We start from the raw sequence: 115,343 nt of genomic DNA, 5'->3' as shown, positions 1-115,343 counted from the left end.
ATGCCGCCAGCAGAAGCCGCACGCGCGTCCTTGCGGCTGTCGATCACCATGACCGCGTCAGGCGGGCATTGCTCGACGCTTGCGCGTTGCGGGTGCTCAGGATCGCGGAAGACCTCAAGCTGGTTGAGATCTTCACGAGCGGGGATATAGCGCAGCGTGAAAGCGGGACCGACCATGTTGCGTCCCTTCGGCTTCACTGGGCGAACGTCCTGGATGAACTGATTTCTAAGGCCGCGTTTGAAGAGCGCAGTGCAAAGGGTGGCCGTCGAGACGGTCATCAGCTTGGCGTGCGTATCGGGGTTCATCGGTCCTGCTCCTGTGACGTCTCAATAAATATCCGGTTCGCCCGCGGCTGGGCCGAAGGCGGCGGTAAGGAAATCGAAATCGCAGCCCTTGTCGGCCTGCGTGACATGGTGGGCGAACATCCAGCCATATCCGCGCTGATAAGGGGGCTTTGGGCTAACCCATGCGGCGCGGCGCGCCTCGAGCTCGGCCGCGTCCACCAGCATGTCGAGGCGCCGGTTGGGGATGTCGAGCCGCACAACATCATCTGTGCGCAGCAGGGCGAGAGGGCCGCCAATATGAGACTCCGGCGCGACATGCAGGACACAGGCACCATAGGAGGTGCCGGACATCCTGGCGTCCGAGATGCGGAGCATGTCGCGATAGCCCTGCTTGATCAGCGCCTTGGGGATGGGCAGCATGCCCCATTCGGGGAAACCGGGGCCGCCAAGTGGGCCGGCATTGCGCAGCACCAGGACATGATCCGGCGTGACGTCGAGATTTTCGTCCTCCACCGCGGCTTTCATCTCAGGGTAGCTGTCGAAGACCAGCGCCGGGCCCTCATGATACTGGAACCGCTGATCACAGGCGGCCGGCTTGATCACCGCGCCATCGGGACATAGATTGCCGCGCAATACCGCAAGCGAACCCTCGTGATAGACGGGATTGGAAAGCGGTCGGATCACGTCTTGATTATAGACTTCCGCCCCTTTCAGCGTCTCACCCAGCGTGTGGCCCGTGACGGTTGTGGCGCTGAGATCCAGCCGCTCGGCAAGCCGGCTCATTAGGGCACGCAGGCCGCCGGCATAGTAGAAATCCTCCATGAGGTAGCCCGAGCCGGACGGACGGACATTGGCGATGAGCGGTGTGACACGGCCCAACGCATCGAGATCATCGAGATCGAGCGCCACCTTGCCGCGCCGCGCCATGGCCAGGAGATGCACCACCGCATTGGTCGAGCAGCCTGTCGCCATTGCCACGATCGCGGCATTGCGGATCGAAGCGTCGGAGACGATTTTGTCTGGCGTCAGATCTTCCCAGATCATCTCCACGATGCGACGCCCGCAAGCCGCCGACATGCGGATGTGGTTCGAATCTGCAGCTGGAATGGAGGACGCACCCGGCAGGCAAAGTCCCATGGCTTCGGCGATCGCCGTCATGGTCGAGGCGGTTCCCATCGTCATGCAGGTGCCGTAGGAGCGAGCGATCCCGCTCTCGATGCCATGCCATTGCGCATCGGTAATATTGCCCGCGCGCCGCTCGTCCCAGTATTTCCATGCATCCGAGCCGGAGCCGAGGATGTTGCCGGCATAATTGCCGCGGAGCATCGGCCCGGCCGGCAGATAGATCATCGGCACGCCTGCCGACAGGGCGCCCATTACGAGACCAGGCGTACTCTTGTCGCAGCCGCCCATCAGCACCACCCCGTCGAGAGGGTGCGAGCGAATCTGCTCCTCGGTTTCCATCGCCAGGAGGTTGCGGTAGAGCATCGATGTTGGCTTGGTGAAGCTTTCGTCAACCGAAATCACCGGCAACTCGACCGGTATGCCGCCTGCTTGCAGCACCCCGCGCTTCACATCCTCGGCCCGGTGGCGGAAATGCGCATGGCAGGGATTGAGTTCGGACCAAGTATTGAGCACGCCGATAAACGGCTTGCCCTGCCAGTCCTCCGGCCCGAGGCCCATCTGCATCAGGCGTGACCGGTGACCGAAACTGCGCAAATCGTCGGGAGCAAACCAGCGCGCGCTCCGCAGATCGCGAGGGCTTTTTCCCTGCGTCTTACTCATCCATTCAGCCTCCCTATTCGCGTTTACGGCACTTGAAAAGCCAGGTTCCCTCGCCGGCAACGATTTGTGTATGCGCTTTCATTGCGAAGATCAACTCTGTCTGAATAAGCAGGAAAGTGAAACCATTTTGGCTAATTTCTCGCGCAATCATGGGGAGAATCGCCTTGACACACCTTTCCGAGGCGTGCAAAATAGTTTATGTCTGCGCATACATTCAAAAAAGTCAGACTGGCGCTGCCTTCTAGTATGTGCCCGATGGCCATCATTCGCAGTGAGCCGGGGAGGACCCCGGCCGTGATCGAGGAACTGGCCCCGGAAGGGGCTTTCACCAATAAATTCTGGGAGGGAAAAATTGACCCGATTGTTCACCAAACTCGGCTTCGCAGCCGGCCTTGCCCTTGTGACGGCCGCGAGCGGTTTCACGCAGGAAGTGCCGAAAAATCTTCGTGTCGTCATCGGCTCGACATCGACCGGCGGCGATACCTATCAGGCGGCGTCCTTTGTCGCCGATGCCATGTCAAAGCACTTCGGCATCAATGCCAAAGTGGATGCCGTCGGTCCGACTGAAGCGTTCAAGGCTATCGCCCGCGACCGACGCGGCACGACCATCATGATCCATCACGACCAGTCGTATCTGGGGCATCTCTACGGCGTCAAAGGTTATGAGGACATCTTCACGACATACAAGATCGGCCCTACCCTGACGATCAATCCCGGCAATGCTTATCTTGTGCCGAAGAAGTCGCCCTACCAGTCCATTTCCGACGTGATCGATGCCGCGGCCAATGGCACGCGTATCCGCGTCGCCATCCAGCCGGGCGGCGTATCGGAAATCGGTTTCTCGGCGTTGAAGAACGCCGCCAAGATCAAGAAACCCGGTAGCGAAAAGAACCTCGTTCCCGTCAATACCGGCTCTCAGGCCGATAAGGACCAGCTTCTGTTCGATGGCCAGGCCGATGTGATCAATGGATCGGTCCAGTCGAACGAGCAGTATACGCGCCTGCCCGAGGACGATCAGAAGGCCATGCGTTTCATCTGGCTGACGGCGGCGCAGGAGACCGTTGATCAGGTGAACGAGGCAGGAATGGGCGGGACCAGCCGCGATTCCCTCCTGCAGTATGCCACGCCCAAAGCCAGCGTGACGCTGGACGGCGAAAAGGATTTCACCTTCGACAAGGACTTCTTCATTATCTACAACAAGGATATCGATCCGGCGATCGTCGAGACGATAGATGCCGGCTTGAAGGAAATCTATGCCGAGGGCGCGATTGAAAAGACGATGAAGGACGCCTTCTTCGTCCCGCATTTCCTGCCATCCAAGGAGGCGGCAGCCTATCTTGAGCAAAAGCGGGACGACTACAAGAAAGTGATCGAAGCAATCCGCGAATAGCAGCGCCAGTGGCGCCGGCTCCAGGGCTGGCGCCACTTCCTCTCTTGTGTCGTCAAGAGCGGGTTTTTTGCGCAATCGCGGCAGAGTTTTCATGAATTTCGCGTCATTTCCGAGTGTTTCCATCAATTTCGAGACCTCGCATCTGGTCTTTCCGACGCTCATCTCGATCCTTCTCGGCATGCTGCTGGTTGCGATCCTGGCGACGCGTTGGCGGGCAATATGGGGTTCGCTGACGACCGGGCCTTACTGGCCGGCGGGCATCGACCATCTGCGCTTCTTTGGAACGATTGCGCTGACCGTTCTCTATTTCCTTGCAATGCCGCAGATCGGCGACCTCTTTCCCAATGAAGGTTACGGCTTTCTGATCGCCTCGATTCCGTTCCTGTTCCTGATATCGCTGCTCTACCTGCACCAGCGCACGCGCAAGCATGTCGTCATCGCCGCTATCAATGCGGTGATTGCTCCGACAGTGGTCTGGTACATGCTTTCCACGGTCTTCAATCTCACCTTGCCCTGAGCGTCGCCGACCAAATCGCATTGGACAAATGTCATGGATTTCCTCTCGCTGATAACGCCGCTTTTCCTGGTCCTGATTCTCTGCGGCACCATGATCGGAATTATCTTCGGCGCGATCCCCGGCATGACTGCGACCATGGCCGTCGCGGTCTGTCTGCCACTGACCTATTCGCTGGGGCTGGAAAACGGGCTTGCACTGCTGCTCGGTCTTTATGTCGGCGGCATCTCGGGTGGGCTCGTACCGGCAATCCTGCTCAATATTCCGGGCACCCCTGCTTCGATCGCGACCACCTTCGACGGTTATCCCATGACCCAGCGGGGCGAAGGAGAATCGGCGCTCAAGGTTGCGATTTTCGCATCGCTGTTCGGCGGTCTGTTCAGCCTCGTGGTCCTTTATTTCTTCGCACCGGCCCTGGCTGATTTCGCCATCCAGTTCTCCTATGTTGAAAAATTCCTGATCATCTTTCTCGCGCTCACTGTCATGGCCGCGCTGAGCAGCAGCATGTTGATCGGCATCTTCAGCGGCGTGCTCGGCATCCTTGTCAGCCTGATCGGCGCCTATGACACCTCTGACGGAGGCAATGGCGAATACCGGCTGATGTTCGATTTCATGGAGCCCTATCTGAGCGGTGGCTTTTCCCTGCTGCCGGTATTGATCGGCGTCTTCGCTCTTTCGAATATCCTGATCGAAGCTGAGGCCGGCGTTCCGGAAAGTGCGAGCGCTACAAAGATCGCGCTTGGTCCAGGGAAAAAATTCCACTTGTCGGTCTTTCGCGGACAGTGGAAGAATCTTTTCCGCTCCGCTTCGATCGGCACCTTTGTCGGCCTGCTGCCGGGCGTAGGCGGCAGCGCCGCTTCGATCATGTCCTACAGCCAGGCCAAGTCATTCTCGAAGAATCCGAAGTCGTTCGGCAAAGGCAATCCCTCGGGCGTCATCGCCTCTGAGGCATCCAACAACGGGCTCACCGGCGGTGCGCTGATCCCGCTTCTTTCGCTCGGCATTCCCGGAGACGCCACCACGGCGATCCTGATTGGCGCGTTCACGCTTCAGGGTATTCAGGTCGGTCCACTCTTCATCGGCGACAATCTCGAGATCTGGAATGCCATGATCGTGGCAATGCTTTTTGCAAATGTCTGCATGTTTGCATTGATGTATTTCGCGATCCGCCACATCGCCAAGATCGTCACGGTGCCGAAACACATTTTGCTACCGGTCATTCTGATGATGTGCGTCGTCGGCTCCTACACCATCAACTACGGCATCATGTTCGATGTCTGGACATTGTTGATTTTCGGCCTGTTCGGTTATCTGGCGCATCACCTCGGGCTTGAAATCGCCCCGTTCGTCATCGGCTTTATCCTGGGACCGTCGGCGGAGATCTATTTCGTGAAAAGCCTGGAATCCTTCGGGACGATCTCGATCTTTTTCATCAAGAGCTGGATCGCCGTCGTCCTCTGGATATTGATTGCGATTTCCATCGGGCTGTCCATCTGGATGTCCAGGAGCACGGCACGCCATAACGAAACATGATATCCGGTCCCGAAACCGCTGCCTATTGCGGGTGGGCGGCGGTTCATGTCACAGGGATTGGCAGGGTCGGCATCATTCAAAGACGACCTGCCCTGCCATGTATTGGAAATAGACTGCAGTGCGACGTCCGCAGCAACAGCCCGGTGCTTCGGCCACCGGTACCCGGAAATCCGGCCCCGTCACCATGGAGATGGTCGCACGGCTCGCCGGCGTCTCACAGGTAAGTGTTTCGCGTGCTCTGAACCATCCGGACAAGGTAGCGCCCGAGACGCTGGCGCGTATTCAGGAAGCCATCAGGATAACGGGCTACCTGCCGAATCTCGTGGCCGGCGCGCTGGCATCGCGGCGCAGCGGCATCATTGCCGCCCTCATCCCTTCGATCACCAACCTGACCTATAGCAGCTTCCTGCGTCCGCTCATCGAGGCAACCCGTCTTGCAGGTTACCAGGTCATCCTGGCCGAGACCGGCTTCTCGCTGGAAGATGAGCAGGCAATGGTACAGAGTTTGCTTAGCCGGCAGCCCGAGGGAATGTTGCTGACTGGCGTTCACCATTCGGCCGAGTGCCGGCGCATGCTGCTCGGCAGTGGATTGCCCGTCGTCGAAGTCTGGGATGAATCCGAAACGCCGATCGACGTGTGCGTTGGTTTTTCCCATTGGGAAGCCGGCCGTGCGGCGGCGCGTTATGTGCAGAAGAAGGGTTACGAACGCGCCGCGGTGATCACGGCCGGCGACCCTCGCGCCCTCAGACGCAAGGACGCCTTCGCCACAGAGCTGGCATCTCTCGGCTATCCGAGCCCACCTGTGGTCTGTTGCGACACGCCGGCATCGATCGCCAACGGGCGTAACGGGTTGAAGCAACTGTTGGAGCAAGATTTCTCCAATGGTGCCATTTCCTGCAGTTCCGACCTCCTCGCCCATGGGGTGGTGATCGAAGCGCAGGCACGCGGCCTGAAAATTCCTGGCGAGATCGCGGTCATCGGCTTCAGCGATCAGGATTTTGCGGCGCATACCTTTCCTACCCTTTCGACCATCAGGGTTGATCGTTCGCTGCTGGGCCGCCGGGCCGCTGAAGCACTGCTCGCCCGTATCGCAGGGAAACCCATAGAGACACGACGCGTGGATGTCGGCTTTGAGGTCATTGAGCGCGAAAGCGCTTGAGAGGTGTGAACTTCCGCAGAGAGGCATGATGTCGAACTTGGCCGCGATCTTGGCCCGGTTGCCGGCATTGTCATCTCCCGCAAGGGATCGGCATCAGGGGTCTTCTCCACGAGCGTGCGCAGGTTCATCATGTCGTTGGTCATCGGTGGTCCTTCCGAATGGGTTGGCGTCAACAACCACACCCTACCGGAAAGCGCCGATGACCACCTCGATGCCGCTCGCTCGCTACAGCACTATCAACGGCGCGCTCGCGAGCGACTCAAAACCGCCGAGCTACACCACCTCATGGGACATGACCTTGAGCAGATCACGAACCTGCCCAGGCTTGTATGCCTTCAATCCCGCTTCTTGGCCGTCATGGATCGTATTTGTCGCAGAGGTCGGGTGCAGAACTGTCGTTTAATCGGAATTCGCGACAGCCGCTTCGAGGCCCAAACCTGTTCAGCGTCGGATAGATCCCGCAGCATGAAAGGCGGCAATATTTTCGGTTTGCGCGCAGTTTGCGATTGAAATCGATTTCATTATGCCGCTACAGATTTCATCAGTTATTCTTAGGGAGGTAACTTGTGAAAAAACTGACTCTGCTCGCTCTTGCGAGCGTGGCTGCAGCTGCGCTTTCGACCTCGGCTGCCATTTCGGATGACTTCAAGATCGGTCTGTCGAACGGGTGGGTCGGCTCCGAATGGCGCACCCAGATGATCGAGGAAGCGCAAGCGGCCGCCGCCGCCTGGAAGGAAAAGGGCCACAACGTTGAAGTCGTGGTGCAAAGCGCCAATGTCGACGTGCCCGGCCAGATCGCCCATATCCGCAACTTCATCGCAGAGGGCGTGAACGCGATCATCGTCAACCCGAACAGCCCGACGGCCTTCGATCCGGTGTTCGCGCAGGCCAAGGAAGCCGGTATTCTGGTGATCTCGACCGACGCAGAAGTCTCGTCGCCTGACGCGATCTATGTCGGCATCGACCAGAAGGCCTGGGGGGCGGCGGGCGCAAAGTGGCTGGCCGAAACGCTGGGCGGCAAGGGGAATGTCGTGGCAATCAACGGCGTCGCCGGCCATCCAGCAAACGAGATGCGCGTCGCCGGCTATAAGGAAGTTTTCGGCCAGTATCCGGACATCAAGATTGTCAACGAGGTGAATGCGAACTGGGATCAGGCGCAGGGCCAGCAGGCCATGCAGAACCTGCTCGCCACCTATCCCGAAATCAACGGCGTCTGGGTGCAGGACGGCATGGCCGCGGGTGCCTGGAAGTCGATCATAGACGCCGGCAAGAGTGGCGATATCGCCGCCACCGGCGAAATCCGCAAGGACTTCATCGACCTCTGGACCCAAGAAAAGCTGAACTCCGGCGCTTCGGTCAATCCTCCCGGCGTGATGGCGAGCGCACTCAATGTCGCGGTCCTCATGTTGCAGGGCAAGGAACTGAAGGAGCCCGCGACGGCTGGCCAGTACGGCAATGCCATGTACCTTCAGATCCCGTTCATCGATTCCAGCAATCTCGCTGAGGCGGCGAAACAGCTTGAGGGCAAGCCCGGCTACTATTCCTACACCGACCAGCTTTCGATCGAGGAAGCCGAGGCGCTTTTCAACTAAGGTTCCTCCCAGAGCCGGGAGCGCAGGGCGGCACGCGTGCTTCCGGACCGCCTGGAAACGGGAGGCTTTGATGCCCAAGCTCAAATTGACCGGCGTAAGCAAGGCTTACGGCGCAACGCAGGCGCTCCGCCGCGGCGACCTCGAAATCGAAAGCGGCGAGGTGCACGTGCTGATCGGATCCAACGGGTCGGGCAAAAGCACGCTCTGCAAGATCGTGGCCGGCAGCGTGCGTCCCGACGGCGGCGAGGTTCTGCTCGACGGCAAGCCGGTGATGCTGTCCGGCCCGCAGGCCGCGCGGGCGCTCGGCATCGGCATCTTCTATCAGGAGCTCAGCCTTGCTGGACACCGCTCGGTGGCCGAGAATATCTGCCTGTCCGACTTGCCGATGAGGGCCGGCGTCTTCGTCGACCGGCCGGCTCTCGCCGAAAGGGCGGCGCGTTACATCGCGCTATTCGATAATGTGGCGGGCGATGGCTTCTCCGCCGAGGCGACCGTCGAAAGCCTGCGCGCCGACCAGCGCCAACTGGTCGAGATCATGAAGGCGCTGGCCACCGAAGCCCCAGTTCTCATCTTCGACGAGCCTACCTCGGCGTTGGACCGCGCCCAGGTCGACCGGTTCTTCGAGATCCTGCGCCAGCTCAAATCGGGAGGCCGCAGCATAGTCTTCATCTCGCATCGCATGGACGAGATTTTCGCGATCGGCGACCGCGTCACTGTCATTCGCGACGGCGAGACGGTCGGCATTGAACGCATCGCCGACACCAAACCCTCCTCGGTCATCCACATGATGGTGGGCGGGCAGAACGAACTTGCTCCGCCGACAGGCGCGCCGCCTGCAGCCCACACCGCCGGCAAAGGTACGGTTTTGGCCATCAAAGGTCTTGCCGGCCCAGGCTTCGGCAATGTCGGCTTCGATCTTGCCAAAGGCGAGATACTTGGCTTCGGCGGCCTGCACGGACAGGGGCAATCGGCGGTCCTTCGCGCTATCTTCGGCGCGGCGCCGATAGCGGCCGGCGAGATTGTGCTGAACGGCAAGCCGCTACAGCCGGGGAGCCCGCGCGACACGATCCGGCACGGCTGCGCCTATGTCTCGGGCGATCGCAACCGCGACGGCGTCATCCACGGCCGGCCTATTATCGAGAATTTGACGCCGGTCCACCATTTGCGGGATCGCCTGCTGCTCGCCCTGCCCTCGTCGCTTCGCGACAAGTCGATGACCGCACTCGAAGCGCTGCACACCAAATTCGCCGGGCTCGGCCAGCCGATCAATTCGCTTTCGGGCGGCAACCAGCAGAAGGTGGTGATCGCACGCTGGTTGATCGACAGGCCGGACGTGCTGCTGCTCGACGACCCGACCAAGGGCATTGACCTGTCGGCCAAGGCCGATCTGTTTGCACTGATCCGCAAGCTCGCGGAAGAGGGCCTCGGTATCGTGCTCTATTCCTCGGAGGACGCCGAACTCCTGAACAATGCCGATCGCATCCTCGTCTTCAATGGTGGCTCGGTGACACGCGAACTCACCGGCGCCGAGCGGACGCGCTACAATCTTTACGAGGCCGCATACGAGGCCGCATGATGACGTCAGCCGCATCCTCACCAATTACAACATCGGGCAGCATAAAACGCCTGTTCGAACGTTTTCCGTTCCTGCCGGCGCTGCTCATCCTTGTGGCGCTGCTCGCACTCAACGGACTGTACCAGCCCCGGAGCTTGAGCTTCGTCGGCATGACGGGCCTGATAAAAACCTACCTAGCGCTTATGATGCTCGCAGTAGCCCAGACCTATGTGGTTTTCGCCGGCGACCTCGACCTATCGGCGGGGGCGATCGTGTCGCTGGTCAATGTTGTTGTCGTCGTATTGATGGAACAGTGGGGCGGTAGTGGATTTTCGGTGATTGCCGCGCTCGGAGTGGGGCTTGCCGTCGGCCTCGCCTGCGGCATTGTCAACGGCATCGTCGTTGCCGGGCTCAGGCTGCAGGCAATCGTCGCCACCTTCGCCACCTCAATCTTCTTCACCGGCCTTGCGCTTTACATCCTGCCGGTCGCGGGAACGCCTGCTCCCGCAGCATTCTGGCGCACCTATGGCGGCCGCTTCTTCGAAATCCCCTTCGTGCTTTATGCGGTCGTGGCGCTGGCGCTCCTGCTCTATGTGCTCGCCCGCACCCGGCTCGCCACGCAGCTGCTCGCCGTCGGCGACGACAGCCAGGCCGCGTTCCAGACCGGTCTGCCGGTGACCGCCATCCGCATGAAGGGCTATGCGCTCTGCGGTCTGTTTGCGGCGCTTGCCGCCTTCTGCATCACCGGCGATACGGCAAGCGGCGATCCACTCGTCGGCGGCAAGATGACCTTGTTCTCGGTGGCGGCCGTCGTGCTCGGCGGTAGCGCGCTTTCGGGCGGCGTCGGCTCGGTGGCGGGATCGGTCCTCGGCGCGCTAATCATCGGTCTCATCAACTCGCTGGTCTTCTTCGTCGGCACGCCGTCGGAATGGCAGAACCTGGTTCAGGGTTTGGCGATCCTAATTGCCCTGATGGCCGGCATTATGGTTGGGCGGAGGGCGCGGGCATGAGCGTCGCATCGCAGGTCACCCGTCCTTCGGCAGCGTCGCGCGTCGTGGAGGTCGCAAAGAACCCGCTGGTCATAGCGTTGCTCCTGATCGTGGTCCTGCTGTTCGTCGGAGAGGCGCTTTCGCCAGGCTTCGCGTCCGGCCAGCAGATTCTGCGGCTGCTGATCGTCGCTTCGCTTCTCGGCATCGTCGCGGCCGGCCAGAACCTGGTCATCCTTGGCGGTCGGGAAGGCATCGACCTTTCGGTCGGCGGCGTCGTCTCTCTGTCGGCGCTCATCGCCGGCAATCTGATGAACGGCAGCGATGCCGGCGTTCCGCTGGCGTTGCTCGCATGCGTCGCTGCCGGCGCCCTGTTTGGCCTTTTCAACGGGCTCGGCGTCACGCTTCTGCGCATCCCGCCGCTGGTCATGACGCTCGGCATGCTCGGCGTGCTTCAGGGGCTGCTGGTCGTCATCCGCCAGGGCATCCCTTCGGGTCGCGCTGCGCCCGGCCTGTCGAGCTTCTTTTCGCAGCCCTTTCTGCTTGGCCTGCCCGGCATCATCTGGCTTTGGATTCTGATCGGCGTGCTGATGGCGCTGATGCTGACGCGCACTGTCTTCGGCCACCGCATCTACGCAATCGGCTCCAATGAACAGGCCGCCTATATGGCAGGCGTCCCGGTCAAGCGCGTGCGCATTGCACTGTTCATGCTGTCGGGCGTTTTCGCCGCGATCGCCGGCGTCTGTCTGCTCGGCTATTCCGGCTCCTCCTTCGCCAATGTCGGCGATCAGTACATGCTGCCCTCGATCATCGCGGTCGTGTTCGGTGGAACGCCGCTTTCCGGCGGCAAAGGCGGCTACACCGGCACCATGGCGGGTGCGGTGCTGCTCGTCATCCTGCAGAGCATCCTCACCACGGTGAACATCGACGAATCCGGCCGTCAGATGGTGTTCGGCGCGACGCTGCTCTTGCTGATGCTTTTCTACGGCCGCGGACGGGCCATGCGCGCATGAACCCTCGGCCGAAAATCAGGGATATTGCAGAGAAGCTCGGCGTGTCGCCGGCAACCGTCTCGCGCGCCTTGACCGGAACCGGCCTTGTGGCCGAACCGACGCTGTCGCGCATATTGGAGGCGGCGCGCGCGCTCCACTACCGGCCCAATGTCAACGCCCGCAATCTGAGGACGCAGCGGTCGATGGCCGTGCTGCTGGTCGTCCGCGATGTCGGTAACCCCTTCTATCTCGACATTTTGAAGGGCGTGGAGGCGACCGCGCGGGCAGCCGGATATTCGGTGCTGATGGGCAACACGGAGAACGATCCGGACCGCGAGACGGAATATTTCGACATGCTGCGCGACGGGCATGCCGACGGCATGATCCTGATGACCGGAAAGCTACCGTCGAAACCAGGCTACCTCGACGATTTCCCGTCCAATCTCCCGGTGGTCATCGCACTTGAGGTGATCGAGAACACCAGCTTTCCGCATGTCCAGATCGACAATGTCGCCGCGGCGCGCGAGGCGGTGCGTCATCTGATCGGACTTGGCCACCGGCGCATCGCGCATATTTCCGGACCCGTGCCGGAGATCATGAGCCTGCGCCGGCGCGACGGTTACCGCGAGGCGATGGCCGAGGCCGGGCTCACAATTCCGGCCGGATACGAACCGCGCGGCGACTACCTGCTCCATACCGGGCAGGACGCGTGCCGCGCGCTCTTTGCGCTGCCCGAACCGCCAACCGCGATTTTCGTCGCCAATGACGAGATGGCTTTCGGCGCGATCCATGAGTTGCGGCGGCTCGGCCGCGACGTGCCTGGCGACGTGTCGGTCGTCGGCTTCGACGACCTCTACCTCAGCGAAGCCTTTTATCCGCCGCTTACCACCGTGAATCAGCCGCGCGCCGATATCGGCCGCGCGGCAATGATTATGTTGCTCGGCATGTTTTCGGGTGAAAGAGCGCCGCAGACGCCGCTGGTGATGCCGACGACGCTGCGCGTTCGCGGCACTACGGCCCCGGCGCGGCAGTGACATAGACGAAAGGGACGACAAAATGACCGGTTTGCCGAAAGAACGACTGCGCGTCGGCTTCGTGGGCAGCGGCTTCATCGCCGAATTTCATCTGAAATCAATGGTCGGTGTGCGCAATGTCGACGTCACCGGCGTCTATAGCCGCAACCCGGAGAACCGCGCCCGTTTTTCGAAGCGCGTCGCGGAGCTCGGGCTGGGCGAATGCCGGGCGCATGACAGCCTGGAATCGCTCGTCCAGGCCGGCGATGTCGATGCGATCTGGATTCTCTCTCCCAACTACACACGCCTCGACGTGATGCGGACGATCCACGCGGAAGTGACGGCGGGCCGCTCGAAGCTCATCGCCGTCACCTGCGAAAAGCCGCTCGCCCGCACGATTGGAGAGGCGCGCGAGATGCTGCGCCTCGCGAACGATGCCAAGCTCAACCATGGCTACCTGGAGAACCAGGTGTTCTCGACGCCGGTGGCGCGCGGCAAGGAGATCATCTGGCGGCGCGCTGCCTCGACCACCGGCCGCCCCTATCTGGCCCGCGCGGCGGAGGAGCATTCCGGCCCGCACGAGCCTTGGTTCTGGCAGGGCGACAAGCAAGGCGGAGGCGTGCTTTCGGACATGATGTGCCACAGCGTCGAGGTGGCGCGGCACCTTTTGACCGCGCCCGGCGCGCCGCGCAATTCGTTGAAGGTGAAATCGGTCAACGGCACGGTCGCCAATTTGAAATGGACGCGCCCTGCCTATGCCGACCAGCTGAAAGCACGCTTCGGCGCCGATGTCGACTACCGCAGCCGCCCGTCCGAGGATTTCGCCCGTGGCACCGTCACGCTCGAAGACGAAGAGGGCAACGAACTGATGATCGAGGCGACGACCTCCTGGGCCTATGTCGGAGCCGGCCTGCGCATCCAGCTAGAACTGCTTGGCCCGGAATATGCGATGGAATTCAACTCGCTGGGCACTGGCCTGAAGATCTTCATGTCGCGCGCCGTCTCGGGCAGCGAAGGCGAGGACCTGGTTGAGAAGCAGAACGCCGAGCAGGGACTGATGCCGGTTCTGGAAGACGAGGCCGGCGTCTATGGCTACACCGACGAGAACCGCCACATGGTCGAGTGCTTCCGCAAGGGCGAGACACCGCTGGAGACCTTCCACGATGGCCTCGCCGTGGTCGAGATCTTAATCGGCCTCTACATGTCATCGGAGATCGGCCGCACCGTGTATTTCCCGGAGCCCGAGCTGGAGACCTATGTCCCCGTCGTTTCCCGTCCACGCTGACGCGCCCTGTCGCGAGAAAGCGACGCCGCCGATCCTCGTCTTGGGCAACGTCAATGTCGACCTCGTGCTCGGGCCGGTGGACGGCTGGCCCGCGATCGGCACCGAAATCGAGGTCGAGCGCGCCGAGATACGCCCCGGCGGCTCCGCTGGCAACACCGCCCTGGCGTTGACCGGCCTGCGCGAACCGCACCGGCTGATCGCCTCGACCGGCGACGACCCGAACGGCGTCTGGCTACGCGGCGAGTTCGATCCCGCCAATTGCGACTGGATCGATGATCCGGGAATGACCACGACGACCGTCGGTATCGTCCACAAGGGCGGCGACCGGGCCTTCTTCACCACGCCGGGCCACCTACAGCGGGCGACGCCCGAGGCGCTGCTTGACGGCGTGCCTGCCCCGCCGCGGCCGGGCTCCGTCGCCATCCTCTCCGGCAACCTGCTGATGCCACTGATCCGCGACGCCACCACGCAGATCCTGGTCGGGTTGCGCGCGCGCGGTTGGGCGACCGCGATCGACCCCGGCTGGCCACCGCAAGGCTGGAACTCCTCGCTGCGGCAGCGGTTTGGTGAATGGCTCGCGCTCACGGATCATGCGCTGTTCAACGAGGAGGAAGTTGCCGCGCTCGCCGATGGAAACAGCATCGGCGATGTCGCATCCCTGCTGCCGTCTGACGGGACTCTGATCGTCAAGCAAGGCGCGTCGGGCACGCTGGCGTTCCAGGGCGGTGTGGAAACGCATGTGCCCGCCCCCGCCGTCGAGGTTGTTGACACCGTCGGCGCCGGAGACGCCTTCAACGCCGGCTACCTCGTCGGCGTGGTCCGCGGCCGGTCCGTGGCTAAAGCTCAGGCCCTTGGTGTGGCGGTCGCCTCGCGCGCAGTCTCGACGAGCCCCCGTAGCTATAGCATGGCCACGTAGCTTGGTTGGTGAGTTCATTGAGATCGACCGGTGTGAGGGACCGGATGCGCTCACCTCGTCGAGGCATCGGCTGTTGCCAGGAAGGTGCAGTCCGGTAAATGTGGCCAAGCTTGATCGGCTTTCGCGAGACGTCCCCTTCATCGCCTGACAGATACCAACTGCGTTCCCTTCATCTGTGCCGACGTCGATCCCTTCATGCTCCACCTCTACGCGGCTCTCGCCGATAAGAATGCAGGCTGATATCGGAGCGGACGCGGGCCGTCTCTCCTCGCGAAAGCTCAGCGGGAACAAGCTCGGCAATCCTAATATCACCGCCGAGGCTGCCGCAAAGGGCCCGGGAAGTTGCGATCCGTGATCGCGGCCCGGTCGCCGCGGCGATAGCACAGACGATCCAGGCATCCGGCGTGAACAGATTGGGTGGTGACAACGGCCGGCGCAATGACCGAGATCCGGCGCATTGCTGCCCGGTATTCTTGGGCCGGCACCGGACGGGCAGCTTTCGGCTCGGTCCGGGACGAAAGCAGGATATTCAAGCCGATCGCTCTGGTTACCAATACGACTGCGTTTGTGCCGACGGGCCGAGCATTGCCGACAGCGTGCTTGAGATCGCCTCAGCTGTTGGCTCGCTCGGCCGAAAATTTCACGCTCACGCCGCGCTGCCGAAAGTAGGCCTGCATCAGCTTGCGGCCCGAACGGTTGTTCTGTGCCAACTTGGCCGGATCGAACACCGCCTCTTTCATCCCCTCTCGTGTCAGCGCTGCCTTGAGCGTCGCTATATGTGAATCGATGTCGGCATTGTTCGCTTGGAGCGATGCATAGATGCTGTCGGTTGCCTCGGCCACGGTCGGTTCGCTCACGGGTGTACTCCTTTGGTTGTTCGGCTGGCGGTTAGCACAGATTGGCGACTTGACCGATACTTACAAGACGGCTGATGCCTGTCAGCAGGGCTGGTACTTGATGGATGGCAACCGTGTCGCTTGAACTTACAAGGTTGGTGGCGAAGAATTCTCCTTCGGCCAAGGTTGGCCAGGAGAAAAGAAGGCAGTCTCATGGTCCGCTGCGGGGCCGGAAAGCGGCTCGACCGGTTTTGGTAAAGACGCGCGAATGCAGACGTGCATCGAGACCGACGCGATCCGTCCCACTGACCCTGGCATAGTGACGTGTGGATGGATCCCCGCCACAAATCCCGGAGATCTGCGGTTTGTGGTGATGTTCTGCACCATTTTATCCACAACCCCAAACATCCAGTAGGAAAATCCTCCTGTCAAACAGGAGGTTCTTATGGACTCGCAGCATGTTCTCATCGTGGTCGCGGCGGTTACAGCTCTCAGCGGTGCTACAGCGACCATTCTCACCCTAACGATCGACGTCAGTAAAAGGCCGCTCATACAGAGCCTGGTGGAAGGCCTGATGCGGATAGCTCTGCTCGGTGCTGCGACCCTTGTCTCGCTGGCAGCAGATGGCGTGCAGATATGGGTGTAGCTTCGCCTGTTGCCGTGGTGCTAGGCTCCCTCCCCTTCGCGGGAGGGAATGCCGATGCGAATGCGCAAGCTGTTGTTCTGGACGGTCATGGCCGTGCTCACCGCGTTGCAGCTCGCTAGCATGGTCGGCCATCATCTTAGTTGATCGTTAGGCGACTGGGGCTGCTGAATGCCTCCTGACTGATGGACTAAGACCGACCTCCGCTGTCAATAAACGTTTCGAGCTCGTTGCTGCCCGTGTGGAACAAAAAGGAGTTCACCATGCCCAAATACGATTTCAGCCAGCAATCCATAAGGCGGTCTGACGGACGCTAGCCTGCGGCAGCGAAACCGCATGCATGCGCAGGAAAGCAGAAGCCCAGGCGCCGGCGGCACATAGCACCGCGCTGGTGCGGGTAAGGCCTTTCTCGGTGACGACACCGCTCACTTGCCCGTTGGCGATATCGAGGCCGCGTGCCGCGCAGTTCTGACGAATGATCGCGCCATGCATGCGCGCCCTCGGCGATCCGACGGGCGGCGAGCTAGGGCTCGGCCTTGCCATCGTCTGCCACGTGGACGCCGCCCAGCCATTTGCGGCCTCCAGCCGCAGGAACGGCGGCAGTGGCCTTCTCGGCCGTAAACATCCGCGTATTGACGTCGAACCGTCGGGCAACCTCGCGCCACTTGTCCCACTCGGCAAGCTGCTTTGCATCGTTGGTCGCATAGATGAGCCCACAACGGCGGAAGCCAAGGTCGTGCCCGATCTCGTCGGTCAGCTCTTGCCACAACCGCAGCGCCAGATTGGCAAGCGGCAATTCACGTGCATCGCGGTTCTGCCGACGGCACCAGCCCCAGTTCCGGCTCGACTGCTCGCAGCCGATATACCCTTTTCGATAAGCGCCACCGACAGGCCGCGCCGCGCCAGGAAATAGGCCGCGCTGGCGCCGACAATCCCGCCGCCGATCACCACGACGTCCGCTGACTTGGGCAGCGTTTTATCACTGCTGATGTGGTGGATTATTGGGGACATGGTGGCCTCTGCGATCAATGAGAGCTAGCAGTATTGGCGACTGGTGCCACAGAATGCACCGACTGCAGTGGCATTTCGGTATTTTGCGCCGAATATCGCCGGCATTCGGCGAGTGACGCGGAAGAGGCGAAGCGAGCCTCGAGGCGTTTGCGAAGCAACGCGACAGCGCCGGCGCCGGTGCCATCAGCGACAAGACTGCATGCCGATGGGGAACCCGACGGACGCGCTTCAGTTGTCGGATTGACGGAGGTCGGCATGCCATCGACACTAATCCGAGACATCGACTACGACGAAGCCACGAGGACGCTTTCGGTGCGACTGGTCACGAGCAGCGATCGCTACGTCTATCAAGGCGTCGATCCGCGAACCTACCAGGCTTTCAGGTCGGCCTTCGTGAAGGGCCGTTTCTTCAACCGTTTCATCAGAGGCCGCTACAAATATCGAGTGGTCGCGGAGGCCGACGACCGCTAGGCGCCAGCGTCAATCACAAATCCTTTCCGGCGCGTTCGCGGCACGCGTCCGGAACGGAATGCGCGATTTCGAAGACGCTGATCGGTATCCGACGGCCTGCCACCGAAATGCTGCCGGTTGGCGTCGGTCGCGCGATCGGGTCTGAACGCGCAATGCCCTTTCGCGCCCGGAGTTCGCCTGCGTGCAAGGTCGTAGGTGCCGCAAGTACGGACGCTCCGCATCTCGAACAGAGCTGCGCATCGGTCTGATCTGTGCGTGCTGGCGGACAAGCTCCCATTATCGGTACCTATTTTATTCATTCCTCGTCTGGACGCTTCGGGGAGACGGTCAGAAGCTATCTCGCCTTCGTTACTTTCGCCGTCATTGTCCTAAGGTTTCTCTAAGTGTCCACAGAACCGAGATGGCGTGCATCGCGGTAGCGGCTGGATCGCCAATGCATGCATCGAGGACGCCTGCTGCAGTGACCTAAAGCCGGTGGTCGAGGCGATCGGCATATGGGGCCAGCGCTGGTTCAAAGCCGATGTCTCGCAGCAACATCTCGATCCGTCGCTGTTGATGTAGGACATACGCCGCAACCTCGATCCCACACTGTTGTCCCGGCGGCTTTGCGTGATTCGCTTCCAGTACTCCGAACTGCCGGCCGCTCGCCGGCAGTGGTGGCTTCTCATCAAGCCCGGCGCCGAGGTGGATCTCTGCTCGGTCGATCCCGGCTTCGATGTCGACCTTTACGTCACCACCGACCTGCCCACTATGACCGCGATCTGGATGGAGCTGACGACCGTCTGCAAGGCGATGGGTGACGGAAAGCTCGTGCTCACCGGCGACCGTCAGGTCGCCAGCCAGATGCAGATCTGGCTCGGCCTGAGCCCATTCGCGGGGGAAAAGAAGCTGGTAACTGCGTAGCGTCTGGTGCAGCTTATCGCCGTGGCGTGTCAGGCAATGGCACGACCGAGCCGGCCAAAGGATACGGCTCTGCCGTGCTCTCACAGAGTGTGCTATGTCGCACTCGGGTCGATACCCGCCCAACCGCGAGCGGCAGGTTTGGAGAAACGCCATGAAAGTCTGGAAATCGCGCGTCAGAGACGGGCCCTGCCGTATCACCACACAGAGGCGAGACCGCCGAGCTATTCGGTGTGCAATGGGCGTTCATGACGCACGACGGCCTGACTCACCCGATCCTGCCGGCGGTAAACCTTGCACCTGTTCGATGCTTGCTTCATCCTGCGCTTGACGCGCGCCGGAACATCATGGCGGAATTGCCGAAGCCGGATCCAGTAATTTACCTGTCGCCTCGCCTGGACGTGCTTAGCACCCGCGTTATTGACGGCGGGCACTCTCAGTTGTCGCAGACAACCTCCAGCGCCGGGTGACGCTGTATGAGGAGTGGTTTCGCAGACAAAACGGAGCAGCGATTAGAACCGATAATTCGGCTTGCGACCGGGGAACGCTCGAGAGCCTCTTCAAACTAGCGGCTGGGCATCACTGTGCATTCTTCCCAAAGCAGGCGAAGGATTTCTCTGCGGTGTTTCGATATGGCAATGCTTACCTGATCTCCCGATTTTGAGGCAAAATTCCGTCTGCAATGGGCCATTACAAGCTCATTCGGTCGTAAACACAGAAAAAACCACAGGGCCCGCGTTGACAATCCCGCTCCGGCTGCACGACACTGCTTCCAATCCTATCCGCAATGCCTCCGGCCCGCGGCCGCAGACGCATGCGGCAAGAACTATCAACAAAAACCACAGAGGCGAGCAGGAGATTGAGATGTTTTCAGGCCATATCCAAGTGAACACGCGCGCTCGTGCCTTCGCACTTTCCACCGCTCTCTGGCTGGCATTTGCAGGCCATGCGCCGGCACAGGAATCGAGCGATCCGATCAAGCTCACGCTGCATGACTGGACCGGCCAGCTCATTACAACCAACATCATGGGCGAGGTGCTGAAGAAGGCCGGCTATAATGTCGAATACGTGCAGGCCGACTATCTCGCGCAGTTCGCGGGGCTGGAAACCGGCGACCTGCATGTGGCGATGGAGATGTGGGAAACCACCGGCCGCGACGCTATGGATGCCTCCACGGCCACCGGCAAGACCGAAGTATTCGGCCCGACCGGCATGAAGGCCAAGGAGGAATGGTGGTATCCGGCATACATGAACGAAAAGTGCCCTGGCCTACCCAACTGGGAGGCGCTGAAGGACGAGAAGTGCGCCGAGGCTTTTTCCACGGCCGAGACGGCACCCAAGGGCCGCTATCTCGGGGGGCCGGTGACTTGGGGCGGCTATGACGACGAGCGTGTGGAGGCGCTCGATCTGCCTTTCGAAGTCATCCATGCCGGCACAGACGCCGCGCTCTTTGCGGAACTCGAAAGCGCCTACCAGCGTCAGGCGCCGATCATGCTGTGGGTCTATGCCCCGCACTGGGCGCCGGCCAAATACGAGGGCGAGTGGGTCGAGTTCCCGCAATACACAAAGGAATGCTACGAAGATCCCGCCTGGGGCACCAACCCCGACGCAAAGTATGACTGCGGCAAGCCGTTCGGCGAGATCTGGAAGGTCGGCTGGGTCGGCGTGAAAGACAAGTGGCCGGGCGCCTACGAGGCGATCAAGGCCTTCACCGTCGACAATGACGAGATGGGCGCAATGATCACAGCGGTCGATCTCGACGGCAAGAAGATCGAGGAGGTTGTGGCCGACTGGATGACGAAGAACGAATCCCGCTGGAAAGGCTGGATCGGGAAATAATTCTCTCGCCCGACGAAGCCCCGTGCAGCCCCAGCTCGTCTGCCGCAACGTATGGAAGCTCTTCGGCGAGCGTGCCAAAGAGTTTCTGCGCGCATCGCCGCACCCGTCGCACGAGGATACTGCCAGGGCTCGCCTGGTCGGAGCCGTGCGTAACGTCGGCCTGGAGGTCCATGAGGGCGAGATCTTCGTTATCATGGGGCTGTCCGGCTCCGGCAAATCGACGCTGGTGCGGTGCCTTTCGCGCCTCGTCGAGCCGACGGCCGGCGAGATCCTCTTCAATGGCGAGGACCTACTGAAGGCAAGCGACAAGCGGATGACCGAAATCCGCCGGCATCAGATGGGCATGGTCTTCCAGAACTTCGCGCTGCTGCCGCATCTGACCGTGCTCGCCAATGTTGCCTTTCCGCTGGAAATTCAGGGCGTGGCGCGTGCCGAACGGGAAGCGCGGGCCCGCAAGATGATCGAGTTTGTCGGGCTTGCCGGCCGCGAGAACTTCTTCCCCCACGCGCTGTCCGGCGGTCAGCAGCAGCGCGTCGGAATTGCCCGGTCGCTGGCAGTCGAGCCGGAACTCTGGTTCCTCGACGAGCCATTCTCGGCGCTCGACCCGCTGATTCGCCGCGAGATGCAGGACGAATTCATGCGCCTGCAGGCGGTGCTGAAGAAGACGATCGTCTTCATCACCCATGATTTCGACGAGGCGATCCGACTCGCCGATCGTATTGCCATCATGAAGGACGGCGAGATCGTGCAGGCCGGCACGCCGGAGGAGATTGTGCTCAGTCCGGCGACCGAGTACGTCGCGGAGTTCACCCGCAACGTCCCCAAGGCGAAGGTGATCACGGTCGGCTCGCTGGCAAAGCCAGTGCCGGCGAAGGTCAACGGCCTCGCGATCGGCGATGAGATTGCGGCCGGAGCGACGGTCTCGGATGCCGTGCCGCTGCTCAGCGGCGAAGCTTCAGCCCTGCGTGTGCGCGGCGAGAATGGCGAGGCGCTCGGCCTCATCCATCGCGACGATGTAGTCTCCGTCCTGATGCAGGGGTGACTGCAGTGGCGTCCGCCCCCCAACCGACCGCCATAACTGCCCCGCAGAGGGGGATGCCGGTCTCACCGGCTGCCCTTGCCTGGATCGTCGCGATCCTCGCCTTCGTCGCGCTCTGGCAATTCGGGCAGGCCGTTCCCTGGGTCGTCGAATATCCGAAGGCATGGCAGGTGCCGCTGGCGCGCTGGATCAGCGCGGCGATGAAATGGCTGGTCGAAGAGGCGCATTTCGGCCTCTTCAGCTTTCGCGATCTGACGCGCTTCATCGCTGCGCTCATGGACTTGCCCTACCGCTTCGTTCTGAATCTGCTGTCGATCGGCTTCCGTTCCGGCCATGGTTCGGCGGCGGCAACGGTCGTGCCGCCACTCTCCTGGCTGGCGGTGATCTCGATCGTTACTCTGATGGGCCTCTACGCCGGCGGCCGGAGCCTTGCGGTGCTGGTCGCCGTCTGCTTCGGTTTCCTAGTGCTGTTCGGCCAGTGGCAGAGCGCAATGGTGACGCTCGCCTCGATCCTCGTCGCGGTGCCGCTGGGCGTCGCCGGAGGCCTGTTGCTCGGCATCACCGCCTGGCGCTGGCCGGCTTTCGAACGGGCGATGGCGCCGCTGCTCGACCTGATGCAGACGATTCCAGTCTTTGCCTATCTGGTGCCGATCCTGTTCCTGTTCGGCTTCGGCCCGACCGCCGCCCTGGTCGCCACGTTGATCTATGCCATGCCGCCGATGATCCGCGTCACGACGCTGGCGCTGCGTTCGGTTGCACCGGAGATCAGCGAACTCGGCAAGATGATCGGCTGCACGCGCCGGCAGATGACATGGCGGCTCATGGTGCCCTCGGCCCGCGAAAGCCTGATGGTCGGCGTCAACCAGGTCATTATGCTCTCGCTCAACATGGTCATCATCGCCTCGATGATCGGCGCCGGCGGGCTCGGTTTCGACGTGCTGGCCGCGCTGCGCCGCCTAGATATCGGCGCCGGCATAGAAGCAGGGCTCGCCATCGTGGCGCTCGCGGTTGCGCTCGACCGGCTGTCGCAGGCTTTCGCTGATAGGGCGGCCGAGCCCCAGCCTTTTGCGCCGTCCAGCAGAGGCTTGTTCGGGCGTTATCCCTATCTCCTCACTGCGCTCGCCATCGTCGTAGCGACAGCGCTGATCGGGCTTATCACCCCAGCCGTGCAGACCTATCCGGAGATCTTGCAGATCTCGACCGGCACCTTCTTTTCCGTCGTCGTCGAGTGGATCAACGTCAACTTCTTCGACACGCTGGAAGCGCTGAAGAACGCGGTTCTCCTGAACATCCTGGTGCCCTTCAAGCGCCTGCTCGGCGGGTTGCCGTGGCTTGGAGTGACAGGGCTACTCGCATTCGCCGGCTACCGGCTCGGCGGCGCCCGGCTGGCGCTGATCTGCGGTTGTCTGAGCTTCGTCGTCGCCGCCACCGGCCAGTGGGAAAAGGCGATGATCACCGTCTATCTCTGCGGCGTTTCGGTCGCCATTGCAGGGTTGCTCGGCATCCCGATCGGCGTGTTTTCCGCCGAGCGGGAGCAGGTCTGGCGGGTGGTTCGAGTGGTCATCGACACGCTGCAGACGCTACCTGCCTTCGTCTACCTGATCCCTGCCGTGATGCTGTTCCGTGTCGGCGACTTCACCGCCATGATCGCCGTCGTCGCCTATGCTATCACGCCGGTGATCCGTTACACGGTGCTCGGCCTGCAGAAGGTCGATCCGAAGCTCGTCGAGGCTGGCAAGGCAATGGGCTGCTCGCCTTGGCAGTTGCTCACCAAGATCAAGCTCAAGCTGGCCCTGCCCGAGATCATGCTTGGCATCAACCAGACGATCATGCTGGCGCTGTCGATGCTCGTCATCACCGCGCTGGTCGGCACGCGCGACCTCGGCCAAGAGGTCTATGTCGCGCTGACCAAGGCCGACACCGGGCGCGGGCTGGTCGCTGGCCTCGCCGTCGCCTTCATCGCGATCATCGCAGATAGGCTGATCGCCGCCGGCGCGGCGCGGACGAAGAAGAGGCTCGGGCTCGCATGACGGAAATGCTCGTCCGCAACGCCGAAGAGCGCACCCGTTCGCTGCCGATCTGGAGCGGGCCGATCGCGATCGAGCCGCTGCACGGCGGCATCAGCAATGAGAGCTACCTGGTGACCGACGGCGCAGGCCGGCATGTCGTGCGCTTCGGCAGGGATTTTCCATTCCACCATGTTTCGCGCGAACGCGAGATCATGACCGCGCGCGCCGCCCATGCCGCCGGCTTCGCGCCGGAGGTAATCTATGCCGAGCCGGGCATCATGGTCACTGCCTTCATCGGCGCGAGAACCTACGGGGCGAAGGACGTGCGGGCGAACCGCGAGCGCATCGCGGTCATGCTGCGGCGCTTCCACCAGGAGATGCCGCGCCATGTGTCCGGCGCGGGATTCATGTTCTGGGTCTTCCACGTCATCCGCGACTATGCCCGCACCCTGGAGGCCGGGGGCAGCCGCATGGCTTCGGAAATCCCGGGCTATCTGGCGCTCGCCGAGGAACTGGAGCAGGCGCAGACGGCGCTGCCGGTGATCTTCGGCCACAATGATCTTCTGCCCGCCAACATACTCGAGGACGGCGCGCGGCTGTGGCTGATCGATTTCGAATATGCCGGCTTCTCCACAGCCATGTTCGACCTCGCCGGCGCTGCCTCGAATGCCGGCATGACCGAACAGGAATCGGAAGGGTTTCTCGCCACATATTTCGGCGGCGAGCCCACGACCGACCTGCTTCGCTCCCATGCGGCCATGCAATGCGCCTCGCTCCTGCGTGAGGCGATGTGGAGCATGGTCTCGGAACTGCACCTTGCCGCGCCCGGCGTCGACTATGTCGCCTATACGGCCGAGAACCTGTCACGCCTCACTGAGGCGCTCGACCAATATCGCTCGACCTACGGAAAATCCTGAACATGACCCTGCCAACCCACGCCCGGATCGTCGTCATCGGCGGCGGCATTATCGGTTGCTCGACCGCCTATCACCTGGCGCGCGACCATAAGGCGGATGTCGTGCTGCTGGAGCAGGGCAAGCTGACCTCCGGCTCGACCTGGCATGCGGCGGGCCTGGTCGGGCAGTTGCGTTCTTCGGCTTCGATCACGCGGGTGCTGAAATATTCGGTCGAGCTCTACAAGGGGCTGGAGGCCGAAACGGGGCTTGCAACCGGCTGGAAGATGACGGGCTGCCTGCGGCTCGCCACCAACCAGGATCGCTGGACCGAATACAAGCGGCTGGCGACGACGGCCAAAAGCTTCGGCATGGACATGCAGCTTCTTTCGCCGGCCGAGGTGAAGGCGATGTGGCCGCTGATGGAGGTTGGCGACCTCGTCGGCGCAAGCTGGCTGCCTACCGACGGCCAGGCGAGCCCGTCCGACATCACGCAGTCGCTGGCCAAGGGCGCGCGCATACACGGCGCGAAGCTCTTCGAGGACGTCCGCGTGACCGGCTTCGAGATGAAAGACGGCCGCATCCTGAAGGTGAAGACGGACCAGGGCGACATCGCCTGCGAAAAGGTCGTGAACTGCGCCGGCCAATGGGCGCGGCAGGTGGGGGCGATGGCCGGCATCAACGTGCCGCTGCAGCCGGTCAAGCATCAGTACATCATCACCGAAAAGGTCGACGGGCTGGCGGCGAATGCGCCGACCATCCGCGACCCGGACCGGCGCACCTATTTCAAGGAGGAGGTCGGCGGGCTGGTGATGGGCGGCTACGAGCCGAACCCGCAGGCATGGTCGACCGAACTGCCGGGGCGGGGACGTTCCGAACGACTGGCAGTTCCGGTTGTTCGACGACGACTGGGATCATTTCGAACAGCATATGACGCAGGCGATCGCCCGAATCCCGACGCTGGAGACGGCCGGGGTCAAGCAGATGATCAACGGCCCTGAGAGTTTCACCCCGGACGGCAACTTCATCCTCGGCGTCGCACCGGAATGCGAAAACATGTTTGTCGGCGCGGGCTTCAACGCATTCGGTATCGCCTCCGGCGGCGGCGCCGGCTGGGTGCTGGCGCAATGGACGATGGACGGCGAGGCGCCGCTCGATCTCTGGGTGGTCGACATCCGCCGCTTTTCCGGCCTTCATCGAGACCGCGACTGGGTCTCAGATCGCACGCTGGAGGCCTATGGCAAGCACTACACGATCGGCTTCCCGCACGAGGAATATCTTTCCGGCCGGCCGCGCATTGTTTCGCCGCTCTACGAACGGCTGAAGGCGCACCGCGCGGTGTTCGGCTCGAAGCTCGGCTGGGAGCGGCCGAACTGGTTCGCGCCCGAGTGGATGGAGCGCGACATCTACTCGATGGGCCGCCAGAACTGGTTCGGGCCTGTCGGCGAGGAGCACCGGCACGTGCGCGAGGCGGTCGGCATCTTCGACCAGTCCTCTTTCGCCAAATGCGAGATGACGGGAGCGGGCGCGGCGCAGGCGCTGGACTGGATCTGCGCTAACGATGTCGCCAAGCCCGCCGGCCGCTTGACCTACACTCAGCTTCTCAACACGCGCGGCGGCATCGAAGCCGACCTGACCGTGGCGCGGATCGCCGAGGACAAATTCTACATCGTCACCGGCACCGGCTTCCGCACCCACGATCTTGCGTGGATACGCGACCACATTCCGGCCGGGCTCGATGTGAAGCTTTTGGATGTGACGGAGGAATTCGGCACGCTTTCGCTGATGGGCCCCCGCGCGAGAGATGTGCTGGCGGCGGTCACCGATGCCGATGTTTCCAAGGCTGCATTCCCGTTCGGCCATGTCCGTGAGATCGTGATCGCCGGGCAAAAGGTGCGAGCGCTTCGCATCACCTATGTCGGCGAGCTCGGCTGGGAACTGCATGTGCCGATCGACGCCACGGGCGAGGTATTCGACACGCTGATGGCGGCGGGCAAGCCGCACGGCATCCGCCCGGTCGGGTATCGTGCATTGGAATCGCTTCGGCTCGAAAAGGGCTACCGCGCCTGGGGTTCCGACATCACGCCCAACGACACGCCTTTCGAAGCGGGGCTGGGCTGGGCGGTGAAGCTCCGCAAGAAAATTGACTTCGTCGGCAGGCAGGCGCTGGAAAAATTGCAGGGTGAAACGCTGAAAAAGCGCTTCACCTGCTTCACGGTCGACGACCCCGAAATCGTGCTGCTTGGCCGGGAGACGATCCTGCGGAACAGCGAAGCCGTCGGCTATCTCACCAGCGGCGGTTATGGCTATACCGTCGGCAAGAACATCGGCTACGGATATGTTCGCAATCCGAACGGCGTCGGCGATGATTTCCTGCTGTCGGGCGATTACGAGCTGGTCGTGGCGATGGAGCGGACGCGGGCCGTTCTCCACATGGAACCGCTCTACGACCCGGGCATGGCGCGCGTGAAGTCATGACCCGCGCGCCGAGATCGTTTCCTGGCACCGCAGGGGTCTAAATACGCCGCAGGACGAGACCGCGGCTCGGCATGGTGCCGGACTCTCCCGGCATGGAGACGTAGGGCTCCGTCTCTTCCAGCCGCGAAACGGTTCCGCTTTCCTCCAACGCATCGATGCGCGCCGCGAAACCGGCCTCCCAGACCGTATTCTTGACGGTAAGGACGATCACCGCGCCGGGTCGGGCGATTCGTATAAGCTCGTCCAAACCCTCGACGCCGACATGGCCGGACGTGAACACGCCCGCTGAAACGATACCGGCAAAGTGCTCGTCGGCAAACGGGAGCGGTCCGCCCAAAGCCAGGCAATGGAGCGCCTTGTAGGCGTTGGTTTTCGCAGCCCGGGCAAGCATGCCTTGCGAGATGTCCAGCGCTTCCACATGCGGATAGCCCAGGATGCCGAGCCATTCGCCGATCAGCCCCGTTCCGGCGCCGGCGTCGAGCAGCGGTCCCGCGCCGTGTCGCAAATGACGCGCGGTGAGGGCCAAGCAGATCGCCGGATGGCGGTAGCCGGCCAGGGCCATGTCCGCCTCGTACGTCTCGGCCCACCGATCGTAGAGTGCCGCAACCTCCTCCGGTCGTTTCGCCTCATAGACCGCACCCAGCGTTCCCTCGTGATGCCCTTCAGCCATCGTTTCGCTCCTCGCTTACCGTTGCCGGCGAATGATAGCCAAGAGCTGGAAATTGTGGAACCTATCCGACTGAAACCTAGTGAGGGAGCGAAAATTGGACGACGAAACGCGTGCCATCATAGCGGCGGTTCCAATGCTGGCAGGCTATGGCGGTCCCATCGAACGACTGGGCGGACTCACCAACCGGGTATACCGCCTTGGCGACTGCTGCCTGCGCATTCCGGGCAAGGGTACCGAGGAATACATCAACCGCCTCCATGAGGCGGTGGCCGCGCGAGAGGCCGCGAGAGCTGGCGTAAGTCCCGAGGTGCTTCATCTCGACGTTACGGCGGGTGTGATGGTGACGCGCTTCATTGAGGGGGCCGAGACGATGTCGCCGCACAAGTTCAAGACGCGGCCCGGATCGCCGGCCAGGGCCGGGCAAGCCTTTAGGAAACTGCACGACAGCGGGGCGGTGTTTCCGTTTCGCTTCGAGCTGTTTGCGATGATCGACGACTACCTCAAGGTGCTGTCGACCAAGGATGTGGCGTTGCCGGCCGGCTACCATGACGTCGTGAACGAAGCGAACCTGGCGATACGCGCCGCGCTCGGCAAGCACCGTCTGCCGCTTGCCCCAAGCCACTGCGACCCGCTCTGCGAGAATTTTCTCGATACGGGCGAGCGTATGTGGATCGTCGACTGGGAATATTCCGGCATGAACGATCCGATGTGGGATCTGGGCGATCTTTCGGTCGAGGGAGAGTTCGACGCTGACCAGGAAGAAGAAATGATCCGCGCCTATTTCGGCTGTGAGCCCCGACCGGTGGAGCGGGGCCGGATCGTCATCTATAAGGCGATGTGCGACCTGCTATGGACCCTGTGGGGCCTGATCCAGCTTGCCAACGGCAATCCGGCCGACGACTTTCGCGCTTACGCAGATAGTCGATTTGCGCGCTGCAGAGCACTGATGGAGAGCGACGACCTTTCCCGTCATTTGGCGGCGGTCGCTAAGGGCTGAAATGCTTCTGGCCGTAACGGGGCGCAGTTGAAGCCGATATATGGCCCGTTTGGACGCGGGCTTCGTTAAATTGTGTAACGCGCGCCAACTGGACGACGTTTCGAGCGGCCACGCTGTTAGACAACAAGCGGCCGGTTCTGAGAGATACCCTGTCGTTCGTTCGCGATCCAAGAAGCGTCCGAGATTGGCGCGACTACAACTTCCAGCATGACCACCGGGGATGTCCGCTTCCGGGCGAAGACAAAGTTTGGCTCTTGGTCGACATGGGGCATTTCCTCCCGGCAGCCTTGGGGCCGTATGGACGGCTCTCCGTTGGCAAGGGTTTATTTGAGCATTTTGCAGTTGCTGGTTGGTGCGGCCATGTATCCGACCTGTAAGTGCGGCTTTTCACACGCCGCTGGCCATAATGCCATTCGCGCGGCTCGGGTCCTGATCGAAAGCTCGCACTCGAGGTGCACGGCCCCAGTGGGCAACGTCGATGGACCGCAGCTCATGAGGATTTGCTCACGTTATGTAAGCGCAGGTGCGGAATCGTTACGCAACCGCGCTCGATCGCGGCTCTTCAACTCCCAAAGGAGGCTGCGATGCGCGACGACGTCGATCTTGGGCCCTTTGAAGAACCGGTTCCGGTGGCGACGGACGCCGGAGAACGCTGCGTTTCCAGCGCCAGAGAGGCCGCGGAAATGCTGCTCTACGACTGGCCGATCGGCGAGACGGCTACACGCATTCAGGCGCGAATGGCGTGCATGAAGGTGCTCGCGGGAAGTGAACCACCCGCATTCGCGCGCGAAGCATTCATGCAAGCGGCGAAGGAGGCGAAAATCCTTGTAGTGATGCAACCGGGTGAGACTGCTGCGCTCGGGCATGGGTGAAGACAGTCATCGCCGCGGAGGCCGGCTTCCCGATGGAAGAGGACTGATGCCGACAGGATCGGGACGTATTCGGAGCCTCGGATGGCGATCGCCGTTCGAAAGAGCAATGAAACAGATCCGCTTTGATCGGCCGGTTCGCATCAGCTTTGGCAAACCCGGCAAAACCCGCCTGGTCCACACCGTTTGGGTGGCATCGGAGTGCCTCGCGAACGACAAATGGCCGGACCACAACGGCCCGATGTTCCAGATGGCAGACGAAGCATTGCGGGGCGCCACGCAGGGGCACGTGACAGCTGAAGAGGCCCGTCAAGCGTTTGCAGACGCAGCGCTTGAGGCGCGAATTCTTGTCGTGACTGCCCGTTCCAAAAGAACTCATGGGGGTCAGGCCACCCCGTCCAGCGCTTCGTCCTCTTCGACCTCGTCCAAGTCGGGACCGTCATCGAGGGAGGCACGCCGGTGACCTGAGGAGGCCTACTCGGTGTCCTCGCTACCGGAACGAAAGAAATGGCTTGACCACTACTCGAAAATTAAAGGGCCGATTCACAGCCAATCGGCCGACTTTGCACGAGGACGATCAGACAATCTGCAGTAGCTGAGTTGTGGCGGCGGCAAAGATGATTTGCAGCACCATGACGGCGAGGATGCCCATGAGAATGGCTTTTGCTGCGTTGTTCTTCGGTAGACCAGCAGCGGCCAAGCCGATCACGATGGCATTGTCACCTGCCAAGACCAAGTCGATCATGATGACTAGAGAAGGGCTATAGGGCTTCTGGAGTCAGGAATTCGGTCATGTGGCACCCACTCTCTTGTCATCAGAAGGTGACCGCCATGCTGTCGGAGAAAGACCTCAACCATGAGCCGCTCGGAAAGTGACGGCGCACTTCCGAATCGACGTTTACAGCTCAAGGGACTGCGGCTGAACTCCCAAGCACCAGGCCACCGGATTGGACATTCCAGTCCGACATCACAGTTCTGAAGAACTGCCAGAGGGGCCCGGCCTGCGCGAGGAACTCAAGGGGCATGCTAATCAAGGGGCGTTTTGCACCCCACTTAGCGCGGGTGGGGCCTGTAATTTTGCAACGCGGCACGGCGCACGTTCGGTGTGATGCTGAGGCAAGCGCTTGACAAGTCGACGAGGCGTCGTTCAACTTGACCTCTTCACCAGGGGAGTCCCGACAAGGGGCTGAGATACTGCTGGCTCTTCGCAGCGCAGTGACCCGTTGAACCTGATCCAGTTCATACTGGCGTAGGGACGGTGCAAGCGCTTCATGGGCAAATACGCCCGCAAGGAATTCAGGCGGAAAGCCCGAACCTTATACTGATGAAGCGTCTCATCCTTCCGGCACAGAACTGGGTCTCCAATGCATGAGCAAAGGAGCCTCATATGAATGCCCTCACCCCCTCCGTGTCGACCGGACCGCTGCCTTCCTCAACGAAAATCCGAAGGACCGGCAAGATTCATTCGCAGATCAGCGTGCCGCTGCGTGAAATCGCAGTCCACCCGACCGCCGGAGAACCCCCGGTCATCGTCTACGATTCGTCAGGTCCCTATACCGACCCGCAAGTTGAAATCAGTATCGAAAGAGGCCTCCCCCGGCTTCGTGCGGACTGGATCACCGAACGCGGCGATGTCGAGCACTACGAAGGCCGTCACGTCAGGCCGGAGGACAACGGTTTTGTGTCGGACGAGCGGTTGACACCCGAGTTTCCAACCCGCCATCGGCCTTTGAAGGCGAAAGCCGCTGGGGCGGTGACTCAACTCGCCTACGCGCGTTCGGGTATAATCACCCCAGAGATGGAATTTGTCGCGCTCCGCGAAAACCTTGGACGCGAGATCGCGCGCACTCAAATGCTGCGGGACGGCGAGAGCTTCGGCGCAGCCATCCCGGACTTCGTCACGCCGGATTTCGTTCGCGACGAGGTGGCGCGCGGGCGGGCGATCATCCCCGCCAACGTCAACCACCCCGAATCCGAACCGATGATCATCGGCCGCAACTTTCTCATCAAGATCAACGCCAATATCGGCAATTCCGCTGTCACCTCTTCGATGGCGGAAGAGGTCGAAAAAATGGTCTGGGCGATCCGCTGGGGCGCCGACACGGTGATGGACCTGTCGACCGGCCGCAACATCCATAACATCCGGGAATGGATCATCCGCAACGCGCCCGTGCCGATCGGCACGGTGCCGCTTTATCAGGCGCTGGAAAAGGTTGGCGGTGTTGCAGAGGAGCTCAGCTGGGAGGTTTACCGCGACACGCTGATCGAACAGGCCGAGCAGGGGGTCGACTATTTCACCATCCATGCCGGCGTGCGGCTGCATTACGTGCCGCTAACGGTAAACCGGGTCACCGGCATTGTCTCGCGCGGCGGCTCCATCATGGCGAAGTGGTGCCTGCACCATCATCGCGAGAGTTTTCTCTACGAGCATTTCGAGGACATCTGCGACATCTGCCGCGCTTATGACGTTTCCTTCTCGCTGGGCGACGGCCTTCGCCCTGGCTCGATCGCGGACGCCAATGACGCCGCGCAATTCGCCGAACTCGAAACCCTGGGCGAACTGACCAAGATCGCATGGGCGAAAGACTGCCAAGTCATGATCGAGGGGCCAGGGCACGTCCCCATGCACAAGATCAAGGAGAACATGGACAAGCAGCTCGAGATCTGCGGCGAGGCACCGTTCTACACGCTCGGACCGCTCACCACCGACATCGCCCCTGGCTACGACCACATCACGAGCGGCATAGGCGCGGCGATGATCGGCTGGTTTGGTACTGCAATGCTCTGCTACGTCACGCCCAAGGAGCACCTCGGCCTTCCTGATCGCAACGACGTCAAGACCGGGGTCATCACCTACAAGATCGCCGCGCATGCCGCCGATCTCGCCAAGGGACATCCGGCGGCAAAGATCAGGGACGATGCGCTGTCCCGCGCGCGCTTCGAGTTCCGCTGGGAGGACCAGTTCAACCTCTCGCTGGACCCCGAGACAGCCCGCGCGCTGCACGATGAGACGCTGCCCAAGGAGGCGCACAAAGTTGCGCATTTCTGCTCCATGTGCGGCCCGAAATTCTGCTCGATGCGGATATCGCACGACATTCGCGCCGAGGCGCAGAAGGAGGGCATGGCGGCTATGGCGCAAAAATACCGCCAAGGCGGCGACCTCTACATGCCGCTTGAAGAAGTCGAAAGTCAGCCGGACACAGCTGGGGAGCCTTGAGCATGCGTGTCCTCATCCGAGGCGCTGGCGTCGCCGGTCTTACCGCCGCATACGAGCTCGCCACGCGCGGAGCAGACATCATGGTTGTCGAGAGGGAGCCGGCGATCGGCGCCGGCGCCTCCCGGCTCGCCGGCGGGATGCTCGCGCCATTTTGCGAGGCTGAAAGCGCGGACCGGTCGGTCATCACGCTTGGCGAGAGCGCAGCCCGATGGTGGGAAAAAACGCTGCCGGGCCTCGTGCGGTTCGAGGGAACGCTGGTGGTCGCGCCGCCGCGTGACGTTGCCGAGCTTCGGCGCTTTGCGGTACGGACGGAGGGTCATGCGCATCTTTCCGCGGACGAGCTTGCCACATTGGAACCCGACCTTGCCGGCCGCTTTCGCGCCGGGCTTTTTTTCGCGCACGAAGCCCATGTCGATCCGCGCCGGGCGCTGTTGCGGTTGCACAAGAGACTGCACGGTTTTGGCGTCCGCTTTCTCTTCGGGCAGACAAAACCGCCGACGGGTGCGCGATTCGACCGGATGGTTGATTGCACAGGCATGGGGGCTGGGGAAACGGACAAAGCGCTGCGCGGCGTGCGAGGGGAGATGATCATCCTACGGACCCGGGATGTCGCGCTAACCCGGCCGGTGCGGCTTCTCCATCCTCGGATCCCGGTCTATCTGGTCCCACGCGGTGACGGCTGCTTTATGGTCGGCGCGACGATGATTGAGAACGATGCGGACGGACCGATCACCGCACGCTCCGCCATGGAGCTTCTCAACGCCGCCTACGGCCTGCATCCGGCTTTCGGCGAAGCGGAGATCATCGAAACCGGGGCGGGCATCCGCCCGGCCTATCCCGATAACCTGCCGCGCGTCCAAGAGGACGGGGCGGAAATCAGCATCAACGGCTTCTACCGACACGGCTTTCTCTTTGCGCCCGCGATGGCGCGCCGGGCGGCGGACTTTATCTTCGGAAAACAGGCGACGAGGGAATTGCACCATGAAACTTTTGATAAACGGCCAAGCCCGGCAGGTGTCGTCCGGGACGCTCGATAAGCTTCTGTCCGAACTGGAATACGAGGGCGACTGGCTTGCCACCGCCCTCAACGGTGAGCTGGTGCGGGCCGTCGAGCGGAGCCAATGCCGGCTGACCGACGGAGACCGCGTCGAAATCCTGACTCCACGACAGGGGGGCTGACGATGACCCTAACCGTCTACGATACCGAACTTCCCTCGCGCCTGCTCCTCGGCACCGCGCAATATCCCTCGCCGGCAATCCTTACCGAGGCGGTAGAGGCTTCCGGAACATCGGTCGTCACCGTCTCGCTGCGCCGCGAGGCGTCGGGCGGCAAAACGGGCGGCCAGTTCTGGTCGCATATACGTTCGCTCGGCGTGCGCGTGCTGCCGAATACCGCCGGCTGCCATTCGGTGAAGGAGGCAGTCGCTACGGCGCAAATGGCCCGCGAGGTCTTCGGCACCAACTGGATTAAGCTCGAAGTTATCGGCAATCACGACACGCTGCAGCCTGACGTCTTCGGCCTGGTCGAGGCGGCTCGCCTGTTGGCCGCCGAGGGCTTTGAGGTTTTTCCATACACGACAGAAGATCTGGTGGTCGCCGAAAAGCTGCTGGAGGCCGGATGCCAGGTGCTGATGCCGTGGTGCGCGCCGATCGGCTCGGCCAAGGGGCCGTTGAATATCGACGCCCTGCGGGCGCTACGCGGGCATTTCCCGGCCGTACCGCTGATCGTCGATGCCGGACTGGGCCGGCCATCGCACGCTGCTGCGGTGATGGAGCTCGGCTTCGACGCAGTGCTTCTCAACACAGCCATTGCGAAGGCTGGCGATCCCGTCGTTATGGCCGGCTCTTTCGCGAAGGTAGTCGAGGCGGGTTGGGCTGCCTATCACGCTGGCATGCTGGAACCGCGCGACATGGCCGTCCCCTCGACGCCCGTCATCGGCAAGGCGGTGTTCTTGTGAAGCTCGACCCATTCTACCTCATTGTCGATAACGCGGCCTGGATCGAGCGCCTGGTGCCGCTCGGCGTGAAACTCGTCCAGCTTCGCATCAAGGATAAGGATGAGGCTGCGCTGCGCGCGGATATCCGCCGCGCGAAGACGGTGTGTGCGGCCCACGAATGCGTGCTGATCATCAACGATCATTGGCGGCTTGCCATCGAAGAAGACGTCGCCTTCGTCCATCTCGGTCAGGAGGATCTTGCCGTGGCGGATCTGCCAACGATCAGGCGCACCGGACTGAAGCTCGGGCTTTCGACCCACGACAATATCGAACTGGAAACGACGCTCGCGGCCGAGCCGGACTATGTCGCTCTCGGCCCGATCTATCCGACCATTCTCAAGAAGATGAAATGGGCGCCGCAAGGGCTAAACAGGATCGCCGAATGGAAGGCGCGCGTGGCTCCCCTCCCCCTCGTCGCCATAGGCGGGCTCAATCCGGAGCGGCTTGCCGGCGTCTTCGAGAGGGGTGCGGATTCAGCAGCGGTCGTCACCGATATCACGCTCAACGCTGATCCGGAGCAACGCACGCGTGAATGGATCGAGGCGACCGCGCCGTGGCGCTAAGGCGCGATCCGCATGTGCTTGTCATTGCCGGTTCGGACTCTTCCGGCGGGGCCGGCATCGCACGCGATATCGAAACCAGCGCCGCTTTCGGATTGCGCGCCTGCCTTGCCGTGACGGCGGTGACTGCGCAGACGCACGAAACGGTGCGGGTGATCGAGTTCATGCCGCCCGATCTGGTTGTCGCGCAGATGCGCGCGGCCTTCCAAAGCAACCAGATTGCGGCGGTCAAGATCGGCATGCTCGGCACCAAGATCGCCGCCGAGGCCATCGCTACGGTTCTCGTCGAAAGGGGCCCTGTCCCGGTCGTGCTTGACCCGGTGCTCGCGTCAACATCAGGTCGCGCACTGACCAACGATGGAATGGCGACGTTCAAACGCTTACTACGGCTTTGCTGTCTGGTCACACCCAACCTGCCGGAGCTGGCGACATTTGCCGCCTCGAAACCGGCCAAGGACGAGGCGGAGATTTTGATGCAGGCGTGGCCTCTGTTCGATGCCGGAGCGCCGGTGGTTCTGGCCAAGGGCGGTCATAGCTCCGGCGAATGGGCGAGCGATCTCCTGCTGCGCCCGGATTGCGAGCCTGTCCGCTTTGAGACGCCTCGATTGAACCGCGGGATGCGGGGAACGGGCTGTATGCTTGCGACCGCGATCGCGGCTCAGTTGGCGTTGGATGCGCCATTGGAAGACAGCGTACGAGTGGCCAAGCAATATGTCTTTCATAAGCTCCGTGCCACCGCGCGCGCGCCTACTGTGAAGTGAAAGCGTTGGATGAAAGTGCGAAGTTGTGGCTGTCATCGGGCTCGGCTAGTCAACAAGCACGGAGCTTGCTGCAAAATGAACCGGCTGAAGCGATCGAAAGCATCGCACTGACACTATCGTTTCGGGCTGTGACCACACTTTCTCTGCGTCAAAGCTTGGAGGGAGACCGCGGCTTGACGGTCACGCAGTCGCTGACCAGACATATTAGAAGCCCTGACCCATTCGCCGATCTGGCCGGCGTTCCTGATCCGACCGCGGCAAAGGCCGCGAAGACTGATGTGAGAGGCTGCGGGAACTGACAGGACAGAACTGGAGCCGTTCTCGCCCGACAGCCCGACAGAGCGTTGGTGCATGGATCCGAATTGAGCGGCAGCCCATCTTTGAAGGGCTGTCGCGGGTCCCGCGTCTTGTTGCCTTGCTTCTTGGACAGGGGCTTTCGGCGTCACCCACAAGGTCAAACTGGCGCGTGTTGACGGCGGCGGATATTGTGTCTGAATGGCATGGCTGCACCACGACGGCTATTGCGGGTGCCGGTTGCTCACCTTAGTCCGCTGAACGGTCCATTTGACCAATGCGCCTATGTGATCGTTGCCCGGCAGTACCAATCCGGGCACCAAGGTGGGGTTAGCGGAGCTAGAAGGTGTTCAAGTCATCTGCTGCAGATTGGCTACGTTGGCAATGTCTTTGTGCGGCGGCAACGTCTGTCCGACATTGTCAATATTTCGGACATTGGGATCTTGGCCCTGGTACCAGCCGCTAGCAGGCGTGCGACGCCCGCTCTCAGGTGACTAGCCAAGCCCGAGCCTTTTCTTGAGTTCGGCATTTTCGTTGCGGAGCCGGGCGGCGAGGAGCGCCTTCAGACGAGCATTTTCTTCTTCAAGCTTTACGAGGTCCTCAAGCTGGCTCCCATGTGGGGCCTCCCCGGCAGCCTTCTTCCACTGATAATAGGTTTGTTCTGATATTCCCGCCTTCTTGACAGCGTCCTTGACGCTCGTTCCCCGGCCTGTCTGCCTCTCGATCTCGCCAAGCTTTTCGGCCCGCTCCCTTTCAGAATATCTTTTTCGGGTTGCAGGAGCGATAGGGGTCGCTTCAGGTAACGAAGGTTGTTTGACCGAACTCTTGGATTTGGTCCGCTGTGGGCGTACCTTCCTCCCGGTTCCCTTTCTCGGCGTCGGCGCCTTTTTCTTAGCGTCAGCTGTCTCTTCCTTCACAGGTGCCTCCGTAGGTACCTGGTTTGAATTGCCTTCCTTGAGGTCAGCCACGAAACCCTCCGTTGCTATGCAAAGCGTCTATTCTCAGGGGCAACCATCAAGCACTCATTGCGTGTAGTCAACACCGCCGAAAAAACGGCACCGCGCCAAGTGCTTGTTCCAAGGCTCTGGTCGAATGCCGGAAATCGGCCTTACGCCGCGATCAATGCTGTCGGCATGTAGAGCCATGGTTCGCAATCAACAATCTTCACGACCCCGCAAGCAAACCGTAACACTTGAGAGCGACCGCCCTAATGCGTTGCGACAGGGCGTTCAGGCCTGTCCAAAATGGCACATGTCGATAGCTCTCAATTGGGCATTGATGGAGAATGGCCTGACGATTCACCCATGGTCCCTACAACTACCGGCTCATAGGTCGGCGCCCGCCGAGAAAGAGGATGGAACCTGTGAAATGCGGACGCACGGACGCAGCATGTTTGATTGCAACATATATAAAAGGAATGATAGTTGAGAGGCGAGCGATGCCCAACAAAACCAGTGCCCGAAAAGTGGCCGGACCGTGAGGTCCGGCAAAAATTTGAAAGTTGAAACCAACAGAGGGGAACGCGCCGATGCAAGGGGGAAACATTCGACGCATTCGGTATATGTGACCGTGTAGGTGGCGATGCAATGACGCGGTGTGGACCAGCACCTGCCTCCGCATAGGGCCACGATAATGCTCTTCGAAGCACGCAATTGATGAAGACTGATAGAATGTTAGACGCCGGACGATAATCCCGCCGAGCCAAAGCCGGCGGCGCTCCAGGACTGCTAAGGCCGCTAGATCCGCCCGTGCTAGCTGAGGCTTGGGCCTCATATTCCGAGGGCTAGACTGGCAGGTAACAGCTGACCAATTGGCATGCTTCCATCTGAATCCGGTCCGAACCCATTCGGGCCATGGATCTGTCGCTGGCAGCTGCTTTGCCCGAGAACCAACCAGCCTGCAGCATGAGTATCAATTCTATGTGGACACAAGGCAGGCTGGGCCCCTCGCCTGTTCCGTGGGCTTCTTGTTTCGACCGGGGCTGCGGCGCGGCCGGTCACGAAGACCGCGTTGTGTCATGACAGCGATCAGGTGGAAACGAAGTGAGCGGCGCCCGGCCAAATCGACCCGATCTAGTTCGATCGTCTGTGTGGACCGCTCCGTCGACGGGGTCACAGGCGCTTACGTCGTCGTCCATGCGCTTGCCGGGGTCTGCGGACGATATCGCAATCGGTAGAATGCGGGGTCTTGAAGCGGCCGCATTAGATGACGGTGAAGGCATATGGTCACGATCGGCATCGATAATGGCTCCACTCGGCGCCAGTGATTTGACTACAAGCGCACTATCACTGAACCTGATAGGATTGTCCTGATACAAACGACTCGCTTGCCGACTGGACCTGCGCTACTGTCCAGTTCTAGTTGGCAAGGGGCAAGACAATGCCATACACCGGTACTCAGGGGATCGTTTACCCGGACGAGCTCAGGACCTTGGAATCTGTTTTCGAAGAAGCCTGTCGCACATCGAAAATCACGCGAGGTTCCGCGGATGCTGAAAACATGGCCCTGAAAATCATGCTGCTGTTCCAGAGCGGCGTGGATGACCGCGGCCGGTTGCTCGAGGCGGCGATTACCGTGCCTGATGCCGACGAGGACAAAACCGATCTACGGTGCAACTGATCCGGCACTGGCCCATCTACAAGGCGCAGCTGTGTCACAAGTGCTGGGCCGCAATTTAACTCCATAGTGGTTCTTGCGCCTGCCCCGCGCTCAGCCCTGCGGGCAATTCTTGCGAAAGGATGTGGTTACACCTCTTTGAAACGGAGCAGTTCTTAATGGACCAACTAGCTGACCGCGTTGCGAAGAATTTGATCTGAACCTCCAGCGACAGTGAAATCATCTCCTGTGGGCTGCTCTTCAAAAACGGAACATCCCCGGGTTTACGCAGTTTGCATTAGCATAGGCTAAACAAACTAGGGGCCGAGCAATGGGCCGAACTCTGCTGGTTTTATCGGCGCTGATGCTCTTCTTCGCTCAGGCAAGGGCGCAGGAATGGCAGCGCTTCGGGATCGAGAGGTTTGGCTTCGTTTTCGACGTGCCACCCGAGTTCGAACTGACGCAACGTTCAGAGAGTGGCGATGGCGCGGCGTTCCATTCCCCCGATGGAGCCCTCCTCGCCGTCTGGGGCATCAACCTTGAACAAGGTGACTTCCTGTCTCGGATCAAAGACCAGATCAGTCAGGACGAAAAGGAAGGCTGGGAATTCACCTATCGGCGGCTGACGCGTGAATGGGCAAGTTACTCGGGAATCAAGGACGATCAGATCCGCTACGTCAGAGCCATAACCGTGTGCGGCGATCGTGCCGCTTTGTTCCTCATGGACTACAGCAGGGATAAAAAAGTTGCCTACGATCCGGTCGTCACCCGGATGGTGCGCTCGCTCAAGCCTGAAGGTTGCTGAGGCTGGTTCGCAAAAGTTTCCCTGGAACGTTGAGGCGTGGGAATCCGTTTTTGCTCCATAACCAACGGTAAGGAGCAAGTCATGACAAACCAGGACCCCGACATTCGCGAAACCCACGATCTCATCGCCAGCGACATGGTGGTCGGCACCAACGTCTATGACGTCCAGGGAAATCACATCGGGCAGGTCGAAAGGCTGATCCTCGAAAAGAGGGGCGGCAGGGTATCCTACGCCGTTCTGAGCTTTGGTGGCTTTTTTGGAATTGGCGACGACTACTATCCGCTGCCGTGGCAGAAGCTGGACTATGACGAGAGCCTTGGAGGTTTCCGGATCGACATCACGAAGGAGCAGGTCGAAGGCGCACCGCGCTATGCCCGCGACCACGATTTCGACTGGGGTGCCGAGAGTGGCCGCCGTGTTTACGACCACTATGGCATCCGGCCGTATTGGGTGTAGCGGCAACCTATTGCGAGTGCTCGCCGGGACCGGAGAGCTTTTCCGGCCGCTGCAGGCACCTTCTTATCGAGTAACCCGCACGATGGGCTATTCGCGGGGTTGATGAAGAACGTTCTGAACAGCTGTGCCCGCGTTGTCCTTCACGAGCAAAAAAAAAATGGCTCCGATGAGCGTTTCGCGGCCTGTCATGGAGTTTGACCGTATCATTCCCCTGCAGCAACCATTGGCTTGGGCTAGTGCGGCAGGCTCGTCCCCAAGATCCATTCCATCTGGATGGGGTAGGTACCTGCCTCGTGCGTACCGGCACCCAAGTAGGCCTTTGCAGAGATTAGGACGTAGACTCATTATCGCGCAGCCATATGCGGATTGCGACGAGTTTGAGGGCAGCGAGGTAGTTCTCGGCGTGCTTGTCGTAGCGGGTCGCGATGCGTCGGAATTGCTTGGCCTTATTGAAGAATCGCTCGACGAGGTTCAGCGCCTTGTAGAGAAAGGGGCTGAAGCAGATCGGGCCCTTGCGGTTGGCCTTGGGCGGGATGTTGGCCCACGCCTTTCGCTCGGTGACGACATTGCGCAAGGCGTTGGCATCATAGCCCTTGTCGGCGAGCAGCATGGCCCCTTCGGGCAAGTCGGTGATCAAGTCCCCTGCTGAAGCGACGTCGCTCTTTTGGCCTGCCGTGAGCGTCAGTTTGATCGGCCTGCCTTGGGCGTCGACAAGAGCATGGATTTTGGTTGTCAGTCCGCCTCTGGAACGACCGAGACAATGATCTTGATCCCCCTTTTTGCCGTCGCGCCCTGTTGATGGACGCGAACAATGGAGGTGTCGATCATCTGCACCCTGCCGTCGTGGGCTTTGGTGATAGCGTCCATGAGGCGGTCCCACACACCTGCTTTCCGCCATCGGACGAAGCGGTTGTAGCAGGTGGTGCGTGGGCCGTATCGCTCGGGTAGGTCTCGCCACGGTGCGCCGGAACGAAGCACCCAGAAAATGCCGTTCAGCACACGGCGGTCGTCAACGCGCGGCCCTCCACGCGGCTTGTTCGGCAGCAGCAATTCAATTGCTCGCCACTCGAAGTCGGTTAGGTCACAACGGCTCATGCTGGGTCTGAATCAGAATCCGGCGTAATATGAAAGGGCCAATGGCAAAATGACCCCATCGCGGACATGGTAACTATGCGTTTAGCCACCAGCAGTCGGCATAGGATAATCTGATCGGTGAAGCTCGCGAAAATCGAGGAATTGTTGTGTTCAACGCAGGCGCCTCACGTCATTCAACTTCTTCGTGCGGATGACGAGTTTGTTCACCGCCTAGAGGCAGCAGGCCATTCTGTCGTCCATCTCGATGGTGCCTCCATGAGAGCGCCGTCCCAAGCCTTCGTGTGCTTTGGTGCCGCGTTCCGCTTCCCTTCATCCGTTGCGAACTATGCAGGCTTCGAGGATTGGATGCGGGACTTGTCGTGGTTGAATACGCCAGGTGCGGGCTGGGTCGTGCTCATTAGGAATGCCCGGCATTTGTTAGGTGGTGAGCGGTCACAGAGGGATACGCTGCTCAGCTCCCTCGCGGCTATCGGCGGCGACTGGGCTAAGCCCGTGAGCCAAGGCGAGTGGTGGGGCCGACCAGCAATCCCATTCCACACCCTGCTGATTGGCTGAAAAGTGTTATCGTGATAACCGCTTTCCACCAAGTCATTCCGCATTTATGAGTTCACGCCTTAGTTATACCAGACCCGCCTTGCGAAGCCCGTCCACCAGCAACTCGAAATCCTCGGGGTTCTTGTAGGGTAACACTTTGCGACGGTATTCCAGGGAGTAGTCGGGATTGACCCGGAACACCTCCTGCCAAGCCGCGCGGGCCTCGTCGAAACGGCCCAGATGGCCGCAACAGGCGGCCAAAAGCGCGCGCGAGACGTCGGTAACGGGATTGCGAGTCAGCCGCTGCTTCAGTAAGCCTGCCGCCTCCTCGTATCTTCCCAGTTGAAACGACGCCAAGGCGTGGAAGTGCAAAAGCACATCCGGAAAGTAAGGGTTCAAGATCTTCGCCTGTTCGAAATACTTGAGTGCCTCCTCGGCCCTCGCCGAGTAGTACAGCGCCTCGCCGAGGCTGACGTGGCCTTCAACGAAGTTCGGATTGAGGGCTATCGCACGTTGGGCCTCGCTGATGGCTTTGTCGTGCCGCCGCATGTACAGGTTGCCTAAACTTAGCGCCCAATGCGCCCAAGGATTGCGATCATCCAGCGCTACGGCTCGTGTCGCAACCACTTCCGCCTGCTCGAGCGATTTCGGCGGCGACGGGCTCCATCGGTTCACGTAGTCGAGTGCGTGGGTGAGAGCTAGGAAGGCGTACGCCGAGGCGAACTTCGTGTCCAGTTCGATGGCACGTTGCAGAAGTTCTCGGGCCGCAATGTTCGTCTCCTTTGTCAGCCGGTGCCACAGTTCTCGGCCGCGCAGGAAATAGTCATACGCCTCCACGTTGCCGGTGTGCTCGGTCGCGAGCCGCTGCCGGTCGCCCTCCGTCAGGCTGAGCGCGAGCGCGTCGACAATTTGCTGCGTCACGTCGTCCTGCACGGCAAAGATGTCGGTCAGGTCGCGATCAAAACGCTCTGCCCACAGATGTCCACCCGTGGTCGCGTCAATAAGCTGCGCGGTGATGCGCACCCTGTTGCCGGACTTGCGGACGCTGCCCTCCAGCACGTAATGCACACCGAGATTGCGGCTCACCTCCTGAACGTTCACGTTCCTGCCCTTGAAAGTGAAGGACGAATTGCGGGCGATCACGAACAACTGCGACAGCTTTGAGAGAGCTGTGATGATGTCTTCTGAGATTCCGTCGGCGAAATATTCCTGCTCGGCATCACCACTCATGTTAGCAAAGGGCAGCACGGCAATCGACAGTTTCGGCGGCGGTGCCGTCGCCAGCCGGCCCGACACGGCTTCGGAGATCGCTGTTGCCTTTGCATCGGCGCTGCCGACACGCAGCAAATACACCCGGATCGGCTCGGCGATGTTCTTGAGCTGCGTGCTGCCGAGATCGCTGACTGAAAGGTCCAACCTCGCCTTGACCTGGCGATAGGCGTCCTCCGACAGGCAGATGGCTCCCGGGGCAGCGACGCCCTCCAGACGCGAGGCGATGTTGACGCCGTCGCCCATCAGGTCGCCGTCGTTTTCCTCCACTACGTCGCCCAGATGAATCCCGATACGAAACTCGATGCGGCGGTCCTGCGGAACGCCGGCATTTCGCTCGACCATGCCGTTCTGCACTTCCAACGCGCAACGCACGGCATCTACCACACTGCGGAACTCAACCAGCGCCCCATCCCCGGTCCGCTTGACCACGCGTCCGTTGTGGACGGCGATGGTCGGATCGATCAGGTCGCTGCGCAGGGCCCGCAACCTGGCCAAAGTACGGTCTTCATCCTCCCTCGCCAGCCGGCTGTAGCCGACCACGTCGGCGGCCAGGATCGCGGCTAGCTTGCGGTTCTCGCTCACAGGGCATCTCCTAGTCTCCATGATAACACGAAGATACCGCGAACGAAGACGTCTGGTTCCCGCTCAAAGGGACGGTGGGTGAGGTCGCGGCGCTCGCCATCATGCCTGAAGCTTGCGATGTCGAGCACCGATCGGGAAGTTAACGCGTGCGCTTCGGCAACTTCGACGGTGAGCACGCCGCCGACCGCACATTACTGGACAAGGACTGCCCAGCCCACACTTTCGGATATTCGACACCGTGGCATCGAAAGCCCGCTCGGGGGTCAGGCGTTCGCGTTCGGCAGCGTTGCGGCCGCGCAGCATATCGTTGAGGTGACCGTTGCTCACGCGACGGACCGCCGCGGTTTTCACCCCAAGGCGCGAGCATGTGGGCTTCGCCGGAACAATCCTCGCAAACGGCTGTGTAGCACACCTCCAACGCGAACAAGTGTTCGTGAGTGGGCTGGGCATGAGCCTGCGGCGCCACGTTGTGGCAGCGTCGTGTTTTCTAACTCATTTGCCGAGACTGAACCATGATGAGGGTACCAAGGGCAGTATGGCGCTCACCTGGATTCTGGCCATCGTCATTCTCGTGCTGGCGATAGCCGCGCTCGTCAAATTTCTGACGAACTGAGCGCTGTTCGGCAACCACGACCGGAGCGGGGCAACGAGTGAGGATCAAGATATCGTGGTCGAAACCGGAAGCAGCGGCTTTATAGGCTCGGCGCTTTTCGAAAGCTTGCCGGGTGTCACTTCGGATGGGTCCAAGGCCTAGCCGATCGCCGACGGGGGCTGGCGCGACAAGCTCCACGACCTCGTCACTATGGGCCAGTTCTAGCAATCAAGACGCTTAGGGGCCGACCGTTGGCGTTCGTTCTTCATGGGCGACGCTCTCCCCGGAAGCGGCATTGACAAGAGTCCAGGCTTCGAAGCGCCGGCGAGCAAACGGGTCGCGGCCGCCGCTCTCGGAGTAACGATCCTATGGACATTCGCCTCAAGAAAGAGCTCAAGTCCCGCCACAACCGGTCGCACGCGCCACGTGGACATCACAACTGCGCAGGTTGTGACCGCTTGATCGGATGGAAGGCTTCCCGTTTATTGACACTCTTCAGGCGGGTATGTGCCGGCAAGGACGAGGGCAGAATGACGAAGCTGACAATCGGATCCGACGGGGCGTTGGCCTCCCGCCGCGTACGCTGGGCGGCCCTATCAATTTCTTCATGATGTCAACGCACACGGCAGCCCAACTTGCCGACGAGCCCGCCGCGCCCGAGCAGGCGGTCGCCATCGAGCCTTTGGCGCGCGACGAAGCGATTGAGGAGCGGATTGGCCGGATCCTCGAAGCGACCGGCTGGTATCGCAGCGTAGAGATTGCGGTCGACGAGGGGATCGTGTTCCTTGACGGGATCGCGGGTTCCCAGGAGCAGCGGACGTGGGCGCGCGATCTGGCAGCGCGGACCGAGGGCACGGTTGCCGTGGTGAACCGGATTGAGGTGCGCGAGGAGGTGAGCTGGAACTTCGCGCCCACTCTTTCCGAGATCGAGGCGCTGGCCCGCAAGATCGCAGCAGCGCTGCCGCTGATCGCGCTTGCGGTGCTGATCCTGCCACTCGCCTGGTGGCTGTCAAGCGCGATCGCCTCGCTCATGCGCCGAGTGCTCGCGCCTCGCGTCGAGCAGGACTTCTTGCGCAACGTTATAGCGCGGGCAATCGCAATCCCGGTACTCCTGCTTGGCGTTTATCTTCTGCTGCAGGTTGCGGGGCTGACGGGGCTTGCGGTCTCGCTGCTGGGCGGCGCGGGCGTGATCGGCATCGTGCTTGGCTTTGCGTTCCGAGACATCGCCGAGAATTTCCTCGCGAGCCTTATGCTGAGCATCCGCCGGCCTTTTAGGCAGGGCGACGTGATCGGTGTGGCGGCGTTGAAGGAGTCGTGCAGACGATGAACACGCGATCGACGGTCCTGCTGACAATTGACGGCAACCACGTGCAGATACCTAACGCGACGATTTTCAAGAGCACGATCATGAACTACACGGCGGCGCCGGCGCGCTGGGTGACGGCGGAGGTGGGCATCGGCTACGATGCCTCGATCAGTGACGCGCAGCGCCTGATCGCGGAGGTCTTGCGCGGACACGACGCGATCCTGAACGAGCCACCGCCGATGGTGCTGGTCGATGCGCTGGGGGCGGCGACGGTGAACCTGAAGGCGCATTTCTGGATAGACGGGCGTACGCTTTCACCGCACAGGGTGCGATCTTCGGCGCTGCGACTCATTAAGCGGGTGCTCGTCGAGCACGACGTTTCAATGCCGGATGAAGCGCGCGAGGTAATTTTCCCGCAGGGCGTGCCATTTGTTTGTGTGGGCGAGATGAAGTCGAAGGTGGCGCCCGCCCCGGCTTCGGCTGCAGCTCCAAACAGGCCCATGGCCGAGCCGAACACGGAGGCAACCTCGGCCGAGGGCGGGCTGGGAAATGAGATCAGCGAACTGCCACACGACATTGCTAACGCGACCATTCCCGAGGCTGCTTCAGGAAACCTCTTATCGGGCCAATAGCGGCGATGTGACTATAGAACGGACTAGAAGGCTTCGACGCAAGAGCCGGCAGCCCCGGCTCAGCTCAGCGTGACAAGCCTCAAAGGTCCGATGTCTCTATCGTAAATAGGCTCGCGCAGCGGCGGTGGCGCAGTTCTCGACGGCTAGGTCCAAGTGTGCACCGCCGAGCGGTGCCGCCGTCATCGTGCTCGGCGGGCTTTCGGTAGTCGCCCTCATCACCTGGCTGGAGGGCCTGGGGGCACGCTCTGGCGCGACTGGCTGACCACCCCGACCACAAGAAGATCGATTCCGGGCCCATCCGTCCGCGTAGAAAAGCAGCCGATGATTCTCCCATGCCGGCGTTGGGTGGCGCCGTTCAGTGCCTTGATGCGCTTTACGCCACCCGGTACGACGCCAACGTGGGCATCAGCTACTCCGTGTCTGCGGGTTTCTGGATCGGCGCCTTCGCCGGGTTTCCCCGCACCCAGCCCGTGGCAGCGCCTCCGGCGCGATGGGCGGAACGCCGCCGCACTGCCTTCAGCACGACGTTGTTCTCGAGATCCGGCTTCTTGTCGGCAACTACGTAGATGGGAAGGCCGCGGACAAGAACCTCATGCATACCATGATTGCAGTGTTCGCGGCGTTCAGGATCGTTCTCTTGGGGTTTTATCCACCGTCCACCACAAGATTGCCGCCGCCATCACGGCGTTCCTCTTCGGCGTTGCCGGTTACGGGCTGGTGCCCAGCGCTCAGATGCGGGTGTTGAGCAAGGCGGAAGGCGCGTCCCCGTTGGCCTCGGCGACGAACATTTCCGCGTTCAGCGTCGGGGTGATGTTCAGCGCAGCGCTGGGCGGCGCGGCCTCAGCGCAGGATTCGGCGTCATGTACGTCACCTGGGTCTGCGCTATCGCCGCGGCGACCGGCTTTCTGCTCGCGCTGTACTCCCGCGCGCTTGATCGGTCGGTCCCTGTCAACAAGTCCCGGGTCGCGTGAAAATAGCGCATTGCGTTTTGCCTCAATGCGGGCGAGCGCAGGGGCCCGATCGTCCAGCGCCCGCTGCCGGTCGGGAGGCAATCAACGCCGGCGCACCAGCGACAGAGCCGAGCGGGCGCCCATGGTTTTGTTCTGATCCGCTGTGGGTCCCGACAATCTCAGAGTGCGAACGCAACTTGGTGAGCCGGTTCGTGCCGGCGGGAGACCAATTCAGACTGTTCGAGTTTGTGCGGGCTAGGACAACCGTCGGCGCGCCACAGCCTGCCCCGAAGCCCTGCCCTCAGCTGCGGTTCTGGCGGCGACTGGCCCAATTGGCTCTCCTAATTGGCCGTGCAGAGACGACTTTGCGCGACGGGAAGTCACAATCTGCCTTGCACCTCATTCCACATAGCAGTCATATTCGCCGCAAGGAAAGAAGTGTGACGCCGGCCGACCTGACTGAGTAGGGACCTGTTTATGTCAAACGAACTTGATGATCTCAGCCGCCATGTCGCCGCCGGCAAGCTGACGCGGCGTGATTTTCTGGGCCGCGCCGCTGCTCTCGGCGTCAGCACTACCTTCGCTAATTCGCTGCTTTCCTCCGCTGCCCGCGGTGCGGGTCCGGTGAAGGGCGGCATTCTTCGCGCCGGCATGCAGGGCGGGGCCGCTACCGACAGCCTCGACCCGGCGACATGGTCGAGTCAGGTTCCCTATTTCTTCGGTCGCCAATGGGCCGAACAGCTCGTGCAGATTTCCGCCGAAGGCGAGGTGAAGCCAGCACTCGCCGAGGAGTGGAGCGCCTCCGACGACGCTAAGGTCTGGACTTTCAAGATCCGCAAGGGCGTAGAGTTCCACAACGGCAAGGAGATGACGCCGGCCGACGTCGTCGCGACGATGGAGCGCCACTCCGACGCGAATTCAAAATCGGGCGCGCTCGGCATCATGGGTGGCATCGACGATGTTAAGGCGGACGGCGACACGGTCGTCTTCTCGCTCAAGGACGCCAATGCCGACCTGCCCTTCCTGCTAGACGACTATCACCTGATGATCCAGCCCAATGGCGGCAAGGACAACCCGGCCGAAGGCATCGGTACCGGCCCCTATAAGATTACTGTGAATGAGGCGGGCTTGCGCCTTGGTGGCGAAAAGTTCGCCAATTACTGGCGCGATGACCGCGGCTTCGCCGATCAGATCGAGATCATCATCATTAACGATGCGACGGCACGCACCGCCGCCCTCCAAGGCGGGCAGGTCGACATCATCAACCGCGTCGAGCCTAAGGTCGTTGAACTCATCAAGCGCGTGCCCGGCGTGACGATTCAGAACGTTGCCGGCAAAGGCCATTATGTCTTCATCGCCCACTGCAATACCGCGCCCTTCAACAATAACGATTTGCGGCTGGCGCTGAAATTCGCACTAAACCGCGAGGAGATGGTCCAGAAGATACTGATGGGCTACGGGTCGGTCGGCAACGACACGCCGATCAACAAGGCCTACCCGCTCTTCACTGAAATGGAGCAGCGCACCTACGATCCCGAAAAGGCTGCCTTCCATTATAAGAAGTCTGGCCATTCAGGTCCGGTCCTGTTGCGCACATCGGATGTTGCCTTTCCGGGGGCCGTCGATGCCACCCAGCTCTATCAGCAGAGTGCCGCAAAAGCCGGTATCACCATCGAGGTTAAGCGTGAGCCCGGCGACGGGTACTGGTCCGAGGTCTGGAACAAGCAGCCTTTCTCGGCCTCTTACTGGGGAGGACGGCCGACGCAGGACCAGATGTATTCCACGGCCTATTATTCCAAGGCGGACTGGAACGACACGCGCTTCTTCCGCGAGGACTTCGACAAGATGCTGTTCCAGGCGCGCGCGGAACTGGACGCCGAGAAGCGTAAGAAGATTTACGCCGATATGGGCGCGATCGTGCGGGACGAGGGCGGAGCTATCACTCCTATGTTCAACGACTTCATCGACGCGACCAGCGCCAAGGTCGGCGGCTGGATCCCGGACGGGAACCAAGAGATGATGGGCGGCTACGCTCTGTCCAAGTGCTGGCTCATCGCCTGAGACCTTGCCCTCATATGCCCATTCCGGTTTCGCCGACCTTGAACGGCGGTAACAGGGGTTCGATTACCTTGGGCGTACCAACATTTTCAATGGCTTAGCTATATATGGGCATATCCGATCGGATATCAGTAAAATATATAGCTATGCACGTAGGCAAACGCCCGTGAACACAAGTTCCTTGAATGAGCTATCTGTAGCAAGGATTTGACCTACAACCCAATCCGACGCGGCGCGATTTAAGGGCAATTCAAGGGGCGCAATGAAAAAGGCCCGCCACTGTGAGCGGCGGGCGCTAGTTCCGGTCAGTGTCTTTGTCCCTTTGCCCGTCCGCGAGGATATCCCCAGGTTAGCTGGATAATATGCGCGCGGCGGTTGAAGCACTGGATACTCGAGTGGTGTGACTTTGCTGCCGCAGACATAAAAACGCTTACCCGTTTCCACATTCCGTGCTGCTCGTTTGGCAAACCGGCTTCGAGTTCCAGCATCGCGGACAGCACCAGTTGACTTGTGCCTGCATACTTCGGAAGCGAATCCTTGCCGGAGATCAACCCTTCGACTAGCCGACGCGAGAGACGCTGCGGCTCGCCTTCCTCCTGAAAAAGATAGTAGCGGGTGGACATGCGCTATCGTTTCCTGTCCCTGCCATAGAACAGTTGGCATAAAACCGGATCAGATGGTCGAATTCAATCGTCAGGCCCGGAGGAAATGCCGGATGCCGGGCGCAGCATACAACCGAGTTCGCGAATGTTACCGCCGCATTGAGCAACGGTAACAGAGGGGATCACTCAAAAGTCTTGCCGTTCAATGCATTGGTGGGCGAATGTTGCCGCGTTACCGTTGTTACCGGTCCCTTGAGGGTCAATGGCAACAATGCCTCTCCTCCTAGTGCTCGCTGCAATCGCGTGGATTTGTTTCGGCGAACCGTCGGCAACGTTCGCCCTTTCGTTCTGGCCAGATTCGGCTGCGCCCTGGGAGACTGTGGACGCCTTTTACTCCCCGAGCCGACAAGACCTTTCGAAAGTCGAAATCGCGGAACGCCTGGAAAAGCGTCATGGCTTGCCAAGACTGGGTGCTCGGACGCTCATCGATGAACGGCGATCCTGACCGAATTCGCGGCTACTACGAATGTGGAGTTGGCTCTCCCGAGGCGATATGGGCGTGAGAATATATCGGCAGACCGTGCGGTGAGCCTACGCCGGTCAGGGATGGGGTGAAAATTCTAGCCGGAACTTGGTCGCCAGTCACCAACGTCGTGAGCAGCCGGCTCGTCGTGTGTGAGCCAGACGCTAAGCCCGTCGCGATACATCCGGGCGAACAGGCTGTCGGGGAAGTGCTCGAGCGCCTTGTCGCGCAGCCAGGGCTCGACCTGGCCCCAATATTGAACGCGACCTTCGGCGACGAAGCCGTTGAGTGGATCGCCGAGCTTCACCTCGATGCCGCCATCCCAAAACCACGACACCGAAACATTGATCTCGCTATGGTAGAGGTCCTGCATGATGCTCATCGGGATCACTCCTGCCTCAGATTTCAATGCCTCAAAGGAGCAACGGTTCCTGGCTCTGATAACTCCTCCCGCACGTCCGTTAGCGTGGCGTTTCGCAACCCGCCTTCACCCCTCACGAAACGCACGCGGCCGACCAGACCAGGCTGCACCCACTGCGCCCCAGCCTTCCTGAGACCTTTCGGCGCTGGGCCGGGACTGGTTTTCACCCGTTCCCACAGCCGCTCACGTCGCGCTCCTTTGAGCGCGACAATAGCGCTGCCGACATACTTTCGATCCGGTGTCGCCATCAGCGCCTGCGCCGCCTGGCCAGGCTCGCGCACTACGCCGAGCAGCTCAAAGTCGGATTCGACGAAGCACTTCGCCTTCAGCCAGGCTTTCGATTGTCCGCTCCGGTAACGGCTGTCGGTGCGCTTCGAGACGATCCCCTCGAGACCCATCTGCTCGACCACGCGGAAGATCGCCGCAGCGTCACCTTCGAAGCTCTCGCTGAACTGGATCCGGCCCGGCTTGTCCCTCACTAGCTCCGCGAGCTTCTGTCGGCGCTCGATCAGCGGCTTTGCGCGTAGATCGTCCCCATCGAAATGCAGCAGGTCGAAAGCGACGAACGAGAGCCGGCTCGGTTCACTCCTGATGGCGCGGCCGATCGCGTTGAAGTCGGACGCGCCGATCTCGTCGGGGACGACGATCTCGCCATCGATGATAGCCGACCGGCACGGCAGCCCCTGTCCCGCGAGCGCTATCGGCCAGAGCTTCGCTGACCAATCGTGGCCGTTGCGCGTATAGACGCATGCCTCGCCGTTTTGGACAACGATCTGGCCCCGATAGCCGTCGAACTTGACTTCGTGAATCCAGCCTTCGCCCTCCGGTGGCTGATCCACCAGGGTCGGAACTTGCGGGGGAATGAACTCGAGCCGCTTCACGCGGAGAATTTAGTGATTGATTCGTATTTTAGGAGTCTCTGAAATGCAAAGTCACGCTACGCCTTTCGGGGTAGCGCCAGACGCAAGAAACCCGCCGGAGGCCTTACCTAATGCAGCGGCGGGTTTCTCGTTCCAAAGGATGGTATCGGGACCCACCTTGGAGAACTCAATAACTGCCAAGATGAAGGCTTGTTCCGGACGGCGACACATTACCGACAGCCCCGGCAACCCCTGTCGGTTGATTTCCAAGGGCTTCCTGCCACACTCGGCGAATCCATGCTGCGATAGGGGGAGGGGCAATTGGCGCGACGGGAGTTGACGTTGAACGATCACCGCAAATTCCAGATCGATGAACGCGGCCAACTGATTTGGGATGGACAGCCAGTAGTGCTGGAGCAGCGCTTTACCCTTGGATGGTGGGAACTGCGCATCGCCGGCTTAGCCTCGATTGCCGCTTTGATCGGAGCGGTCTTCCCGATTGGTATCCACTTCGGCTGGTGGTGACCGTTTGCGGAACCTGCCCGGCTGCGGAGACGAGGCCGGGCTTTCGCTTACCCGCGTTTCCTGCGACACTCGGCAAGTCCACGCGACACGGGAGGGTTGCGATGGCTGGTGCTGCGATTGTTCTCTCGGCCGCATTATCCCCGCTGGAGTTTTCATTCTGGCGAGCTTTGACACGTTAGGCAACATTGACGGAATTACTGTCTACTTTGCTGCGCTGGGGCTCCCAGTCCCGCTTGCGATGACTTTTGCCAGCGCCCATTTCGAATTATCGGCGGGCGTTTGTGTCCTGGTCGGATTCCACACGCGAATTGCATCCTGGCTGTTGGCTGTTTGTCTCGTGGCGGCGTATGTCGCTCACTACGGGCAAGGGGGAGACAATCCTGCGCTGGTCCTCATGAATACTAAGGCTTGATGAAAAACATTGCCGGCGCGCCGTCCCGGTCCTGGATATCAGCGGCATGGATGACGAGGTCCACCAGCAGGCCGAGTGTGTCGACAACGACATGGCGCTGCGGTCCATCACCTTCTTGCCGGCGTCAAACCCACCGCCGCTTTCCGTGGTGTTGACCGACTGGCTGTCGATGACGCCTGCAGTGGGACTGGCCTCTCTGCCCTCCCGTTCCATTACGTGATAGTCAGACACGCGTATGCTGCCGAAATCCGCAAAAACTGATCAGAGTGCCTCGCTTTATACAGCATCGTCAAAGGAAGTGGCGTCGGGTGATTGCCATTCCGCAGTCTGCCTACCCACGCACCTCCGGACATCCGTCAGCACGGGTTCGGCTGAGGCATATATGGCAGCAGCGGCTCGCCGCAGGCTGCACGGCGCTTGTTGAGCCAATCCTCCATCTCGCGGTCGATCTCGACAGGATCGCGACTGGGAGCCACGTAGCCGGCCGGAGGACGCTTCATGCGCCACCAATGCTCGAGCACGCGCCACCGGATCTCGCCGACCAGATCACCGGCCACATTGAACAGCTCGGTGCTGTTGCGCTGAGATTGTGTACCGGGCGGAGTTGGCAGCCCCAGGCCGCCATGATCTTCCCGTCGGGCGTGCATGCGGTCTGCCAAGAGGTCCAACCCTTTAGGCGGTCGGCCTGAACGCTCCGATCGACTAGATCGAACATTTCGATCGTCGAAGGCTTCTTGATCGATGCTTTGACGCATGGATCGGTCATTTTCGCGCTGAAATGCATCAAATTCCCTTCTGGTGCAACATCTCAACACTGCCAGGGTACAGCCATGCAGCAGCTTCTTTGTCAAATATAGGGAACAGTCCGGCTTCGGCGTGGTTGGGCGGCCATCAACGGGACATCGAAGACCGATGGCTGAGCGTAAAGACCGCAGATCCCAAATCGACAAATTTAACGAGGCCGTTCGCGACCACGAAACGGACGAGTCCGGAACCTTTGAACTCGGGTTGAAGATCGTGCGATCAAACCCCAGAGAAGCCGCCGACAGGCGCGCCGTTGCAGAAGCCAAGGCGGCACGCGCAAAGCGTATGCCCAGTGACAGGCCCTGACCGCGACCCGGCTCCTCATTTGCGAATGGGGAGTGCCGAAGCGCCAACCAGGTCAGACGCTTCAACTCTCGACCCGACCCGGAGTAGGTCGTTCCTCCCACCTCCGGGCCACTAGCCTGAGCAATTCCGATCGAAGCGGATTGGTTCCCTAATGTGACCCGAGGCCTCAAGCCCGCTCCCGCGCGCGATCGCAAGAGCGGGCCCTGCGGGGACATGGCGGCCCCGCGTGCAGGTTGTCGCTATGGGACGGGAGGGGCCGTCATGAGCGATCCTGCGAGGCAGGAACTAGCCATTGCGGAGAGATGTTCCCCAAAAAAGAGCGCGGCCGAAGGGCAAAAATGCGCAGATTGCAAGCTGCACGCCATAGAGCCGAATGTGAGGGTGGGGTTGATTAGGCCAGAATGCCGCGAGAGCGAGCGAATGCCTCCACTTTGGCACGCACGGTTTCGGCGTCGCATTCGTCTGCCATGGCGTCTCGACAGGCGTCGAGCGCCGCCACGTGAGCTGGACCGCGACCACAAGCCGGCCATTCATTCAAGACCTTAAAGGCTTCCCACAGGCTTCCGATGTCGTGCGGGTATGCGAGCCCGACCAAGATCGGTACGGGCTGGGTAAATTGCTTGTTGCCCATCGGGACCTCCAAATGGCCGGCCTGAGAACCCGCCATAGGCCAGCATAACTGACTGCCGATCGCGCGCGACTTGGCAATGCGGTGCAGTGCCCTCAGGCAATAGGCGAGGAGGCATCGACGATGTGGCGAGCAGCCTCTCTTCGCGGACGTGCGAAAGACTGCGCCGTCGATCTTGCTCCAGTTCAGATTGTCAGGAATAATGTCCTAGTGCGGCGATTCTCAGTCCATCGGAGATAGCCATGTCCGGGCGTAAGCAACCAACCCAACTCACCCAGCCCGAAGTCGCGCGGTTCATGTCGGCCGCGACCGAATTGCACCGCGCCTGCTGCGGCCCGATCATCTCGCCCCAGTGCGATCATTCGTGGGTGCTGACAGAACTGAATACGGCAATCGCCACGGCCATTGAGGCAGTCACTGGCGACAAAGCGCCATAGATGCAGACGCCGAGGGCCGAACTGCATCCGGGCATAAAGCGAGAGAGCTGAACGCAAGAAGCCCGCCGCGCAAGATGGGGCTTGGATCAACGGCGGACTTCGTTTCCAAGGGATGCGTCGAGGGGGACGACTGATCCTTGGACTCATCAAACGGCGACGGCTAAGTCCGGTTCCAATAAATGTGCTGCCTGCAGTCGGTATACCACTCTGTCCGGATTTAGACAGCGACACCGAGATACGTCATTTTTAAATGACGGCTCTTCCGGGTCTCTCCTATATTCGTCCTGGCTAATATGCGTGAACTAAAAGGCCCGGCCGACAATGCCCCGTTCGGTCAGGCCTACTTTTCGTATTTGCTTCCCTGCCCTGCCTTATCAACGCCGCCTTTGCCGCGGAGGACCTAATCTTCGGCATTTACAAGTTGCCGACGAAAGCCCGGTCGGCCCCTCCCCACCCCCGCCCAGCCGGCCGGGCATTCTCCTTCCACCCTGACCTTCCTGGCCTCACAGACCACCCCGTCGGAACCCATTTAGGAGCACTGCCGTTAGACGACGACGGCGGGCTTCCGCGTGCTTGTGGCTGGGGGGCCCAACAAACTCTGCGAGCCTGCTGTCACCTCAACCGACCGGTCCACGTTCAGCAACATCTCCGCCCGTCGGATCACGAAAGCCATAAAATGGCGGGGAATGCTCCCACGACTGCGATGAGTGCGGCGTAGATCACGAGTGTGATCATCGCGGATTGGGCGGGATGTTCCTGAACGTGCTCGTGCCAGTCGTATGAATCATTCATCGTGAATCCCCTTTGCGTGCCAATGGGAAATTAAGGCCGACTTCGTACGCCAGGGCCACAACCCCGAGCCTGTCGTTTTTCAAGCGCTGTCGATGCAATGCAGATATGCCGCAATCATCGTCGCTGTTCCTCCTCTGGATCAGCGATTCATTCTGCCCGATGTGAGTGCACAGTTTCTGGTGTGGCGACGGGATAACGCAGTCACCGCAAAGTACTTTATGGGATGAACTTGCCATCCCATAGACGCTGGATAAGTTATACCATAGACGCGGGCTCCCAGAACACGGTCTCAGGGTTGATACTAAGCGCGGCGAAATGCTCGCAAAATGATTAAGCGCTACGGCGACCTGACATTGATCGTGCAGAGGTCAAGTCGCTAGTTCGGCCTGCTTTCCAAGGCCTTGACGACTGCGCCGTGACTTCTATTCCGTCGGCATATACGGCAGCGGAGGCTCTCCGCGGCCGCACGGCGCTTGCTGCCAGCGCCCCTCCGAGTGATCTAATTCCTGAACACAAGAAGGCCCGACCGGAAGGGACGTAACGGTCGGGCCTCAGTCGAACCAGGGGAGGTCTGTGCCCTGAGCCCTTAAGAAAAATCTACTTACCGGGCCGAAAATTGTCGTTAGCTTCACGTCCAGCAACTTATCCCGGGAGACATATCTCACCGTCAGTGCATGTTCGACCTCAGAGGCTTGGCGAGGCTGGGATCGTGCCCACTGGCGTGGTGTAGCTGACGGCATTGGTCGCCGTGCTCTCCGGCATGGGCCGGAATGATCAGCGCGCCACTGCCGGCAGGCTGATGAGCGGATCATCGCTCATCTGGCTGATGGTCTCACGATGGGGTGGATGCCAGCCTTCTCCGACGGCATCGCAATGTGCCAAGTTTGTGGTGTTAGCGCCACGCAAGGAGAGGCAGGCATCCATGGAAAAGGTTACCATCATCAGGGGTCGATCTGGCAAAGAACGTCTTTCAACTGCACGGGGCGGCAGCTGACGGATCAGTCGTATTTCGCAAGAAGCTGTCGCGCTTGCAGTTTTGCAAATTCATGGCGGGTCATCCGGCATGTGTCGTGGACCCGCGCCTCACGAGCGAAGGCGGCTGACGTCAGTGTTATCGCCGCACCAACCCCGCTGCGACAACAGCCGCCACGATGTCGTGAACGAAGCGCCACTGATGGGACGTAGTCCTTTACCTGCTCCATGCGCGTACGGAGGTGATCATGGTAGCTTGCCTCTCTAGGCGAGTGGGATGCGGGATTCCACGCTGACATTCGCGAATGACGAAGCCAGGACATAAACACGCTTGTCCTCACTAAGGTTGCACGTCGCTTGTAGGCCGGCTTCGTTGACGTTAAATTCTTCCCCAGCGAGCGCCATGTCAGTGCACTTCAAAATTATTCCGGCATTGGCGCCGAGTACTTTCAAAAACGCCGAGCCGCGCCCTTTCTCAAACTCTGGCGACGCCAAAATGGCATTCCACGACGCAAGGATATTAGGCACAAACCTAGCCTGAATGATCTCGGCGCGAGCATCGAGGGGTGCTGCGTATGCCTCGCGGAGGCTTTCGGACGCCAGGCTCTTTGGCTCACTGGTTCCTAAGTCAACGGGCAGCGACACCTCGTAGTAGCAGATCCCTGTGTCATCATCGGTGCCGATGACCACCATCATCGCGTTGTCGTAATCGAGTATAGAATTGTTGCATCTGAGCTGCTTGCGCTCAGCCATTGCTGACGATGCAATTGCAACAGCCAAGATTGCAAAAGCTATTGTGCAAAATGATTTCACGCCCGATACGCCCCGCCGCCACCAACACTTAACCTGTCGAGCCAATTGCTTAACATTTGGACGATGTGATAGTGGTCCCGCAGTATGTATATACCTGTGCGGATGCATTCAATCACCACCTCGGTGACTAAGCGACCAAGGTCCGGCTTTTCCCGCCGCCGGCTTGGTTCGAATGAAAAGCCCGTCCGGGATACGGGCTTTTCGGATGCACTTTTAGATCAATGGACAGTAGCGGAACAGACGGAGCTAGAGTGTGATGGGACACTTCCGCCACCGTCATCGTACAATACGCCTGGTCGGCAACGAGTTCCACAGAAATGTATCATTCTGGGACACAGAAATGTATCATTCTGGGACAGGGAAACCCTTGGTTAATGATTGGGGCGCAGCATCGTAACTGTCGGGGACGGGGAATATTGGCCCCGATGCGCGTCCCGGGGGCGATCCCACCCACTCTTCGCCCATCAGGCAATCCGGGACGTTGCCCCCGCGCTCGATCAGCCGTGGGCTGCGCATCCGCCGGCTTGCACCAGCCGGCCGCCAAGCAGGAAGAGATCCGGCGAGCGGTGCTGTTGCTGACAAGCCCGGCGAATAGTTAGTCGAATCGACTCTGCCGCGTCAGACCTTGAGTAGCGCCAGCCGCTCGAGGTCGTGGGTCGCGGCGCACAAGCACGTCGATACCGCCTCGACGCCCCCGCAAACGGCGAAGTAGGCCGTCTCGCTCACATGGTCGCCACAAGGTGCCGCCTGGACGTGGGGCTGCCCAGGCGGCGGCCGCTACCGGGGCTTCGGGGCTGCGCGCGGCTAACGGCAACCTAAAATAGCACAGGGCTATCAGCGACAAAACGACTGCGCTGCGCTGACGACGAATATGTATCCCAGGATAAGTTGCTGGACGCAAAGCTAACGACAATTTAGGCTGGGAAGTAGATTCCCCGAAGTTCATTTAGGCCCGACCGACAACGCCTAGTTCGGCCGGTCTCTTTTTAGGAATCTCTGTCCGCAATGGGTAGTTTTTGTCGCGCAGGATCGCTCATGACACACCCACGATCGTGAGCATTCGCGACGAAAGCAGCGAATTCCCACCATTTTCCAGCTATGCGCGGTTGTAGTCCGGCCCGAAGGTCCGCGAGAGCAGTCCAGCGGCGATATTCCTTCGCCGGATTTCCTTGATGTCCTGTGAGTAGTCGCCGGTGTAGAGCTTCATGATCATCTGGTCGCGTGCTGCGCCCGTCAAATTGTAGCGTAGATGCGCATATTTGAATGGGCCGGGATCCCTGCGCAGCCCGCGGGTACGCCTGGTGACCGCCTTGAGTTCCGATTCGAACGGCTCGACGCCTTGCAGCTTGACCTCGACGCTCCCATTCTCGACGGTGGCGTCAATCGGAATTTCGATCACGGCCCGGCTCAGCGCGAGGCTCACGGCCCTTCCGCCGATGCCGTCGAGCCGCGCAGGCTCGTTCGCATGAAAGCTCTCAGAGGCCGGGTTCGTCTTCTCGAAGCAGATCAATGCAGCGATAATCAGAACCATAAGGTTCACCATCGCCCAATAGACGGCGATACCTGAAAATTCCCCTTGCGGGATCCGCGCCCACTCCGGAATGATGTTGATCACGAGGCCGAGCGCGGTCGCCGCGATCAGCGTTGCCAGGCATGCGAAGGTGTAGCCGTCGAACCTGTTGTCGACATTCCCGCTGCCCTTGGGCGTCACCAGGAACGGCCTGCCGAATGGCCGGATCAGGCTCGAAATCACTGTCGGCAGCATCCGGAAGGTGGAGAACGCACCGACAGCGCTCGAGACGACCGGCAGATAACGTGTCGGAGTGATCCACTTCATCAGGAGGAAATATGCTGCAAGCACCGGCAGCTGATGGCTGATAAGATCGGCTGCCTCGGTGAAATAGAGCGGCGGATAGCCCGTCCAGAAATACACCGCCGGCACGATGAGGATCGCCAGGCGCACGAAATACTGCACGAGCCAGCTCACCGGCAGGAACATGATGCGCTGGAACAGGCTGAGACCTGGACCGCGCACGGGCCCGTTGTGCACGAAGAGCGTCTGGATGCCGCCCTGGCACCAGCGCTGCCGCTGCACGAAATAGCCTTTCAGGTTTTCCGCGGCGAGCCCGATCGAGAGCCGCTCGTTGAGGTAGCGCGTCTTGTAGCCCTTGTTTAGCATGGTGAGCGTCGTCAGCAGGTCTTCAGTTATCGACTCCGTTGGGAAGCCGCCGATCGCCTCGAGCGCGGCACGGCGGGTGATGGAACAGGAGCCGCAGCAGAAGCTGACGTCCCAAGCGTCCCGGCTTGCGGCCATCTCGTCGAAGAAGAGGCGCTGTTCGTCGGGCCATGACCGCTCCAGACCGAGATTGACCTGGACGGGGTCCCTGTTGAAGAAGTGCTGCGGCGTCTGGACGATGCCGATGCCTGGGTCGGTGAAGAAAGGCAGCGTGCGCTGCAGGAAATTGGTGTGCGGCACGAAATCCGCGTCGAACACCGCGATGAAATCGCCTTCGCTTACCGTCAGCCCATGGTTCATGTTGCCGGCCTTGGCATGGGCGTTGTCGGGTCGGGTGACGTGGATCGCGCCCTTCTCCTCGCAGAACCGCCGCAGCCAGTCTCGACGCTGGTCATCGAGGACGTAAACCTTGAGTTTGTCGCGGGGGTAGTCGAGACCAAGTGCGCCTACAATGGTGCGTTCGAGCACATCCAACGGCTCGTTGTAAGTCGGGATGAAGACATCGACTGTCGGAAGCTCCGCTTGCGGCTGGCGAAAGAAATCCCTTGCCAGCGCGTCCGCCTGGGAGCTGCGATCGACATAGCGGCTCATCACAGCGAGAAACAGCGCTATGTCGAAGAAGGCGAGCAGTTCGATTCCGTATAGGAACCACACCCAGTAGAAATCGAGGCCGCCTTCGTTGGGATAGGGCAGGACAGTGTCCGTGAGGCGCCACAAAAGATAGCGCGCGGCTACAGCAAAGACGAAAGCACAGGTGACTGCCCGCGCCCAGGTCCGGTGCCGCGACCACCCTTGGACGAAGATGAGGAAGAAGGCCGCGACCAGGAAAGCCGGCGCGAGCGCTACGAGATGCTGAACCATAGCCTCTCCAGCCAGTTGCCGATCCTGAAGCTGCGCATGCGGAAGCGGACCTGGACCGAGCGCCCGACATGGCAGAAGTTGGCGTAGTCCGCGTTGACATTGGACTTCGCGAGCGCCACCCTGATCCGCGCGTTGCGACCCGTGCCGCTCGGCGGGGTCGCGGCAAGGGTCGGCTCCTCGACGTTCGCGGAGTTGCCCCGCACTGAAAGGACTTGGCCGCTGATGACGCGATCGGTTCCGAAGATGCGGACTTCGGCCACGCGTCGCGGGTAGATCTGGTCGAAATCGACCTCAGGCACCAGGATGTCGACGAAGAGGTCGCGGCAATCCAGCACCCGGACCAACTCGTTCCCGGCGACAACATTGGCTCCCGCAACGACGTTGTTGCGCCAGATCACGCCGTCGAAGGGCATGTTCATCACGGCCCGTTCCAGGCTGTGGTTTCGTCGCACCTCCTCCGCCAGCTGATTTGCAATCTGCTCCTGACGCGTGCGGTTTTCCTTGGCGGCCGCGTCGAGAGCGGCAATCTGCATCGTCAACTCATCCAGTCGCTGGTGCGAATACGGGACATCGTTCTGCCCTTCGCCGAGAAAGACGCCGTCCCTCATGGCCCCGAGCTGCCTCTCCAGGCGTTTTAGGGTCAGCTTCTCGACTACGACCTCCGCCGCGGCCGCTATCTCGGTGGCCTGCGCCTCCTCGACATTACTCTGCGACATGACGCCCCTTGCAACCAAGGTGGAGTAGCGGCGGAGCTCAGCGGCCGTCGCCTCTCTCCGGGCCTCCAGCATGGCGATGCGTTCGCGCGAGACCGCGATCTGCTGGTCGATGCTGTCGATCATCGCCTCGCTGTAGGCATTGAAGCGCTGTCGGAGACTGTCGCGCAACTGTTCCAGTTCCCTGCGCTGGGCTTCAAGGGCGCGCACCCGATCGCGGGTAGTCTCCAGATCCGCGAGCAGGGATGTCTCGACGGCTCGGTTTACACGCTCATTGCGGATTGTCAGCAGCGCAGCACTGGCGGGCAGGTTCATTCCGGTCTTCGGCGGCGTCTGCAGCACCGTCCCCTCGATCGGCGCCGCAATGACGGCGAACCGCGCGTTAATTGTTCCGTCGAGGCTTGAATGGCCCGTAATGCGCGGTAGCAGAGCAAGAACCCCCGCGATCAAAAGCAGGATTCCGACCGCAATTCGAATGAAACGTCTATTCCAGAACATCGGGCCCGGTCCAGGTTTGCGCCAGCCCCACTGCCCGATCAGCACCCTAGGCAACGATCGTTAACCACCCAATAACGGCTCAACGCCGAGGAGCGACTAACGACGAATCGGCCCAAGATTTACCGCAGTATCAGGCCCAAAAGTATACATCATCAGACTCGGTCTGACCGAGGACGAGTCATCGAGGCTGAACACTCTCTAGCCGGAGCGTCCAGCGACGGCAGATTGGCGGGGCGCTGAGTCTGCTAGTTCTACGCGATTCCGTCCGGCCATCTTGGCGGAATAAAGCGCTTTATCGGCCCGCGCGTAGAGGTTGGCGGCGATATCAGCTGGCCCACCGGCAGCAATCCCGGCCGAAAAAGTGTAGCTGAAATCGGGCCGGTCTGGGAGCGGTTTCGAGCTACGGATGACTGCCAGCATCCTCTCCAAGATCAAAGCGGCCTCCTCGATGGAGGTGTCGGGCAGAACCAGCACGAACTCTTCGCCACCCACACGGCCAAAACAGTCCGATCGTCGTACCAAATCGAGTATCCGTCGGGCGAAGTCGCGCAGGACCAAATCTCCCGTTTGATGCCCGTACCGGTCGTTGATGCTCTTGAAGCGGTCGATGTCGAGTACGCCAAGACAACCAAGTTCGCCCTCCTTGGCCGGTCGCTGCAGCATATCGTCGATCCGCGCCATTACGAACCGGCGATTGGCCACGTTCGTCAACTCATCAGTGTGAGAAGCTTTGATCGCGAAGTCCCTATCTTGCCGCACCGTGCGTTCGTCAGTCCGCAATTCGGTGATGTCGCTGGCAATACAGAGCATCCAACCATCGCTCTGAACGGTTTCCGTCATCCAGAGCCAACGGCCATCAACGAGATCCGTTTCGAAGGCCCGAAATGCTGTCTTCCCGCGGCGCGACTGTGTGGAAATCAACCATGTTTCGAAATCTGCGGTCCGTATGACAGTGCCCCTGCGGGCGTGGAAATTCCGGCGCATCAGGTCTGACCAAAACGGCGTCTCTTGCGGTCCAAGGAAATAGGCTGAACGAAAAGCTTGATTTGCGTAACGGAGACGATCGAAGCCATCGTAAGCGGCGACCAAGACCGGTGTTCTCTCGTACATCTCGAAAAGTGTCCTAAGAACCTCGTCCATGGCCCCACATCATAACGATCGTCGGCTACAAGATAATTAATGATGGTCGCGCGATGTGATTAGTCTTGCTGCAGGCTGACGGAACTGACGCCTGCAAGCGGCCCAGAGCGCGCCGCCATAGTGATGGCCTGCCAGTTAATGCGCATCACGAAATTCTCAAGGCGGCGTTCAAGGTCAGCAGGAGCAGCTCTCGGACGCGGCCCGGACGACACGCTGCCCGCGGCAGGCGGTCAGGGACAGTTTGCGCGACGGCCGTCGGCGCTCGAATAAGCGGATCGTCTGTGTTTGAGCCGCCAAAAAGGAAATATCATCAAATAGCTAATCCAAGAGCCTAGTCTTCTGTGTAATAGTCGCTATAGGCACCTCTTTGCGAGAACGCATCCTTTCCCCTCTTGTTAAGAACGCAAACAACGTCGAGGGTACCGGTTCGAGCCGCCGCGATGGCGTCGAGCGCGCTATTCACATCTCTCTGGGATGTCTTTGCCCACTGGACCGAAAACACGAGGGCGTCTGCATGTTGCACGATGTACAGGCCGTCGACCACCGGCCCGATCGGCGGCGTGTCGAGAACAATGATGTCGTAATTTTTCGATGCCGTACTCAAAAGCCCCTGGAAGTTGTCACCGGCCAGCAGAGTGCCCAAGGGACGCTCCTCTCCTCGGCGGCCGACGATAAGATGCAGCGGCGACAGGGTATCCTCAACGATGATGCCACCGAGCTGATCCAGCATCGACGGCGAGCAAGAAAGATAGTCCTGAAGTCCGACCTTGACGTCCACCCCAAGCTGTTTGTCGACATTCGGTTTCCGGAGATCACAATCAACCAAGAGCGTTCGCCTGTTTTCCATGGCAAAGGCTCTTGCCAGCGAACTCGCGAGCGTTGTCTTTCCTTCGCCCGAAACCGCCGACGAAACCATAACCACGAACGCCGGCCCGCGATCCCCTACGCCATTCCGCTCCTTGCGCTTGCCCCGCATCTGCTCGACCGCCACCCAAACACGGCGAATGGCTTCCGAGTAGGCGGATAGCGGAAACTTCACGATCGAATCTGCCAAACCAAATTCGGGTCCGGCCCCTGTCTTCGACGATCCTTGCAGGGGGATCGGAAAGACCCGCGGAATGCGTAGAACCGCTGCGGTCTGCTCTTCGGTCAAAAAACCGCCGATGTAGTTGTCGTAGGCAAACGCGAGTGCAATCCCGAGAGTCCCAGCACCGAGCGATGCAAGAATCATGATGAGGCCGGTCTTTGGGAAGGACGCCTTAGCGGGCGGCAGCGCAGCGGAAACGAGCCTGCTGTCGGCGATTTGCAGGTCGGCCTGGGCTTCCGTATCCTTCAGCCGGGAAAGCAGCGTCTGGTACTGATTGCGCGCCACTTCCGAGTCCTGCTGAAGCTGATAGAGGCGCGTCAGCAAATCCGTGGGTAAATTGCCCTGCAAAACGGTTCTGCGCAGCTCCTGCTGAATCCGGTCGACGTCAGTATCCAACGACTCAACTCTCCTTCTGAGCGAGGATTTGCCCAAAGACGCTTGCTCCTGGATCTCGGACTCAATTCGAGCTAGTTCGTTGCGCAGGTTGACAGGAACGGTCGCTTGGGGCCCCGAGGCGTCGATGGTGCCTTTGATGCGCTGCCGCTGCCCGGCAAGCTGCCGGATGGCCTCGGATTGCAATGCCGTGGCTACAGACACCCAATCGTCTCGTCGGACACTTTCGTCGATCGCCTCAAATGCACGGAGCGTCTGTTCGCGTCCCTGCCGCGCCGACTGGAGCTTCCGGCGCAAATCGCTCAACGCGGTCGATCCACCTTCCTGGGATATTCGTTCCAAGTTTTCGTTGATGAAGCGTTCGAATGCCGATTCCGCCTGTTCAATGGCATCGCTCCCTGAGGCGATGCGTTTGTCCAGGATGTCGCGCGCCATAAGGGTCCGGCCTACCTTCGCCTCGACCTGCGCGGCGATGTACGTGTTTGCGATAGAGTTGGCCAGGTTGGCCGCCTTCTCGGCGCTGGCGGACTGAACCTCGACGGCAATAAGGTAGGTTGATCCAAGCCGCCTTATGGAGATGCGTTCTGAAAGCCGTTCGATCGTGAGCTGTCTCTTGTCCTCATCGCTGAGTTTGTGCGGAGAGGTCAACCGCAGCATGGAGAGAATACGGGCATGCCAACCAGTTCGGGCTCCGAACTCCTCGTCCGTAACCAGTTCATTGCGCTCTACGACTTCCGCGAGAATTGCGGGAGACTGCAAAATTTCGACTTCGCTTTCCACCTTGGTATTGTCCGTGACCGACGCCGCGGTTGCTCCGCCGGGATCCAGCAAATTCTTGCTGGATGTATCGACCACAACAAGCGCCGAAGCCGTGTATTTCGGCGTGAGGGCGAACATGACGATTGCCGTAAATATAACAACAATCGCGATGGTCGATAGAACCAGGCCCAGGTGACGGCGAATGGGGCCGATCAACTGCCTTATGTCGACCAAGCGATTTTCTCCCACCGGATCCATTCCGGTGCGAAGTCGCGAAATGTTTTCATCCCTCAGAATGTTCATCGAGAGTCTCGCTGCAAACGGTTAAGAGACAAGTCGCTTTGCATGATCCGGTTCTGTGCACCGAACCATCCAGGTATTTCCGCGCGGTGATCGTGCCTAGGCGGTACATGACAGTACTTTCACGGCTTCATCCGACCGAACGCGAACCGCCGAAAGCACACCAGTCCGGTAGGCTTCCGTGTCCACGCAAATGCGGTGGGGTGTGATGAGCGCAGTGGAGACCGGCGTATGGCCGTGAATGAGAACACGGTTGGCCCGATGACCGGGAGTTGCGTCACCGCCCGCCCTGAGCCACATAAGGTCGTGATCGAGCTGATCGGCAATCGGCACGCCTTGCCGCAATCCACCATGGACCATCACATAATCCGGCGAGCAGACCATCACCGGCAATTGTCGCAGAAATTCGACGTGATCCCCTGGAATATGGCTCTCCAATATCTGAGCCAGTTTTTTCGGCCTCGTCCGATTGGCGACAATTTCGCTGGTGTCGATCCCATATGACCGCAGCGTTTCGAAGCCTCCATAGTCAAGCCACCCGCCGTTCGTGGTCGGATCCTCCAGGAACGAAAGCATCGTCTCCTCGTGATTGCCGGCGAGGCAGATTCTCCTGAAGTTCGCCGGCGGCCGCGTGTTCAAATAGTCCAGGACCTGCGCAGAAGCCGGTCCCCTATCGACATAGTCGCCGAGCATCACCACGATCTTCTCGCGATCCTGATCATCGGACGCGATCAGAAGGTCGATTTTCTTGAGCAGCGACAGGCAGCCGTGAACATCTCCGACCGCGTAAAAGACCGCTGAAGCATCCTTCACGAAAATTCGTTTTCTGCGGCCAACGCTCCTGTTATGTGAGCGCTTCAGCAACGGCTCCAGGATGACTTTTGCAAAGCCCAATCGCATCTGTTCAATCACCCATTGTCGTCGTTACAATATCGACTGCGCACTTAACGTGGACACGGTCACGGGGAGTTTCCTTTTCCTTCCTGATGCGGGACGGTGTGATTGCCAGTCCGATCAACAACAGGAGCAGAAGCGTATTCGCCTGGATTTCGAGACTGAAATCCACAATCGAGTGCACCGCCGCCACGATCAGCACACCGGTCGCGACAGTCGGTTCAAGCCAGTTATCTTTGCTGCTTACCGCCCGCGCGAAACTGTAAGCTGCGATTGCGGCGAACGCGACCAACGGCAATGAACCGGCTACTATCCCATACTCCGCCCAGAGGGACAGGTAGGTGGAATGCGCCTTGTCCCAAACCATGTCTGTCGGGACCGGAAGTTCGTGAAACAATGGATAAGCGAGCTCGAATGACCCTCCTCCGAAGCCAGTCCATGGCCGGGCGGAGATCATTGTAAATATCTGCGAATACAGCGCTCCTCTGCCCGCAGCCGATTCGCCGGCAATTCCAATTCGTGAGAACAGCCCGGCTCCATATGCAAACAGCACGGCGATTCCCACGACCGAGAAGACCAGCGACAGCCCCATGAACGAGCCGCCGGCGGCCCGCAGCTTCCGCACGCCCAGAGCGCCAGCAAACGAGACACCGCATGTGGCGGAAAAGACGCCCATGCGAGACTGCGTCGCCAGCAATGCCGCAGCGATCAGGCAGAATACCGCCAGGACCAGAAGCGACCCGGCGTCAAATGACGGCCTATATGCCGCGCTTCTTGTCCCAGCCTCGGAAATGCCCGACAGCAACAGTCCGATCCCGAGGACCAGTCCCATGGCCAGAAAGGTGGCGAAGGAATTCCGATTGAGAAAAGTGCCGGTTGCGGAGCCTTCGTAGCTCCATTTTTCCAAGAAGAGGATCGTGTCGCCAAACTGCGTGAGAGCGAGAAGCCCGTACAGAGCGTGCAATCCGATGATGAAGAAGATGGCGCGAAGAATCCGCCTGCGTCGATGGCCGTTGCGGGAAACCTGAACAACCAGGAACAGAAACAGGCCGTAACTCACGGCTCGCATGAGGGCCAAGAGCGTCGCGCTCGGCGTGAGGCTCGGATATGAACTGTGGAACGTGTGGCGCGCCGCCGATTGAAATTCAACGGGACCAACGAGAGGGCCGACTGGCACGAGCTGCAGTGCAATGGCGATGCAGAACAAGACCCAGAACACTCCTGGACCTCGGATTCCCGGTGGAACTTGCAGGCTGCCGGCACGATGGATGAGCAAATATATGGCCGCCCAAGCGCCGATAATGCAGGCCCACAAGGCCCAAAAGAACGGCCGATTGCTCGCGAACGGTATCGTCGCGATCGTAACGATACCGACCAAAACCATGCCGGTCCAATCATTCAGGCTCAATTGAGCAGTCGGTCGATGCGTGTTCACGGGGAAACCGTCCTCCCGCGCCCGGTGCCAGCGGCTTGCTGCATTTTTTCCGCCAGCCGCCATTTGACGTTTTCGGGGAGTTTTTCCGCGATGTCGATGACGTGGTTCTTCAGTACGGGGTTTCGAAACATCTCGGAGGCGATCTTCTCGCTCCCGCGGTCGGTCATAAGATGAACCACGATGTCGCTTGCGTAATTGGCGCGAGATCGATCGTCCAACGAAGAGTAGAACCGCGCTGCGGTTTGGACACGCAGTTGACCGAGCCAGAGCTCGAACGGACTGGACAGGTACGACATTTTCATCGCCTGATTGAATACTTGGAAGTCGCCAAGTTCAGCGGCGGCAAACGCTCTGAGAAACCATGCAAAGGCGTGAGAAGGCGTTTCAGCGATGATTTCGCTCGCTGTTTCGGAGCACGCCGCCAACAACAATTCTCGCTTCCGTTGCGGCTGCACGCGTCCATAGACCGACGATATGGTCGAGAGGCAGTCATTTATCAGCAAGTTGCGCGAATAGTTCGAGAAGCCTACCTTCACCGGGCCGCGGCTGAGATCGGCGAAATTGAAACTTGGCTCCTCGGCGTGACGAATGACGGAAATCGCCTCTCGCCACGCAACGAAAGCCGAAAAGAGCGCAAAGCCGGCTACCAGGCCTGCCATTGGTATCGTTCGAAGCAGCCGTCTCGACCGCGTCTGGTTCCGAGGTGACACGAGAATGTCTCGATCGGTGAGGAGGTTTGATGAGGTTTTGTAAGTATCCATGATCAGGCGCCCAGCGTGCGCTCATAAGCCTTGAGGGTTTGCCTGCTTACCTCGTCCCAGTCGTACTTATCGCTTACAAATCGCGCATTTCCACTCGACAGCCCGTTGTTCGACTTGAACTCGGCGATCGCTCGCTCCAATCCTTCGGTCAGGCTGCATTCGTCGTCGGCTGTTGTCACCACGGCACGATATTGGCCGGCATCCTCCACAACTTCGAGATTTTCAGGAATATCGCTGACGACCACCGGCAGGTCGTAGGCCAGTGCTTCGATGAGAGCCAACGGGAGTCCTTCGAGGACGGAGGGCAAGACAAAAAGGGATGCGTTGGAAAAGATGGCGGCAAGTTCCGCCCCGTGTAGGGCGCCCGTAAAGACTATCTGGTTGGAATCGCCGGCGACTGCCTTGAGCCGCGATACGATTTCGGTGGGACCATCGCCGACGATCACCAGCTTTAGATCGGTGTGGACGCGTCTGAACGCCGAAATCAGGTGGTCTACCCTTTTGCATTCGACCAAACGACCGACAAAGACGACATAGTTGCGCGGCAAGATATCATAGCGCTGGGAATACTCCCCGAGTTCCACGCGCGCTTGTTCCCGCGATCCGTTTGGAATGTAGGTTGCCCGTTTGCCGTGGACGCGCTGAAAATGATCCTTCAATGATTTGGAGACGGTGATCACTTCGCGGGCGAAACGAGCGCTCACATATTCGCCAAGTTGCAAATAGAGCCGGGCCAGCAAACCCCATTTTTCGCGCTTGTAGTCCAAGCCGTGGCAGGTCACCACAACCGGCCGCCGCGTCAGCCAGCACAGGAGCGCCATAGTGGAGGGACCAAGTGCCTGAAGATGTATTACGTCGTATCCCTGTCTTATCGCGTGCAATGTGGAAAGGGCTGAGTAGACGATCATCTGCAGGTTCTTGGATTTAATTGTCGGTATTTCTATGCGGTTCATTCCGCGATAGATGCCGCCATACGGCCCGCCGGCACCTGCCATGCAGTACACCGAGACTTGATGGCCCTGCCCCACCAACCTCGAGCCGATCTCTTCAACAGCCGTCTCGACCCCGCTGTATTTGGCCGGAACTCCACGCAGTCCGATCATCGCAATTCGCATCTCTCCCTCCCACCTCAAACAACAATCTCAATCATGACGGGCCCCGTGCAAACATTCGGCGCACCCGATCCACAGAGCGGGTGGGCGAGCAAGAAGCCGCCAATGCCAAGCGCGCATAGCCTCGCACCGGTCGTCCGGCCGAGATCGAAGTCAGCGCGATGCGGTACTGGGCAAGCGCATAGAGGTCCGCGAGCGTTCGCAGCCGACGCGCGAGCGCTTGTTTTCGCTGCGTTGCTACAAACTCGTCAAAGCTCTGCTCGGCTTGGCCGGCAGTCCGTCTCGTCGCACAATCGCAAGCAAAGTCGATCCCTCGCTGCTGCTCCATGATATGACTTAGCCGGGCGTTCTCGTTGTGGAGCCGCCACCGGTAAAGGTCGTCAGGCAAATTCGCGAGCCTGGTTGTTTCACTAGCTCGCAGAAACATGTCCCAATCCTCGCCCATACCGCGGACGCGATAACCCCCCGCGCGCCTTAGGACTTCGGTTCGCCCCATGAGGCTGCCGTGGACGAGCGTCAGAGCTCGTTTGTGAAGCCCCGCGACGATGGCATCATGGCCAAGTGGGACCCGTGGAGAAAGCGCCGCCCTGGCCCCCCCCGCGCCGAAGTAGTGAAACTGGGTGCCGACAAGACCAATTTCGGGATGGTCGTGGAGAAACGCAATTTGCTTTGAAAACTTAGTGGGCTCGATGATGTCATCGGCATCCATCCGGACAAAGAATTCAGTCTTGCACAAATCCAAGCCGCGCGTCAGCGTGGCCCCCAATCCGATGTTCTTTTCAGATCGCGAGATCGTAATGCGAGGATCTGCGAGGGTGCGAAGATATTCGAAACTTCCATCGTTCGAACCGTCGTCCAGAACCAAAAGTTCAAAATCCGGCATGTCCTGCGACAACACGGAAGCAACCGCGTCTCTGAGATACAGTGCCGCATTGTGAGTCGGCATCAAAACTGTCAACGAAGGCATTGATATCGCCGCCCCATCGTGTGGTTGAATGTGACCTGGCTGGTCACAAACTCAGTTGAATCATATCTGGTTGCTGGCGCCTGCTGAGCGACCTTGCGGCGCGTTGAAGCGCAGAACATTACGAAAGCGATTACGAAGACGTTCACGTTCATCGCGAAGCCGGAATCCAGTGCGCAAAAAGCCAGGATCGGAAACAGTACTGCGATCGGTTCGATATCCGATGCCGCCGATAGACCCAGCCGACGGCTCGGAAAAGCCAGCCGGACCGCATCCCGCGTCAGAGAAAAAAGACACATCACCACCGCAAGAACGCCCGCTACTCCCAGATCGATTGAAGCCTGGAGGACAAGATTGTGAGCGTGCGAGACACCATGTCCCCACTGCTCGCCAATCAACGGCCTTCCGCGCAGCGATCGAAAACCCTCGCCCCACCACGCCTGCTCCAGGCGTTGAAGCGCGGCGCTATAGATTTCCGAGCGACCGGTCAGTGACGAAAAATCTTGGCTCGACTGGCCACGCATAAACACGTTGACCAGTCGCTCATCGAGCCCCGGGATAGACAAAACAAGAGCGGCAAGTAGGCAGATCGTGGCTAGGGTGCCGCTGATCTTATGACGGAGCACGGCAATGACCAGGAAGCCTGCCGCCATGCCGGCGATAGCTGTGCGGCTCAACGTCAAGACCACCGTCAAAGTAAGCCAGCCGACGATCAGGCGCTTGCCGCTCCAACGGGACCTCTGCGCGGCCAGCCCAACGGCCCCCATCGCTGCGACGATTGCGATCAGGCTAGGGTGACCGAATGCCGTACTGAAACGCCACAACTCGCCCCTCGAGCCCCCGTAGCGCACGTAGCTTTCTTCGGCTGTCGTGATCCAATCCAGGCCGAGACCGAACCCGGCCGTTCCCATTATCAACACGATCCAGTTTAGTGCCGCGTAAAGGCAAACGATATAGTAAATTTTGTCAACGTTTTTACCAATGGCGCACACGAGTAGTATTAATACTATCGATTGGATCGAGTAGTACAATGTGATCAAGGGAGAAAGAGAATAGAGAGAGGACGCGACTCCCAGGGCGGCGAACGCCAGCAGCCATGCCAGCGGGCCGCGCCTGACCAGCGAAAAATCGACTTTACCCAAAAGCAAAAGAAGGGCAGAAATTGATCCCAATATGGTCCACGAAATCGCCTGATACTGGACCTGAAAATCAATTCCGCCACTGCCCAACAAATCGTCGATACTTCGGGAGCGAAACGTCGCCATGGTCGTCATCACCCATAACGAAACGATCGTCAGCCAAAAAACGCCTGGCTTCTGCTCAAGCCTGGTGTGCAGGTTGCACGCATTCAAAGAAGTAGGCCGAGCGTGAGTCATACCGGCTGCTCATTGCGGACTGTCCGCTTGGTGTTCTGGTAGAAAAGAAAGAATCTCGCCATCGCCGAAAAGCTGTCGGCCAGGAGCACCGCGATTGCCGCGCCCTGCAGTCCGAAAGTTGGAAAAAGCTGCGGTAGGGCGAGGACCAGGAAAATCAGGCCCGCGACATTCACGGCGGCGTTTACGTGGGAGCGGCCAACAGCCCACAGGCCAATATACGCCGACATGGCGATTGCACGCACCATTGCGGCAACCGCCAGCACCGCAACGGTTGTTCCCTGCCCGTCAAACCCGTCGCCGAAGAGGCGTGAAAGGATAACGTCCCCAAACAACACCAGCGGAAGGCAAAGTATGGCCATCGCCACTCCCAGCAGCGCGGAATAACGCTCCACCAATGACCTGATTTGCGGCCCGTCACCATGGGTCCAAGCAACGACGCTGCGAGGCATGAGGCTATTGGCAATACCCTGTGTCAGTGGATTGGTGATCATCACGAGTGCATGACACGCGGCAAAAAGCCCGACAGCGGCGGCATCGGCTATGTGGACCAGCAGCCATGGCGCCAAATAGAGCTGGCCCAGAAAGGTTGCTAGCGCTGCGAGGTTGCCGACGCCGAGCCTGCAGTTCTTGACGAAGTCGTCTCGAACGGCGCGAGACACCACCTTCATCGGGAATTTCTTGGCCATGCGCCATGGGATGAGCGAAACCAGGTTGGCAAAACCGATGGCCAGTAGGGCCGACGAAACGGTGAGCCAGGCGCTTGCGGCCAAGACAAGGATGCATGCCAGCTGGAGGACTGCGGCGGCCAGATCGATCATCAGCGCGTCCTTAGGCGCAAACTCGGCCATCGAGTAGCGCCTTGCCAATTCGCGTGCGAGGATGGCTGGCAGGATCACGGCCAGGAGCAGTAAAGGATTTTGGAGTTCGCTCGCTTTCAACGAGCCGAAGATAGTGACGGCAACGATCAAGCCCGCCGACAGGACGATGGCCAAAAGGAGCTGGTGCGAGACAATGCTTCCAAGATAAGTGCGCTTGCTATCGGCGGACAAGTTCTTTGACAGCGCCATGTAGGGCGCGATTACCAGCGACTCGCACGCCGCGCTGCTAAGCACGATGATGGTAAAGCAAATTGCATAGATCCCTAGTTCCGCAGAACCGCAAACGCGGCCGATCACCAGCGTGGTGATAAAGTTCAACGCGCTAACCACGGCCTGATCGGCGAGCGTGATCGCTAGCCCAGACTTGATCATCAATGGCTTGGGCACACCTGTCAGGACGATGTAAAGCTGGCGGGCAAACTGCCTTCCGCTTTGAGCCAGTCCCGACAGGGAGCCTGCATGCCTTTTCATCAGACGTATGCTCCGCGCTGTGGGTCGGTCTGCTTTGGCGGCATGATGGGCGTCTCGCGATGCAAGCGTCGCAAAGTTGAGTTCCGGGCCTGAAAGTAGTTGACGGTGCGGCGCAGTCCCTCGACGATTGAAATCTTCGGGCTCCAACCCAGGTGCTTTACCGCCAGAGCTATATCTGGTTGGCGCTTGCGCGGATCGTCCGCCGGAAGCGGCAGCCTGATGATCGATGCGTTCGAACCCGTTATGTCGAGAATGCTCTCGGCCAGTTGAAGTACCGTTTGCTCCGCGGGGTTGCCTAGATTCACCGGCCCGACGAAACTGCTGTCGGATGACATTAGGCGGATCAGCCCACGCACAAGATCATCGACGTAGCAAAATGACCTCGTCTGCGAGCCGTCGCCATAGATGGTCAGGTCGCGCCCTTCGAGCGCCTGCACAATGAAATTTGAAACCACCCGGCCGTCGTTGGGGTGCATGCGAGGACCGTAGGTGTTGAATATGCGGGCAACCTTAATTCGCACGCCATGTTTTCTATGATAGTCGAACAGGAGACTTTCAGCGCAGCGCTTGCCCTCGTCATAGCAAGATCGAATGCCAATCGGATTGACGTTTCCCAGGTAAGTCTCCCGCTGCGGGTGCATATGCGGGTCTCCGTAGACCTCGGATGTGGAGGCCTGCAGGAGCGGCACGCCGAGCTTCCTTGCCAACTCAAGCAAGTTCAGCAGGCCGAGCACATTTGTCTTTGTGGTGTATACAGGGTCCGCTTGATAGTGAACTGGAGAAGCCGGACAGGCAAGGTTGTAAATTTCATCCACCTCGACATCCAGCGGGGAGATCACGTCATGCCGGATGAACGCGAAACCGGAAATCCTGAGAAGATCTTCTATATTCTCATGGAAGCCGGAAAACAGATTGTCAGCACAAAGAACTGCATTCCCTCGCTGCAGGAGTGCTCTACACAGATGCGAGCCAATGAAGCCTGCCCCACCCGTCACCAATATGCGCTTGACCATTGCTAGCCCTCTACCGAAGTTCGAAAAGCGGCGCCGCGCGCACCAGGAGCGATTGGAGTGCACCACGCGCACGCGTGCTCTCCAGCAGCCCGACTGGCTCCGCGGCTCATCCCCCGGCCCTCACGGAGACCGCGCGGCGAAACGGGCGATCGTGATTGGGACGAACGGACCCGCGACCGACGCCGACATAGGAAAACCCATGATCCAGAGCCGCGATTGGATTGATCACGTTTCGAAGGTCACAGATGACGGGACGTTTCAGGGTGGCCCTCAGCCTCGCGAGATCAAGGTCGCGAAACGCATCCCAGTCTGTCGCGATGACGACGGCGTCGGCTTCACTGCAGGCTGCCCAAAGATCTTCGGCGAAGTCGATGCTATGGATCTGAGCCCGGGCTTTTCTCATTCCCTGCGGATCATATCCGCGCACGATGGCGCCAAGATCGACCAAGGCCTCGGCGATCGCAAGTGACGGGGAGTCTCGCACGTCGTCGGTGTTCTTCTTGAATGTGAGGCCGAGAAGGGCAATCGTCTTTCCCACAACGCTTCCCCCGCACGCTGTAACCACCTTCAAGGCCATTGTGCGTTTCCGGCGGTCATTCGCCGCGATGACGGCCTCGACGATACGCGCTTCACCGGCCAGATCCTGGGCAGTTCGGATCAGGGCAACTGTGTCTTTGGGGAAGCAGGAGCCCCCAAAGCCTGGCCCCGGTGCAAAAAAATGAGGACCGACCCGGTGGTCAAGTCCGATCCCTAACGTAAGATCCGAAACATCTGCCCCCGAGAGATCGCACAGGTCTGCCATTTCGTTTGTGAAGGCAACCTTCATTGCGAGAAAGGCGTTCGCGGCGTATTTGGTGAGTTCCGCAGTTCTACGGGAGGTGTAAATAATGGGGATGCCACGGAACTCATAAGTTGAGTAGATTTGTCGAAGAATGCTCTTGTCCCGGGAGTGCTCAAGGCCGATGATTACGCGATCCGGTTGCTGGAAATCGGAAATCGCCATCCCCTCGCGAAGGAATTCGGGATTTGAGACCACCGAGAAATCCAGCGCGGGGTTGATCTCCCGAATAGTTCGTTCGATGCGGTCGCAAGTGCCCACCGGCACGGTCGATTTTACGATCACGACAAGTCGGCTGCGGCATGCCTTTGCGATCTGCCGCGCCGCTTCCACGACGTTTGAAACATCCGCACGTCCATCAGTCTTTCTCGCCGGTGTACCCACCGCCATGAAAACGGCGTCGGCATCTTTTATTGCAACACTGAGATCGGTGCTGAAGGTGAGCCGGTGCGCCGATCTTCCTGCTTCAACCAACTGATCGAGTCCGGGCTCGAATATTGGGACTTGGCCTTCTTTAAGTGAAGCAATCCTAGCCGCGTCTTGATCGACGCAGGTGATGCAGTGACCGATTTCGGCCAGGCATGCACTTGTAACGAGGCCTACATATCCAGCACCAACAACGACGATATTCATTTGCGTCCCCCGAGGAACTGTTGCTCTCATGACAAATCAAAAGCCTGTGCCGCCGAAACGTATTTCCTTCTGTAGTGTGATGAATATAATTTTCAGATCCATCCAGACGGAAAAGTTTCGGATGTACTCCAGATCATACTGGATGCGCCCAATCGCTAAAATGGGATCGGTTGTTGGTCCGCGATACCCGTTTACCTGTGCCAGACCGGTTATGCCGGGTCGCATTTCATGTCTTAGATGATATGATCTGACGAGTTCTTCATACGCCATTCCGCCAGCAAGCATACCGATCGGGTGACATCGCGGGCCTACAAGCGACATGTCACCCTTCAATACGTTGATCAGCTGGGGCAATTCATCGATGTTGATGCGCCGGAGAATCGCTCCGGTCCGCGTGACGCGACAATCCCCCACGGCGGTCTGGTCGACGCCAACAGGATCGCATTTGTCGACATACATAGTCCGGAATTTGTAGACACGGAACGTCGACATGTTCCGGCCCCATCGCATCTGAGTGAAAATTGGAGAACCATGGCTCTCGATGCGGATAATGATCATCAGCAGGAGCAATGCTGGCGACAGCACCGTTAGCGCGACACTGGACAACGCGATATCGATCAGCCGTTTGGCCGCCAAATTCGCACGTCTTTTCCAGCTACCAACAATCTCCTGCGATCGACGTGAAGTGATCGCGACATCTGCCCCCGTGCCGGCGCCGTTGTCACCAGTTCTGTGGGCTGAGATATGGTAAGATGAAAGAGAGAGGCGATGTTGGTTTACTCTCTCCACCCATCCAGTTGCCAACGTGGTATGCAGTTTTTTCACCTACGCCACCCAAAGTATTCCCCGAAGCACTACAACCTGACCGACGGTTCCAGGAATTTTGAGATTTGCCCCCGCAGGCAAATTCCGTCCAAGTCACCAAAGCATTTTTATTCAACTGCTATCACGCGGAATTGCGCATGTGTAACGCCGAAAAATGCGTCGGCTATAGATACAACGCGGTCTTTTGTCTTTGTCCTACTTCTCTGTACGTATTCGCGACCAGCGTGTCGTTAGCCGCGCATCCTAAAACTTATCCGGGAATACATTTCTTGCAGCTGCGAGGGGGAAACAGTTCTCTACCTTGTTCAGCTATCCCCCGACGCCTTGCCATGCGCCTGCGATGCACCACATATTTGGCGCAACAGGGTACACCGAATCATGAACTGGCACGACCAGATGGGAACGCTGGAAAATAGGATGGGGCACTCGGCAGGTTGATGGATCTGGACCGCGAGCGACGTCGTTGGCCGCGCGAGGCCCCATTGCGAAATGAAATCGAACCGCCATTCGCGCCAGTACTCGAACCATTGTCATTCTCGACAAAAGAACTGGCGCCTGAGGATCAACTCCCCGCCTGGCAAGCCCATGTAGCCTCTTTAATAGACATCAAGTTGCCGGACGACACACCTCGAGAACGCGGGTTTGTCGCGCATCATACAGCATGGAAGCTTGGCCGCATGCTCGCCGTCCAGCAACTCGCACCCGCGCACAGCTACCTGCGCTCCGCAGCCAAACTTCGCTCCAGTTCGATCGACCACTGGTATGTCGCCGTGCCGCGAACCGGCCGGTCGTGGACAGAGGTCGACGGCCGCGTCGCGGAAGGCAAACCTGGCGGGGTAGAACTCAGGTCGCTCGGATACCCGTTTCGAGGAAGGACGACCGACTCCGAAACTTTCTTTCTCTATCTGCCGCGGGATCTGTTCGCTGATGCGTCAGTGAACCTCGATGCCAACAACAATTCAATTCTGTTTGGCAATATCGCCAACCTGCTTGTGGACTATCTCAACGGCATTGAAACGAGATTGCGTAGTCTCACCCCCGAAGATTTGCCGCGCATCGTCCATGCGACCCGCAGCCTGATAATTGGTTGTCTCTCGCCGCCGGGGGAGCGCGATGCAGCCGCCGAGCAATTTGCGGGCTTTGCATTGATCGAAAGGGCGCGCCGCTATATCCAGCAACACCTTGATGCCGCGGATTTGACACCGGAGTCGGTCTGTCGAGCACTTGGCGTCTCGCGCACCCGGCTCTATCAGATGTTCGAACCAAGCGGCGGCGTTCTGCACTACATCCAAAAGCGCCGGCTGTTGACGGCGCATGCCGCGCTGAGCGATCCGGCTGACAATCGGCGCATCATCGATATCGCGGAAACCGTCGGATTCAGTTCAGCAGCGAATTTTAGCCGGGCGTTCAGCAAGGAGTTTGGTTATAGTCCGCGCGAAGCACGCAACGCGATGGCATGGCCTCATTTGGCGCATACGGGTTCGTCCGCCGAACACGAGAAATCAGACACCTTCGATGGTTGGCTAAAGGCGCTTGGAAGCTAGGCGCCGAAAAACCTATTATGGGCGTCTAGCCGACATGCTACCGTGGCTTCGGTCTGCTAGATGGATCCAGGAGAGGTGGGCAGGCGGATCGAGGGAAAGGGTCTGGCCAAGAATTCAGCCCGCGAGCGCGCCCATGGCCATGCACGCACTCAATCGGGTGGCTTAGAAGAGCTCTCTGCTTTCAGATTGTACAAGGAGCTTGGCAGGAACAATGCGTGCTAGACCAAGCTAAAAATTGAGCCAGACTGGCAATGAACGTTTTGGGCTTCACTTTATTGTTTGCTCTGGCTGCGCTGCTTGGCATGTTCGTCGGCGGGGTTGGGTCGTCGGTCTGGTGGATCACCGGATCGGTTTTGATTCTGATTGCTGCGCTCGCGCAAGCTTGGCTCAGCCCGGAATTCAGCATTGTGGGAGCCGTGCTCATCGTGATCGGGTACAATAGCGGCCTAGTCCTGGCAGTCTTGGTGAGAGGAGTGCTGGCCGAAATTTTTGGACCCTTTCGTCGAAATTTGCGGCACGACCATCTAAAAGACAAATCTAGCAATGAAAAATAGGGAGTGCTGGCCCGATGAAGCCATGTTCGAGCCGCGCCTCCAAACCGGGACGTCGGAACACTGTACGCCAATAAGATGCCTTGACGCCCTGCCTGGTGCAACCCTACCGTTAGGACTTGGGAAACTAGGCTACGAAAGTAATCACAATGTCGAAACTTTACCTCTGCTTCTCAGCTGCACTGATATTCAACCCTGTCACATACGCGCACGCGCAAGCAGCTCCATCGGTGCAAACGGTGGTCGATGCCTGCAGCGGTAATGACGCCGCTTGCAGCCAGGCTGCACGCGACTACTTGGCAGCACTACGTGATGCAAATCTGCCGAGCGAGCAGTATGACCAGGGAGTTGCAGACCTGGTTGTTGCGCTCGCGACCACGGCGGCGAATGATGAGGTGTGTGACGACAGTGATAGATTGGCAGCTGCAGCTATCTCTCTCGCCAGCACATTCACGACCAACGTGGCGCAACGGGCTCAGATCGATGACATCGCGGTTGCCGTCAACAATTGTACAGAAATTGAGACGGCTGCGCTCACCAGTCCGGCAGCCGAGGCTGCCAGCCCAAATTGATCGGCAGCCTTGAAGGCAAACAGGCGGCCCAACGGCCGGCTGTTTGCTGCGGGTTCCTTCAGTAGAACGAGCCGCTCAATGCCATTTGAGCGGATTTGCGCCCGCCATTTTCACGAGACGCAAATCCGTCTGGTGCCAGTTTCGGATGAGATTCGTCCGGTTGTCGAGAATGCGGTCCCCGCTGCTCGTGCGGACGACAAGCACGGCGTGCCCCTCCCCGCGTCCCGTGCGCGCCACCGCCAGGCGAAGTGCGCTCGCGGGGACGCCGAGTTTTAGCAGACGTTGGCGCTTCGTAAGCGCGTAGTCTTCGCAATCCCCGCTGGCGGGGCTAAGCGACCAGGTATCAGCCTGGAAGTCGTTGCGGGGGCGAATAGCGCGATTGACTGACCGGTTAACCAAGTCGAGTTTGGAAAGCAGTTGCGGCGTCAGATGAACCGATGCTTTGCCGCCGCCCCGGCATTCCCTCGGTGACTTCAGGCAAAACAGTTGATATGCAAGGGGCGCTTTCCCGCGGCTGTTGAAACGGACTTCGCTCCGCTTGATCGATCTCGGCTTGTGGGTTTTCACGGAACCAGATCCGGGCTTCAGGATCCGTGCAAGCGGCGTCTGACGGTCCGAATTCGAAATTGAACTCGTGGCAAACTCGGCCGCGCTCAGCACAGTCGGAGTAATCAACGAAAACGCAATAAATGCCGTCAGCGCGTAGATTTTGACTCTCTTCATTTCCCCACTCCCTGTGCTGGTCATGGGGGAATGTATCAACGCAGCATTTCTTTTCGCTTTCGCAAATAGATCGAATTCACCTCTCTCTTGTTAGGTGTAAATTTACCAAACTTGGCCGCGATTGTCTTGTGCAAAGGCCAAAGTGGCTTGTCATCTTTTAGAAGTCGTTATGACCACGCGCTGATTATCGATGGCGGACGGCCCAAACTTCATCGTCTGGCCCTTGCCGATCGTCGTCGCCGAGGCTGCAGGAATGCCGCGCGCCGTCAGGTAGTCCGCGACTGCGGCTGCCCGGGCTTGCGAAACTCGTTCATTGGCCGATGCCGTGCCCGTATTGCTTGCATATCCGATGATCTCCAAAGCGCACGGTTCGTCGGCTAATTCCGAGATTAATTTGTCCAGGGCTGAACGCTGGGCCGTAGACAATTCCGCTGAATTGTTCTGGAAACCGGCCACATTGGCCACACGATCACAATCGGAAGCTTTGTCCTTGGAGGCAGTCGTCACACTGGGAGCAGGCTGCACTTCGCCGTCTGCTTGACCAGGTGCCATCTTCCCGGCCGGGTCGGTTGGCAGGGCCCTGCTCTCCGCCGTTTGGGAAGGCTGCGGCCATCCCTCGCCGCCAGGCATGGCACGGGCTTTGATATCGCTTCCTGGCAGCGCCACGAAGCCATGCGTTTCGGCCGCACCAACAATGGCCTCGGGCGTTGAATCAATAGCGTCGTTTTGCAGCCTTAACTCGGCCGCATCTATTTTCTTGCCGTTAACAGATATTGACCGGGCAAACAGATTTCGATCGGCTTGACTTGCACTGTCGCCGCCCCACGCATCGTTTGTGAAACTGATCTCGACCACGCCGGAGGGACTGAACACGTCATCGGGTATCTTGAACTGAAAGGTTTCAACATATTTCAGAGGATCTTTTGTTTCGAAAAGACGCCCTTCCGCGGCGGTATCGATCGAATTTTTGAGAGTGCCACTGCCCACCACGACGCCGTCAAATCTAACCTCGAAGACGGGAGCCCCCTTGTATGCCTCGCCGGCGACTTCGACAGTGACCTCGCTTTGAGCCTCCACGCCAACGGCATCGTTTACGCCAGGAAAGCAGGCCATCCAAAAAACCGCCATTAAAAGTTGTCGCATAGCCTGGGTTCCTAGCGCTGATTACTTACGTGAGAAAGCCTAGTCAGAACTTGGGTCGGTGACAAGCACGCATGCTTGCACACGCTACGCCACGGAAGGCCCCTTCGCCGTCGTGGCATGCGCCCTGCCCACATGGTCGCCGTGGACAGCGTTCGTCAGCGACGCCATCGCCGTGCCCAGGCCCTACCAGAGGAAGTGGTGCTGCACGGCCCTGAGCGGCAATTGGGGCGATGCCATGCCGGCCTCAGGATCGAGCGACCAATGCCGCCCTGCCAGTCCGCACCACGTGAAGATTTTCTTTAACCGTATTACGCGTTAACGTTCGAAATCTCCGTGGCCAATGTTGACCTTGAAGCCTGTTGGGGCAACCGTCGCGCGCCCCAATCCAATCCAATCCCGACCGGAACAACGCTATGCACCTAGAGACGAGCAGGTTTGAATTGGAGCTCAACCAAACGCTCTTTTATTTGAGAGCTGACATCGGCAAACGAAGGATCGCGATCTGCAAGGTCTGGCGCGAAGCGTGGCGGCATATGGAATGGGAATGGTACGACCGCGCTCGACGCTACGAAGAGGTGCAACGCCGCCGCGAGCGGCGCCGTTTTGCACCGAAACCGGCCGCACCCGAGGCCTCCAGAGTTGATGTTAAGCCGCATCGGCAGATCTGATGACAGACTTTATCTGTCGATGGTCGCCACGAACAATACGTTCGAATGAAATGACCGCCGGTACAACTGGCTGGCGCCCGCCTCAATCCACCCGGAGCACCAAATTTGGGTGCAACTTCTTTAGGTTCGGCAAGGATTTAGACTGCCAAGGTATATCCTTTGTCCCTCGGACCGTTAGTTGAACTGAGGGATGCTTGCGCACCTCGATTGTAAATTTTGCCAGAAGATTGATCCCGGAAGAATTTAAGAAATGAAGATCCACCAGATTGAGGGTGATGGAGGCGGGCTTCGAGGCAAGAACGCTCATTGCTAAAGCCAAAATAGGTGCATATGCCTCGGAACTGGCCAGACGAATTCTGCCATCGAAATGGATTTCGTCTCCTTCAGTCCAAACCCGGTAATCGTCGTTCTTTATTTCCATGGTTTAATCCATTTAATTGGGAGCGTGTCGAACCGGAATAGAAGCATATGTTTCCAAACAAATCCGATCGCCTTCGTCGGCCGGGCTGAATATCCAAGCTAAACGTGCATCGTAGTCGCTCATCAGCGTCAACAATCCCAGCCCCGAACTTGACGCGCCAGGGTCTGCCGCGTTCGCTTCGAGCCGTTGAATCAGGAGGTCACCTGGATCACCGGCTGTGATCCGGGCCAGTAGGCTTTGAAATCCAGAGGCGGTTTCGCCGTCGAGTGAATTCGAGACTTTCACCTTGAAACTCTCCGAATCGATCGATGCCTCGATCATGACCTCGCCCGGTGCACGGAATTTGACCGCGTTTTCGATGAGTTCGTTAACCAAATACCCGATGCTGTGCCGTACTTCTCTGTAGTCGTCGCGAGATGATCGAACACGCAGCGCGAAGAGATCCGCAATGAAGTCCGAGGTGGTGGCGCAATGATGCCAACTCACGTCAAGAGGTCCATCGAACAATCGCACGCGACTGACGTTCTCTCGCGCGCCACTAGCAATATCAGCCGTTCCGAACAGTGTCGCCACTTTCTACCTATGTCTCATGATTACGAGGGTGATGTCATCGTGGATCTTATGCGTTCCGATATGCGCCATAAGGTCGTCAATAATTCCCGATTTGATTTCTTCTGCGCTCCCACCATGATGTGTGCTCGCACTTTTACAAAGCTGATCAAAGCCAAAAAGCTTGCCGTCCTGATTTTCCGCCTCGGTGAGGCCGTCGGTGTGCAGCACGATCACGTCGCCGCTGCCAAAAGGAATGTCGCGTACATCAACGAACGGAGATATGTCGCGTTCCAAGCCGATCGGCAACCCGAGGTCGATCGTGTCGATTCGCTCGACCTCACCATTTGAACGAATAACGAGCACCTCCTCGTGCTGACCGGAGAGCGTCACGCGCTCACCTTCAAAATCTAGAAAGGCGAGAGAAAGGTGCTTATCGCTGTTGGTCCGTTCCAGGTTCTTGTAGATAGCCCTGTTCAGCCGATCCAGGAACTGACGCGGGTCCCTCTCGCTGGTCTCCTGCAGCGCCCGTGCGACGGATTGAACCATGAGCATTAGAACCCCACTTTCAAGTCCGTGGCCGGTCACATCTCCGATTCCAATCTTGACGCGCGCTCCATCTTGCAAGACGTCGTAGTAATCGCCGCCAACTTCGTCCGCTGGCCTCATAAAGGCGGCGATTTCTACTTCGGGAATTACGTCGAGCTCACCGCGCTTAGGCAACACCATCATCTGGATCTGTTTGGCGACCGCCAGCTCAGCACTAAGCCGGATATTCTCATCTCGCAATCTATTGTTCAGCGCTACAATTTCTTGATTGGCGCCCTCGAGTTCCTTGGTTCGTTCATCTACGAGATGCTCGAGGTTTTCGGTGTGAAAGCTGATCTCTTCAGCCATTCTGTTGAACGCCAGGGCTGCTTCTCCGACCTCGTCGTGGGTGGGAACACTCACCCGGACTGAGTAGTCTTGCGACTGGAGCCGCCTGGCGGCGCCGGCAAGAGCACTGAGACCGGCCGTGATACGTTTTGAAATTCCGAAGACAGCTGCAAAGACGATCAGCAGTGAGATGATGATTGCGATGATTTGTGTAATCAGTATACGGTTGGTCGCGTCGGAGATGCTCTCCTGGGCTGCAAAGAGAGATGCATAGATTTCCCGCTCCGGAACCACGAAGCCAAGCATCTGGTTTTCAGCTGTTATGGATCCGTCGCTGTTCCAGAGATTGACTGCCTCTAGTCGCCGAAGTGCGACAATGTAAGGCTCGGCTTGGCCATTCTCATCAATCAATATGTGTTTGATCACGGTCCGGTCGTCGGCGGGAAGTTCAAGCGCCGCAACGGCCGCATGCGTACTTTTTTTGAGCGAGCGGTCAAGGCCCGTAACGCCTTGACCCTCCGCACCACTCGCAATCTTGAGCCCAAGCGTTTTCTGGCCCTCGGGCTTGATCGCGAGTACGTTGCCGTTCGACATGGTAAGAAAACCGAAACCCGTCTCAGCCACCTTGATGCTTTCGACTATCTCAGCGAGCTGATCGAGCGTAACGTCGGAAGCAACCATCCCGGCGACGTCTGTGCGATCCCTGGTCCAGAGCGGATGGAAGAAGCTGACTATGAGCTTGCCGGTAATCGCATCGATATAAGGGGCTGTCGCGGTAATGCTCTCGCCTTCTACCGGGCGCGAATCCGGCTCTTTGATCCATCTCTGCCAGCTTTCGTAAACCCCTGGAAAGAAGAAATCCCAGAAATTTGCTTTATTGTGGCCTGGATAGAGCTTGTCGAAAGTCTGAGCCTGATCGGAATATGGCGTCGTGCGCATGATCGGCTGTTGCTTCGGCCCCACGTAGTAGATCTGGAGCTTCTTCGTGCCCGTCGCCATCAAGCTCGCGCTGAAAATGTCGAAAACAGCGCTGTCCTGAACATCGCGGAGAACTTCCGGCTTTGGTTGATGAGCGGGGGAAAGGAGATATCCCCACACACTCATGACAGAAGTCGATCCCGGCGGATTCTGCACCCAGTTTCCATCGCTGTGGTAACTGAGCGGCGGATTGAAATAGGGGTTCTTCGCCAGCGCCTCACCAATCTCGGCCTTTGCCTCCGGATGATCGATCAGTGTCTGCATGGTGCCTGCGAGCGCGGTTACCTCCGAATGCATGCGGTCAAAAAGGAGATCCGCGCGCAGCGCCGTCGTCTCGATATAGTTCTGGAGGTATTCCTGACTCGCGTTGGTGAGGCCCCTCTCGATCTGGGTTGTCGCGTCGCGAGAAAGTCTGTTTACATTCCACAACGCGACGCCGCCGCCAACGAGGAGGTCAAACAGCACCGCTCCTCCCACGACAATCATGAACTTCGCGCGGAAACTGTTAAGCCCAAAGACAGACCAAGCTCTGGGCTGAGTTAGTTCGGAGCTGTTCATTGCGGCTTGCGCCCCGATGCGACCCAGATTGGCCAGCCGGCATAGCCTTTCGGATGGAGCGCAGCGAAGATGTGGTCTTTGAAGCCTTGTCGGAACCGATTGATGTACTTTGCAGTATCGCCGCGCTTAACCGCCATCTCCCCTGCGTAGACGCTCTCCCACGCTGCAATCACCTCCGCGAAATCCTGGGGATCGCCGTCATGATTGGTGACCATGAAAGACTCGACACGAATGTCTTCAAACCCCGCTTCGATCAAGTATCGTCGGCTCTTCGGGCCAAGCTCGATGTCCATTTGAAAGTGCGCCCAAAGCTTGGCGACTTCGTTATAAGTCCACTGGATGCTGTCGGCGCGCGGTTCACCCAGACAGTGGGAATTCTTTTCATTGGTAATATAGACGCGTCCGCCTGGCCTGCAAATTCGAAACAGTTCGCTAAGGATCAGCTCGGGCTTGTTGAAGACCTGCAAGGAATGGCGGCACGTCACAAGGTCGAACTGATCGTCCTCAAGCAGCATTTCTGATGCGTCACCATAAGTGTACTCGATTCCTTTGATGTCGAACTCCGCCGCTACGTTTCGCGCGTACGCCAGGCTCGATCTGGAGTGGTCGAGGGCGACTATCCGCGCTGGCTGGAACTCCTTCTGCACCAGCACCGCGAAGTCACCGATTCCACAACAGACGTCCGCCATTGTGATGCCCGGTTGCATTCCGTGGCGGGGTAGGATCGTGCGCTCGTGGCGCCAGGTCATCTTCGTCTGCGTACGCAGGATCGGTATGAACCCGCCTTGTTCGAGAAAGCTTTGTCCTGGATAGAACTCGCCGTCGTATTCCTCGACGGTGATGTTCGGCTCGATTCGGTTCAAGCGCCCGAACTTCCGTGTCATCCAGCCGACAACGCTTGACGTGATGACAACGAACTTGAGGTCGGGTCGGGTGCGGCAGGCGTCAATGATGACCCGCGAAAAGACGTGAAAGGCAGTGTTGTTCATCTGCGTCAGACGTTTGATATTCACGTATAGAACGCCACGCACACGTTCGATGGAGTCCTTCAGCAGCGCCATGCTGGGCGCGAGCTCGTCGATCGACTGCGGCCGGACCACACCCGAAATGGAGTACTCCTGATTGTTCACGTCGTATTGCGCTTTGAACCGCGGCTGAAGGTCGTAAAGGTTCAATTTGGTACGTCCTCTAGCGGAAGATCCACCACCAGCGTGATCGCGACATCGTCATCGTCGCCTTTTTCGAGGCTGAGGGTTGCGTTGTAATCAATAGCCAATTCCGCGAGTACGACTTCACGACTTGGCGCAAGATCCCCCGACACTGAATTGAGGTAGCGTTCCCTGACACCCGGTTCTTCAATCTGCAACAGGGCCTGTTCATAGAAGCGTCGTTCCTCCGGTGTGCAAGGGAACGTCAATTCGACCCTATCGGTCCGGCCCTGCCGAGACACCCTGCAAGCCAGTTCGCCGCTCGGATGGCGGGTTCGAAAGGCGACCTCCAGCAATTCGTTGACGGCAGAAGAAAAAAGATTTGAATACCTGACTGAGTCAGACCTGTTATGGCTGACCACTCGCGCCAAGTAAGATGATATATAGTGGCAGTGCACCCATGATGATATAAAAGTGTCAATTTTCATATCGATCTGTATCATAGCTTCAAATGAAATGTCGCTATTTCTGGTATGAGAAACAATGTTCATTGGCTCTCCCTGCCTATATGACTACACCGAACGGCAAAACGACTGACCCACCCCTCTGATCTCGCACCGACCAAGGCTGTGATACAACTATCGCTGCGTGGTCCGTTCACGTTTTCCGCCTCGCTGGATGCAGGCTCTGGACGCTAGATCGGTCGATTTGGTTCTGCCCTGCTCCTGCTGCTATCGATGGCGACTGTCTGACGAATTCGAGCGTCGCTTCAGCTCTTAGCGGCTTCCCAAGAAAGTGGCCCTGGAGGCCATCGCAGTGTTCCCCGATCAGCCACTGTGCCTGTCCTGGCGTTTCCACTCCCTCAGCAGTTACGCTTATTCCTAAACCGTGTGCCATGCCTATGATGGATCGCACGATCGTCTGACTTTTCCGGTCCGTCTCAAGATCTCTTATGAAGTATTGATCTATCTTTAACGTGTCGAAGGGGAAATTCTTGAGATAACTCAACGAGGAGTAGTAGGTACCGAAATCATCGAGCGAGACTCGGATTCCCAAAACGTTTAGAGTGTTCAATGTGTCAAGATTGTCGATGGTCTGCTCGAGAAGGACCGTCTCGGTGATTTCAAGCTCCAGCCGATCGGCTCGGATTCCAACAGCGTCAATGATCTGAGCAACCGTGTCTGTGAGCGAACCACTGAGGAACTGCGCCGGCGACAGGTTTACTGCGACTATAAGAGAAGAAGGCCACTTCGTCGCTTGGCGGCACGCATTTTCCAGGACCCACCGCCCAATCTCGTCCATCAGACCATCGGCTTCGGCAATCGGGATGAACACGCTCGGAGGAATGATGCCAAGCTCGGGGTGAAGCCACCGCAGCAGCGCTTCGAAGCCAACCACCGACGAGGGAGGTCGAATAAGCGGTTGATATTCAACATAGAGTTCGCCCCGCTCCAGCGCCACTCGAAGATTGCGCCTTAAATTCTCGCGTTGTTCGAGCAGAAGCAGCATCGAACGGTTGAAGATTCTGGCGCAGCCGCGTCCATCTCTTTTGGCTGCGTAAAGGGCAACATCTGCCGCCTTCATCAGTTGCTCACTCTCTGTCCCGTGCTCCGGTGTGAAAGCAATTCCAATGCTCGCGCCGACGAAAACCGGAATGCCATTAATGACGAACGGCGCCTTGAGCACGTCGATCAGCGAATTGGCGAGGCGCTCGGCTTCGACTGGATGATCCTTAGCCGACTGAATAATGGCGAATTCGTCTCCAGCCAATCGATAGGCGGTTTCGTCTTCCTGAAGCGCGTTCCGAATGCGTTCCGCAGCCCGTTGAAGCAACGTGTCGCCTGCTTCATGACCGAGCGTGTCATTGACCGCTTTAAATTCATCAAGGTCGATTTGTAGAAGTGCCGCTTTTTTTCTTGACCCGTCGCCGGCCAACACTTCCTGCAAGCGTTCGCTGAACCGCCGCCGATTCTGCAGTCCGGTCAATGCGTCATACGTTGCCTGGTGGAGGAGCATCGTGTGCTCCCGTTCTTCCGCATCAGTCCGTCCCCTCTGCTCGGTTTCCTTGTACTCAATGATCCCTAGGCCATCCCCAGCGCTGAAAATGAAAGCCGTACGAGGCGCCTCGCTCGGCGGCTGCCGCAGATCGACAGTGGCCGGCGAGCCGCCGTGGAGAACGCGATCAAATTCGCCGCGAACCCTGGTATCGAGAAAATCCGGGTAGATCTCCCACACAGGGGTGCCGCTTGCTACTTGACCGCGGGAGTTTCTGAATTTGGCTGCATAGTGGGTAAGGCGGAACTGGCGGTCGTAGAAGGACACAGCGTCGGTCGTGTTCTCTAAAAAATCCGTGAGACACGCGTCGCTCGCAGAAGAAAAATTGCTTGAGGAATCCCCATTCGCTACGCCATCCAACAATCGTGATAGCCAGCTCCACAAGCGGTATGTCTCCTCACCTGTAGGGTGAAGGTAGCATAATCACGATGGCGGTTGCAAACTCTCAACTGTTCGAGGGGCAAACCAAAGACGGTCGTTTGCCGCCACCATGCTACTAGGCTGGTGCGTCGATCCTACCCCGAAACCGGAGCATCGCGAAGCAGCATGGTATCCATTTTGTAAACCGCCTCGGTCCGGTTGGTTGCGTTTAGCTTCTTCATGATCTTGCGGATGTGGACCTTCACCGTGCTTTCTCGCAGATTGAGCTCATAGGCAATGATCTTGTTCGCCTTGCCGCAACGCAGCGCCTCGGCGACTTCAATCTGACGAGCCGTGAGTATTTTCCTGATCGGCTGCGCTCCCTGAATGTTTCTGGCAAAAACACGTTGCCGCATGGAAAAGGTGCAGCTGGCGGGCACACACGCGCCGCCAGCCAATGCCAGTTCTATCGCACCCACCGCGACTCCGATACCGACCGTGGTCGGGATATAGCCGCAGGCTCCGGTTTCCAGTGCATTGGCAATCTGCGCCGGATCATTGTTATCCGCAACGATGACAAAAGGGATCGCTGCGAACTCTGACTTGAGCTGTTCGATGTCCTGGGCAACGCCGTCATCGGTGATCTTGCATCCGCCAATATTCAGCAAGATGGCGGATATGGGGCCGCGGCGGTGCTCGTACGCCCGGCGCAATTCATCGATAGTCCCGAAGACCGCTACTGCCGCACGGAAATGACTGGAGTTCACGTTTTGAACCGGGCGTTCCCGCTCACGCGCGCGGTTGTCGACAATGATGATGGAGCGTTCGCGTTCACGGTTTCCGGCGAATCCACCTGTGGCGGCAGAACTTTCCGCGATCCTGTGATTGGTGCTCATGCAAAGCGTGTTGTTTGAGGGCTTTCTGCTCTCGAAGGTTGCAGACAATACCATGATTGGCTAGCTCTCTTGACAGATAAATGAGGGCGACGACTGCTGACGTGCAATATGGATTCGCCGTCAATTTATAGAACTGAACTTCAGCAACGTTGTCGTATTCCATTTATTACGCCGTCTGCGTCAATAAAGGACTCGATTTGCGATGCTTCCTCAAGCGTTACGGTATGCTTACACAGCAAATTCGATTTCGTCGTTAGCGTCGCATCCGAAAACTTTTCGCAGCGTACATATCGCCTCATCGAACGTGGCCCGCTCGGACGCGATTTGAATACGCCAGGGCCGGACTTTCCGCGTAGCGTTGTGCGCCGACATCGATCTATATTGGTTGGGCGCGTTGGGGTCGTAGGGGCGGTACCGACGCTTTCGGGCATCGTCGTCCTCCGCATGGCTTCGGTGGCACTAGCCAGCGAATCCCAAGCGACTTCTTGCACTGCTCCAGCGCTGCCGCGGACAGGTGAGTTCGCCACGGCAGGCTGCAGCTGGAGCCGCCTTGTCGACGTGTGCGTGCGCCTCAATCGAAAATGGCCGACAATCGATATTTTTAGGGGCGGGAATGATCCGATCGAATGTGGACGGATTCACATCGGTTGAAATGAAATCGCATAGCAACCATCAGCTGCGCCATCGTTCGACAACGCTCGACCAAAATGGTTGTTTAAGCCGACGGCATCCTTGCTACGCCGGTCCGACCGTCATTACACCGTCCGTGTCCGTCGGCTTAGCAGCCGTACAACGTTTTGATGCCTCGCCTGGATCGCTGCTTTATGCCACCTTAACAGTACGCGGCTGACTGCCGGCCTGTGGTCTGGCCAGCGTGCTGAGGGGCGCGCGAACGATGACGAGTGACCATGATGAGGCAACATGGCGAGCGGTCGGTCAATATCGCTCTCTTGACCCCTACGTCCTGTGGCGCGCTCTGAAAGACCTGGAGAACGAAATCTACTCGCTCGAGCGGGCAAATGAGCCCATACCCATTAAGATGCTCCGCATGCGGGCAGCAATGCGCAAGGCTAAGGAGAAAGGCGCCATCATCTTAGCCATGGCTCCTTTAAATCCGCCAAACGCCCTCTCCCGAAACAATACGCGTTCGATAAGGCCTAGTTTCGATCCATTTGATTTTGTCGATCAGTATCGAACACTTGGAGGTCTGCGGAGGGCGATCGCCTGGGGAGAGAACGTTCGCGTATTTGCGTGGGATGAGGATTCTCGCGAGGCTACGGATTTCTGGGACCAGCGGTTCCCGGCGTTGTCGCGTGATGAGCAGCAAGCAGTCGCAGCGTGTCTTCTGGAGCGGGGGCGTTCTTGAGTTAGCGCGACATTCTGACCTTAGCCTGCGCCCCAATCTGCTCGGAGCGACGTCATTAATCCCATCATTACCGTGGAAAGGAACACATCGTCTCGCACGAGCGATGGTTCGATCATCGAACTCGCGGAGCGACCTTGATGTCGCGCGCGCCATCCAGATCCAGCACGCCAACGCTCGCTCACAAAGCCGCGGCGCCGGCGAACCGCTTACATCGAGTTCTGCGGAACACCTCGGCAGATCCAGACGGAAGCTTCTCAAGGGTCAGGATCGACAGAAGCTTTTCGCTAACTGGCCGATGAGAACAGCCTGATCCGACACTATCAGGCGGGATAGGCGCTCAGGACTCAGGACAGACCTTGCCGGCGGTTTTTGCCGCTGAAACCGCTCGTTCAGCTTAACCGGTACTCCTGCGACTGAGGTGGTCGGTCGGTGATGCATCAACCCTGCCTTCTGGCGCGATTCGGAACACCCGCGTTCTTGATGCTCTGCCGGCCAGTGGCGCTAAGCCTGACGCGGACTGATCCGGCATTGCAGCCAGCGGGCTTCGGCCGACTACTGTTCAGCCTGGCTGCAGGAGCGAGCTGGGGCTGCGGGAGGTGCTGCCTTGGCGTCAGAATGGCAGCGTTCGCGGGTTTCGTCCCCTGCGTCCTTCTTTTCCCATTGACCTCTGGCCTGGCGCGGTTCTCAATGAGCTTTTCCCATGGGAGGAGGACATTGTGGGAAATGTCCTGGTAGTGGGAGCGGGCCCCGTCGGACTCACGATGGCGGCCGAACTCGCCCGTCACCGTATTCGCTGCCGCATCATAGACCGGCTTCCGGAGCCCTTGCCTTATTGCCGGGCCATCGGTGTGACGCCGCGCACGCTCGAGGTTTGGGACGACATGGGCATTGCCCGAACGATGATTGATGCAGGCCTATGGATCGAGGGTATGCGCTCCGTTGTCCATGGCCGGCCGCCAACTGATATTCGTCTCAACCTGCCGGAATTGCCTTATGCAGAGTTGGGTCTTCCGCAGTACGAAACGGAGCGCCTGCTTGCTGCCCATCTCGCCGGCTACGGTATCGAGGTCGAGCGGGGCTTCAATCTGGTCGGCCTGACGCAAAACGACTGCGAAGCCATTGTCCGGCTTGCCTGCGACGGAAATGAGGAGGAGGCTGGTTTCCGTTACATCGTCGGCTGTGACGGCGCGCACAGCGCTGTCCGGCAAGCGCTTGGTATTGGGTTTCCGGGCGAAGCCTTCCCGATGATGTTCATGCTTGGCGATGTTCACATTGACTGGGATTTGCCCCGCGGACTATCGCTTCGCGCTCTGCGTCTCGTCGAAGGCGGCCCTCCGGACATGTTCATCGCCGTTCCGCTGCCGGAGCAAGGTCGCTACCGTGTTTCTATGCTGGCGCCGCCGGAACTCAATACTGCCGGCGGTTCGGATCATGGCATTCAGGCCGAGACCAGCGGGCCGGAACTCCGCGATATCCAGTCGGTGGCGGATAGCATTCTGCCCGACAAGCCCCAAATTAGCGACCTGCGCTGGTCTTCCACTTTCCGCATCAGCATGCGGCTTGCCGATCGTTACCGCCAAGGCCGCGTCTTCATTGCGGGCGATGCTGCCCATATCCACCCGCCCACGGGCGGCCAGGGGATGAACACAGGCGTTCAGGATGCGTACAACCTCGCCTGGAAGCTCGCCCTTGTCCTTAAAGGAGCGGCGCCGGATGCACTGCTCGACAGCTACGAAGCCGAGCGCCGTCCGGTCGGCGCCGAGGTGGTGGAGCGTACTAAGGCGGCAAGTATCGGATACGGTCGCGAAAGGGGAGGAAAACCCGATCGTCTCGCTGACACGCAGATCCTTGTATCTTATCGGGAAAGTGCTTGGGTGAGGGGCGACGGCACGGACGTCGCCGACTCCGCGCCTGCGCCCGGCGACCGGGCTCCCGACGTAGCAGGCCTGCGGCGGCACAATGTCGGTTTTCCGCTTCGTCTTTTCGACATTCTGCGCGGCACGGATCACGTTCTTATCGCTCACTTGCCTGGTGCATATGTGGCGGACCGCTTCGCCGATTTCGCGGCTTTCACCCAGGTCAATCGGGCGCAATGGAACGACTCCTGCCGAGTGGTGGCAATCGTTTCGGCTGAAGCCGACGATCTGCCGAACGTACCTGGAATAGCTATCTACAAGGACGCCGACGGCGGTTTTGCAACCGCATATGGAGGTCGGAAAGCCGCCTTCCTTTTCCGGCCGGATGGCTATCTCGGCTGGCGAGGCGAATCGTGGCGAGCGACGGGTCTAATGGACTATTGGAATGCTGTTTTCGGCCAAAAGCGTGTCTAGCACGAGCGCGTTACACTGCCCGTTAATGCCACTGAGGCCATGCCTGCCAAAACGACAGCCGCGCCGAGGAACAGTCCATCATACCCAAAGCCTAAAGTCACTGGCGTGCTGAGTAACGGCGAGCAGAACTGTCCAATGAAGACCGATGCCGTCAGAACGCCGCCCGCAAGGCCTCGTCGCTGCGGCGGCGCGAAATTGAGCGTTATAGCGACGAAACTGGGCGAGACCACCGCATAACCAGCCCCGATCAACGCAGCGCCGGCGAAGCTCAGCAACGTGGCCTGCGGCAGGATCAGCAGTAGGAAGCCAGCAGCCATGGCGGTATATCCCAAGGCGAAGACACCGGCATAGCCGATGGCGCGCTGAATTCGAGAGTAGAGCAGCGCGAGACACCCTCCGGTGAGCATCAGCACGCGGAGCCAGCAGGGCAATGCTCAACGACTGCAATTGAATGATGATTTCCAAATCGGGAAGAGATCGCAAATGCGATCTCCGAAGATCGTCTGTTGCTGTTACCGAGACCCTCAAGCATAAGCAGCAGCCCATAATGTGAAGCTCACGAGCCCGCGATGAGGCGTGAACCCAGCCTCGCCTCATCTTCCGAAAACCGTTCATTTTCAGGTAAACAAGGCTGGATCGACCCGAATTGCGAACGTCGGCAAATCTGCGATCGGGTGTGGAAGGCTGACCTCCATTTTCTGCGCGACAATCCGACGAGGACAGCTTCCGCTGTGTTTCATTCACGCTATCTTTTGGTGCAATGATGGGCATGGGTTCCCCCGATAACCGCCATTCTGGCTAATGACTCCTATTGAACGCCGATTTTCCAGCGCGGTAGGGGTTGTGCGGTCCTGACCGCCCGGTGACAGGGACCAATCATGCAGCAATACTTCTCGTAAATATTGGTCTTAGCGGGCTCGGCGGAGCTCTTCGCCACGCCGCCAACATCGCGCCCTCCATTTTCTCGGCGCCAGCTTTCCCTTCGGGATGCTTGCCGTCAATGTCGCGGGCTCGCTTGCAATGGGCCTGCTGGCAGGCTGGTTCGCCCTCAAAGCAGATCCGGAGCAGCATGGCGGCTATTCCTGATCACCGGCATTCTCGGTGGTTTCACCACCTTCTCGACGTTATCGCTTTGATGTGGCTCTCCTTTACGAACGCGAGAAGTGGGAATGGCCGGAGCCTACGCGCTTTCATCGGTCGCGATCTCGGTTGCCGCCTTGTTCGCGGGGATTCGACATCGTCCGAACTCGCCTGAACTGGGACCCATGATGAATGCTTTGATATGGTGGCAGTTCTGGGCGCTGCTCTCGGCCGTCTACGCGGCTCTGACAAAGATCGGCGTCGAACACGTCAACTCCGATTTTGCCACCTTCATCCGCACCATGTTATCCTGATCGTCCTCGGCGCGAAACTCGCGGCGAACCAACAGTTCCAATCCTTGAGCACAATCTCTGGCCGAAGTTACTTGTTCCTGATACTCTCCGGCATTGCTACGGGCGGCTCATGGATATGTTACTTCCGGGCGCTCAAGCTCGATGATGCCGCAAGAGACGCGCCAATCGACAAGCTCAGCGGGCGAGCAATTTGCCGAACTCACCGAACTCCTGAAGAACTATTCGAAGGAAGTTGGCATCGCCGCCGAATTCCACGAACGTGATGTGCCTTGGCTTTTCCGCCGACCCGCGCTCGGTCCACAGATCCTTGGTGAAGCGCTCGGCCGCGGGCGGCCCATCGGCGCTCCAACGAGCAGCACCCCCGTGAGTTGGACACAGTCAAGACAGGAGCAAGCACCTTCAGAACCGCTCATCGGTATCGCTCCACGGGCCTGCTCAATCAGCGGCCTCTCAGACAATCACGACTGGTTGATCCGCCTGCCCGTCTCGCGATCGAACAGATGTATGGCCACGGGATTGCCCCGCACATGGATGCGCTCGCCTACCGTTACTGTTTCATTTCGCGGGAACTCCACCGTAAGCATGTGCCCCTCGCCAACTTCAACATAGCCAAATGTTTGACTGCCGAGCCGCTCGGCGACCGCCAGCTCGCCGCTGAACCAGGCTTCCTCCGGCGGGCAGGTTGCCAGGTCTTCCGGCCGGATGCCGAGCGTGATGGCGCCCTGATGGGGCGCCTGACCACGCAATTCCGGCAGTGATATATCGCGACCGAGAATGTGGAGCGATGCCATGCCCTTGGCGATAGAGGTGATCTGCGCCGGAACAATATTCATTGTTGGGCTGCCGATGAACTGGGCGACGAAGAGACTCGCTGGGCGATGATAGAGCTCGAGCGGAGCGCCGATCTGCTCTACCATCCCGGCATTCATGACGGCGATACGGTCGGCCAGCGTCATAGCTTCCACCTGATCGTGCGTGACATAAACGGTGGTTGCCTTCATCCTGCTGTGCAGCTTCGCGATCTCCAGGCGCATTTCGACGCGGAGCGCCGCGTCGAGATTCGATAGGGGTTCATCAAACAGAAATGCCAAAGGTTCTCGTACGATGGCGCGGCCCATGGCGACACGCTGGCGCTGCCCTCCAGAAAGCTGAGCCGGACGGCGCTCAAGAAGCGGCACGATCTTCAGCATGTTCGCCGCTTTGGAAACACGCTTGTCGATCCTGTTTTCCTGTTCGCCGCGCATCTTTAGCCCGAAGGCCATGTTTTCACGCACGCTCATATGCGGATAGAGGGCGTAGTCCTGGAACACCATGGCGATGTCGCGCTCGGCGGGCGCCAGCCCGTTCACCACTTTGCCACCTATGTCCAGCGTACCGCCTGAAATTTCTTCGAGCCCTGCTATCATGCGAAGCAGTGTGGATTTTCCGCAGCCGGACGGCCCTACGAGCACAAGGAACTCGCCGCTTGCAATCTCAATATCGACATCGTGGATGACCTGAAGTGGGCCGTAGGACTTCCTGATCTGCCTCAATGCAATTGCCGTCACTGCGTTCTCCTGAAGGTCCCTTTCGGCCTTGACATCATTATCGATATCAATATCGATAATGATGTGGAACGCAGTTTGCAACTATCAGGTCGATTTTGATGTCGTATTTTTCCGCCCGGCTGGATGGCCGGCCCGTTGCGGCAAGGCCGGCAAAGTCCGCCACGGCTTTCAATGCACTGAAGCGCGACATCATGCTGGGCACGCTGCCGGCCGGCTCAGTATTGACCGAACTTGACCTCGCAGCGCATTTCGGCTGCAGCCAGGGAACCGTTCGGGAAGCCCTGCTTCAGTTGCAGGAGGAAGGTCTTGTCCTGCGAAAGGGGCATCGAGGTACGCAGGTATCCGCATGCACCGAGGACGAGGCCATCGAAATGTTCCGTGTCCGCCAGCAGATCGAATGCAACGGCATCGCCCGCGTGCTACGGGCACCTAGCCGTTCCCTGATACCCGACCTGAAGGCATTGTTGGCTGATATGACCGAAGCGGCGCGATCGGGCGATGAGTTGGAACTCGCCTCCTTTGACCGCGACTTTCATCGACGTATTTTCCAGGACGCCGGTCTGCCGGCGCTGGACCCCATTCTGCACCGTTGCCTCGTGCACAATCATCGCTTCAAGATATCACGCAGCACGATGCCTCGCGATCTGCTCGCCACCGCGCAGCGCCACGGCCCCATCATCGAGGCTATCGAAAGCGCCGATGCCGAGCGAGCCACCAGTGCCCTTCACCACCATATCGCGACCATCGTCGATCTCGGTCCGAGTGTATTTCCGGATGCAAGCCAATGAACGTTATTTCGGCCGGCATGGCGCAGCTTTCGGCGGAGATGGCGGCTCTCATTGCTCTGGTGGCCGCCGAGTCCGGCCCTCAGCCCGATCCGACACTCATGGCGCCGGCGGACGGTCGCGCCGTTTCGGAAGAAATCAACCGGCGCTGGAACAAGAACCTGCCACCGGTTGCGAAGGAAGCCGATGTCTGGGTCGAAGCAAACGCGCAACTCGGCTCGTCCCGCTGCCGGATGCGGGTGCTTGGACCGCGTGATCATGCGGCAGGAGCGATCCTGTTCGTTCATGGCGGCGGCTTCGCCTTTTGCAGTCCCGAGACGCACGAGCGCTGCGCACGCGTCCTGGCGATCGAGGTCGGCATGCCAGTTCTCGTCCCCGACTATCGGCTCGCTCCCGAGCAGCCATACCCCGCTGGGCTGATGGACGTGATCGGCTGCATGCGGGCGGCCTTCGCGGCGACAGAGTCTGCAGGGATCCAGCGCGGTCCGTTGCTCGTCGCCGGAGACTCGGCGGGCGCCAATCTTGCCTTGGCGGCGACGCTTCATGAGCAGGCAGCGGGCCTCTTCAGTGTCGCTGGAGCGCTGCTCTTTTACGGCACCTACGCTCGTAATTTCGCTACGCCGTCCTACCGAGACTTCGCCGACGGACCAGGCCTAACCCGTGGTAAGATGGAACGCTACTGGGGCTGGTATGCGGGCGGCAAAGATGTAGCGGGAGATCCCCTCGCTTGTCCGCTGGCTGCAAGCGACGACGCTCTCGCTACCCTGCCGCCGCTACACCTCTTGGCAGCGGCAGTCGATCCGCTGCTGTCTGACACATTGATTCTGCATGAGCGCCTCGCGGCGCTTGGCCGCAAAGAAACCGTGGCGGTCGTTCCAGGAGTCACCCACGGATTTCTACAGAACACCATGGATCTGGCGGCGGCGCGGGAGGCGCTGTCCACGGCGGCCAAGGATGCGAGGAGGATGGCTGCATCGCAGTAGCCTGTCTGTTTTTCAAAAGGAGGAGACTATGAGATTCCTAAAGACTTTGGCCGCAGGCATGACCCTAGCGGCGACACTGGCCGCAAATTTCGCCTCAGCTGAAACGGTTCGTTTCTGGTATCATTTCGACAATCCGGAAAATCCGATGGCCGATCTCGTCGCTAAGTTCGAGGCGGCCAATCCCGGAATCGAAATCGAGGCCGAAAACGTTCCGTGGAACAGCTATTACGATAATCTCTACACCGCCCTTGTTGGTGGAAATGCCCCTGACACGGCGATGGTAAAGCTGTTTGCCCAGCCCCGCCTTGCGGAAATGGGCGCGCTGGAGCCGATCGGAGAGCGGATCGACGCATGGGCGGGCAAGGCCGATCTGCTCGACAATCTGCTCCAACTCAACGAGGGGCCCGACGGGCAGCAATATTATCTTCCCGTCCAATATGTAGTGCTCTACCTCTATTATCGCTCCGATCTTTTCCATGAGGCCGGACTAACGCCGCCAACGACCTGCGATGAATTTCGCGACGCCGCCATCAAGCTGACCAAGGCGCCGGACACATACGGCTTTGGTTTTCGGGGCGGAAAGGGTGGATGGGACCAGTGGGGAGCCTTTGTGCTTTCGCGGGGAGCCGAGTTGAAGGCCGGAGGCCTCACCACGCCCGCAGCGATCGCCGCCAACCAGTGGCTCATCGACCTTTTCCAAAAGGACAAGGTCATTCCGCCATCGGCGCCGAATGACGGTTTTCAGGAAATCATCGGCGCGTTCAAGGGCGGCAAGACGGCGATGACCATTCATCACATCGGCTCGTCCAACGATATGGTCAAGGCGCTTGGCGACAAGGTATCGGCCGTTCCCGTGCCGGAATGCAACGGCGGCCGCTGGACCTCCTACGGCGATGAGTCGCTTGCCATCTTTTCTTCGTCTGAAGTGAAAGACGCTGCCTGGAAATGGATTTCCTTCCTCGCCGAAGGCGAGAACAATGTGGAATTCAACAAGGCCACCGGCCAGATGCCCGTGACCAAGAGCGGCTCGGAAAACTGGTCGCTGCATGAACGCCGCTTCGTCCAAGCCACTGTCAAGTCCCTGCCCTTCGCACATGTGCTGCCGCAGAACACGGCGACGTCTGAATTCGTCAACACCGCGTGGCAGACGGCAATGCAGCAAGCGCTGACCGGGCAGATCACCTCGCAGCAAATGATGGAGCAGCTCGAAGCGCTCTTCGCGAAGTGACGTTAGCCCGCCCTGAAAATTCCCCTCCGCCCCTTTTGGCGGGCGGAGGGGAAATGCTGACGCCTCTACGGGCCTGATTCCAGATGACCATGATCGCTTCCTCCCCGCCATCCGACATTGTGATCGCCACTCCGGCGTCCGCGCGGCTCATGCCCTTCGCCTTGCTTGCCCCGGCGGTTTTGGTGACACTTGTCATCGTGTTTTTTCCAATGGCGCAGGCGGTGCTCACCAGCCTTTACGACCTGATCCTGTGGAAGCCGAATGCCAGCCGCTTCGTCGGTTTCGGCAATTACATAAAACTGTTCGCCGATCCGGTCTTCTGGACATCGCTCGGCAACACCGCGATCTGGATCGGACTGACGGTACCGCTCCAGATGGGGCTCGGCCTTCTCACGGCCCTGTTGCTCAACCGGGAATTCCCCTGGCGCGGGCTTGCCCGCGCCCTCATCATCATACCCTGGGCACTGCCCAGTGTGGTCATAGCGCTGATGTGGCGCTGGATCTACGACCCGAACACCGGCGTGCTCAATGACATCCTGCTCTACCTCTCGATCGTACGCACGGCGGTGCCATGGCTTGCCGACCCGGATCTTGCGCTTTACGCCATTATTGCCACCCTCACCTGGCAAGGCTTCCCTTTCTTTGCCGTCATGATCTTGGCCGGCCTGCAGGGTATCCCGAGAAGCCAGTACGAAGCCGCCTCGCTCGATGGGGCCACGCCATGGCGACAGTTTCTCCACATCACGCTTCCGGGCATCGCGCCAATTCTGGCGACAGCCGGCTTGCTTCGCGTCATCTGGGTCGCGAATTCCATGGACGTGATCTTCGTCATGACCGGCGGCGGACCGGGCTATGCTACGCACACGCTGCCCCTCTACGCCTTCGTGCGTGCGCGACAAAATCTTGACTTCGGCTACGGCACGGCAATCGCCGTGACTTTTACCATCTTGCTGGGCGCCGTGGTCGCCGTGTACCTGACCCGCACCATGCGAGAGGTGGAAGCATGAACAAACCACGCACCGCCCGCCGCATCCTCACGACCGATCTTCCGGTGTTCATTATTGTGCTTTTCGCCTTGGCGCCCTTTGCCTGGATGGTTCTCACCTCGTTGACACCAACTGACGTCCTGAACGCGACCGGCGTCTCGGTGTCGCCCGCAGCCTGGAGCCTTGGGAACTACGGCCGGCTGCTTCGTCAGACTTCCTTTCTCGACAATATGCTGGACAGTCTGATCATCGCCGTCGGCACGGTCATCCTTGGCCTCGCAGTGGCCGTAACGGCTGCCTACTCATTTTCGCGCTTCCGTTTCGCGGGGCGCAGGCTGCTCATGCTGCAGTTCCTGCTGATCAACATGTTCCCGGTGGTATTGTTGATCCTGCCGCTCTTCGTGCTCATGCGCAAAGCCGGCATTCTCGATACGCATTTCGGCCTGATCCTGGCGAACGCGACAGTTGCGATCCCTTTTGCGGTCTGGATGTTGACCAGCTACATCGGCGCGATCCCGAAAAGCCTCGATGAGGCGGCGATGATCGACGGCTGCTCGCGACTGGCGGCGCTTCGGCGCGTCGTCCTTCCGCTGACGATGCCCGGTATCATCTCGACGGGCATCTACGTCTTTATAACCGCCTGGAACGAATATCTCTACGCACTGACGCTCGGCGGGCGGAATGTCCGCCCGGTAACCGTGGCGATCCAGACGCTGATCGGCGAGTATCAGATCGAATGGGGTCTTCTCGCCGCCGGCGCGGTCGTCGGCGCCCTGCCCGCCACTGTGCTTTTCCTTCTCGTCCAGCGCCGGCTGATCGGCGGTCTCACCCAAGGCGCTGTGAAGGGCTGATTTCAAAAAGAGGATGAACATGAACCCCGTGGGGTTAATATCTATGCAATATGCAAGGCCTTTCACGGCCGCACACTTCCCCCTGTTCTTGCGCATGCGGGAACTCGGCTACGACTTCGTTGAATTGCTCGTGCCCGAACCCGGCGAGCTCGATCTTAGGCAAACACGCAGGGCGCTTGATGATGCGGGGCTCGGTGTTGTGCTGGCGGCTCGCGTCAATCTGCAGCGTAATCTCTCCTCCGAGGATCAGCAGGCGCACAGGGCGGGCATCGATTATCTGAAATATACGGCTGACTGCGCCGCAGCTCTCGGCGCGACCGTGGTCGGTGGTCCCCTAACGGGCAATCCGCTGGTCTTTGCCGGCCGGCCGCCGCAGCCAGTGACCGAGCAAGAGCGTTGCGCGCGCAAGACGCGCTGCGTCTCCGGATTGAAGGAAGCCGGCGATCATGCTGAGAAACTGGGTGTAATCCTCGCCATCGAACCTCTCAACCGGTTCGAGAGCGACGTGTTGTGCACGACGCAGCAGGCGATCGAACTGCTCAACGCCGTCGACCATCCAGCCATCCAGCTTATGCTCGATACCTTTCACATGCACATGGAAGAGGCCTCCATTGCCGAAGCCATCCGACTTGGCGGCAGCCGCGTCGTGCATTTCCAGGCAAACGAGAACCATCGGGGCTTTCCCGGCACGGGTTCGACCGACTGGGTCAACATCTTCCGGGCGCTTCATGAAATAGGTTACGGCGGCCCCGTCTCGCTTGAGCCCTTCCGCCGCAATGACGACCGGTTCGGCGTGCCCTTCGCGCAATGGCGACCGCCTCACGAAGACGAAAGCGAGCGGCTTTCAGCGAGCGCCACCTTCATCAAATCTCATATCCTGCTTGCGGAATATCGCAGATGACCTTGAAAATTGGTTGGATCGGGTGCGGCGTCCACGCCACACAGATGCTTCTCCCCCAACTCGTTCGCCACGATGTCGAACTGGCCGCTCTTTGCGACATAGAGGGCAAGCGGGCGGAAGCCGCCGGCCGCCAGTTCAACGTCTCCCGGCTGACCAAGGATGCAGGAGAACTGATCCGAATGCCTGGAATCGATGCAGTCGGCATGGCCGTTGGTCCCGATCAGCACCTTGCCTTCGGCAGGGCGGCATTGGAGCGGGGGTTGCCCGTCTTCATGGAAAAGCCGCCGTCAGGCAGCGCCGCTGGCGCGCGCGAGCTTCAGGCAGCGTCGGAGCGCGCAGGAAAACCGCTCCTCGTCGGCTTCATGAAACGTTACTCCGCCGGCAACAAGATCGCGGCGAACATCGTACGGTCCGGCCGCTTCGGCCCTGTCCTGGGACTTACAGGCTATTATATGACCGCTCCTGGTTATTTCGCCGGTAGTGTCGATTACACCGGCTTTTTCCTGCATCACTGCGTGCACTATATGGACCTGGTTTCCTTCCTCGTCTCGCCGGTCGCGAAGCTCACGGCGCGCAAGGTCGAGAAGGAACCCGGCAAGGTGCTCTTCCACGTCAATTTCGATTTCGAGTGCGGGGCAATCGGTACGATCGCCATGGGTACGGTCCAGTCGCGCGGCGCGCCCGTGGAGCGCATCGAACTGATGGGCGACCATCAGCGTATCGAGATTGACAACGTCGTCGAGATCCGGTGGAACCGCAATCCGCCCTTCAAGGTAGACGATCCGGGGGCAACCCTCTCCGATACAATCGACAGCCTTACATGGAAGCCGAATTTTACCGCTGCCGCAAACGAGGATCCGAAGGGGTACTATTCCCTTCTTGCCGACGTCGTTCCCGCGCTTGGCGGCGCCGCGACGGCAGCCCCCAATATCGGCGATGGCGTTATCGCCATGGAGCGCCTGGAGACACTTCGGCGTGAGCTCAGTCTGTGAGCATCGTCAAGACAAACAGCGCGGTCTCTAAGCCGGTTCGACGGCATTTAGCGAAGGCAGACGAGGTACCGCGTTCGCTGTATAGATACCGGAAGTTCTCCAATATGCCACCGTGCAACGGCACGTGGCCGAGTTCGCTGGCCGGGTCAACGGGCAACACGGAACGCCGGACTGGGTGCCAATCCGTCACGTGACCGGTCGATTGGGCAAGCGACGCGCTTGCCGGGATTTATCGCGTGGCGCGGGTCGGCCTTGTCACACCGATCCGCGACGGCATGAACCTCGTCGCGAAGGAATATGTCGCCGCCCAGCGCTTTGAGGATCCGGGCGTGCTCGTGCTGTCGCGCTTGCCGGTGCGGCTCGCGAACTCGACGGGGCGATCCTTGTCGACCCTTACGATTCAGAAGCCGTCGCCAACGCGATCGCCCAGGCGCTGTCCATGTCGATGGAAAAGCGTCGCCATCGTTGGAACCAGATGATGCAGCACCTGCTGAAGCACGACATCTCAAAATGGTGCCGGGATTCCTAGAAGCATTATGATAGCGGTGAGCGAAAACAGGTTACCGAACAGGAAATTGGAACGACTGATGGGCAATGACGACAAGATTGAGAACGCACGCGAGGTGTTGGAGCACGTGATGCGCGCTTTGGACGAAATCAAGGCAGCGAATGTCGCGAGGATGTTCAAGACACATCCAATTGCTGCTTCAGGCGGCTCTCCCGATCTCGACGAGATCGTGGCAGCTCTCGCGGAAAATCCCGAGGAAGCCAATGTCCTGAAAGCCGGAATCGTTCAGGCGGCGGAAGGCAGGCGCGACGACCTTATGGTCATCGTCGCGGAGGTTTGGTATCGGCAGAAATTCGGCGTAGAAACGAACTCCGAGATCATTATCGCCTCCAATATGCGGTCCCGTACGCAATTGTAATGTGCATTATTTCAGTCGCTTGCACGTACCACTGGCACGCATTCGGCTTGAACAGTTGCGGAAGCATGTCTTGCCGTCAACCGGCCCTGGCAAACGACGTCACAGGACACCCCACGCCCGGTAGCGGCTCCGGCCCATCACTTCGCGGATGCCGAGTTCGGCGACGAGGCCGAGCGCCGCGCGCTGAGTGATTTTCAGCTCCTTGGCGATCTGCCTCCCGGCTTACCTCATCCCGGTATAAAGCGGGCTGCCAGCACCCCTCCGAAGGGATAGCCCTACCCTGTTGGCCAAGGTGCAATGAGCGCCTCGCTGTGGTATACTCCCAGCGGCCGGATCGATCCGTCTCGCCTACTAGGTCCGGCCAATATCCGATGCGCGGCCATTGAATACGACACAGCCGCTTGAACTCGGCCAACATCAAACTCACAATTTTTCTTGATGCTGGCGTACTGGTTCAGTCGGGCGTGTGTTTTCTGAAGGTGGGCACACCGTCATCTGTCATCGCAACGTACTGCCCGACAAAACACCTGATGAAGCGGTGTGCGCCGAGGCGTTAGCAACGGTGCAATCTTGGTCGCTATCGATCGGGGCATGAAGCAGATGGCTCAGCGGTATGGGGTAACCGCCCAAGGGACACCGTTTCGACGACCTGAACATCGCCTTGAACGAGGTTCTCGCCGCCAAGCGGTTAAAGCACTCAATATCTCTCATCGAGCATGAGTGGGAGTTCTGCTCCGCAAAAGCCTCTCCGCGATTGTGGGTCGATGTAACGCCTCATTGGATACGCAGTCATCGGTAGCAGCCGCCTTCTTGCACGGCCTCAGAGGCCCCGGACACACGGATTCCCCCCGCCGGCTTGGCGTGGACAGCCGCGGGGCTCGCGATCACCAAGACAGCCCTGCGCATGAGCACCGGAAGCGCAGAAAGCCGTCATTTGTAGGCCGTCCCCACCTGAATCCTATCCACACCCGGGCGCAGGACGCGGCAGCGGCCGTTATAGACATACCAGCGGTCGAAGCCGTCGACGCAGAATTCGACATTGTCGCCGATGCCGGCAAATCCCATGCCGCCTTCGATGAGATACCAGATGTTGCGCGTGTAACCGTCGGAAAGCAGGACGTCAGCCTCGCAATATTGCCGCGCGATGGGCTTGCGCTCGGCTCTCGGCTCGAAAAGGGTGGCGCGGATGCGCTGGAAATCGGTAATCGCGACGTCGGGCAGGTGCGGAACGTGCCGCACCTGGTAACGGAAGCGGTCGGTGATCTTGGCCAGAAAGCGCCTGTCGGCGCAGACCCCAGAATCTTGCTGCTGGTAAATCCTCATGTCGGCGGCGGGCGCAGCTGCCGGCGTCATGAACGAACCGAGGGCCAGCGTTGCGGCCATGGCGAAACGGGCGATGCGGGTCATGCTGTCCTCGTGAATGATGGCCGGCGCGAAGCACTATGGCCGGCAGTTTGCGCAAAGCCCGCGCAAGGTCAAGCGCCGCGGTAAAGTGGCAGCGCGCCGACAGTCGATCAGCTTGCGAACATACCAAAATTTCGGCATATCTTCGCAGACGGGCGACCCGGGCGGCGGATAGGACGAGAAGTCACCTATGCGCTGATGGTGCTCGCGGCAGCCGCAATCAAACACGAGGGCGGCTAGCAGCCCGCCAGCGCGCGTTTGCCTCCGGCCGGCGTCTGAGCGGTGGTGCCTAGCGCCGTGTGATCCAGGGCGCTCGCGAGGAGCACGTCATTCGACGGCTATTCGCTGTGGCGCATGCAGAAGGACGTAAACAACGATATTTACGTCCTTGGCAGGTACCGGTTCCCGTTGCCGATCGAACTGGTGAGGCTGAGAGCGATAATCGCGAAGGCACGGGAATTGCGGCAAAGCCGAGAGCGTTCGCCGAACGCCAAATGAGACTCGCCCGCCGAAAACGACCGCGGCCCCACAGGTGAAAAGCTTCGACGAGTTCGACTTTGTGGACCGTTACTGGGCGTTGGGCGGGCGCCGGTTGGCAATCGCCGTTGGGGCCGCGATCGAAATCAGGCAATGGGACATGGACACGCCGGAAGCCGAAGATTTCTGGGTTCGAGGCTGGACAGCTCTCGATTGAGTACGACAATCTGCCCTGGCCTGGGCACTGTTATTGCGTGGGCGCTACTGACGTCCGTCGAAATACATCGATCGTGGCGGCGCGGTCGCGCCTGCGAGGCGAACAGTCCCAAGTCAGACGGTAAACAGCACGAGAAGTTGCGCCAAGCTGATCAGGACCAGGAGGCCCGGCCAACAGTGGCATCGGACGGGGTGCGGTTTTGGTCGGCAGCTCCGCGATCACCCTCAGTTGAAGGTGTGCAGCCTGAGTTTAAGGCTGCCGTCTGCCTGCTTTTCGAAGACGTGGGTTGCCACCCCGGCCCACGGCTGATCCGCACCATTGGCGTCTTTGCCCTTGGCCGACCATTTCGCCGTGCCGAACAGCAGGTTGCCGTCACCCTGTGCCTCGATCAGTTCGAGCTTGTGGCCTGTTACCCCCATGCCGAAGAGTCCGTCAAAGAATTTCTCGACCCCGTCCCGCCCCTTAATCACGTCGTGAGTGGCGGGCAAGAAGATCGCGTCATCGGTGTAGAACGCCGCAACCGCCTTTGCATCTGCTTTGTTAAACGCAGCGTCCCAGGCAGAGTAAGCGGCTTTCACCTGATCTTCGACCGGGTCAGCCTTGGCTGGGGACCACGCTAAGAGGCAAAGGGAAAGCACGGCAAAAATTGCAGTAAGCAGTCTAACCATGGTGTCCTCCCACGAATGGCGGCACAGCCCGGCCGATGCCGCGTCAAAACCATACGCCCGGGTTGCTGGGCTGTCGATCAGCCGTTTGGGTGTGGTCCAAACCATCCGCACTCTCGAAAGTTTCATGACTTCAAATTGGCTGCCGCATGTTTTGGCGCGAGACTGCCAAGACGCTCGTGCAGCAGCTGGCGTAGAGTACGGCGCCGCTCGGGACGAAATTCGCACTCTCCTGCGCGTTGTCCTTATGGAGCTTGAGACCGGAATGAGCGCGCGCGCGGATCGGTAGTATCCATAGCGTCGTTTCAACTGGGAAGGTACGAAGGGGCGGTAAGTTTGCTGAAGCAGCGGCTGACCCGCATTCCCGTTAGCGACTGTCGCGAGCGCCCTCCTGGCTGCCAGTTGCGGCTATCTGGGCCGTTCTGGCCCACCCCCTATGTTGCTCGGCATCGGTCTAGAGAATCTGCCGGTCCTCTTACGTGGTGGTGAACGTTACGGGCATGTCCATCCACATCCGTACCGCGAGCGTCCAACTCGCTGAGCGCAGCCTGGTAGAATTCCTGTTGCAGTTTCGACAATGCTCCAACTGCTTTCGCACGTGCCGTTTCCCGGCGTTTGCGACCAACCCCGCAAGTGGCGGACGTTTCGGCGTCTGCCCGGATTGAACCCTGGCCCAGTAGCCTCGGGGCGGTTTGGGAACCTGAAGACGGGCACACAGCTTGGCGATTGCGACATCCGAAACGCCAAGCTCCCTGGCCACCTCCTGTGTCGGCTTCTCCCAAACCGGCGCGAACAGTCCTCGCGAGAGAACTCTTTTGAAGGCATTTTGGCTCCATTCTGGTCAATGGCTGGCGGGTATGCTTGTTCTTGTTATCGACACCCACATCTCTTCGTGAGCGATTTTCGACATTAGTGATTGATTTTCAATCCCCGTTCGACCATCGAGCGTACCGTGGCGCGACACCAAAAATCGGTAGCCGCCCAGCGCTATCGCCCAACATCGCATGGAGTGCCGGCAATGCCCCGAACGGCCGGCCGTCCTTGTCGAGTTGCCACACAGGAAAGCGAAAGCCGCGCTTGGCGCCATCGATCCCGAGCACCTGCCCGCTCTGCCGCTTGGCGTTGACCGTCACCCTCGACATGCCGAGCAGTAGATATCCGCGCGAGGCCAGTGGCCGATACACAAAAAGCCCGAGCCGGTATTCGAAGCCACGATATTCGTGGCGCCGAAGAGGCGCATTTCGATCCGGATCGTCATAATCGCGGGTGCGGTCGGATTCTATCATCTGCGGGACAGTGGCGGTTTCCATCGCGTGGCGGCGTTCTTCCAGGCGCCTGCGTCGAACACCTTTTCGGCCACGTTCTCCATCTGCGCCGGCGCGGCTCGCACAAACCGCGTGGTCGATGGCGACAATTCCTGGTTTCGTGGTGAGAAGATCCGCATCGCCGATATCGACACGCCCGAACTCAGTCCACCGCGCTGCGTGCGTGAGGCGCAATTGGGTGAAGCGGCCAAGCGTCGGCTGAACAGTCTGCTCAATGCCGGCAGCTTCTCCCTGTCGGCCGGATGGCGCGACGAAGATCAGTATGGCCGCAAGCTTCGCACCGTCTATCGCGACCGTCAGTCCCTCGGCGGGATTCTTGTTTCTGAAGGGCTCGCACGGCGATGGGAAGAATCGCGTCGCAGTTGGTGTGATTGAACTGCTTGGCCGCTTCGACAGCGATTCAATCATCGTCATTGATCAAGTGGCGGAGGTCGATTCATCCAACTCGTGGACGTCGCCCCCACGGAGCGAGAATCGGGGTAACGGCGAATAAGTACATCGAGCTCCCCTGGTTCACAGGATCGACTATGACTGCAATTTTGCGCGCTTCATGTGCTGACGATCGAGCCGACCCTGTTCCGCGGCGCATCGCTGGTTGGCCGCGGGGCCAGATCGTCACGCGCAGTCAGCACAAGGTTCAGATTACTCCTCATAGAGTTCGCGCAGCGTTTTCAGAACCTGCCTCAGCACAGTATCCGGGACACTCCCGAGGCGCTTCAGCAGTCTGCGCTTGTCCAGCGCTCGAGCTTGCTCTAGCAGTATAAGCCCGTCCACGCCCTGGAATGCCACCGGCACACGAAATCCTGCAGGTTTGCTACCGGAAGTCATCGGCGCCGCAATGACGGTGCGCAAGTGGTCGTGGATCTCAGGCGGTGATACGATCAGGCACGGTCGCGTCTTTTGGATCTCGCTGCCGACCGTCGGATCAAGCGCGGAAAGCCACACCTCGCCACGTTTCACCATGCGAGTTTGGCATCGTCGTCATTGGCGAATTCCGGCCATGCCAGCTCGTCGTCGCCCTCAGCGGCAAGCCGGGCAGCATCCTCGGCCCAGCCCTGGCGGGGCGGGTTGATGACGCGCTCGATCACGATCCGGTCACCCTCGACCCGAAGTTCGACATGGTCGCCTGCCCGAGCGCCAATCTCGCTCAGGAGTGGCTTGGGTATGATGATCCCTGCGGAATTGCCGAATTTCTTGACCGCGCTCAACATGACGCTCTCCACTACTCTGCCAAAAACATATAGCACCCGCGGAATACCGTTACAACAATGTAATCACGAACAGAGTGCGTGGGACCGACATCGCTCGATATCTCAACCTGTTTTGCCACAAGGCTCTGGCCGTCTCTTCGGTGCCATGGATGGCGCGCACCGGCCTCCGCAACTCGCCCTTTGGGGCTACAACGTCCTGGCTGTGGATTTTCAGGAGTAGGGAGGGTCATAAACCGGCCATTTGCCGTTTCAACTTGAGCAGCGTCGGGGTTGCGGATTTGCACGGGAGCGCCCGCGATCCCCATCAAGACGCCGTTTTTCTGCAGCTTCGCGTCGTGGGCGTGAGCTGCATCTCGAACGGTCACGGGGGTGCGGTCGTACCCCTCACGATCTCCATATCCGTTCGTCATGAATTTTGGCACGGGTCATCCCCTTCAGACTATTGACGCCATACGGAGCTTACCAGCAAGCTATGTACCCTCGTCGTAAATGGAGGGCACCCAAAGATGATTCCTCTCGCAGGCCTTGATCAGGCCGGAAGAACGGCTCTCCACCTACCGATTGTGACGGCGCGGCCGGGATTTCGATTATCCAGCTACTTGCAACGTATTCCAATCAGCGTCAGGGCGAAACGACCGGCTGGTATGCGTCGTTCTGGGACTTCTGCGCGAATTACCTGAATGATCGGTTCGGCAAGGACTGGTGCATCGGTCCGGAGCAATCTCTCTCCTTCCACGCTGGCAGCCGAACGGTGCCTAGGCAACTGCTCGTGCGCAGCCCGGCCGGGGGAAACAAACCGACGAAACTTCTGCACGGCACCTCGATATTCGATATGCGGGCGAATATGCCGCCAGCGCGAGACATAGTCGAAGTTGAGGGTTTGCGTCTCTACACGCTGGCGCTGGCGCTGATCGAAGCGTCCGCCGCCTTCTTCACGCAAAAGGCGACCGAGGCGCGCACCGCGCTCGCTCTGTTTTCGGATGCATCGGAAATCTTATCGAGGCTCTTAGAGGGCGGTCACAGCACGATCGCCGGCAGATTGGCCGGTGCCTTTCGCAATATCGGTCGCGACCGCATTGCCGACGACATCGTGCGCAGCATGCAGGCAGGCGGCTACACCCGTGAAACCGATCCGTTCGATGCACGCCTCGAGCTCGCGCTGCCGCGCCGCGAAACCTCTCCCTACGCCGCACGGATACGGCTGATGTGGCAAGAAATGCGCGGTGCCATCATCGAAAATTTTCCCAGGGCGCCGGGAAGGCCAAGCCATGTCGAGGCGTACCTCAAGCGCGTCGATGACGTGTACGTTACGGATGCTTACCACTCGCTCTCGATCGAAGGCTACCGGTTGAGCCCGGAGCTGATCGAACCGGTGCGCAGTGGCACCTGGAACCCCGACAATGATGCGCAGGACAGCCAGCATCGCGATGCGCTCGCCGCGCGCGGTTACTATCAGGCGTTCGAAGCTGTCAAACAAAGCGTTGCCGCCGTCCTCAGCAACGAGAAACCCGGCACGGTCGTCGATCACCATCACGGCACCTGGTATCGCGAGCTCTTCGCCCCCAGCGTCACAGCCGGCATTGCGAAGCCGGGCGACCTCGCCGGATATCGAAGCGACCGTGTGTTTATCCGCAACTCCATGCATGTGCCGCTCTCGCCGGCCGCCGTGCGCGACGCCATGCCGGTCTTTTTCGAGATGTTGGAAGGCGAGGAGCACCCAGCGGTCCGTGTTGTGCTCGGGCACTTCGTCTTCGTCTACATTCACCCCTACATGGATGATAACGGCCGCATTGGCCGATTCTTGATGGATGTCATGCTGGCGGAGGGCGGGTATCCTTGGACGGTGATTCCGGTTGAACGCAGGGCCGACTACATGGCAGCCCTAGAACAAGCCAGCGTTCATCAAAATATTGTGCCGTTTAGCCGATTTGTTGGGGACCTGGTGGAGCAGGGACTTGCCGGACGGACAACTGCAACTTTACCAGACAAGTAGATCATGCCGACCCTCCCCTCTCGCAACTGCCACCGCCAAAGAACTGGGACGAGTTCGAGGATATCTGTGCTGATGTATTTGGGCGTGAGTGGAACGATCCTAATACAGTACGACACGGCCGTCAGGGTCAACGGCAACACGGGGTCGATATCTATGGCTCCCGTGATGATTCGCATCGTGCAGTGCAAGGGAAAGAAGATTTGGCCGCCCAAGCCACTCACCAAGCAGTCGATCACCACTGAGGTCGAGAAGCTAAGTCGTTCACGCCGCCGCTAGCAGAGTTCACAATCGCGACGACCGCGGAAAACGACCAGTCCCTGCAAGAGCACGTCCGCAAGATTACTGCGGAACACCGAAAAGCCGATCTGTTCTCGGTTCATATTGTGGGCTGGGACGAAATTCAGCGACGGCTGACCACGTATCCGGATCTGGTAGAAAAACATTATGGGTTTTTCGCTCTCGGCTCGGTCGATCGGAGGGTTGATGACCTCCAGCGTTCGGTCGATCGCATCCTCAATGTCGTCAGTGTCGGTATCGTGCCCGCCGGAATGGGCGAGGAATCCGCGACGCCGGCTCTCACTGGCCCGGCCGCTGATCGGCCAAGCTTTGCAGAGGCTTTGGAGCGGGATTTTTCCGCGCGCTATTTGCGTGCGCTCCGGCGCGGCGGCATGAAGGCTGTGGACCGCAATGCGGCCGAGACTGCCCTTCGCGTATCGGACGATCAGGAACGGCTCATTCTGGCGACAGGCCGCTATCTCGGAGAAGGCTTTGACGACCACCGGCTCGACACGCTGTTCCTCACCATGCCGATCTCGTGGAAGGGGACGCTCGCCCAGTATGTCGGGCGCCTGCATCGCGAACATCAGGGCAAGTCCGACGTTCTCGTCTATGATTGTGTCGACGGGGCCGTGCAGGTTCTGGCGCGTATGGCCGCGAAGCGGCGGACCGGATATCGGACCCTTGGCCACCGTCTGGAATAGCGCCGGTCAGGGTCTATCGACGATGTTGCAGCCTTCGTTTGACGATATTGGCTGTTTGGCTCTCCAAAGGCCAAACGACCATGGCTATGCGCCTGGGCGCAACGCGTCGAGCAGCGGCTTGAGCTTGATTTGCGCCGATGCCTCTCGATGAGGCCATCGATCCTTTCGATCCAGTCCTCGAACCGGCCCCCGCATCATAGGCGAGCGCGGCCTTTTCCAGCCACTGCGCCGCGGGTCCATAGAAACCAGCCTCCCCGGCGTCCATGGCGAGGTCGAGGTCGGCCACGGCTCCAGCGACCTCTCCTGCCCCGTGGTGGCGCTGGAAACCTGGATCCGGTACGGCTGCATCACCCCCGGCCCCCTCTTCCGGCGCATCTTCAGGGACAACAAGACCGTCGATGTTGAGCGTCTGTCAGACAAGCACGTCACGCGCCTGGTCAAGCAGACGGCGCTCGCCGCTGGCGTCCGCTCCGATCTCCCCGAAGGGGAACGCGCGCTGTTGTTCTCATGACACTCGCTGCGCGCCGGGCTTGCCTCCTCGGCCGACATTGAGGAGCGATACGTGCAAGAGCAACTCGGCCATGCCTCTGCCGAGATGACCCGCAAGTACCAGCGCCGTCGCGATCGGCTCCGCACCAACCTCACCATCTAAAGTCCCCTCCCCTGCCCGACTAATGGCGCCGGAGCTTTCGGCGGCGAGCTGAAGCCGCCGTGAGGCTGTCATCGAAAGCCGTGCAATCTCGGCAACGACAGCGCCAAAACCTCCGCGAAGACCCTCTTCGAAAGAGGCGAGAACGGATTTTTCATCCCCGGCTTCGACATAGATTACCCGTCCCGGAGGAAGGCCGGCCTGTTCGATCGCAGGCGCGAAAAGATCGGGCCGGGTGACGCACCACAGCACCTTGCCCGCCGTGCCCGCGGCAATACCGGCAGCGAAGAGTGCCGCGGCCGCGCCATCGACGGCGCCATTTCCACCACCCGCGACCTCGTGCAGACCGCCAAAAGCCAATCCCCCTCCCGGCAGAACCCTGTCAATCGCGGCCACTCCGAACGGCAAAACCGCCCGGGCGCGCGCGTTTCCGCCGTCGAGGCGCGCGATGCGTTCTCGAAGCTCGGAAATGGCAGCAGGGGGCGCCGATACACTCATCCGACCCTTGAAACGCGGAAAGCCTGTGATATGTTCGACATTTGTTCTCGTCTTGGCTAAGAGTTAACCTTGAATGGTGTCGTGCTCCTGCGGGAGGAGGCATTCGATTCTTGTGAGTCAGCACCGAAGGTTGACCCTTCTCAACTTAATGCGCGACTTTGCTTGCAAAATTCGCGATGCAGGTGGGATCATCATCGGCACCGATCGTGACCCCCCACTCTCGATTCATGTCAGCAAATCAAGGCGACGGACTTTTTGCACGGGGTCAACCTTCGGTTCTGATTGACATTACCTACACTGTGTATTGCATTTTGCGCTACGCTCATCTATCTTTCCGCACAGGAGAAAACCATGACCACTACCGCTGAACGCAAGGAACACCCGATTTCAATGCGCCTTCCCGAGGCCGACGTCGCAATGATCGATCGCGCCGCAGGCCTGCGCGGCCGATCGCGCACGGACTTCGTGCGTGAGGCTGCCGTTCGCGCGGCCGAGGATGTGCTGATGGAAAACCGGCTCATCCGCATGAGCCCGGAAGGCTTCTCGGACTTCATGGCGGCTTTGTCCGGGCCCGCAAGCCCAGTGCCCGAGATGGTGAAGTTGGCAAAGCGCCCCGCGCCGTGGGAACCAGGCTACATCGCAAAGCGCTGAGCCGTGGTCCTCTCAACTCCCGAACTTTTCACCGCAGCCCACGACGTTTCCGAGTTTACCTGCGGCACGCCAACTCTCGATCATTGGCTCAAGACCCGCGCGCTCACCAATCAGGAGAAGGGCTTCACCGCCGTCTTGGTCGTGCATGATGCCGGACGCGTCGTTGGCTATTATGGTCTCGCGCCGACCGCCGTCGTTCCGAACGTGCTCCCTCGCTCCATCCGCACCGGTCAACCGCCCGATCCGGTGCCGTGCCTGTTGCTCGGGCAACTTGCAACCGACATCGGCTGGGTAGGCCGTGGGATTGGAACAGGTCTGGTCAAACACGCTCTTGAGCGCTGCGTAACTGCGGCCCGGCTCGTTGGCGGTCGCGCACTGATGGTCAACGCCGTTGACGACGAAGCCGCTGCCTTCTGGCAACGGCGTGGCTTCGTTCCGTCCAAGGACGATCCGCTCGTCTTGTTCCGTTCGATTGCTGCGATTGCCGCCTCGACTGCCGCAGTACAAAGATAGGTTCAATTTTAGCTGTCGCTTGGCCGTTAATGGGGAGTTCCGCAAAGGCTTGGCGGCCTGCCCGAGATGTAAGGCATCGCTTGCAGCCGGTAAGACTCGTGCAGACGGCACGCCGATCTTGCGACGCCGCTTCCGTTTCGCCTCGCTCCAGCGGCGGAGGAGGAGCGCATGGTTTGCGCTAGCGTGCGCTTGCGGGACAATTGAGCAGTTGATGACAGCGCCGGCCCCATGCCATAGAGGCGGTGAAATCAACCTTGGGGAGAACATCAATGAACACATCCGAACTCGTGACAAAGCTGGCGGAGACGCACAGCGTGAGCAAGGCGCAAGCCAAGGCAATCGTTGACGACGTGCTGAAGGGCATTGTCGACACAGCTGCGAGCGGCGCGGAGGTCTCGCTGCCGGGATTCGGAAAGTTCAAGGTCAAGGAGACGCCGGAACGCGAAGGGCGCAACCCGGCAAATGGCGAGAAGATCAAGATTGCCGCGGCAAGGAAGTTGACCTTCTCTCCAGCCAAGGCCGTCAAGGACACGCTCAACGGCTAGGCAAGTGAAAGGCCGCCCCCGGCCTCGCTGTGGGATGTTAATAAACCGATGAGGGCGGGCTGGGTTTCCCGGGAGGGTGGCATTGCCGCTCCAAACCCGCTCCCCGATCGTTTCCCGCCGCCGTTTTCATGGTCCGCCCGGGGCGATCATCTCAATGCCTGTCATCGTCGTCACGGGCATGTGGCGCCTCTGCGAGTGTTACGGTCGTCGCTGGTAGCCCGTCATCTCGAGATAGCC

General features: G+C 59.7%; 104 protein-coding genes, 14 pseudogenes and 2 riboswitches (2 of these 120 running past the window's edge). Of the genes and pseudogenes, 67 read left to right on the top strand and 51 right to left on the bottom strand.

Annotated features, from left to right (window positions below):
• Positions 1-305 carry the beginning of a ribonuclease activity regulator RraA gene (locus ABVK50_RS30740; protein ID WP_353646715.1) on the bottom strand. Its footprint begins 406 nt before the window's first position, so 305 of the gene's 711 nt are visible here — the first part of the coding sequence; it begins with the start codon at positions 303-305; its stop codon lies off the left edge, out of view.
• A gap of 21 nt (positions 306-326) precedes the next feature.
• Positions 327-2,069 carry an L-arabinonate dehydratase gene (araD, locus tag ABVK50_RS30735; protein ID WP_353646714.1) on the bottom strand — a complete coding sequence of 581 codons (1,743 nt, stop codon included), beginning with the start codon at positions 2,067-2,069 and terminating at the stop codon, positions 327-329.
• 352 nt (positions 2,070-2,421) lie between these two features.
• On the opposite strand from araD, the gene ABVK50_RS30730 reads away from it, so the two are divergent.
• From ABVK50_RS30730 to ABVK50_RS30675, 12 genes are all read left to right on the top strand, one after another.
• On the top strand, positions 2,422-3,459 hold the full coding sequence (locus tag ABVK50_RS30730; RefSeq protein ID WP_353646713.1) for an ABC transporter substrate-binding protein: 1,038 nt from the start codon (positions 2,422-2,424) through the stop codon (positions 3,457-3,459).
• A 91-nt stretch (positions 3,460-3,550) separates the two neighbouring features.
• Positions 3,551-3,976: a tripartite tricarboxylate transporter TctB family protein gene (locus ABVK50_RS30725; RefSeq protein WP_353646712.1), complete on the top strand. Its 426-nt coding sequence runs from the start codon at positions 3,551-3,553 to the stop codon at positions 3,974-3,976.
• A gap of 33 nt (positions 3,977-4,009) precedes the next feature.
• Positions 4,010-5,506 carry a tripartite tricarboxylate transporter permease gene (locus tag ABVK50_RS30720; protein WP_353646711.1) on the top strand — a complete coding sequence of 499 codons (1,497 nt, stop codon included), beginning with the start codon at positions 4,010-4,012 and terminating at the stop codon, positions 5,504-5,506.
• A gap of 184 nt (positions 5,507-5,690) precedes the next feature.
• Positions 5,691-6,665 carry a LacI family DNA-binding transcriptional regulator gene (locus ABVK50_RS30715; protein WP_353646710.1) on the top strand — a complete coding sequence of 325 codons (975 nt, stop codon included), beginning with the start codon at positions 5,691-5,693 and terminating at the stop codon, positions 6,663-6,665.
• Between the two features lie 129 nt (positions 6,666-6,794).
• Positions 6,795-7,175, top strand: coding sequence for a hypothetical protein (locus ABVK50_RS30710; protein ID WP_353646709.1), 381 nt, complete (start codon positions 6,795-6,797; stop codon positions 7,173-7,175).
• Between the two features lie 56 nt (positions 7,176-7,231).
• Entirely contained in the window at positions 7,232-8,257 is a 1,026-nt protein-coding gene (locus tag ABVK50_RS30705; RefSeq protein WP_353646708.1) for an ABC transporter substrate-binding protein, read from the top strand.
• 70 nt (positions 8,258-8,327) lie between these two features.
• Positions 8,328-9,833, top strand: a complete 1,506-nt coding sequence (locus ABVK50_RS30700; RefSeq protein ID WP_353646707.1) for a sugar ABC transporter ATP-binding protein — start codon at positions 8,328-8,330, stop codon at positions 9,831-9,833.
• On the top strand, positions 9,833-10,822 hold the full coding sequence (locus ABVK50_RS30695; RefSeq protein WP_353646706.1) for an ABC transporter permease: 990 nt from the start codon (positions 9,833-9,835) through the stop codon (positions 10,820-10,822). The genes ABVK50_RS30700 and ABVK50_RS30695 overlap by 1 nt, the downstream gene beginning before the upstream one ends.
• Positions 10,819-11,811: an ABC transporter permease gene (locus tag ABVK50_RS30690; protein WP_353646705.1), complete on the top strand. Its 993-nt coding sequence runs from the start codon at positions 10,819-10,821 to the stop codon at positions 11,809-11,811. The genes ABVK50_RS30695 and ABVK50_RS30690 overlap by 4 nt, the downstream gene beginning before the upstream one ends.
• The gene (locus ABVK50_RS30685; RefSeq protein ID WP_353646704.1) at positions 11,808-12,824 is read left to right on the top strand and encodes a LacI family DNA-binding transcriptional regulator; all 1,017 of its coding nucleotides are present in this window, start codon (positions 11,808-11,810) and stop codon (positions 12,822-12,824) included. Before ABVK50_RS30690 ends, ABVK50_RS30685 begins: the two co-directional genes overlap by 4 nt.
• Before the next feature lie 22 nt (positions 12,825-12,846).
• A complete protein-coding gene (locus ABVK50_RS30680) occupies positions 12,847-14,088 on the top strand; it encodes a Gfo/Idh/MocA family oxidoreductase (RefSeq protein WP_353646703.1) in 1,242 nt (413 codons plus the stop codon).
• Between the two features lie 40 nt (positions 14,089-14,128).
• A complete protein-coding gene (locus ABVK50_RS30675; RefSeq protein ID WP_353646702.1) occupies positions 14,129-15,004 on the top strand; it encodes a carbohydrate kinase family protein in 876 nt (291 codons plus the stop codon).
• 611 nt (positions 15,005-15,615) lie between these two features.
• Here the strand turns inward: ABVK50_RS30675 and ABVK50_RS30670 are convergent.
• Positions 15,616-15,861, bottom strand: coding sequence for a hypothetical protein (locus tag ABVK50_RS30670; RefSeq protein WP_353646701.1), 246 nt, complete (start codon positions 15,859-15,861; stop codon positions 15,616-15,618).
• 424 nt (positions 15,862-16,285) lie between these two features.
• Here ABVK50_RS30670 and ABVK50_RS30665 point away from each other — a divergent pair, with 424 nt between their 5' ends.
• Entirely contained in the window at positions 16,286-16,486 is a 201-nt protein-coding gene (locus tag ABVK50_RS30665; protein WP_353646700.1) for a hypothetical protein, read from the top strand.
• A 291-nt stretch (positions 16,487-16,777) separates the two neighbouring features.
• On the opposite strand, the pseudogene ABVK50_RS30660 reads toward ABVK50_RS30665, so the two are convergent.
• Positions 16,778-17,494 (bottom strand): annotated as a pseudogene (locus ABVK50_RS30660) (FAD-dependent oxidoreductase); the annotation flags it as partial.
• 255 nt (positions 17,495-17,749) lie between these two features.
• Here ABVK50_RS30660 and ABVK50_RS30655 point away from each other — a divergent pair.
• The 9 genes and pseudogenes from ABVK50_RS30655 to ABVK50_RS30615 all read left to right on the top strand — a co-directional run bounded on the left by ABVK50_RS30655 (position 17,750) and on the right by ABVK50_RS30615 (position 27,123).
• The gene (locus tag ABVK50_RS30655) at positions 17,750-17,965 is read left to right on the top strand and encodes a KTSC domain-containing protein (protein WP_353646698.1); all 216 of its coding nucleotides are present in this window, start codon (positions 17,750-17,752) and stop codon (positions 17,963-17,965) included.
• Between the two features lie 405 nt (positions 17,966-18,370).
• Positions 18,371-18,526, top strand: a complete 156-nt coding sequence (locus ABVK50_RS30650; protein ID WP_353646697.1) for a hypothetical protein — start codon at positions 18,371-18,373, stop codon at positions 18,524-18,526.
• 48 nt (positions 18,527-18,574) lie between these two features.
• Positions 18,575-18,868 carry a hypothetical protein gene (locus tag ABVK50_RS30645; protein ID WP_353646696.1) on the top strand — a complete coding sequence of 98 codons (294 nt, stop codon included), beginning with the start codon at positions 18,575-18,577 and terminating at the stop codon, positions 18,866-18,868.
• A gap of 203 nt (positions 18,869-19,071) precedes the next feature.
• A pseudogene (locus tag ABVK50_RS30640) lies at positions 19,072-19,164 on the top strand (ABC transporter permease); the annotation flags it as partial.
• 565 nt (positions 19,165-19,729) lie between these two features.
• On the top strand, positions 19,730-20,704 hold the full coding sequence (locus tag ABVK50_RS30635; RefSeq protein ID WP_353646695.1) for an ABC transporter substrate-binding protein: 975 nt from the start codon (positions 19,730-19,732) through the stop codon (positions 20,702-20,704).
• Between the two features lie 22 nt (positions 20,705-20,726).
• Positions 20,727-21,746, top strand: coding sequence for a betaine/proline/choline family ABC transporter ATP-binding protein (locus ABVK50_RS30630; protein WP_353646694.1), 1,020 nt, complete (start codon positions 20,727-20,729; stop codon positions 21,744-21,746).
• Positions 21,747-21,799: 53 nt separating this feature from the next.
• On the top strand, positions 21,800-23,773 hold the full coding sequence (locus tag ABVK50_RS30625; RefSeq protein ID WP_353646693.1) for an ABC transporter permease subunit: 1,974 nt from the start codon (positions 21,800-21,802) through the stop codon (positions 23,771-23,773).
• The gene (locus tag ABVK50_RS30620; protein WP_353646692.1) at positions 23,770-24,669 is read left to right on the top strand and encodes a phosphotransferase family protein; all 900 of its coding nucleotides are present in this window, start codon (positions 23,770-23,772) and stop codon (positions 24,667-24,669) included. Before ABVK50_RS30625 ends, ABVK50_RS30620 begins: the two co-directional genes overlap by 4 nt.
• Positions 24,670-24,671: 2 nt before the next feature.
• Positions 24,672-27,123 (top strand): annotated as a pseudogene (locus ABVK50_RS30615) (FAD-dependent oxidoreductase).
• 37 nt (positions 27,124-27,160) lie between these two features.
• Here ABVK50_RS30615 and ABVK50_RS30610 read toward each other — a convergent pair.
• On the bottom strand, positions 27,161-27,793 hold the full coding sequence (locus tag ABVK50_RS30610) for a class I SAM-dependent methyltransferase (RefSeq protein WP_353646691.1): 633 nt from the start codon (positions 27,791-27,793) through the stop codon (positions 27,161-27,163).
• A 133-nt stretch (positions 27,794-27,926) separates the two neighbouring features.
• Between ABVK50_RS30610 and ABVK50_RS30605 the strand changes: the two genes are divergently transcribed.
• The 3 genes from ABVK50_RS30605 (at position 27,927) to ABVK50_RS30595 (ending at position 30,122) form a co-directional block, all read left to right on the top strand.
• The gene (locus ABVK50_RS30605; protein WP_353646888.1) at positions 27,927-28,790 is read left to right on the top strand and encodes a phosphotransferase family protein; all 864 of its coding nucleotides are present in this window, start codon (positions 27,927-27,929) and stop codon (positions 28,788-28,790) included.
• A 584-nt stretch (positions 28,791-29,374) separates the two neighbouring features.
• Positions 29,375-29,662: a DUF982 domain-containing protein gene (locus ABVK50_RS30600; protein ID WP_353646690.1), complete on the top strand. Its 288-nt coding sequence runs from the start codon at positions 29,375-29,377 to the stop codon at positions 29,660-29,662.
• 106 nt (positions 29,663-29,768) lie between these two features.
• A complete protein-coding gene (locus ABVK50_RS30595; protein WP_353646689.1) occupies positions 29,769-30,122 on the top strand; it encodes a DUF982 domain-containing protein in 354 nt (117 codons plus the stop codon).
• A gap of 120 nt (positions 30,123-30,242) precedes the next feature.
• On the opposite strand, the pseudogene ABVK50_RS30590 reads toward ABVK50_RS30595, so the two are convergent.
• Positions 30,243-30,453 (bottom strand): annotated as a pseudogene (locus ABVK50_RS30590) (TerC family protein); the annotation flags it as partial.
• 362 nt (positions 30,454-30,815) lie between these two features.
• A riboswitch (TPP riboswitch) is annotated at positions 30,816-30,933 on the top strand.
• 113 nt (positions 30,934-31,046) lie between these two features.
• Between ABVK50_RS30590 and thiC the strand changes: the two are divergent.
• From thiC to ABVK50_RS30560, 6 genes are read left to right on the top strand one after another with little or no spacing between them, the layout of a single operon-like run.
• Entirely contained in the window at positions 31,047-32,876 is a 1,830-nt protein-coding gene (thiC, locus tag ABVK50_RS30585) for a phosphomethylpyrimidine synthase ThiC (protein ID WP_353646688.1), read from the top strand.
• A gap of 2 nt (positions 32,877-32,878) precedes the next feature.
• Entirely contained in the window at positions 32,879-33,913 is a 1,035-nt protein-coding gene (thiO, locus tag ABVK50_RS30580; RefSeq protein ID WP_353646687.1) for a glycine oxidase ThiO, read from the top strand.
• Positions 33,858-34,055 carry a sulfur carrier protein ThiS gene (gene thiS / locus ABVK50_RS30575; RefSeq protein ID WP_353646686.1) on the top strand — a complete coding sequence of 66 codons (198 nt, stop codon included), beginning with the start codon at positions 33,858-33,860 and terminating at the stop codon, positions 34,053-34,055. The genes thiO and thiS overlap by 56 nt, the downstream gene beginning before the upstream one ends.
• A 2-nt stretch (positions 34,056-34,057) precedes the next feature.
• Positions 34,058-34,834, top strand: a complete 777-nt coding sequence (locus ABVK50_RS30570) for a thiazole synthase (RefSeq protein WP_353646685.1) — start codon at positions 34,058-34,060, stop codon at positions 34,832-34,834.
• Positions 34,831-35,436 (top strand): thiamine phosphate synthase, encoded by a 606-nt coding sequence (locus tag ABVK50_RS30565; RefSeq protein WP_353646684.1) that lies wholly within the window; start codon positions 34,831-34,833, stop codon positions 35,434-35,436. The genes ABVK50_RS30570 and ABVK50_RS30565 overlap by 4 nt, the downstream gene beginning before the upstream one ends.
• Positions 35,406-36,194 carry a hydroxymethylpyrimidine/phosphomethylpyrimidine kinase gene (locus ABVK50_RS30560; protein ID WP_353646683.1) on the top strand — a complete coding sequence of 263 codons (789 nt, stop codon included), beginning with the start codon at positions 35,406-35,408 and terminating at the stop codon, positions 36,192-36,194. The genes ABVK50_RS30565 and ABVK50_RS30560 overlap by 31 nt, the downstream gene beginning before the upstream one ends.
• Before the next feature lie 788 nt (positions 36,195-36,982).
• On the opposite strand, the gene ABVK50_RS30555 is transcribed toward ABVK50_RS30560, so the two are convergent.
• Positions 36,983-37,456, bottom strand: a complete 474-nt coding sequence (locus ABVK50_RS30555; RefSeq protein ID WP_353646682.1) for a transposase — start codon at positions 37,454-37,456, stop codon at positions 36,983-36,985.
• 1,411 nt (positions 37,457-38,867) lie between these two features.
• Here ABVK50_RS30555 and ABVK50_RS30550 point away from each other — a divergent pair.
• The 3 genes from ABVK50_RS30550 (at position 38,868) to ABVK50_RS30540 (ending at position 40,344) form a co-directional block, all read left to right on the top strand.
• Positions 38,868-39,107 (top strand): hypothetical protein, encoded by a 240-nt coding sequence (locus tag ABVK50_RS30550; RefSeq protein WP_353646681.1) that lies wholly within the window; start codon positions 38,868-38,870, stop codon positions 39,105-39,107.
• A gap of 307 nt (positions 39,108-39,414) precedes the next feature.
• Positions 39,415-39,888 carry a hypothetical protein gene (locus ABVK50_RS30545; RefSeq protein ID WP_353646680.1) on the top strand — a complete coding sequence of 158 codons (474 nt, stop codon included), beginning with the start codon at positions 39,415-39,417 and terminating at the stop codon, positions 39,886-39,888.
• Positions 39,889-39,969: 81 nt separating this feature from the next.
• Entirely contained in the window at positions 39,970-40,344 is a 375-nt protein-coding gene (locus ABVK50_RS30540) for a PRC-barrel domain-containing protein (RefSeq protein WP_353646679.1), read from the top strand.
• Positions 40,345-40,672: 328 nt separating this feature from the next.
• Here the strand turns inward: ABVK50_RS30540 and ABVK50_RS30535 are convergent.
• Positions 40,673-41,439: pseudogene (locus ABVK50_RS30535) on the bottom strand (IS5 family transposase).
• Positions 41,440-41,556: 117 nt separating this feature from the next.
• Here ABVK50_RS30535 and ABVK50_RS30530 point away from each other — a divergent pair.
• Positions 41,557-41,994, top strand: coding sequence for a barstar family protein (locus ABVK50_RS30530; protein WP_353646678.1), 438 nt, complete (start codon positions 41,557-41,559; stop codon positions 41,992-41,994).
• A 63-nt stretch (positions 41,995-42,057) separates the two neighbouring features.
• On the opposite strand, the gene ABVK50_RS30525 is transcribed toward ABVK50_RS30530, so the two are convergent.
• Positions 42,058-43,827, bottom strand: coding sequence for an adenylate/guanylate cyclase domain-containing protein (locus ABVK50_RS30525; protein ID WP_353646677.1), 1,770 nt, complete (start codon positions 43,825-43,827; stop codon positions 42,058-42,060).
• Positions 43,828-44,194: 367 nt separating this feature from the next.
• On the opposite strand from ABVK50_RS30525, the gene ABVK50_RS30520 reads away from it, so the two are divergent.
• The 3 genes from ABVK50_RS30520 (at position 44,195) to ABVK50_RS30510 (ending at position 46,357) form a co-directional block, all read left to right on the top strand.
• Entirely contained in the window at positions 44,195-44,440 is a 246-nt protein-coding gene (locus ABVK50_RS30520) for a hypothetical protein (RefSeq protein ID WP_353646676.1), read from the top strand.
• A gap of 586 nt (positions 44,441-45,026) precedes the next feature.
• On the top strand, positions 45,027-45,746 hold the full coding sequence (locus ABVK50_RS30515; RefSeq protein WP_353646675.1) for a BON domain-containing protein: 720 nt from the start codon (positions 45,027-45,029) through the stop codon (positions 45,744-45,746).
• Positions 45,743-46,357, top strand: coding sequence for a mechanosensitive ion channel domain-containing protein (locus ABVK50_RS30510; RefSeq protein WP_353646938.1), 615 nt, complete (start codon positions 45,743-45,745; stop codon positions 46,355-46,357). Before ABVK50_RS30515 ends, ABVK50_RS30510 begins: the two co-directional genes overlap by 4 nt.
• A gap of 409 nt (positions 46,358-46,766) precedes the next feature.
• Here ABVK50_RS30510 and ABVK50_RS30505 read toward each other — a convergent pair whose 3' ends face one another.
• A complete protein-coding gene (locus ABVK50_RS30505) occupies positions 46,767-46,955 on the bottom strand; it encodes a hypothetical protein (RefSeq protein ID WP_353646674.1) in 189 nt (62 codons plus the stop codon).
• Positions 46,956-47,784: 829 nt separating this feature from the next.
• Between ABVK50_RS30505 and ABVK50_RS30500 the strand changes: the two genes are divergently transcribed.
• Entirely contained in the window at positions 47,785-49,368 is a 1,584-nt protein-coding gene (locus ABVK50_RS30500) for an ABC transporter substrate-binding protein (RefSeq protein ID WP_353646673.1), read from the top strand.
• Between the two features lie 302 nt (positions 49,369-49,670).
• Here the strand turns inward: ABVK50_RS30500 and ABVK50_RS30495 are convergent, their stop codons facing one another.
• From ABVK50_RS30495 to ABVK50_RS30485, 3 genes are all read right to left on the bottom strand, one after another.
• Complete coding sequence (locus ABVK50_RS30495; protein ID WP_353646672.1) at positions 49,671-49,988, bottom strand: hypothetical protein; 318 nt, start codon at positions 49,986-49,988, stop codon at positions 49,671-49,673.
• Between the two features lie 599 nt (positions 49,989-50,587).
• Positions 50,588-50,872 carry a hypothetical protein gene (locus ABVK50_RS30490; RefSeq protein ID WP_353646671.1) on the bottom strand — a complete coding sequence of 95 codons (285 nt, stop codon included), beginning with the start codon at positions 50,870-50,872 and terminating at the stop codon, positions 50,588-50,590.
• Between the two features lie 23 nt (positions 50,873-50,895).
• Complete coding sequence (locus ABVK50_RS30485; RefSeq protein ID WP_353646670.1) at positions 50,896-51,750, bottom strand: RNA ligase family protein; 855 nt, start codon at positions 51,748-51,750, stop codon at positions 50,896-50,898.
• Between the two features lie 363 nt (positions 51,751-52,113).
• Here ABVK50_RS30485 and ABVK50_RS30480 point away from each other — a divergent pair, with 363 nt between their 5' ends.
• Both ABVK50_RS30480 and ABVK50_RS30475 read left to right on the top strand, forming a co-directional pair.
• Positions 52,114-52,296 carry a hypothetical protein gene (locus ABVK50_RS30480; protein ID WP_353646669.1) on the top strand — a complete coding sequence of 61 codons (183 nt, stop codon included), beginning with the start codon at positions 52,114-52,116 and terminating at the stop codon, positions 52,294-52,296.
• Positions 52,271-52,708: a DoxX family protein gene (locus ABVK50_RS30475; protein WP_353646668.1), complete on the top strand. Its 438-nt coding sequence runs from the start codon at positions 52,271-52,273 to the stop codon at positions 52,706-52,708. The genes ABVK50_RS30480 and ABVK50_RS30475 overlap by 26 nt, the downstream gene beginning before the upstream one ends.
• A gap of 13 nt (positions 52,709-52,721) precedes the next feature.
• Here ABVK50_RS30475 and ABVK50_RS30470 read toward each other — a convergent pair.
• The 3 genes and pseudogenes from ABVK50_RS30470 to ABVK50_RS30460 form a co-directional block, all read right to left on the bottom strand.
• Positions 52,722-52,924 (bottom strand): annotated as a pseudogene (locus ABVK50_RS30470) (transposase); the annotation flags it as partial.
• A 140-nt stretch (positions 52,925-53,064) separates the two neighbouring features.
• Positions 53,065-53,559 (bottom strand): hypothetical protein, encoded by a 495-nt coding sequence (locus ABVK50_RS30465; protein WP_353646667.1) that lies wholly within the window; start codon positions 53,557-53,559, stop codon positions 53,065-53,067.
• A gap of 650 nt (positions 53,560-54,209) precedes the next feature.
• Complete coding sequence (locus tag ABVK50_RS30460) at positions 54,210-54,449, bottom strand: DUF982 domain-containing protein (RefSeq protein WP_353646666.1); 240 nt, start codon at positions 54,447-54,449, stop codon at positions 54,210-54,212.
• Positions 54,450-54,688: 239 nt separating this feature from the next.
• On the opposite strand from ABVK50_RS30460, the gene ABVK50_RS30455 reads away from it, so the two are divergent.
• Entirely contained in the window at positions 54,689-54,883 is a 195-nt protein-coding gene (locus ABVK50_RS30455) for a hypothetical protein (protein WP_353646665.1), read from the top strand.
• A gap of 660 nt (positions 54,884-55,543) precedes the next feature.
• On the opposite strand, the gene ABVK50_RS30450 is transcribed toward ABVK50_RS30455, so the two are convergent.
• Entirely contained in the window at positions 55,544-55,675 is a 132-nt protein-coding gene (locus ABVK50_RS30450) for a hypothetical protein (RefSeq protein ID WP_353646664.1), read from the bottom strand.
• Positions 55,676-56,628: 953 nt separating this feature from the next.
• On the opposite strand from ABVK50_RS30450, the pseudogene ABVK50_RS30445 reads away from it, so the two are divergent.
• Positions 56,629-56,745 (top strand): annotated as a pseudogene (locus ABVK50_RS30445) (IS110 family transposase); the annotation flags it as partial.
• A gap of 166 nt (positions 56,746-56,911) precedes the next feature.
• Here the strand turns inward: ABVK50_RS30445 and ABVK50_RS30440 are convergent.
• The 15 genes from ABVK50_RS30440 to ABVK50_RS30370 all read right to left on the bottom strand — a co-directional run bounded on the left by ABVK50_RS30440 (position 56,912) and on the right by ABVK50_RS30370 (position 76,647).
• Complete coding sequence (locus ABVK50_RS30440) at positions 56,912-57,400, bottom strand: hypothetical protein (RefSeq protein WP_353646663.1); 489 nt, start codon at positions 57,398-57,400, stop codon at positions 56,912-56,914.
• Positions 57,401-58,556: 1,156 nt separating this feature from the next.
• Complete coding sequence (locus ABVK50_RS30435; protein ID WP_353646662.1) at positions 58,557-60,557, bottom strand: glycosyltransferase; 2,001 nt, start codon at positions 60,555-60,557, stop codon at positions 58,557-58,559.
• Complete coding sequence (locus tag ABVK50_RS30430) at positions 60,539-61,768, bottom strand: HlyD family efflux transporter periplasmic adaptor subunit (RefSeq protein WP_353646661.1); 1,230 nt, start codon at positions 61,766-61,768, stop codon at positions 60,539-60,541. Before ABVK50_RS30430 ends, ABVK50_RS30435 begins: the two co-directional genes overlap by 19 nt.
• Before the next feature lie 198 nt (positions 61,769-61,966).
• Positions 61,967-62,908, bottom strand: a complete 942-nt coding sequence (locus tag ABVK50_RS30425; RefSeq protein ID WP_353646660.1) for a GGDEF domain-containing protein — start codon at positions 62,906-62,908, stop codon at positions 61,967-61,969.
• A 331-nt stretch (positions 62,909-63,239) separates the two neighbouring features.
• Positions 63,240-65,450 (bottom strand): polysaccharide biosynthesis tyrosine autokinase, encoded by a 2,211-nt coding sequence (locus ABVK50_RS30420; RefSeq protein WP_353646659.1) that lies wholly within the window; start codon positions 65,448-65,450, stop codon positions 63,240-63,242.
• 96 nt (positions 65,451-65,546) lie between these two features.
• Entirely contained in the window at positions 65,547-66,260 is a 714-nt protein-coding gene (locus ABVK50_RS30415; RefSeq protein WP_353646658.1) for a metallophosphoesterase, read from the bottom strand.
• Between the two features lie 91 nt (positions 66,261-66,351).
• The gene (locus ABVK50_RS30410) at positions 66,352-67,776 is read right to left on the bottom strand and encodes an O-antigen ligase family protein (RefSeq protein ID WP_353646657.1); all 1,425 of its coding nucleotides are present in this window, start codon (positions 67,774-67,776) and stop codon (positions 66,352-66,354) included.
• Positions 67,773-68,312: a hypothetical protein gene (locus ABVK50_RS30405; protein ID WP_353646656.1), complete on the bottom strand. Its 540-nt coding sequence runs from the start codon at positions 68,310-68,312 to the stop codon at positions 67,773-67,775. Before ABVK50_RS30405 ends, ABVK50_RS30410 begins: the two co-directional genes overlap by 4 nt.
• Positions 68,313-68,539: 227 nt before the next feature.
• Complete coding sequence (locus ABVK50_RS30400) at positions 68,540-69,652, bottom strand: glycosyltransferase family 4 protein (RefSeq protein ID WP_353646655.1); 1,113 nt, start codon at positions 69,650-69,652, stop codon at positions 68,540-68,542.
• A gap of 31 nt (positions 69,653-69,683) precedes the next feature.
• Positions 69,684-70,616: a glycosyltransferase gene (locus tag ABVK50_RS30395; protein WP_353646654.1), complete on the bottom strand. Its 933-nt coding sequence runs from the start codon at positions 70,614-70,616 to the stop codon at positions 69,684-69,686.
• The gene (locus tag ABVK50_RS30390) at positions 70,604-71,878 is read right to left on the bottom strand and encodes an O-antigen ligase family protein (RefSeq protein ID WP_353646653.1); all 1,275 of its coding nucleotides are present in this window, start codon (positions 71,876-71,878) and stop codon (positions 70,604-70,606) included. Before ABVK50_RS30390 ends, ABVK50_RS30395 begins: the two co-directional genes overlap by 13 nt.
• 107 nt (positions 71,879-71,985) lie before the next feature.
• Positions 71,986-73,338 carry a hypothetical protein gene (locus ABVK50_RS30385; RefSeq protein ID WP_353646652.1) on the bottom strand — a complete coding sequence of 451 codons (1,353 nt, stop codon included), beginning with the start codon at positions 73,336-73,338 and terminating at the stop codon, positions 71,986-71,988.
• Entirely contained in the window at positions 73,338-74,351 is a 1,014-nt protein-coding gene (locus ABVK50_RS30380) for a UDP-glucuronic acid decarboxylase family protein (RefSeq protein ID WP_353646651.1), read from the bottom strand. Before ABVK50_RS30380 ends, ABVK50_RS30385 begins: the two co-directional genes overlap by 1 nt.
• A 106-nt stretch (positions 74,352-74,457) precedes the next feature.
• A complete protein-coding gene (locus ABVK50_RS30375) occupies positions 74,458-75,822 on the bottom strand; it encodes a UDP-glucose/GDP-mannose dehydrogenase family protein (protein WP_353646650.1) in 1,365 nt (454 codons plus the stop codon).
• 36 nt (positions 75,823-75,858) lie between these two features.
• Entirely contained in the window at positions 75,859-76,647 is a 789-nt protein-coding gene (locus tag ABVK50_RS30370) for a sugar transferase (protein WP_353646649.1), read from the bottom strand.
• A 437-nt stretch (positions 76,648-77,084) separates the two neighbouring features.
• Between ABVK50_RS30370 and ABVK50_RS30365 the strand changes: the two genes are divergently transcribed.
• From ABVK50_RS30365 to ABVK50_RS30355, 3 genes are all read left to right on the top strand, one after another.
• Positions 77,085-78,191 carry a helix-turn-helix domain-containing protein gene (locus tag ABVK50_RS30365; protein ID WP_353646648.1) on the top strand — a complete coding sequence of 369 codons (1,107 nt, stop codon included), beginning with the start codon at positions 77,085-77,087 and terminating at the stop codon, positions 78,189-78,191.
• 251 nt (positions 78,192-78,442) lie between these two features.
• On the top strand, positions 78,443-78,745 hold the full coding sequence (locus tag ABVK50_RS30360) for a hypothetical protein (RefSeq protein WP_353646647.1): 303 nt from the start codon (positions 78,443-78,445) through the stop codon (positions 78,743-78,745).
• A 146-nt stretch (positions 78,746-78,891) separates the two neighbouring features.
• On the top strand, positions 78,892-79,314 hold the full coding sequence (locus tag ABVK50_RS30355) for a hypothetical protein (RefSeq protein ID WP_353646646.1): 423 nt from the start codon (positions 78,892-78,894) through the stop codon (positions 79,312-79,314).
• A gap of 75 nt (positions 79,315-79,389) precedes the next feature.
• Here ABVK50_RS30355 and ABVK50_RS30350 read toward each other — a convergent pair whose 3' ends face one another.
• Together ABVK50_RS30350 and ABVK50_RS30345 are read right to left on the bottom strand one after the other, a co-directional pair.
• Complete coding sequence (locus ABVK50_RS30350) at positions 79,390-80,037, bottom strand: transglutaminase-like cysteine peptidase (RefSeq protein WP_353646645.1); 648 nt, start codon at positions 80,035-80,037, stop codon at positions 79,390-79,392.
• Between the two features lie 150 nt (positions 80,038-80,187).
• On the bottom strand, positions 80,188-81,180 hold the full coding sequence (locus tag ABVK50_RS30345; RefSeq protein ID WP_353646644.1) for an OmpA family protein: 993 nt from the start codon (positions 81,178-81,180) through the stop codon (positions 80,188-80,190).
• Between the two features lie 413 nt (positions 81,181-81,593).
• On the opposite strand from ABVK50_RS30345, the gene ABVK50_RS30340 reads away from it, so the two are divergent.
• Positions 81,594-81,848, top strand: a complete 255-nt coding sequence (locus ABVK50_RS30340) for a hypothetical protein (protein ID WP_353646643.1) — start codon at positions 81,594-81,596, stop codon at positions 81,846-81,848.
• Between the two features lie 82 nt (positions 81,849-81,930).
• On the opposite strand, the gene ABVK50_RS30335 is transcribed toward ABVK50_RS30340, so the two are convergent.
• The 7 genes from ABVK50_RS30335 to ABVK50_RS30305 form a co-directional block, all read right to left on the bottom strand.
• Positions 81,931-82,269, bottom strand: a complete 339-nt coding sequence (locus ABVK50_RS30335) for a hypothetical protein (protein ID WP_353646642.1) — start codon at positions 82,267-82,269, stop codon at positions 81,931-81,933.
• 12 nt (positions 82,270-82,281) lie between these two features.
• A complete protein-coding gene (locus tag ABVK50_RS30330; RefSeq protein WP_353646641.1) occupies positions 82,282-82,842 on the bottom strand; it encodes an ATP-binding protein in 561 nt (186 codons plus the stop codon).
• Positions 82,843-82,845: 3 nt separating this feature from the next.
• On the bottom strand, positions 82,846-85,230 hold the full coding sequence (locus tag ABVK50_RS30325; RefSeq protein ID WP_353646640.1) for a SpoIIE family protein phosphatase: 2,385 nt from the start codon (positions 85,228-85,230) through the stop codon (positions 82,846-82,848).
• Positions 85,227-86,405, bottom strand: coding sequence for a methyltransferase domain-containing protein (locus ABVK50_RS30320; RefSeq protein WP_353646639.1), 1,179 nt, complete (start codon positions 86,403-86,405; stop codon positions 85,227-85,229). Before ABVK50_RS30320 ends, ABVK50_RS30325 begins: the two co-directional genes overlap by 4 nt.
• Positions 86,402-86,929, bottom strand: coding sequence for a ubiquinone biosynthesis methyltransferase UbiE (locus tag ABVK50_RS30315; RefSeq protein ID WP_353646638.1), 528 nt, complete (start codon positions 86,927-86,929; stop codon positions 86,402-86,404). Before ABVK50_RS30315 ends, ABVK50_RS30320 begins: the two co-directional genes overlap by 4 nt.
• Positions 86,930-87,035: 106 nt before the next feature.
• Positions 87,036-88,817 (bottom strand): EAL domain-containing protein, encoded by a 1,782-nt coding sequence (locus ABVK50_RS30310; protein WP_353646637.1) that lies wholly within the window; start codon positions 88,815-88,817, stop codon positions 87,036-87,038.
• Positions 88,818-88,948: 131 nt separating this feature from the next.
• Positions 88,949-89,743: a response regulator transcription factor gene (locus ABVK50_RS30305; RefSeq protein ID WP_353647079.1), complete on the bottom strand. Its 795-nt coding sequence runs from the start codon at positions 89,741-89,743 to the stop codon at positions 88,949-88,951.
• Between the two features lie 841 nt (positions 89,744-90,584).
• On the opposite strand from ABVK50_RS30305, the gene ABVK50_RS30300 reads away from it, so the two are divergent.
• Both ABVK50_RS30300 and ABVK50_RS30295 read left to right on the top strand, forming a co-directional pair.
• Entirely contained in the window at positions 90,585-91,055 is a 471-nt protein-coding gene (locus tag ABVK50_RS30300) for a hypothetical protein (RefSeq protein WP_353646635.1), read from the top strand.
• Between the two features lie 716 nt (positions 91,056-91,771).
• Positions 91,772-93,385: an FAD-dependent monooxygenase gene (locus ABVK50_RS30295; protein ID WP_353646634.1), complete on the top strand. Its 1,614-nt coding sequence runs from the start codon at positions 91,772-91,774 to the stop codon at positions 93,383-93,385.
• Here ABVK50_RS30295 and ABVK50_RS30290 read toward each other — a convergent pair.
• Positions 93,382-93,792 (bottom strand): MFS transporter, encoded by a 411-nt coding sequence (locus ABVK50_RS30290; RefSeq protein WP_353646937.1) that lies wholly within the window; start codon positions 93,790-93,792, stop codon positions 93,382-93,384. The two genes, ABVK50_RS30295 and ABVK50_RS30290, sit on opposite strands and share 4 nt — an antisense overlap.
• A 349-nt stretch (positions 93,793-94,141) precedes the next feature.
• A riboswitch (Fluoride riboswitch) is annotated at positions 94,142-94,203 on the top strand.
• Positions 94,204-94,650: 447 nt separating this feature from the next.
• Here ABVK50_RS30290 and ABVK50_RS30285 point away from each other — a divergent pair.
• Positions 94,651-94,958, top strand: a pseudogene (locus ABVK50_RS30285) (EamA family transporter); the annotation flags it as partial.
• A 279-nt stretch (positions 94,959-95,237) separates the two neighbouring features.
• On the opposite strand, the gene ugpC reads toward ABVK50_RS30285, so the two are convergent.
• Positions 95,238-96,326, bottom strand: a complete 1,089-nt coding sequence (gene ugpC / locus ABVK50_RS30280; protein ID WP_353646633.1) for a sn-glycerol-3-phosphate ABC transporter ATP-binding protein UgpC — start codon at positions 96,324-96,326, stop codon at positions 95,238-95,240.
• A 191-nt stretch (positions 96,327-96,517) separates the two neighbouring features.
• Here ugpC and ABVK50_RS30275 point away from each other — a divergent pair, with 191 nt between their 5' ends.
• The 9 genes and pseudogenes from ABVK50_RS30275 to ABVK50_RS30235 all read left to right on the top strand — a co-directional run bounded on the left by ABVK50_RS30275 (position 96,518) and on the right by ABVK50_RS30235 (position 103,978).
• Entirely contained in the window at positions 96,518-97,114 is a 597-nt protein-coding gene (locus ABVK50_RS30275) for a GntR family transcriptional regulator (RefSeq protein WP_353646632.1), read from the top strand.
• Entirely contained in the window at positions 97,111-98,094 is a 984-nt protein-coding gene (locus ABVK50_RS30270) for an alpha/beta hydrolase (RefSeq protein ID WP_353646631.1), read from the top strand. Before ABVK50_RS30275 ends, ABVK50_RS30270 begins: the two co-directional genes overlap by 4 nt.
• 28 nt (positions 98,095-98,122) lie before the next feature.
• Positions 98,123-99,322 carry a sugar ABC transporter substrate-binding protein gene (locus tag ABVK50_RS30265; protein WP_353646630.1) on the top strand — a complete coding sequence of 400 codons (1,200 nt, stop codon included), beginning with the start codon at positions 98,123-98,125 and terminating at the stop codon, positions 99,320-99,322.
• Positions 99,323-99,405: 83 nt separating this feature from the next.
• On the top strand, positions 99,406-100,329 hold the full coding sequence (locus tag ABVK50_RS30260) for a sugar ABC transporter permease (protein WP_353646629.1): 924 nt from the start codon (positions 99,406-99,408) through the stop codon (positions 100,327-100,329).
• Entirely contained in the window at positions 100,326-101,159 is an 834-nt protein-coding gene (locus ABVK50_RS30255) for a carbohydrate ABC transporter permease (RefSeq protein ID WP_353646628.1), read from the top strand. The genes ABVK50_RS30260 and ABVK50_RS30255 overlap by 4 nt, the downstream gene beginning before the upstream one ends.
• 19 nt (positions 101,160-101,178) lie before the next feature.
• Positions 101,179-102,060 (top strand): sugar phosphate isomerase/epimerase family protein, encoded by an 882-nt coding sequence (locus ABVK50_RS30250; protein ID WP_353646627.1) that lies wholly within the window; start codon positions 101,179-101,181, stop codon positions 102,058-102,060.
• The gene (locus ABVK50_RS30245) at positions 102,057-103,052 is read left to right on the top strand and encodes a Gfo/Idh/MocA family oxidoreductase (RefSeq protein ID WP_353646626.1); all 996 of its coding nucleotides are present in this window, start codon (positions 102,057-102,059) and stop codon (positions 103,050-103,052) included. Before ABVK50_RS30250 ends, ABVK50_RS30245 begins: the two co-directional genes overlap by 4 nt.
• 91 nt (positions 103,053-103,143) lie before the next feature.
• Positions 103,144-103,581, top strand: a pseudogene (locus ABVK50_RS30240) (trehalose-6-phosphate synthase); the annotation flags it as partial.
• A 58-nt stretch (positions 103,582-103,639) separates the two neighbouring features.
• Entirely contained in the window at positions 103,640-103,978 is a 339-nt protein-coding gene (locus tag ABVK50_RS30235) for a hypothetical protein (RefSeq protein WP_353646625.1), read from the top strand.
• Positions 103,979-104,077: 99 nt separating this feature from the next.
• Here the strand turns inward: ABVK50_RS30235 and ABVK50_RS30230 are convergent.
• A pseudogene (locus ABVK50_RS30230) lies at positions 104,078-104,188 on the bottom strand (helix-turn-helix domain-containing protein); the annotation flags it as partial.
• A gap of 720 nt (positions 104,189-104,908) precedes the next feature.
• Positions 104,909-105,385: a hypothetical protein gene (locus ABVK50_RS30225; RefSeq protein WP_353646624.1), complete on the bottom strand. Its 477-nt coding sequence runs from the start codon at positions 105,383-105,385 to the stop codon at positions 104,909-104,911.
• A gap of 529 nt (positions 105,386-105,914) precedes the next feature.
• Here ABVK50_RS30225 and ABVK50_RS30220 point away from each other — a divergent pair.
• A complete protein-coding gene (locus ABVK50_RS30220) occupies positions 105,915-106,076 on the top strand; it encodes a hypothetical protein (RefSeq protein ID WP_353646623.1) in 162 nt (53 codons plus the stop codon).
• Positions 106,077-106,300: 224 nt separating this feature from the next.
• Here the strand turns inward: ABVK50_RS30220 and ABVK50_RS30215 are convergent, their stop codons facing one another.
• Both ABVK50_RS30215 and ABVK50_RS30210 read right to left on the bottom strand, forming a co-directional pair.
• Positions 106,301-106,744 (bottom strand): SgcJ/EcaC family oxidoreductase, encoded by a 444-nt coding sequence (locus ABVK50_RS30215; RefSeq protein ID WP_353646936.1) that lies wholly within the window; start codon positions 106,742-106,744, stop codon positions 106,301-106,303.
• 838 nt (positions 106,745-107,582) lie between these two features.
• Positions 107,583-107,892: pseudogene (locus ABVK50_RS30210) on the bottom strand (hypothetical protein); the annotation flags it as partial.
• Between the two features lie 162 nt (positions 107,893-108,054).
• On the opposite strand from ABVK50_RS30210, the gene ABVK50_RS30205 reads away from it, so the two are divergent.
• Positions 108,055-108,441 carry a thermonuclease family protein gene (locus ABVK50_RS30205; RefSeq protein WP_353646622.1) on the top strand — a complete coding sequence of 129 codons (387 nt, stop codon included), beginning with the start codon at positions 108,055-108,057 and terminating at the stop codon, positions 108,439-108,441.
• Between the two features lie 267 nt (positions 108,442-108,708).
• On the opposite strand, the gene ABVK50_RS30200 is transcribed toward ABVK50_RS30205, so the two are convergent.
• Positions 108,709-109,029 (bottom strand): type II toxin-antitoxin system PemK/MazF family toxin, encoded by a 321-nt coding sequence (locus tag ABVK50_RS30200; protein WP_353646621.1) that lies wholly within the window; start codon positions 109,027-109,029, stop codon positions 108,709-108,711.
• Positions 109,023-109,277, bottom strand: coding sequence for an AbrB/MazE/SpoVT family DNA-binding domain-containing protein (locus tag ABVK50_RS30195; RefSeq protein WP_353646620.1), 255 nt, complete (start codon positions 109,275-109,277; stop codon positions 109,023-109,025). The genes ABVK50_RS30200 and ABVK50_RS30195 overlap by 7 nt, the downstream gene beginning before the upstream one ends.
• 769 nt (positions 109,278-110,046) lie before the next feature.
• Between ABVK50_RS30195 and ABVK50_RS30190 the strand changes: the two genes are divergently transcribed.
• The 3 genes and pseudogenes from ABVK50_RS30190 to ABVK50_RS30180 all read left to right on the top strand — a co-directional run.
• On the top strand, positions 110,047-111,270 hold the full coding sequence (locus ABVK50_RS30190; RefSeq protein ID WP_353646619.1) for a Fic family protein: 1,224 nt from the start codon (positions 110,047-110,049) through the stop codon (positions 111,268-111,270).
• Between the two features lie 611 nt (positions 111,271-111,881).
• Positions 111,882-112,250, top strand: a pseudogene (locus ABVK50_RS30185) (hypothetical protein); the annotation flags it as partial.
• Between the two features lie 268 nt (positions 112,251-112,518).
• Positions 112,519-112,902, top strand: a pseudogene (locus tag ABVK50_RS30180) (tyrosine-type recombinase/integrase); the annotation flags it as partial.
• Positions 112,903-112,929: 27 nt separating this feature from the next.
• Here ABVK50_RS30180 and ABVK50_RS30175 read toward each other — a convergent pair.
• Positions 112,930-113,397: pseudogene (locus ABVK50_RS30175) on the bottom strand (damage-inducible protein); the annotation flags it as partial.
• A gap of 351 nt (positions 113,398-113,748) precedes the next feature.
• On the opposite strand from ABVK50_RS30175, the gene ABVK50_RS30170 reads away from it, so the two are divergent.
• The 3 genes from ABVK50_RS30170 (at position 113,749) to ABVK50_RS30160 (ending at position 115,106) form a co-directional block, all read left to right on the top strand.
• Entirely contained in the window at positions 113,749-114,048 is a 300-nt protein-coding gene (locus ABVK50_RS30170; protein WP_353646618.1) for a DUF1778 domain-containing protein, read from the top strand.
• A gap of 3 nt (positions 114,049-114,051) precedes the next feature.
• The gene (locus ABVK50_RS30165; protein ID WP_353646617.1) at positions 114,052-114,561 is read left to right on the top strand and encodes a GNAT family N-acetyltransferase; all 510 of its coding nucleotides are present in this window, start codon (positions 114,052-114,054) and stop codon (positions 114,559-114,561) included.
• Positions 114,562-114,830: 269 nt separating this feature from the next.
• Positions 114,831-115,106: an HU family DNA-binding protein gene (locus ABVK50_RS30160; RefSeq protein WP_353646616.1), complete on the top strand. Its 276-nt coding sequence runs from the start codon at positions 114,831-114,833 to the stop codon at positions 115,104-115,106.
• A gap of 198 nt (positions 115,107-115,304) precedes the next feature.
• Here ABVK50_RS30160 and ABVK50_RS30155 read toward each other — a convergent pair whose 3' ends face one another.
• Positions 115,305-115,343 carry the 3' end of a lipocalin family protein gene (locus ABVK50_RS30155; RefSeq protein ID WP_353646615.1) on the bottom strand. It continues 327 nt past the right edge of the window, so the window shows 39 of its 366 coding nt (coding positions 328-366); the start codon falls outside the window, past its right edge; its stop codon occupies positions 115,305-115,307.

The sequence above is a fragment of the Mesorhizobium sp. WSM2240 genome, from assembly GCF_040438645.1.
In the GTDB taxonomy this organism is placed as follows: domain Bacteria; phylum Pseudomonadota; class Alphaproteobacteria; order Rhizobiales; family Rhizobiaceae; genus Allomesorhizobium.
The sequence above is the reverse complement of the archived record's forward strand: the minus strand, read 5'-3'. Positions and strand labels throughout refer to the sequence as shown.

Bases quoted from the DNA above. Each gene is read 5' to 3' on its own strand.
- araD (WP_353646714.1), bottom strand. From the start codon at position 2,069: ATGAGTAAGACGCAGGGAAAAAGCCCTCGCGATCTGCGGAGCGCGCGC.
- ABVK50_RS30725 (WP_353646712.1), top strand. From the start codon at position 3,551: ATGAATTTCGCGTCATTTCCGAGTGTTTCCATCAATTTCGAGACCTCG.
- ABVK50_RS30720 (WP_353646711.1), top strand. From the start codon at position 4,010: ATGGATTTCCTCTCGCTGATAACGCCGCTTTTCCTGGTCCTGATTCTC.
- ABVK50_RS30715 (WP_353646710.1), top strand. From the start codon at position 5,691: ATGGAGATGGTCGCACGGCTCGCCGGCGTCTCACAGGTAAGTGTTTCG.
- ABVK50_RS30710 (WP_353646709.1), top strand. From the start codon at position 6,795: ATGTCGTTGGTCATCGGTGGTCCTTCCGAATGGGTTGGCGTCAACAAC.
- ABVK50_RS30700 (WP_353646707.1), top strand. From the start codon at position 8,328: ATGCCCAAGCTCAAATTGACCGGCGTAAGCAAGGCTTACGGCGCAACG.
- ABVK50_RS30695 (WP_353646706.1), top strand. From the start codon at position 9,833: ATGACGTCAGCCGCATCCTCACCAATTACAACATCGGGCAGCATAAAA.
- ABVK50_RS30690 (WP_353646705.1), top strand. From the start codon at position 10,819: ATGAGCGTCGCATCGCAGGTCACCCGTCCTTCGGCAGCGTCGCGCGTC.
- ABVK50_RS30685 (WP_353646704.1), top strand. From the start codon at position 11,808: ATGAACCCTCGGCCGAAAATCAGGGATATTGCAGAGAAGCTCGGCGTG.
- ABVK50_RS30680 (WP_353646703.1), top strand. From the start codon at position 12,847: ATGACCGGTTTGCCGAAAGAACGACTGCGCGTCGGCTTCGTGGGCAGC.
- ABVK50_RS30665 (WP_353646700.1), top strand. From the start codon at position 16,286: ATGGACTCGCAGCATGTTCTCATCGTGGTCGCGGCGGTTACAGCTCTC.
- ABVK50_RS30655 (WP_353646698.1), top strand. From the start codon at position 17,750: ATGCCATCGACACTAATCCGAGACATCGACTACGACGAAGCCACGAGG.
- ABVK50_RS30635 (WP_353646695.1), top strand. From the start codon at position 19,730: ATGTTTTCAGGCCATATCCAAGTGAACACGCGCGCTCGTGCCTTCGCA.
- ABVK50_RS30625 (WP_353646693.1), top strand. From the start codon at position 21,800: ATGCCGGTCTCACCGGCTGCCCTTGCCTGGATCGTCGCGATCCTCGCC.
- ABVK50_RS30620 (WP_353646692.1), top strand. From the start codon at position 23,770: ATGACGGAAATGCTCGTCCGCAACGCCGAAGAGCGCACCCGTTCGCTG.
- ABVK50_RS30610 (WP_353646691.1), bottom strand. From the start codon at position 27,793: ATGGCTGAAGGGCATCACGAGGGAACGCTGGGTGCGGTCTATGAGGCG.
- ABVK50_RS30605 (WP_353646888.1), top strand. From the start codon at position 27,927: ATGCTGGCAGGCTATGGCGGTCCCATCGAACGACTGGGCGGACTCACC.
- ABVK50_RS30600 (WP_353646690.1), top strand. From the start codon at position 29,375: ATGCGCGACGACGTCGATCTTGGGCCCTTTGAAGAACCGGTTCCGGTG.
- ABVK50_RS30595 (WP_353646689.1), top strand. From the start codon at position 29,769: ATGAAACAGATCCGCTTTGATCGGCCGGTTCGCATCAGCTTTGGCAAA.
- thiC (WP_353646688.1), top strand. From the start codon at position 31,047: ATGAATGCCCTCACCCCCTCCGTGTCGACCGGACCGCTGCCTTCCTCA.
- thiO (WP_353646687.1), top strand. From the start codon at position 32,879: ATGCGTGTCCTCATCCGAGGCGCTGGCGTCGCCGGTCTTACCGCCGCA.
- thiS (WP_353646686.1), top strand. From the start codon at position 33,858: ATGAAACTTTTGATAAACGGCCAAGCCCGGCAGGTGTCGTCCGGGACG.
- ABVK50_RS30570 (WP_353646685.1), top strand. From the start codon at position 34,058: ATGACCCTAACCGTCTACGATACCGAACTTCCCTCGCGCCTGCTCCTC.
- ABVK50_RS30560 (WP_353646683.1), top strand. From the start codon at position 35,406: ATGGATCGAGGCGACCGCGCCGTGGCGCTAAGGCGCGATCCGCATGTG.
- ABVK50_RS30550 (WP_353646681.1), top strand. From the start codon at position 38,868: ATGCCATACACCGGTACTCAGGGGATCGTTTACCCGGACGAGCTCAGG.
- ABVK50_RS30545 (WP_353646680.1), top strand. From the start codon at position 39,415: ATGGGCCGAACTCTGCTGGTTTTATCGGCGCTGATGCTCTTCTTCGCT.
- ABVK50_RS30540 (WP_353646679.1), top strand. From the start codon at position 39,970: ATGACAAACCAGGACCCCGACATTCGCGAAACCCACGATCTCATCGCC.
- ABVK50_RS30515 (WP_353646675.1), top strand. From the start codon at position 45,027: ATGATGTCAACGCACACGGCAGCCCAACTTGCCGACGAGCCCGCCGCG.
- ABVK50_RS30510 (WP_353646938.1), top strand. From the start codon at position 45,743: ATGAACACGCGATCGACGGTCCTGCTGACAATTGACGGCAACCACGTG.
- ABVK50_RS30505 (WP_353646674.1), bottom strand. From the start codon at position 46,955: ATGCATGAGGTTCTTGTCCGCGGCCTTCCCATCTACGTAGTTGCCGAC.
- ABVK50_RS30500 (WP_353646673.1), top strand. From the start codon at position 47,785: ATGTCAAACGAACTTGATGATCTCAGCCGCCATGTCGCCGCCGGCAAG.
- ABVK50_RS30495 (WP_353646672.1), bottom strand. From the start codon at position 49,988: ATGTCCACCCGCTACTATCTTTTTCAGGAGGAAGGCGAGCCGCAGCGT.
- ABVK50_RS30490 (WP_353646671.1), bottom strand. From the start codon at position 50,872: ATGAGCATCATGCAGGACCTCTACCATAGCGAGATCAATGTTTCGGTG.
- ABVK50_RS30460 (WP_353646666.1), bottom strand. From the start codon at position 54,449: ATGGGCAACAAGCAATTTACCCAGCCCGTACCGATCTTGGTCGGGCTC.
- ABVK50_RS30455 (WP_353646665.1), top strand. From the start codon at position 54,689: ATGTCCGGGCGTAAGCAACCAACCCAACTCACCCAGCCCGAAGTCGCG.
- ABVK50_RS30450 (WP_353646664.1), bottom strand. From the start codon at position 55,675: ATGAATGATTCATACGACTGGCACGAGCACGTTCAGGAACATCCCGCC.
- ABVK50_RS30440 (WP_353646663.1), bottom strand. From the start codon at position 57,400: ATGGCTGAGCGCAAGCAGCTCAGATGCAACAATTCTATACTCGATTAC.
- ABVK50_RS30435 (WP_353646662.1), bottom strand. From the start codon at position 60,557: ATGGTTCAGCATCTCGTAGCGCTCGCGCCGGCTTTCCTGGTCGCGGCC.
- ABVK50_RS30430 (WP_353646661.1), bottom strand. From the start codon at position 61,768: ATGTTCTGGAATAGACGTTTCATTCGAATTGCGGTCGGAATCCTGCTT.
- ABVK50_RS30425 (WP_353646660.1), bottom strand. From the start codon at position 62,908: ATGGACGAGGTTCTTAGGACACTTTTCGAGATGTACGAGAGAACACCG.
- ABVK50_RS30420 (WP_353646659.1), bottom strand. From the start codon at position 65,450: ATGAACATTCTGAGGGATGAAAACATTTCGCGACTTCGCACCGGAATG.
- ABVK50_RS30400 (WP_353646655.1), bottom strand. From the start codon at position 69,652: ATGCGAATTGCGATGATCGGACTGCGTGGAGTTCCGGCCAAATACAGC.
- ABVK50_RS30395 (WP_353646654.1), bottom strand. From the start codon at position 70,616: ATGCCTTCGTTGACAGTTTTGATGCCGACTCACAATGCGGCACTGTAT.
- ABVK50_RS30390 (WP_353646653.1), bottom strand. From the start codon at position 71,878: ATGGCGACGTTTCGCTCCCGAAGTATCGACGATTTGTTGGGCAGTGGC.
- ABVK50_RS30385 (WP_353646652.1), bottom strand. From the start codon at position 73,338: ATGAAAAGGCATGCAGGCTCCCTGTCGGGACTGGCTCAAAGCGGAAGG.
- ABVK50_RS30380 (WP_353646651.1), bottom strand. From the start codon at position 74,351: ATGGTCAAGCGCATATTGGTGACGGGTGGGGCAGGCTTCATTGGCTCG.
- ABVK50_RS30375 (WP_353646650.1), bottom strand. From the start codon at position 75,822: ATGAATATCGTCGTTGTTGGTGCTGGATATGTAGGCCTCGTTACAAGT.
- ABVK50_RS30365 (WP_353646648.1), top strand. From the start codon at position 77,085: ATGGATCTGGACCGCGAGCGACGTCGTTGGCCGCGCGAGGCCCCATTG.
- ABVK50_RS30360 (WP_353646647.1), top strand. From the start codon at position 78,443: ATGAACGTTTTGGGCTTCACTTTATTGTTTGCTCTGGCTGCGCTGCTT.
- ABVK50_RS30355 (WP_353646646.1), top strand. From the start codon at position 78,892: ATGTCGAAACTTTACCTCTGCTTCTCAGCTGCACTGATATTCAACCCT.
- ABVK50_RS30350 (WP_353646645.1), bottom strand. From the start codon at position 80,037: ATGAAGAGAGTCAAAATCTACGCGCTGACGGCATTTATTGCGTTTTCG.
- ABVK50_RS30345 (WP_353646644.1), bottom strand. From the start codon at position 81,180: ATGCGACAACTTTTAATGGCGGTTTTTTGGATGGCCTGCTTTCCTGGC.
- ABVK50_RS30340 (WP_353646643.1), top strand. From the start codon at position 81,594: ATGCACCTAGAGACGAGCAGGTTTGAATTGGAGCTCAACCAAACGCTC.
- ABVK50_RS30335 (WP_353646642.1), bottom strand. From the start codon at position 82,269: ATGGAAATAAAGAACGACGATTACCGGGTTTGGACTGAAGGAGACGAA.
- ABVK50_RS30325 (WP_353646640.1), bottom strand. From the start codon at position 85,230: ATGAACAGCTCCGAACTAACTCAGCCCAGAGCTTGGTCTGTCTTTGGG.
- ABVK50_RS30315 (WP_353646638.1), bottom strand. From the start codon at position 86,929: ATGAACATTGTTTCTCATACCAGAAATAGCGACATTTCATTTGAAGCT.
- ABVK50_RS30305 (WP_353647079.1), bottom strand. From the start codon at position 89,743: ATGGTATTGTCTGCAACCTTCGAGAGCAGAAAGCCCTCAAACAACACG.
- ABVK50_RS30300 (WP_353646635.1), top strand. From the start codon at position 90,585: ATGACGAGTGACCATGATGAGGCAACATGGCGAGCGGTCGGTCAATAT.
- ABVK50_RS30290 (WP_353646937.1), bottom strand. From the start codon at position 93,792: ATGCTCACCGGAGGGTGTCTCGCGCTGCTCTACTCTCGAATTCAGCGC.
- ABVK50_RS30275 (WP_353646632.1), top strand. From the start codon at position 96,518: ATGCTGGGCACGCTGCCGGCCGGCTCAGTATTGACCGAACTTGACCTC.
- ABVK50_RS30270 (WP_353646631.1), top strand. From the start codon at position 97,111: ATGAACGTTATTTCGGCCGGCATGGCGCAGCTTTCGGCGGAGATGGCG.
- ABVK50_RS30265 (WP_353646630.1), top strand. From the start codon at position 98,123: ATGAGATTCCTAAAGACTTTGGCCGCAGGCATGACCCTAGCGGCGACA.
- ABVK50_RS30260 (WP_353646629.1), top strand. From the start codon at position 99,406: ATGACCATGATCGCTTCCTCCCCGCCATCCGACATTGTGATCGCCACT.
- ABVK50_RS30255 (WP_353646628.1), top strand. From the start codon at position 100,326: ATGAACAAACCACGCACCGCCCGCCGCATCCTCACGACCGATCTTCCG.
- ABVK50_RS30250 (WP_353646627.1), top strand. From the start codon at position 101,179: ATGAACCCCGTGGGGTTAATATCTATGCAATATGCAAGGCCTTTCACG.
- ABVK50_RS30245 (WP_353646626.1), top strand. From the start codon at position 102,057: ATGACCTTGAAAATTGGTTGGATCGGGTGCGGCGTCCACGCCACACAG.
- ABVK50_RS30235 (WP_353646625.1), top strand. From the start codon at position 103,640: ATGGGCAATGACGACAAGATTGAGAACGCACGCGAGGTGTTGGAGCAC.
- ABVK50_RS30225 (WP_353646624.1), bottom strand. From the start codon at position 105,385: ATGACCCGCATCGCCCGTTTCGCCATGGCCGCAACGCTGGCCCTCGGT.
- ABVK50_RS30215 (WP_353646936.1), bottom strand. From the start codon at position 106,744: ATGGTTAGACTGCTTACTGCAATTTTTGCCGTGCTTTCCCTTTGCCTC.
- ABVK50_RS30200 (WP_353646621.1), bottom strand. From the start codon at position 109,029: ATGGTGAAACGTGGCGAGGTGTGGCTTTCCGCGCTTGATCCGACGGTC.
- ABVK50_RS30195 (WP_353646620.1), bottom strand. From the start codon at position 109,277: ATGTTGAGCGCGGTCAAGAAATTCGGCAATTCCGCAGGGATCATCATA.
- ABVK50_RS30170 (WP_353646618.1), top strand. From the start codon at position 113,749: ATGACCACTACCGCTGAACGCAAGGAACACCCGATTTCAATGCGCCTT.
- ABVK50_RS30160 (WP_353646616.1), top strand. From the start codon at position 114,831: ATGAACACATCCGAACTCGTGACAAAGCTGGCGGAGACGCACAGCGTG.